Raw genomic sequence first — 113144 nt, 5'->3', positions numbered from 1 at the left:
TAGTAGGCGCCGACGTACTTGCGCAACCGGTAACAGTAGACGTCCATCGCGAGCCGGGCCCGCGGGTCGCCCTCCCCCAGACGACGCTCGAGCGCGCGCATGTCGCTCTCGCCCAGCAGGCCCTTGATGCCGGAGTCGCGGTTGAGCGCGTCGTCGATCTGCTCCAGCGACCAGCCCCACTGCCGGTGCAGGTGCGCGTGAAGCGCGGGGTCCACGTCACCGGACCGGGTCCCCATCACCAGGCCCTCCAACGGCGTGACACCCATCGAGGTGTCGACGGACCGCCCCCCGGCGATCGCGGTCGCCGACGCGCCGTTGCCGAGGTGCAGCACGATCGTGTTGGTCTCCTCCGCCGGCCGGCCGAGGAGACGAGCGGCCTCGCCCGAGACGAACTTGTGGGAGGTGCCGTGGAAGCCGTAGCGGCGGATGCGGTGATCGTCGCGCCACTCCAGGGGCACGGCGTACGTGTAGGCGTGCTCCGGCAGCGTCTGGTGGAAGGCGGTGTCGAACACCGCGACGTGCGGGACGGCGTCGAAGATCCGGCGCGCGACCGAGAGGCCCTCGAGGTTCGCGGGGTTGTGCAGCGGCGCCAGTGGCACCAGGTCGCTGACGGCCGCCAGGACGGCGTCGTCGACGAGCACCGGCTCGGAGAAGCGGGCACCGCCGTGCACGACGCGGTGGCCGACCGCGGCGATCTCCGCGTCGTCTAGTGACGGCCCATGGGCCTCGAAGGCGTCGAGCGCGGCGCGCAGCGCGGCCTCGTGCGACGGCAGCGGCAGCTCCTGCCGGTGCTTGACGCCGTCCGGGCCGGTGTGGGTGAGGATGCCGCTCGCCCCGGACGAGTCGGCGATCCGCTCGGCCAGGCCGATCGCCTGGCTCTCGCCGGTCCCGGCGTCGAGGAGGCTGTACTTCAGAGACGACGATCCCGCGTTGATGACCAGGACGAGCGAGCTCATGCGAGAGTTTCCTTCTGCTGTTGGGCTTGGATGGCCGTGATGGCGACGGTGTTGACGATGTCGCGGACGGTGGCCCCGCGGGACAGGTCGTTGACCGGCTTGCGCAGCCCCTGCAGGACCGGGCCGATGGCCACCGCTCCGGCGGAGCGCTGCACCGCCTTGTAGGTGTTGTTGCCCGTGTTGAGGTCCGGGAAGATGAACACGGTCGCCCGGCCGGCGACCTGCGAGTCGGGCAGCTTGGTGCGCGCGACCGCCGGATCGATCGCGGCGTCGTACTGGATCGGGCCCTCGACCAGCAGGCCAGGAGCCCGGTCGCGCACCAGCGCAGTCGCGGCCGAGACCTTCTCGACGTCGCTGCCGGCCCCCGAGGAGCCGGTCGAGTAGGACAGCATCGCGACCCGGGGTTCGATGCCGAAGGCCGCCGCGGTCGCCGCAGAGGAGATCGCGATGTCAGCCAGCTGCTCCGCCGTCGGGTCGGGGTTGACCGCGCAGTCGCCGTAGACCAGGACCTGGTTCTCCAGGCACATGAAGAACACCGAGGAGACCACCGAGACGCCGGGCACGGTCCGCACCACCTCGAGCGCCGGCCGGATGGTGTGCGCGGTCGTGTGGACGGCCCCGGAGACCATGCCGTCGGCGAGGCCGAGCTCGACCATCAGCGTGCCGAAGTACGACTCGTCGAGGACTCGCGCCAGCGCGTCGGCCCGCTCCAGTCCCTTGTGCTTGCGGCGCTGGTAGTACTCCTCGGCGAACCGGTCGGTCAGGTCGGACGTCCGCGGGTCCAGCACGTTCGCCGCCGAGACGTCGACACCGATGCCGGCGGCCTGGGCGCTGATCCGGATCGGGTCCCCGAGCAGCGTCAGCTCCGCGACGCCGCGTCGCAGCAACAGGTCGGCGGCGCGGAGGATCCGCTCCTCCTCCCCCTCGGGCAGCACGATGTGGCGGGGCCGGCTGGTGGCGTCGTCGAGCAGCTGGTGCTCGAACATCAGCGGCGTCACCGCGGTCGTCGGCGAGACCTCGAGGCGATCGAGCAGCGCGGCACCGTCGACGTGCTGGGCGAACAGCGCCAGCGCCGCGGCGATCTTGCGGGGCGAGGTCGAGGTCAGGCGTCCGCGGACCGAGGTCAGCGCGGCCGAGGTCTCCTGGGTGGCGAGCTCGGTGGTGACGATCGGCAGCGTCGCGCCGATGCCCTCCAGCAGGCGGGTGACCTGCCCGGGCAGGTCCATGCCGCCGTTCAGGACGATCGCGGACACCTGCGGGAAGTTCGCGGACACGTGGGCCATCAGGACACCGAGGACCACCTCCGGGCGGTCACCGGCGGTCACGACCACCGCGCCGTCGAAGAGCCGGTCCAAGACGTTGGGCATCGTCATGCCGGCCACGAGCAGGCCGAGCACCTCGCGGTCCAGCAGCGCCGGCTCCCCGGAGATCAGCGTCCCGTCGCAGGCGGGCATCAGGTCGGCCACCGTCGGCGCGGAGAGCAACGGGTCGTAGGGGATCGCGTACGCCGGCACCGCGTAGGTCTCGAGCACGGACACGACGGCCGCGGGGTCGGAGTGCGTCACCCGGTTGACGACCAGCGCGAACAGCGTGGCGTGGTTGGCCGAGATCGCCTGCGTCGTGATCTCGGCCAGCGTCACCATGTCGGAGGGCGTGCGGTCCTTGCCGTTGAGGACCAGCAGGACCGGGGAGCTGAGGTTGGCGGCGATCCGCGCGTTGTACGAGAGCTCGGTCGGAGTCGCGACGTCGGTGTAGTCCGACCCGATGACCACGACGGCGTCGCACTGCTCGGCCACCCGGTGGTAGCGCTCGACGATGGTGTCCAGGGCGGCGACCGGGTCGGCGTGCACGTCGTCGTACGTCACGCCGGTGCACTCGTCGTAGTCGAGAGTGACGGCCTCGTGCGCGATCAGCAGCTCGAGGACGTAGTCCTTCTCACCGCGGGCGGTCGCCCGGTCGTTGCGGACGATCGGCCGGAACACCCCGACCCGCTCGACCCGGCGCGAGAGCGCGTCGAGCACCCCCAGCGCGACAGCCGACTTGCCGGTGGAACCCTCGACGGACGCGACGTAGACGCTGGTGCACACGGAGACGAGCCTAGGGTGCGACCCGGGTCCGCCAGGGGGGCCGCCCGGACTGGATCCGGGGGCCGAAGGTCCACAATTCAACGACGCCCGGGCGGACCGGGTCAGGTCGTGGCCTGCACGACGTAGAACGCGGCGAGGGCGATCGCCAGCACTCCGAGCAACGACCGCAGGGCGCGCTCCGGGATCCGGGGCTGGACCGACGCCCCGAGCCACCCGCCGGCCAGGCCGCCGAGGCCGGTGGCCACGCCGAGCGTCCAGTCCGGCGAGACCGGTCCGCTGACCGTCAGCGAGAGTGCGGCGTACGTCGCCACCCCGGCCAGCGAGGTGACCCAGGTCGACAGCAGCGCGGCCGGGGCGACGACGGCCACTGCCATCCCGCTGCCGACCAGCACCGGCCCGAGCAACGAGCCGCCCCCGATGCCGTACACGCCGCCGACCGTTCCTGCCGCGAAGGCCAGGGCCCGCACCGTCCCGGGCGCCAACCGCCGACCGAGCGATCCGGGCGCGGGACGGCGCAGCGTGAAGACGCCGACCGGCGCCAGGACGGCGGCCGCGAGCAGCCGGAACACGTCGGGGTCCGCCGCCAGGTGGACGCGGACGACGGCACCGAGCATCACTCCGGGCACCGATCCGGTGACCAGCTGGAGGGCGAGCGCGCGGTCGAGCTGGCCGCGAGTGCGGTAGCGGGCGAGCCCGCCCGGGCCCGAGATCAGGTTGAACATCAGGTTGGTCGGCGTGACCCGAGGGCTCGGCACGTGCAGGACCGAGAGCTGCACCGGCAGCAGGAACACCGCTCCCGACACTCCGACCGGCGTCGTCACCGTCGCGAGCAAGAAGCCCGCCACCAGCCCCAGAAGATCCCGCTGCCAGTCCACCGGAACGCGTTCAGACGCCGGCGCCGACGGCATAGCCGAGCGCCGCGGCACCGAGCCCGGCCACCAGGCTCACCGCGACGTTGAGGGCCGCGTAGAGCCGAGCGCCGTCCTCGAACAGCCGGAACGTCTCGTAGCCGAACGTGCTGTACGTCGTCAGCGCTCCACACAGGCCGGTGCCGAGCGTGAGCATCACCGGGTCAGGGACATCGCGGCCGGTCGCGAGACCGACCAGCACCCCGAGGACGAGGGATCCCACGACGTTGACCAGCATCGTCCCCCAGGGCATCAGCCCGTCGTGGCGCGACTGGACCGCCCGGTCCACCAGGTAACGGCTGGGTGCGCCCACGGCGGCGCCCAGGCACACCCACACGAGTCCGCTCACGCGGGCTCGTCCCGGTAGCGGTGCACGACGACCCGCACCTCGTCGAGCGTGACCAGGCCCTCGCCCACCACCTCGTCGACCTGCGGCAGGAACGCCTCGATGCGCTCCAGGGTGTCGATGAGCACCACCGCGATCGGGAGGTCCTGGGAGAGCGACAGCAGTCGGGTGGTGTGCACGACCGGGCTGGAGGAGCCGAACCCCTCGATCCCGCGGAACACGCTCGCACCGGCCAGCCCCGCGCGGTGGGCGCGGTGCACCAGCTCGGTGTAGAGCGGCCGGTGGTGCCAGGTGTCGGACTCGCCGATGTAGATCGTCATCCGGGTCGCGGTCCCGTCGAGGTCCACGCGGCCGCGCGGCTCCTCCGCAGGTGCCTGGTCGGTGGTCATGGCGCTCACTCCCCTCTGCTCACTCGGTGTCCACGCCTGTTGCGCCGCACCCGGGTCGCGACGACCACGCCGGTGCGCGCCAGGCCGACCCCGGCGATCACCGCGGCCAACGCCGCCAGCAGCGTGCCCGCCCAGTAGCCGAGCGCGACCGCGGGACGGCCGTGGTCGAGCAGGGACACGGTGTCGACGGCGTACGTCGAGAACGTCGTGAACCCGCCGAGCACGCCCACGCCCACGAAGGGCCGCAGCAGCGGGTGCGCGCCGCCCACCTCGACGACGAACACCATCAGCACGCCGATCAGCAGGCAGCCAAGGACGTTGATCCCGAGGGTGGCCCACGGCACCCCGTCGGCCTGCGGGGGCCACGTGCGGCCGACGGCGTAGCGCGTCGAGGCCCCCACCATCCCGCCAAGCGCGATCGTGGGCAGCACGAACCGGTGCCGCGTCCACTCGCGCCGCTGGCCCGGAACACGGAGATCGACGTCCGGGTCGATCTGGGGGATGGTCATGGGCACTCCTACCGTGCGTTCCACGTGTGCAAGGTAGGGACTGTTGGCAGCCGCCCGGCTGCGGTTGTCGGCGAGCCCCACCGCCATCAGCGCCCAGCCTACCGAAGGACGACCCGAAAGATCCGGCAGCGGCTTCGCCGCTCGGGCTCACCTACGGACCGAGCCCGAGGGGAGTCGGTCAGGCGTCGAGGGTCTCGACGTCCACCTCGTAGGCCCCCTGCACGATGAACTCCTTGCGGGGCGCGACGTCGGACCCCATCAACAGCTCGAAGACCTGGGCCGCCTCTTCGGCGTTGTCGATGGTGATCCGGCGCAGCGTGCGGTGCCGGGGGTCCATCGTGGTCTCTGCCAGCTGGTCGGCGTCCATCTCGCCGAGACCCTTGTAGCGCTGCACCGGGTCCTTCCAGCGCACGCCCTTCTTCTTCAGCTCGGCCAGCTTGCGCTGCAGCTCGTCGTCGGAATAGGTGTAGACGTACTTCTCCATCCCCTTCTTGGGGTTGGAGATCTCGACCCGGTGCAGCGGGGGCACCGCGGTGTAGACGCGGCCCTCCTGGATCAGCTCGGGCATGTACTTGTAGAACAGCGTGGCGAGCAGGCAGCGGATGTGGGCGCCGTCGGAGTCGGCGTCGGCCATGAAGATGATCCGGCCGTAGCGGCGGGCGTCGAGCTCGAACGTGCGGCCCGACCCGGCGCCGACGACCTGGATGATCGAGGCACACTCGGCGTTCTTGAGCATGTCGCCGACCGAGGCCTTCTGGACGTTGAGGATCTTGCCGCGGATCGGCAGCAGCGCCTGGAACTCGGAGTTGCGGGCCAGCTTGGCCGTGCCCAGCGCCGAGTCACCCTCGACGATGAACAGCTCGGTGCGGTCGTTGTCGACCGCCCGGCAGTCGGCGAGCTTGGAGGGAAGTGCCGAGGACTCCAGCGCGTTCTTGCGGCGCTGGGTCTCCTTGTGCTGGCGTGCCGCGAGCCTGGTCTTCGCCGCGGCGGCGACCTTCTCCATGACGAGCTTGGCCTGGGCCTTCTCGGCACGCTTGGTCGAGGTGAGGAACTTCTTCAGCTCGGCGGTGACCACGCGGCGTACGACGGTGCGGGCGGCGGGTGTGCCGAGGATCTCCTTGGTCTGCCCCTCGAACTGGGGCTCGGCCAGGCGGGCGGTCACGACCGCTGTCATGCCCTCGAGGACGTCGTCCTTGATGACGTCGTCGTCGTTGACCTTGAGCACCTTGGCGGACTTCATCACGTCGTTGAACGTGCGGGTGAGCGCCTGCTCGAAGCCGCTGACGTGGGTGCCGCCCTTGGGCGTGGCGATCACGTTGACGAAGGAGCGGAGCACGGTGTCGTAACCGGTGCCCCAGCGCAGCGCGACGTCGACGTGCAGCTCGCGCTCGACCTCCTGCGGGGTCATCTGCCCCTGGGCGTCGAGCAGCGGGACCGTCTCGGTGAACGTCTCGGTGCCCTGCAGCCGCAGGATGTCGGTGACCGGCTCGTCGGGCGCGAGGAAGTCCGCGAACTCCGCGATCCCGCCGTCGTGGCGGAACTTCTCCTCCACCGGGTCGGGGCCGCGCAGGTCGCGGATCACCAGCTCGAGGCCGGGGACGATGAACGACGTCTGCCGGGCCCGGCCGATCAGGTCCTCGTAGACGAACTGCGCGTCCTTGGTGAAGATCTGCCGGTCGGGCCAGAACACGATGCGGGTGCCGGACCTGCCCTTGGCCACCCGGCCGCCCTTGCGGGTCAGGCCTGAGCGGGCCTCGAACGCCGCCTCCGGGCCGTCCCCGCTGAAGACGCCGGGGACGCCACGCCGGAACGAGATGCCCTGCTGGGAGGGCGAGCGGTCGACGTCGATGTCCATCCGGGTGGCGAGCGCGTTGACGACCGAGAGGCCGACGCCGTGCAGCCCGCCGGTCGCGACGTACGAGCCACCGCCGAACTTGCCGCCCGCGTGGAGCTTGGTCGCGACCACCTCGACGCCGGGGAGCCCGGTCTTGGGCTCCTTGTCGGTCGGGATGCCGCGGCCGTCGTCGTAGACCTCGGCGGAGCCGTCGGGGTGGAGCGTGACCTCGACGTGGGTCGCGTGGCCGCCGAGGGCCTCGTCGACGCCGTTGTCGATGATCTCCCACAGGCAGTGCATCAGGCCCCGGGTGTCGGTCGACCCGATGTACATCCCGGGACGCTTGCGGACCGCCTCCAGGCCCTCGAGGACGAGGAGGTGCGCGGCGTTGTACGTGTTGTCGATCGTGGGGCTCCTGGTCGTGGCGGCCGGTCGTGGCCGCCGGCAATCCGTGCGGGTCTGGGTCTCGAATCTACCTGCGACACGCCGGAGGTCGGTGAAGGCTCGCCTGCCGGCGGCGCGGCTACCGTGGTCAGCACTTCCCCGAGCACGACCCGCGCAGCAGCACCAGCACCACCAGCACCACCCAGCAGCACCTGGCAGCACCGTGGGGTTCGTCACGATGCGGACACGATCGGCTCTCGGCCGGCTCGTTTCGCAACCTCGGGCCCCGCACCCACGTCAGACTGGTCAGTGACCGTCTCGGTGACCGTCCAGGGTCGTGGTGCTCCGTTCCTCCTCAACCGTTCTCCCCAGATGTCTCCCAAGGCATGGAAATCGGCCGAAGAGGGAATCATCAACATGATTGGATGAAGTGTCGGACACCACGAGGTGCCGGGAATCTTGGAGCCCGTCGCTACGTTGACCCTGACACCGAGGCAGACGAAGAAATGAGGCCGATGTGACCACTGCAGTTGCCCCCAGCACCGCCGCACTCAGCGCGGCGGACCGCTGCGACCGTTGCGGAGCCCAGGCCTACCTCCGCGTAGAGCTCCAGTCGGGTGGTGAGCTGCTCTTCTGCGCCCACCACGCCCGTGAGCACGGAGACAAGCTCAAGGAGATCGCCGCCAACGTCGTCGACGAGACCCACAAGCTCTCCGGCACTCCCGCCGCGGCTCCCGACGGCGAGCGCTGAAGGCTCCCAGACACCACCTACCTCCACCGCGGCCCCGGACACCTGTCCGGGGCCGCGGTGCGTCTGTGACAGGGTTCGGGGCATGAGCCCGACCGAGGTCCTCGTCGCCCTGGCGATCGCCGTCGGCCTGGTCGGCATCCTGGTCCCGGTCCTGCCCGGCACGATCCTGATCGGCGCCGCGATCCTGGTCTGGGCGTGGTCGGTCGGCAGCGCCGGCGCCTGGGTCGTCCTGGCCGTCGCGGTCACGATCCTCGCCGCCGGCACGGTGGTGAAGTACCTCCTGCCCGGCCGCCGCCTCCAGGTGGCCGGGATCCCCGCGTCGACGCAGTGGTTCGGGGCGGCACTGGGCGTGGTCGGCTTCTTCGTCGTACCCGTCGTCGGGCTGTTCCTCGGGTTCGTGCTCGGCGTCTACCTGGCCGAGCTGCGCCGGGTCGGGTCGGCCGAGGCCTGGCCGTCCACGGTGCACTCGCTCAAGGCCGTGGGCCTGAGCATCCTCATCGAGCTGGCCACGGGCCTCGGCGCGACCGCGGCTTGGATCGTCGGCGTGGTGGCCACCTGATGCCGATCGTGCTGTCGCTCCTCGCGGCGGTGGCCTACGGGCTGAGCGACTTCAACGGCGGGATCTTCTCGCGACGCGGCGGCGCATGGGCGGTCTCGCTGACCGGTCAGGCCACCGGCGCCTCGCTCGTGCTGCTGCTCGCGCTGGTCACCGACGGCTCCCCCACCGGCACCGACCTGGCCTGGAGCCTGGTCGCCGGGCTCGGCAACGGCTTCGGTACGGCGTTCCTCTACCGCGGCCTGTCCTCGGGCCGGATGGGCGTGGTCGCCCCGGTCTCCGCCATCGGCTCGGTGCTCGTGCCCGTGGTCGTCGGGGTCACCACCGGCGAGCGGCCCGGTCAGCTGGTGTGGGTGGGCATCTTGCTCGCGCTGCCGGCCATCTGGCTGGTCTCCCGAGAGCCGGCCGAGGCGGTGTCCCCGGGCGGCTCCGGCCTCCTCGACGGCATCCTCGCCGGCCTGGGGTTCGGCACGCTCTTCGCCGCCCTCGCCCAGATCCCCGAGGAGGCCGGGTTCCTGCCGCTGGCACTGAACCAGGTCGTCGCCGGCGTCGCGATCGTCGCGGTGGCCGTCGCGCTGCGCCGCGACTGGGTGCCGCGCAACCGCTACGCGCTCGGCGGGATGCTCAGCGGCAGCCTCGGGGCGCTGGCGACCGGAGCGTTCCTGGTCGCGACCCAGGGTGGCTACCTGACCGTCACCTCGGTGGTGACCTCGCTCTACCCCGCCGTCACCGTGCTGCTGGCCGCGACGGTGCTCCGCGAGCACGTGCACCGCGCCCAGGCCGTCGGCCTGGCGCTGTGCGCCTGTGCGGTCGCGCTGGTCGCCACCGGCTGAGGCGGGTCGCTCAGCCCGCGGTCAGCCAGGAGGTCCAGGAGCCGGGCTCGCCGAGCCAGTCGGTGACCGGGTGCGACCCGTCGTACAGGTCGGTCATCTTCACCGAGATCCGCACTCGACCGGGCTCGCCGAGGCAGGCGCGGTCCGCGTAGAACCGCACCACGTCCTTCGCGAAGCCCAGCCGGAGCTGGTGGTCGCACGTCAGCGGCTCGCCCACCGCCTTGCCGTCGCGGACCTTCATCAGCTGGTAGTCCATGCCGTCGTAGAGCCCGGTCGTGAGCCGGAACTCCGGCCCCGGGCGGCCCGCCCGGGTGTCGATCCGGATCGTCAGGCCCGCGGTCCCGGCGTCCGAGGTGCGGCGCAGGTCCACGACGCCGACACGGACCGACAGCCGGTCGGCGTCATGGTCCACGGCCACGCGGCGCAGGTCGTTGAGCGACGCCCCGCCCATGTCGGCGGGGTCGTCGTACGACGCCTGCTGAGCGGACGCCGGCGCGAGGGCTGCGCCGAGAAGGGTGGCGGCGAGGACCACCGGGGCCAGGATCCGAGAGATGGGTTGCATGTCCCTACGATGCCCGATCACCGGGAAAGGTTGCCGCGCACCGCCACCGGCGGCCCGGACGCGAAACGGGCCGCGCCACGCAGCTGCGCGGCACGGCCCGTCATCAAGCGGGACCTTAGTCCAGGTAGTCGCGCAGCACCTGGGACCGGGACGGGTGACGCAGCTTGGACATCGTCTTGGACTCGATCTGGCGGATCCGCTCGCGGGTCACGCCGTAGACCTTGCCGATCTCGTCGAGGGTCTTGGGCTGGCCGTCGGTGAGGCCGAACCGCATGCTGACCACACCCGCCTCACGCTCGGAGAGCGTGTCGAGGACCGCGTGCAGCTGCTCCTGCAGGAGCGTGAACGACACGGCGTCGGCCGGGACGATCGCCTCGGAGTCCTCGATCAGGTCGCCGAACTCGGAGTCGCCGTCCTCGCCGAGCGGGGTGTGCAGCGAGATCGGCTCGCGGCCGTACTTCTGGACCTCGATGACCTTCTCGGGGGTCATGTCGAGCTCCTTGGCGAGCTCCTCCGGGGTGGGCTCGCGGCCCAGGTCCTGGAGCATCTGGCGCTGCACCCGGGCCAGCTTGTTGATGACCTCGACCATGTGCACCGGGATGCGGATCGTGCGGGCCTGGTCGGCCATCGCGCGGGTGATCGCCTGGCGGATCCACCACGTCGCGTACGTCGAGAACTTGTAGCCCTTGGTGTAGTCGAACTTCTCGACCGCACGGATCAGGCCGAGGTTGCCCTCCTGGATCAGGTCCAGGAACAGCATGCCGCGACCGGTGTAGCGCTTGGCCAGCGAGACGACCAGGCGCAGGTTGGCCTCGAGGAGGTGGTTCTTGGCGCGGCGACCGTCCTCCGCGATCCACTCGAGCTCCTCGGTGATCTTCGGCGAGAGCTTGCCGCCCTTGGCGAGCTTCTCCTCCGAGAACAGGCCGGCCTCGATCCGCTTGGCGAGCTCGACCTCCATCTCGGCGTTGAGCAGCGGGACCTTGCCGATCTGCTTGAGGTAGTCCTTGACCGGGTCGGCGGTCGCGCCCGCGACCATGACCTGCTGCTCGGGCTCGTCGGTGTCGTCGGCGGCGGAGACCACGAACGTCGCGGACTTCTCGTCCTCGACGATCGTCGGGTCGGCGACGACGTCCTTCTCGAACTGCTCGTCGGGCAGGTCGGGCAGGATCTTCTTGCCGTCGGGGCCGATCACGACCGTCGACTGGTCGGACTCGGTCGTCTCGGCGTTGTCGGCGCCGTCGTTGGCGACCCGGCTCGAGGCGGCCTTGCGGCCCGCGGTCTTGGTCGCGGCGGGCGCTGCCTTCTTCGCCGCCGGGGCAGCGGCCTTGGCCGGCGCCGGGGCGGCGGCCTTCTTCGCCGGTGCCGCGGCCTTGGCCGTGGTGGTCTTGCGCGCCGAGGTGGCGGCGACCGCGCGGCTGGTCGCCGGGATCTCCACGGCGATGCCCAGCGAGCTCAGGTGGGCCAGCAGAGCCTTGAGGTGGCGCGGCTCGACCGCCGCGTCCTCACTGGCCCGGCGCACCTCCTCCGGAGTGATGCTGCCGGTCGGCGTACCTCGCTCGATGAGGGTGACGACGGCAGGGTGCGTGAGCACCTCGGCGGGGAGCATCTTGCGCGCGTTCGAGGACACGAACACCTCTCGTCAACGACTGTGAGAACCAGATCGGGGCGCGGCAAGACCCGGTAACGTCAAGAGCCGCGGTCCTCATTCTGCCACGGGCTCCCTGATGCTGGTGCCAGTCCCCCCGTTCTCAGCGGTGTCGAGGGCGCGGCGTGGCGCGCCGGACGCAGTGAGCCCCGCCGACCGGAGGACGACGGGGCTCGGCGTGGCCCGAGAGGGACGGATCCTTTGGGAGGGGAACTCAGTCGACCTACAGGCTCGCCGCTGGTGACGTTAGGTGCAGATCGAGGTGACTCGCGAGTAGCCCCCAGGTGGTCTAGCCAGCCGCCTTCGCGGCCGCCTTCTTCTGCTTCTTGTACTCCCGCACCTTCTGCAACGACTCGGGGTCGACCACGTCGGCCACCGATCGGTAGCCGGGCTCGGCGTAGGCACCGACCGCGGCTTCCCACCCCTCGGGGCGTACGCCGAGCTGCTTGGCCAGCAGCGCGACGAAGATCTGCGCCTTCTGCTTGCCGAATCCCGGCAGCTCCATCACCCGGGCGAGCAGCTCCTTGCCGGTGGCGGCCTCGATCCACAGCCGCGCCGTGTCGCCGTCGTACCGCTCCTCGATCAGCGCCGCGAGCGCCTGCAGCCGCGCCGCCATCGAGCCCGGGAACCGGTGGATCGCCGGCGGCGTGCCGCACAGCGCCGTGAACTCCTCGGGGTCGGCCGCCGCGATCCGCGCGGGCTCGAGGCTGCCGAACCGGTCGAGCACCTTCGCGGGGCCGCGGAACGCGTGCTCCATGGGGTACTGCTGGTCGAGCATCATGCCGGCCAGGAGCGCGAACGGGTGCTGGTCCAGCACGTCGTCGCTGGCCGCCTCACCGGTGATGTGGAGTCCCATGCCCCGGATTATCGCGCAGGCGAGGAGCGGACCGAGGTCAGTCGGCCTTGACGGCGAGGACCGGGCAGTGGGCGTCGAGCAGCACGCGCTGGGCGTTGCTGCCGAGGATCAGCTTGCCGACCGGCGAGCGGCGGCGCAGCCCGATCACGATCAGGTCGGCGTCGTTGGCCTCGGCGATGCTGATCAGGTCCTCGGCCGGCTCGAAGCCGCGGACCAGCTGGCGCACGTCGTAGGGAACACCGGACTCGTCGAGGACCTTGCGCACCGCGTCGAGGTCGCGCTCGGCCTGGGTGGCGGTGTCGGCGTCGAACTCCTGCCCGCCGCGGTGGGAGTTGACGACCACCAGCTTCGCGTCGCGGAGCTTGGCCTCCTCGACCGCCTTGTGCAGCGCGGCGTCTCCCTCGGGCTTGGGCACGTACCCCACGACGACGGTCCCCATCGAATCTCCCTGTCCTGCGGCTCTCGTGGGCCGGATGCCCATCTCTCGCACCGTAACCGATCGGGCCTGGTGCCCGCAGCCTGTGGACGAACGACACGTCGTCCGATGTCCTCAGGGACCCTGAACTGCGAGCCGCGTCGAGACGGCCCGAGGAGGTACGCCGTGGAAGGCATCCGCGAGCCCGTCGACCGGGCGACGGCGCTGGTGCTGCGGCGCGCGGTGCTCGACCACGTCCGGACCGAGCATCGCCGGTGGTTCCCGGCGCTGCTGCACGTCGGGGTGCCCGGCCGTGCCGAGGAGGTCTTCGCCACGCAGCCCGACGACAGGCTCGACCACGCACTGCGGGCGGACGTCGTCGCGGCCCTCCTCCACCGAGCCCGCCGAGGAGGCGGCGTGCCGATGCTGTGGCTGACCCGGGCCGGCCCCTTGGAGCTGCAGGACGTCGACGCCGCCTGGCTGAGCGCGTCGAGGACCGCGACCGCCGAGGCCGGGGTGGGGCTCACCCTCGTCGTGGTCACCCGGCGCGGCTGGCTCGACCCGCGCAGCGAGGTGCGCCAGGAGTGGAAGCGGCTGCGGCAGCGCTGACGCGGCCCGATCCGCGCTCAGACCCAGGTGTGGACGGGCTCGTTGCTGTGCATGCCGCGGGTGTACTCCAGCAGCGTGGCGCGCAGCGCGTCGTAGCGGTCTCCCCCGGCCTGGTGCATCCGCTGCACGAACCACTCCGCGCCGTTGGTGCCGATCAGGCAGCGCTGCTCGATGATGCCGAGCAGCCGGTCGATCTCGGCACCCGAGGCGCCCCAGCTCTCGAGACCCTCCTGGGCCATCGGCAGCAGCCGGCGCAGCACGAGCTCGGTGGCACGCACCTGCCCGACGCCGGGCCAGTACACCTGCGCCTCGATGCCCTGCCGGGCGGCGACGTGGAAGTTCTCCTCGGCGGCGCTGAAGGACATCTGTGACCACAGCGGCCGCTCGCTCTCGGCGAGCGACCGGACCAGGCCGAAGTAGAACGCTGCGTTCGCGATGGTGTCGGCGACCGTCGGGCCCGCGGCCAGCAGTCGGTTCTCCACACGCAGGTGCGGGACGCCGTTGGCGATGTCGTAGACGGGGCGGTTCCAGCGGTAGATCGTGCCGTTGTGCAGCCGCAGCTCCGGCAGCGTGGGCGTCCCGCCGGCCTCGAGGACCGCGAGCGGGTCCTCCTCGTCGGTGATCGGGAGCAGCGCCGGGAAGTAGCGGACGTTCTCCTCGAACAGGTCGAAGACCGTGGTGATCCAGCGCTCGCCGAACCACACGCGCGGGCGCACGCCCTGCGCCTTGAGCTCCTCGCTGCGGGTGTCGGTCGCCTGCTCGAACAGCGGGATCCGGGTCTCGCGCCACAGCTCCTTGCCCAGGAGGTACGGCGAGTTGGCCGCGACGGCCACCTGGATGGCCGCGATCGCCTGCGAGGCGTTCCAGTACGCCGGGAACTGGTCGGGCGAGGTCTGCACGTGGAACTGCGTGCTCGTGCAGGCCGCCTCCGGCACGATCGAGTCGGCGCTGGTGCGCAGCCGCTCCGGTCCGTCGATCGCGATCGCGATGTCCTCGCCCCGGGCGTCGAGGATCTGCTCGCTGAGCAGCTTGTAGCGCGGGTTGGCGCTCAGGCTGGCCAGGCTCATGTGACCCTCGCCGAGCGTCGGGAGGATGCCGATCATCACCATGTGCGCGCCGACCGCGGAGGACTTGGCCTCGGCGTCGTTGAGGCTGCGGCGCAGGTTGTCCTCGAACGTCGTCAGGCCGCCCTCGCGCAGCCGAGCCGGCGGCACGTTGATCTCGATGTTGAACTGGCCGAGCTCGGTCTGGAAGTCCGGGTCGGCGATCGCCTCGAGCGCCTCGGAGTTCTTCAGCGCCGGGTCACCCTCCTCGTCGACCAGATTGAGCTCGACCTCCAGCCCGGTCATCGGGTCGTCGGTGTCGAACCGTGCCTCACGCAGCATCCGCGCGAACACGTCCAGGTTGCGCCTGACCTTCTCGCGGTGCCGCGTGCGGTCGGCCCGGGAGAACTCCTGAGCCTCGACCTCTTCACCCATGTCCCGACCCTAGGGCTTCTCGGAGCGGGTGTCGTCGTGCTGGCGCCAGGACGCCTCCGTGCGGGCGATGAGGTCGTCGACGACCCCGCTCACCTCGCCGGTGCGCTCGTACGCCGCCCGCTGGCGGGTCGCGCCGTTGGCGCTGATCGCGCGCTCCATCGCGGACGTGACCCGCTCGAGGTCCCCCGCCTCGGCGAGCGCGGGCTCGATCCACCCCACCAGGGCCGCCACGACCTCGCCGGCCGGCCGGAGCTCGCGGCGCAATGGATGGACCAACGCATCGGACATGCCGAAGCGCGAGGCCCGCCACTGGGCGGCACGGAGCTCCTCGGCCCTCCAGTCCGGCGCCGGCGTCCCGGCGGCCCAGGCGCCCGCGGCCGTCTCGACGAGCGCCCGGACCAGCACCCCGATCGTCACCGCGTCGGCCGGGTCGGTGCACACGTCGCACACCCGCACCTCGACCGTCGGTTGGGCCTGCGCCAGGCGGGCGTCGAAGTAGAGCATCCCCGTGTCGCGGGCGGCTCCGGTCGCGAGCAGCATCCGGCAGGTCTCCTGATAGCGCTCGAGCGAGCCGAACTGCTCGGTCGGTCCGGCGCTCGGCCACCGGCTCCACACCTGTGCACGCCACGAGGCGTAGCCCGAGTCGCGCCCCTCGGTGTACGGCGAGTTGGCGCTGAGCGCCAGGAGCACGGGCAGCCAGGGGGCGATCCGGTCGATGACGCCCACGCCCTCCTCGACAGAGTCGATGTCGACGTGGACGTGCATGCCGCACGTGCCGCCCGTCCTGGCGATCTCTCCGAACGTGTCGACCATGTCGCGGTAGCGGTCGTTGGGGCTGACCGCGGACCGGTCGCCGCCCAGCGGCACGATGCCGCAGGCGCCGATCGCGAGCCCGGCGGCCCGCGCGGCCTCTCCGGCCGTTCGGCGCGCGGCGACCAGCTGATCAAACGCGTCGGTCGCGGCGAGGACCGGGTCGGTGCGGGTCTCGAGCTGGTGGCGGAACAGCTCCTGGTCGAGCTCGTCGGTCGCGGCGCGCGCACGCCGCCGGCCGGCCCCGCGTTCGCGGAACTCCTTGAGGACGGCCGGCGCGGCCGGGACGACCGCACGGGTCGTGGGGTCGAGGAGGAGGAGCTCCTCCTCGATGCCGAGCTTGCGAACCATGGCGGGCGAGTACCCCCTGCCGCCCACCGGCACGCACCAGGCCGCCACATGCCCGGCCAGCTATTCGGCGGCACGGTCCCAGGCCTCCGGCTCGACGGCGTTCTCCAGGGCCTGAGCCACCAGCCCGGCGAGGCGATAGTCCTCGTCGGCCTCGGCGCACCGGTCGAGAGCGCACCAGGCGAGCGCGCCGTGGCCCGCCTGCCACGCCGCCAGCGCCAGCAACGTGGCCGGGGCGGCCAGCATCGGCACCGGGGTGCGGCGCACCACGTCGGTCCAGAAGTCGACATGCCGCGGCGCGGTCGCGCGGGTCAGCGGCGCCCAGGCGGCGTCGCGCACCGGCACGTCGAGCAGGCCGCGCAGCAGCCGCGCGACCTCGTCGTCGGCCGGGAGCGTGCCGGCGACCACGTGCCGCCTCACCAGGCCGGAGGCCCAGGCCGCCTCCGCGGCGAGCTGCCCGGGCCGTGGCGGGTCGCCGGTGAGACCGGCGAGCGCGGCCACGACCCGCCCGGTGCGCTCGGTGTCGGTAGCGAGGGTCTGGCGCAGATCGTCGCGGGAGCCGAGCAGCACCCGCCCCTGGGCGACGGCGTGCGCCAGGAACGGGTGGGCGGAGACGTCGTAGGGCGTGCCGCCGGCAGGCAGGCCGGACCGCTCCCCGAGCGCGGGGAACCACCGCCGCCCGTCGGCGTGCAGCACGTCCATCACCGGCACGTCGGCGAGCTCGAACCCGCCGTACAGCGCCCAGGCGGCCTCGCGGGCCAGGTGGGCATCGTCGGTGTAGACGATGAGAAGGACCCGGGTGACCCCGTGGGCCAGCGCGGGGGCGAGGAGGGCCTGGACGGCTTCGGAGAGCTCCTCGACGTCGTCGAGGGGGTCAGGCAGGTCGCACCGGGCGTGGAACGCTCGCGCGGCGCCGAACGTGAGCATCACGATCGAGTCGGCCGGCACGAAGCCGAGCACCACGGGAACGAGGGCCAGGGCGTCCTCGGGGGTGCGGACGGTCAGGACAGTGGGGGGTGGGAGCGGTGTCGGAGCGGTCATGGGTCGAACCTCCCCGGGACGTCCGACGATCGCGGGCCGTCCGGACCGGGCCTGTGGAGAGGCCTGCGGACGGGCTCGCGGTGGAGAGAAAGCGGGCTCGTCGGCGCGACGGGGTACCTTGCGCCCGTGCGTGCGCAAGCGTCGGTGCTCCATCTCGACCTGGACGCGTTCTTCGCCGCCGTCGAGCAGCGCGACAAGCCTTCGTTGCGCGGCAAGCCGGTCGTGGTGGGTGGCGTCGGTGGCCGCGGGGTCGTCTCGACCGCGTCGTACGAAGCGCGCCAGTTCGGCGTTCGCTCGGCCATGTCGACCCGCGAAGCGCGGTCGCGCTGCCCGCACGCGGCCTTCCTGAGCGGGCGCTTCCATGCCTACCGGGAGGCCAGCGACCAGGTCATGCGGCTCCTGCGCGCGGTCTCACCGCTCGTGGAACCCCTGTCGCTGGACGAGGCGTTCGTCGACCTCGCCCGCGCCGACCTGCCCGACCTGGAACTCCCGACCGTCACGGCGTTCGCCGAGGACCTGCGGGCCCGGGTGAGCGAGGCCACCCGCGGGCTGACCGCCTCGGTGGGGGTCGGTACGTCGAAGTTCATCGCCAAGGTCGCCAGCGACCTCGACAAGCCCGACGGCCTCGTGGTGGTCGCGCCCGGCACCGAGCAGGACCTGCTGCGCCCGATGAGCGTCAGCGTGATCCCCGGGGTGGGGCCCGCGACCGCCGAGCGGCTGCGACGCGTGGGCGTCCACACGGTGGCGGAGCTGGAGGCCGTCAGCGAGGACGAGCTGGTGCGCCTGCTCGGCAAGGCGAGCGGGCACTGGCTGTTCCACCTCGCGCGCGCCGAGGACGATCGGCCCGTCGTCGCAGAGCGGGAGGCGAAGTCCGTGAGCGTCGAGGGCACCTACGACACCGACCTCACCGACCGCCGGCTGATGGAGGGCCTGCTCACCCGCCAGGCCGGCGAGGTCGCGGGCCGGCTGCGCAAGCACGGCCTGTCCGGACGGACCGTGACGATCAAGGTGCGGCTCCACGACTTCACCACGCTGAGCCGCTCCACGACGCTCACCTCCCCCACCGACGCCGCCGGGACGATCGCGAAGCTGGCCCGGAGCCTGCTCACCGACCTCGACACCTCCGGCGGCGTGCGACTCCTCGGCGTCGGGGTCTCCGGGCTGGCCGACTGGATCCAGGAGGACCTGTTCGGGGAGACGGCCGAGGAGGAGGACATCGAGCTCCCCGAGATCGAGATCCCCCACCACTCCCGCCGCACCTGGGCGCCGGGGATGGACGTCGAGCACGAGGAGATGGGGCGCGGCTGGGTGTGGGGATCGGGACGCGGCGTGGTGACGGTGCGCTTCGAGACCGCCGAGACCCCGGCCGGACCGGTGCGCAGCTATGCCGAGGACGACCCCGCGCTCACCGCGTGGCAGCCGCCGGCCCCCGAGGAAGCGGCGGAGCAGGCGTGAACCGCACCTGCTCCCCCGGGCGCAGCTGGGCACACACCCACAGGTCGTCCGGGTGCACCACCGCGATCACCGGGTAGCCGCCGGTCGGCGGGTGGTCGGCCAGGAACACCACGGGCCGCCCGCTCGGTGGCACCTGCACAGCCCCCAGCACCATCCCCTCGCTGGGCAGCTCGGCGTCGCGCACCCGCGGCGGCGCGGCACCGTCCAGCCGCAGCCCGATCCGGTTGGAGTCCGCCTCCACGACGTACGGCGACCCGCACATCGCCTCGAGCGCGTCGGCACCGAACCAGTCGGCGCGCGGGCCCGGGACGACGTGCAGCGGCCCCACCCGACGGGCCGGCGCGACGTCCAGCGGGCGCGGCCGCCCACGCGACCGGCCGACGGGGAGCGTGGTGCCGGCGGTCACCCTGGGCGGCCCGACCCAGGCGAGGGTGTCGGTCGAGCGCGAGCCGAGCACGGGGTCGACAGCGATGCCGCCGCCGACCGCCAGGTAGGTCCGCACCCCGGTGCGCGGCCGGCCCAGCCGCAGGGTCGCGCCGGCCGGGAGCCACTCGGCGCGGTCGTGGCCGCGCGCCGCGCCGTCGATCGCGACCGGAGCCGGGGCACCCGTCACGGCCACCCAGCAGGCGGTCGCGGCCCGCACCTCCAGGCCGCCGAGCAGCACCTCGAGCACGGCCGCGTCGACGTCGTTGCCGACGAGCCGGTTGGCCAGGCCTGCCGCCGGCATGTCCAGCGCTCCCGCCCGGGGCACCCCCAGGTGCGCCAGGCCGGGCCGGCCCCGGTCCTGCACGAGCGTCAGCGGGCCGGTCGCCAGGACCTCCAGGCTCACGCAGCGTCCCGGAACCGCACCCGGGTGCCGGGCGCGAGCAGGGCCGGGGACGCGGCGGTCGGATCCCACAGCGGTACGTCGGTGCGGCCCACCAGCCGCCACCCACCCGGGGAGGCCGACGGGTAGACGCCGCACCAGGTGCCGGCGAGCGCCACCGATCCCGGAGGCACCCGCGGGCGCGGCGATGCCAGCCGGGGTACGGCGAGCTCGGCGGGCAGCCCGGCCAGGTAGGCGAAGCCGGGGGCGAACCCGCAGAAGGACGCGACGTACTCGATCGAGGTGTGCCGGCGCACGGCGCCCGCCAGGTCCGTGCCCCACGCCTCGGCCACCCCGGCCAGGTCGGGCCCGTCGTAGGTCACCGGCAGCTCCACGAGGTCGCCCTCGCCGGCCGCACCGGTCGGAGACCAGGCCCGCATCAACGCGGCGAGTGCGGCGGGGTCGTCGACCCCGTCGAAGAGCACGGTCTCCGCGGCCGGGACGACCTCCACCGCGGCCACCCCGACCGCGCGGGCCCAGGTCGCCAGCGCGAGCGCGGACGCCGCGTCGCCGACCTCGGCGAGCACGGCGGTGGCGCCGAACGGGCGCAGCTGCACGGGCATGGCCCCAGCATGCCCGGCAGTGCGATGCATGAGATCGCGCACCGCGGGGAAATGAGTGAGGGGCTCCCGGTGGTATGAGCACCAGGAGCCCCTCGGGTCGACCGGAGATGGTGACGCCCGGTCGATCGAACCGGTGCTCCGACCCCGCCGCCCCCGTCACCGGGCCGGCGCCTCGAGTTGCCTCGGGGTGCGGGTCTTCGTCCCTGTCCGATCCCCGGTCCGCCTTGCGGTGGGCCGGTAGGAGAGTTCTACGGGAGGCCCGGCGCGGCCCGCAAGACGTCCCGGAGTTCCCACAGGTCCCTCCACAGGCGACGGCCGGTTCTCCACCACACGCGTGCACACTGCACAGGTCGCGGTCCAGACCTGTGGAGCAACCTGTGCACGACTAGGAGATGAACGACCGCAACTCGAAGCCGGCGTCCTCGAGCGAGCGGCGTACGGCGAGCGCGTGCCCGACCGCGCCCGGGGAGTCACCGTGCAGGCAGACCGAGTCGACGCGGTCGGCCAGCTCCAGGGCCTGGACGACGACCTCCTCGCGGGTCTCGACCAGCGCGCCGGGCTCCGCCCGCGGCAGCAGCCGCCCATCGGCGGTGTAGCCGCGGTCGGGGAACCCCTCGTGGAACACCGCCCGGCCCGCTTCCCCGGCGAGCCGCAGGAGCTCCCCCGGCATCCCGAGCACGGCCAGCGTCCCCGAGCCGTCCAGGACCGCGCGCGCCTGCTCCTCGTCGTCGAGCACGCGGTGGTAGAGCGCGCCGTGCGGCTTGACGTACCGCACCGCCGTACCCTCCGCCGCGGCGATCTCCGAGAGCGTCCCCACCTGGTCGGCGACGTGCTCGCGCAGCACGGCGTAGGGCACCTCGAGCTCGACCCGACCGAAGTTGTCCCGGTCGTCGTAGGAGACCTGTGCGCCGAGCACGACCCCGAGGCGGGCGGCCTCCGCGCACACCGCGCGCATGACGTCGCGACTGCCCGCGTGGTAGCCGCAGGCGACGTTGGCACTCGTCACCACGGCCAGCAGCGCCTCGTCGTCGGTGACGTCCTCGCCGAGGTCGGCGTTGAGGTCGATCCGCGGGCGCGCCATGCCCCGACGCTATCGTCGCGGCCATGCAGTCCTCGCCCGAACCGCTCGTCCCGCCCACCGCCCCACCGGTTGCCCCACCGATCGCCGAGCGACGACCCACCACCGCCGAGCACCACGGGCACACGCGCGTCGACGACTACGAGTGGCTGCGCGACAAGGACTCCGCTGAGGTCGTGTCCTACCTCGAGGCCGAGAACGCCTACACCCGCGAGCGGACCGCTCACCTCGCCGACCTGCGGCAGTCGATCTTCGCGGAGATCAAGGCCCGCACGCTCGAGACCGACCTCTCGGTCCCGACCCGCAACCGCGGGCACTGGTACTACGGCCGCTCCTTCGAGGGCAAGGAGTACGGAGCCACCTGCCGCGTGCCGGTCGCCGGCCCCGACGACTGGACCCCGCCCAAGCCCGCGGAGGCCGCCCGGCCCGACGAGCCGGCCCTCCCCGGCGAGCAGGTGCTGCTCGACCTCGACGCGCTGGCCGAGGGTCACGAGTTCTTCTCCCTCGGCGGGTCCTCGGTCAGCCCCGACGGGACGCTGCTCGCCTACGCGACCGACGTGGTCGGCGACGAGCGCTACACGATCCAGGTCAAGCAGCTCGACACCGGCGACCTGCTGCCCGACGAGATCACCGGCGTCCTGGGCGGCGCCACCTGGGACCGGGCCGGCGAGAACTTCTACTACACGACCGTCGACGACAGCTGGCGCGCCGACAAGATCTGGCGGCACCGGCTCGGCACCACGCAGGCCGAGGACGAGCTGGTCCACGACGAGACCGACGGCCGCTTCTGGGTCGGGGTGGGCCGCACCCGCAGCGACCGCTTCCTGGTGATCGCGTCGGGGTCGAAGTCGACCTCGGAGTACCGCTACCTCGACGCCGACGACCCGGACGCCGGCTGGCGGGTCTTCGCCGAGCGGCGCGAGGGCCTGGAGTACTCCCTCGACCACGCGGTGCTCGCCGGCGAGGACGTCTTCCTGGTCCTGCACAACAACACCGGACCCGACTTCGAGCTCGCCACCGCGCCGGTCGCGCCGACTCCCGCGGAACAGTGGCGGCCGCTGGTCGCGCACGACCCCGCCGTACGCCTCGAGGACGTCGACGCGTTCGCCGGCCACCTCGTCGTGCACCAGCGCAGCGAGGGCCTGACCCAGCTGCGCATCCTCGAGCTCGGTGACGAGGGCGTCACCGACGACTACCTCGTGGAGTTCGACCAGGAGATCTACACCGTCGGGGCGGCCGGCAACCCGGGCTTCGCCCAGCCGGTGCTCCGGCTCGGCTACACCTCGATGGCGGTCCCCTCCTCGGTCTACGACTACGACGTGCGCAGCCGCGAGCTCACGCTGCTGCGCCGCGCCCCCGTGCTCGGCGGCTACGACCCGGCCGACTACGAGGAGCACCGCCTCTGGGCGAGCGCCGAGGACGGCGAGCGGGTGCCGATCTCGATCGTCGCGAAGCGCGGCTCCCGGGACACTCCCCTCGATTCTGGGGCGGGCACCGGCCCCGTGCCGGTGCTGCTCTACGGGTACGGCGCCTACGAGACCTCGATCGATCCCTACTTCTCGATCGCCCGGCTCTCGCTGCTCGACCGGGGCGCCGCGTTCGCGATCGCCCACGTGCGCGGCGGCGGCGAGATGGGCCGGCGGTGGTACGACGAGGGCAAGCTCAGCCAGAAGAAGAACACGTTCTCCGACTTCGTCGCCTGCGCGCGCCACCTGGTCGACACCGGCTGGACCACCCCGGACCGGCTGGTCGCCGAGGGCGGCAGCGCCGGCGGCCTGCTCATCGGCGCGGTCGCCAACCAAGCGCCCGAGCTGTTCGCGGGGTTCGTCGCCGAGGTGCCCTTCGTGGACGCACTGACCTCGATGCTCGACGCCAGCCTGCCGCTGACCGTGCCGGAGTACGACGAGTGGGGCAACCCCGAGGCCGACGCGGAGGTGTACGACTACCTCGCGTCGTACTCGCCGTACGACAACGTGGCCGCGGTCGACTACCCGCCGATCCTCGCGGAGACCTCGCTCAACGACACCCGGGTGCTCTACGTCGAGCCCGCCAAGTGGATCGCACGGCTCCGCGCGACCGCGGTCGGGCGACGAGACTTCCTGCTGCGCACCGAGATGGCGGCCGGCCACGGCGGGGTCTCGGGGCGGTACAAGGCCTGGCACGACCGCGCGTTCGCCCTGGCCTGGATCCTCGATCGGATGGGGCTGGCGGACCTCCCGCTGCAGAGCCAGGCCAGGGTCGCCCCCTGAGAAGTCCCTGAGAGTACCGGCCGGACGCAACTCCGCAGGCCGCTCACACGTCATTCGGATTGAGAAGTTCAACGTTTGACCAGGGAATCCACTGGTCACCGTGGACGTTGTAAGGGACGTGTGGAGGCGCAGTGGCGCCGTTCACGTGAGATTGGAGGGCGACCCATGGCTACACGCACCGCTGTATCCGCCGGCACTCGCGAGATCGAGGGCCGCGACAGCGTCGGCCTGTACCTCGACGAGATCGCCCGCAACCCACTGCTCGACGCCGCGAGCGAGGTGGAGCTCTCCAAGGCGATCGAGGCCGGCCTGATGGCCGAGCACCTGCTCGCCGAGGGCCGGGTGGGCCGCAAGAAGGGCGGCGCCCCGATGTCGGCCTCCGTGGAGGAGCTCGAGTGGCTCGCCGAGGAGGGCCGCAAGGCCGTCGACACGTTCATCACCGCCAACCTGCGCTTGGTCGTCTCGATCGCGCGCAAGTACGGCCGGGCCCAGATGCCGATGCTCGACCTGATCCAGGAGGGCAACACCGGCCTGATCCGGGCGGTCGAGAAGTTCGACTACACCAAGGGCTACAAGTTCTCGACCTACGCCACCTGGTGGGTCCGGCAGGCCATCACCCGCGGCATCGCCCAGCAGGCGCGCGTCGTGCGGCTCCCCGTGCACGTGGTCGAGGAGCTCAACCAGGTCGGCGGCGCCCGCCGTACGCTCGAGCGCCAGCTGGGTCGCGACCCGGAGCCGCGTGAGATCGCCGCGGAGCTCGGCATGGACGTCGACCGGGTCCTCGACCTGATGGCCTGGGGCCGCGAGCACGTGAGCCTCGACTCCCCCGTCGACGAGGACGGCGACACCTCGCTGGGCGACCTGATGGCTCAGGAGACCGCTCCCGGTCCCGACCTGAACTTCATCGACGTCGAGTCCCGCGACCGGCTCAACAGCCTGGTCGGCCAACTCGACGACCGGGCCGCCGACATCATCCGCTCGCGCTACGGCCTGGTCGACGGGCGCCAGCACAAGCTCGCCGACATCGGCGCCAAGCACGGCATCTCCGCCGAGCGGGTCCGCCAGCTCGAGCGCGAGGCCCTCCAGAAGCTCCGCAGGTTGGGCGACCCCGACCTCGCCGCCTGACGACACGTTGACCCGCCCGAAAGTTTCGGGCGGGTCAACGTCGTTGTAGATCTTCGAAGACCTCCGTCACCCGCTGGCGGAGGTCTTCGCGCGTCGCGGTGTTCTCGATGACGTACGTCGCGATCGCCCGCCGCTGCTCGCGCGTGGCCTGGGCGGCGATCCGCGCCTCGGCGTCCTCGCGGGTCATGCCCCGGTCGCGGAGCATCCGCTCGACCTGGGTCTCGTGGGGGGCGTCGACGACGATCACCGCGTCGAAGTCCGCGACCCGACCCGACTCGGCCAGCAGCGGGATGTCGTGGACGACGATCCCGTCCTCCGGGGCGGCCGCCTCGAGCGCGGCGTACCGCTCGAAGACCAGCGGGTGCACGATGCGCTCGAGCAGCTTGCGCTTGGCCTCGTCCTCGAACACGATCCGGCCCACCGCCGCCCGGTCCATCTCGCCGTCCTCGGTGAGGATCTCCGGCCCGAACGCCTCGACGACCTGCTGGAGGCCGGCGGTCCCCTTGGCCACCACCTCCCGCGCCAGCCGGTCGGCGTCGATGACCACCGCACCCAGCTCGGTCAGCATCGCCGACACCGTGCTCTTGCCTGACGCGATGCCGCCGGTGAGTCCCACTCGCATGGGGTCATCCTGCCCGACGTGTCGGCGACTCCGTCCCGACGGGATCCTGGTCGGTGTCGAGTTCGCGGATGGTCGCCGCGGAAGCAACGCCGGATGGGGTGGCGGCTCCGGCGCACGGGGCGGCGGCGTGATGGTGTTCCCGGGCGGGGGTGGTGGCGGGCACCTCGCTGTGGACATCGACTTCTTCATCGCCCCGTTGCCGCCGGCCGGACCTCTCCGGATCGTCTGCGCGTGGCCCAAGCACGACATCACCGACCATGTGACCGAGATGCCCGGGGAGCAGATCGCTGCCGCCGCAGCGCGCGTACACCAACTGTGGCCCCGGCAACCACGCAGCCAGGAGCCCCCGCTGCCCGAGCCGCCGGACGTCGGCCCCGACAGCTGGTTCGCCGGCTGAGCGCTGCTGTACGCGGGGACGCTCAGCCGGTGATCACGACCCGGTCTGCTCTGGTTCGGAGCATGGGCTGTGTCAGGCGACGGACTCGTCGGCCAGGTAGATCTCCATCGGCATCGGTCGTCGGACCACGCGAATCTGGGGCGCGACGCTCGTGTAGACGTGCCCGGTCGGTGTGGTCGTCTCGATCGTGTGGAGATCGGGGTGCCCGTCGGGTCCGGGCCGGGGTCTCGCCCGCCAACCGATGGCCTCCTTGGCGATGTTGCAGGCCTCGCAGTAGCCCTGACCGTTGACGAACGTGGTCGAGCCACCCTCGGCGCGACTCCGGGCGTGGTCGCTATCGGCGATCGGGGCGTCGCACCAGGGGCTCCGGCACCGCCCCTGGTCACGGAGCCCGATCAGGTCGGCCAGGCCGTCGGGGAAGCGCGTGGAGCGGGACTCCGCGGCCACCAGTCGCCCGGTCTCCGGGTGCGTGTAGAGGCGACGCAGAGCGGCCAACCCCTGTTCGTGCGCTTGCCGGATCAGGTGGCGTGCGACCTCGGCTGGGACGGGCCCGTAGCCCGCCACCCAGCCGGGCTCGTCGTCCATGCCGAGCAGCGTGGTGTCGGCCAGCAGGACGTCTGCCCGGACGGGCACCTGGTCGGCGGACGCCTGGCCCGTGACCAGCTCGACGAGCCGGTCGGCCATCAGCTGCCCCTTGCTCCGACCGTCACCGGCTGCGATCTGGGCGAGCGCCCAGGCGTTCAGGGCCGCGTAGGTGGCAACGCCCTGCACGACCGGGAGCAGCGCGCCGAGCCTCATCATCGTGTCGGGTGCCGGCTGAGACGTCACCCGGCGGTCGCCTGCAGCCTGGGCCGAGCGCTTGACGAAGGCCTGCGGGTCGAACCGGTAGGCAAGCTTCTGCACCTCGGCCTCGAGCTGCCGATCGCCGAGCGACTCGAGCCAGGCGGGGTCACCGGCGATCGCCAGGTCGACCCGTCCCCGGTGCTGCGGGGACAGACACTCGGTGTCGCGGGCGATGATCGAAGCCTTGAACTCGGTGATGTGTCCGGCGCGCAGGGCGGAGCGGGTCTCGGGCAGGTCCTGGAGCCGCTTGGCCAGGTGCAGCAGCCGGACGCCGCGGTGATGGGAGACCCGCCGCGCCAACGCGATCTGGGCGGCCACTCCGCGTCCCCGGCGCTCGGCGCGCACCCCGGCGCGGGCTTGCTCGGCCCGCTGCGAGGCATCGAAGGCGACGCTGACCTCCGCCTGAGCACCTTCGAGGACGCACTTGAGCTCCTCGGCCGCACGCAGGAAGTCGATCCGCTCGGCGTCCGTCAGCCCGGCGGCCGACCTGCTCGACACCCGGGCCGCGAACGCGTGGATCTCCGCGGCCGACGGCAGCGCGGCGACAGCTCCGCCGGCGCTCCCCGCCCGACCATGCTGCCCGAGATCTGCCATGTCGACCACGCTAGACGTGGCCACCGACAATGCCCCGCAGCGCGCTGACCTGCGCAGAAGCGTCCGTCTCGACCGGAGCAGATTGCGTGCGACCTGCGGAGGAGCATCCGGATCTGCCGAGATGCAGACGTCAGTTCGGCGATGCGTCGAAACCGGTCATCCGGATGAGCCTGGCCGGTACCCCGGCGACGATGGCGTTGGCAAGCACGTCCTTGGTGACGACTGCGCCCGCTCCCACGATCGCGCCATCACCGATGCTCACGCCGGGAACGACGGTCACGTTGGCTCCGAGCCACACCTTGCGACCGATCACGACCGGCGCAGGAATCATGTCCGCTCGCCTGTCGGGGTCAACACCGTGGTCGAGTGTCGTCAGGGTGCTGCCGTGACCGATGAGCGAGCCGTCCCCGATGGTGATCCCCCCGGTGTCCTGGAAACGACAACCGAGGTTGATGAAGACCCCCTTGCCGAGCGTGAGGTTCTTGCCGAACTCGCTGTAGAAGGGCGGGAAGACGACGACCGACTCGTCCACCGCCTTTCCCGTCAGACGGCCAAGAAGGGTTCGCACCTCATCGGGCGTGCGGTAGCCGGAGTTGATCTCGGCGATGGTCCGCAGCGCGTCCTGGGCAGCCCTGTGCATGAACGCGTGTGCCTCCGAACCACCCTCGATCATCGCGCCGCTGTCCACGTGGTGCAGGAAGTCCTGTAGCTCCATCCATCGGATCCTGCCACGGCAGCACGAGCGCACTGAAGCGTTCGGATCTGCGCGATCCGTGCGCTTCTCCTTGTTATGCCGATGATCGGATGCCGTCAGTGAGTTGGCCTGATACCGACCCGCCACCGCGGAGGCTTGGTGAGAAGCACGTCGGCACATGCACGACCGGATGTGAGCCAGGTGACCTTTTGACTTCAAGTACTTGAAGTTCCTACCGTGGTTGGAGTGAGCACACGGGCCGCACAGCACACGTACACGATCAAGGAAGCAGCCTCCCTGACCGGTCTTCCGGCCAGCACCCTGCGGTACTACGAGTCGATCGGGGTGATCCCGCCCGTGAGCCGGGGCGCCAGCAGCAAGCACCGGGTCTATGACGAGAGCGACCTGGACCAGCTCATGTGGGTCGCTTGCCTGGCGGCTACCGGGATGTCGGTCGGCGACATGAAGAAGTACGTCGCGAACGGGCAGCTGGGTGCGTCGGCGGCACGCGAGCAGATTGAGCTGCTCAGCGGGCAGCAGCGCAGGCTCGCCCTCGAGGCGGAGCACATCGCGCTCCGACAGCGCTACGTGGCGCTGAAGATCGACTACTGGCACGCGACCGACGCTGGCGACGACGCCCGGGCGGAGCTGCTGTCCGGCGAGGCGCGCAAGCTGGCCGACGACCTCAAGCGGGCCGGCAAGCACTGACCGCCGTCGCGTCCACCACTCCGTGGTCGGCGCGGCAGGAGCCCCACGCCGTACTGGCACCTGGGGCGGTCCTCCGGCGCGCGAACAGACCATCACCACGAAGGAAGGCGTCACCATGAAGTTCACCCAGAGCGGCGGGCAGACCGCTCGCGGACCGGCGGACTGGTTCACCGGCACCGTCTACATCGACGGCATCCGCAACCCCGACGAGCAGTCAGCCGTCGGCTGCGCCCACGTCCGCTTCACCCCGGGCGCCCGGACCGCCTGGCACAGCCACCCCAGGGGCCAGACCCTCTACGTCACCGACGGGATCGGCTACGTCGCCCGCCGCGGCGGGGAGATCCAAGTGATCCGCCCCGGTGACGTGGTCTACATCGAGCCGAACGAGGAGCACTGGCACGGCGCCACCCCCGACCGGTTCATGGCACACGTCGCCATCCAGGAAGCCGACGCCGACGGCCAGGTCGTCACCTGGCTCGACCACGTCAGCGACCAGGAGTACGGAACCTGACCGGCTCAGCCCACCCGCCCCCCCACCCGAACGAAGGAACACCTCCCATGCGCGTCAACGCCTACGCCGCCCCCGCGGCCGGCCAACCACTGACCCCGACCACCATCGAACGCCGCGACGTCGGACCCAACGACGTCCTCATCCAGATCCAGTACGCCGGCATCTGCCACTCCGACATCCACACCGTCAACGGAGACTGGGGCCCCCAGCCCTTCCCAGTCGTTCCCGGTCACGAGATCGTCGGCGTCGTCACCGAGGTCGGATCCGCCGTGGTCAGGCACGAGGTCGGCGCTCGCGTCGGCGTGGGCTGCATGGTCAACTCGTGCGGCCAGTGCACCAACTGCAAGAACGGTGACGAGCAGTACTGCCTCAACGGCATGGTCGGCACGTACGCCGTCACTGACCGCGACGGCACCACCACCCAGGGTGGCTACTCCACCCACGTCGTGGTCGACGCCGACTTCGTGCTCTCGGTGCCCGAAGCACTCGACCCCGCCGCCGCGGCACCGCTGCTGTGCGCGGGCATCACGACGTACTCCCCGCTGCGGCGCTGGGGGGCCGGCCCCGGCAAGAAGGTCGCCGTCGTCGGACTCGGCGGCCTTGGACACATGGCCGTCAAGATCGCCTACGCCCTCGGGGCCGAGGTCACCGTGCTGTCCCAGACCCTGAAGAAGCAGCAGGACGGCCTGCGCCTCGGCGCCGATGACTACTACGCCACCAGCGACCCCGACACCTTCAAGCAGCTCGCCGGCCGGTTCGACCTCATCGTCAACACGGTCAGCGCCCACATCGACGTCGACGCCTACCTCGGGCTGCTCGCAGTGGACGGAACCCTGGTCAACGTCGGCGCACCGGCGGAGCCGCTCAGCGTGAACGTGTTCTCGCTCATCAGCTCCCGCCGCTCGTTCGCCGGCTCCATGATCGGCGGGATCGCGCAGACCCAGGAGATGCTCGACTTCTGCGCTGAGCACAACATCGGCTCCGAGGTCGAGGTCATCGCCGCCGACCAGATCAATGAGGCCTACGAACGCGTCCTGGCCTCCGACGTCCGCTACCGGTTCGTCATCGACACCAGCACCCTGGTCTGACATCTGCTTGCCAAGGGCGCCCGTCCGACCGTTCTGGACGGGCGCTCGGCACATTCGTAGCGCACGCCATCAAGCCATCAAGGTGTGCGGGCGGGCGCCTGGTCACCCTCACAAGTGGTCTGCCTGGCGACCCCCCGACGGCGGCACAGGAACATCCGCTCATGCCGCGACCCGAGCGAGCGGACATGCCGATGACAGGGACGCGCACTTCAGGTTTCCGAGACTTCAGTGGGGTCGGCAGGGCCGAGCCGCCGCCATCGAAGGTCACCGTGCTCATACTCCATAGCTGTCGTGAATGAGGTGATCGGGCGCTTGCTCGCTTCACTCTGCTTGAAGCGCAACCCATGGTCATCTCGGAGGTTGACCAGACCCTCGAACTTCTCTCCGGGCATCAGGGATGCCGACTCCCAGATGATGTGATCAGCCACAGACACTCGCGCCTTCGTCGCCGGCTCACGCGAGGCATTCTCAGCAGTCACCCACAACGACTTCATCGTGAACTCGGGATCGACGCCGATGCCGCCTCCCCCGTGTACCTCATAGCGCACGAAACCTGCCTGTCGAGCCCGCTCCCGTGCAGTCCGCTCCTTCTCGTCTGCGGCCCGCTTGGCCTCGGCAGCAGTTTCTCGTTCGCGGTGCCGCGCTTCGGCGGTAAATGACCTGGCGGCGTAGATGACCGCTGCGATCGTCCCGAGGCCTCCAACCCACGTGCCGGCTGCTTCGACGGACCCGGGATCGATTCCAGTGCCGATCAGGTAGCCCCCTGTCGCGCCGACTAGAAGCCCGCAGGCTCCTACAGCAACTCGCGACCAGCCCATAGCGAACCTCATCCGAACAGAGACCGGAACGGCATGATGCCCTGCCTACTCGTCAAGGATGGTGTCACTGAGCAAGGAGTCACGCGACCAGACATGCCGCGAGACGCGCCGGATCGTCGACGCCCGAGCGTCCGCCCCCGCAGGAGGGCCACTACGCTCGTCCGGATCTGCCGCGATGGGTGCCGACGCCGGGCACACACGAACGCCCCTGCGCTCGCTCAACCGCGCACGATCGCCATCGTCTCGCCAGTGGCCGGTCTGTCCGCCGACGCGTCATGACCCGCCAGATCCTCGCCCCCGGGGCCACGGCCTTCGGCACCTCGGCACCTTGGCACTGACGCTGACGGCTTCGTGGTTCCGGCAGATGCGTCTCAGCTGACGGCGACCGCTGCCGGCCGACGCAGACGGTGCACGACCGCACCGAGCACGAGCCCGATGGCGGCGGGGATGAACAGCACCAAGGCGAAGAACACGAAGCCGTCGCTCAGCTCGGTCGAGAGGTCCCGGTCGTCGGTGAGGGCGAGCGCGACCGGGATCCCGACGGCGGTGACCGCGGACGTGAGCACCCAGGTGAGCAACGCCTCGACCAGTCCGCGGCGTACGCCGTCGACCACCGCCCACCCGAGCGCGATCCCCACCAGGATCAGGAACGCCAGCAGCCCGGCACCGAGCGCGTCGGTGCTCTCGCTGCGAGCGATGGCCGCCACGTAGGCGGCGATCACCACGACGATCGCCACGGAGCGGAGCAGGGCAGCGACGAGCACACGGGGAAGCGACATCCGCACAGCCTCCCGGACCGGGGCCGCCGCGTCCGGCGAACGCCTCAGAAGCCACGGGAGACCCTGCCGCCCCCGGAGTGGCTCGAGCCGCCGCGCGCCCTGTGCGGAGCGCGACGAGCCCGACGGCTTACCACCGATGGTAAAGATTCGCCCCGCCGTGCTTCCACACCTCATCCGGGCGACCGGCCGACCGATGGGAACGTCAATCGATCCGCGAACCCTCGAGGTGACCGGCTCGCCTCTCGGGCGACGTACGCACCGCCGACCCAGGAGACCACCATGAGCGGCCCCACCTCCCAGCCCACCACCAGCACCACGAAGTCCGGCCTGGGCTTGCTGCGGTGGTTCGACGACCGCCGGCTCCGCACCAAGGTGCTCGCGGTGTCCCTGATCGGCATCCTGCTCGCCGGCACCATCGGTCAGCTGGCGATCGTACAGATGGGCAAGATCGCCGATGAGGCGGCGGCGATCAAGACCGACGGGCTGGAGCCCGTCGGCTACGTCAACACGGTGCGCCGGGCGTTCCTGCAGACCCGGGTCGACGCGCTGGCGGACGAGCTGCAGACCACCGACGGTCCTGCCCACGACGCCTACCTTGCAGACGTCGAGGCCATGGACAAGGCGCTCGCCAGCTTCGGCGACCACGTCACGCTGAGCAAGGCGGAGCAGAGCGCGTTCGCCGAGTTCCAGACCAACTGGAAGACCTACACGGAGCTCGCCAGCGGCAAGATCCTCGAGCTGGCCCGGGCGCGCGACTGGACGGGGCTGGACGCGCTGCGACAGAAGGAGGTCGCGCCGATCGCGACCGCACTCAACGACACGCTGACCGGGTTCGAGGACGCGATCGCCGCCGAGGCGGCGACCGCGGTCGAGCACGCGCAGACGACCTACACGAGTGCCCGCACGATGGTCTACATCGAGCTGGTGATCGGTCTCCTCCTCACCCTGGTGCTGTCCCTGTTCGTCGCGCGACGGATCACCAGGCCCATCGACCAGACCGCGACCGCGCTGAGGGGGCTTGCCGAGGGCGAGCTGACCCAGCACCTCGACCTGGACTCCAAGGACGAGGTCGGCCAGATGGCGATCGCGCTCAACACCGCCAGCAGCCGGCTCGCAGGGGCGATGTCGGACATCGCCGCGAACGCCGAGACGCTCGCCTCGGCGTCGCAGGAGCTGTCGAGCGTCTCGGGGCAGATGTCGGGATCCGCCCAGGAGTCCGCGGCACAGGCAGGCCTGGTGTCCAGCGCCGCAGACCAGGTCTCGCGCAACGTCCAGACCGTTGCCGCCGGCACCGAGGAGATGTCCGCCTCGATCCGCGAGATCGCCCAGAACGCCACCGGCGCCGCCACGATCGCCACCGACGCGGTGCACGTCGCCGAGTCCGCCAACGCGACCGTCGCCAAGCTGGGTGACTCCTCCTCGGAGGTCGGCAACGTGATCAAGGTGATCAACTCCATCGCCGAGCAGACCAACCTGCTCGCCCTCAACGCCACCATCGAGGCCGCTCGCGCCGGCGAGGCCGGCAAGGGATTCGCGGTGGTCGCCAACGAGGTCAAGGAGCTCGCGCAGGAGACCGCCCGCGCCACCGAGGACATCAGCCACCGCATCGAGACGATCCAGAGCGACACCGGTGCCGCGGTCGCGGCCATCAGCGAGATCTCGGCCATCATCGCCCGGATCAACGACGCCCAGACCACGATCGCCTCCGCGGTCGAGGAGCAGACCGCGACCACCAACGAGATGGCGCGCAACGTCGCGGAGGCTGCCAGCGGCTCCACCGACATCGCCGCGAACGTCACCGGGGTGGCGCAGTCCGCCAACGACACCACGCTCGCCGCCGAGAGCACCAGCCAGGCAGCCGAGGAGCTGGCCCGGATGGCCGCGACGATGCAGCAGCTGGTCGGGCGGTTCCGCTACTAGTGCCGCGTCCCAGAAGTTCTTGGGCGCTTCGCGCCCCCATGGCACGCACCTCGCTGCGTTGCCGACGCTTGCGAGACGAGCGGGTATGGCGGCGCGCCGGCGCCTGGCGATGCACCCACCCTGAGAACGCCAACCGATCAACAACTTCCGAGACGCGGCACTAGCGGCTGGTGCCGGCCGACGGCGCGGTGGTCACGGCCGCGTCGTCGGCACCGGCCGCCGTCGCCCGGCACACCTCGGCCCACGGGGTCGGTTCGAGGCCCAGCTCGCGGGTGATCGCGCTGGAGTCGAGCACGTAGGGCCGCTCGAACTGGTAGACGGTCTCCCGCATCTCCCGCAGCAGCGGCACGAACCTGCCGCCGACGCTCAGCAGCGCCCTCGGCCAGACCCGTACGGTGACCGGCTCTCTGCCGGCCGCCCGGCAGACATCGGCGACAGCCTCGGCCTGGGTCCGAGGGGCGTTGGTCGGCGCGTGCCACACCCGTCCCCACGTCTGCGGAGCCTGTGCGACCGCCGCGAGCGCACGGCCCATGTCGCGCACGTCGGTGAACGAGTGCGGCTGGTCGGCACGGCCGAAGACCCGCACGCTCTTGCCGGACAGGGCACGCGGCGTCACCTGCGGGATGTGCGCGTTGCTGACCGACGGACCGACGTAGTCCGAGCCACGCACCTCCACGGCGTGGATCCGGCCGGCCTCGTGGGCGGCGAGGGCGTCGGCCCACATCCCGGCGCGGATCCGGGCCTTGGTGCCGGTCGCGGCATCGGGCATGGTCTCGACCATCGGAGCGTCCACCGGACCGTAGCCGTACAGGCAGGACGCGGTCACCAGCGTGGCGCCGGTGCGCTCGGCGGCCTCGAGGAACGCGGCCGCGACCGGCGGCCAGTACGTCGGCCACACCGTGTACGACGGAGGGTTGATGCAGTTGTAAAGCGCGACCGCGCCGGTCGCGAGCTCGGTGAGCCGCTCAGTGTCGGCGGCGTCCGCGGCGTCCCGGCGGACGCCCGGGATGGCCGGCCCCTGACCCGAGCGGCTGACGAGCAGGACGTCGTGCCCCTCCGAGGCGAGCTGGACGGCGGTGGCGCGGCCGACCGGGCCGGCACCGACGATCACGTGGAGATCGGACATGGTTCCTCCTGAAGTCTGGGCCGAGAGCACTGCTCTCTGTTCTGGATCAACCGTGACACGAACGGCCATCCAAATCAAGAGCAGTGCTCTCGTTTGTTGTCAACGCTCTCGTCGTGGGGCACGATCACGACATGGCGCCCTCCGCATCCCGCACCGCACGCGACCTGGCCCGGGCCGAGATCACCCAGGCGATCCAGGAGACCGCCCGTCGGCACCTGGCCGAGGTCGGCCCCGCCGCCCTCTCGCTGCGCGCCATCGCGCGCGACGTCGGGATGGTCTCCTCCGCGGTCTACCGGTACTTCCCCAGCCGCGACCACCTGCTCACAGCGCTGATCGTGGAGGCCTACGACGAGATCGGCGCGGCCGTCGAGGCCGCGGACACCGGCGTACGCCGGCGGGGTGACCTGGCCAAGCGCTTCACCGCCGTGTGCCACGCGATCCACGACTGGGCGCGCGCCCACCCGCACGAGTACGCGCTCCTCTACGGCTCTCCGGTGCCGGGCTACGCGGCGCCGGACACGACGATCCCCTCCGCCGCACGGGTCCCGGGGACGCTGATGCGCATCGCCGAGGAGTCCGAGCGCGCCGGCCAGGCGCTGGGTGCGCCTTCGCGCGTGATGAGTGCCAAGGCGCGTCGTGCCCTGGGTGGCATCCGACCCGCCCTCGAGGTGACGATGAGCGACGAACGACTGGTTCGCTGGCTGATGGCCTGGGAGACGGTCTTCGGGCACACTTCCCTGGAGCTCTTCGGGCACATGCACCGCGGGATCCTCGACTACGAGGCCCACTTCACCCAGGTCACCAGCCAGCTGGCGGCCGACCTGGGGCTGTCCGGCTGATCAGCGGGCACCGCTGACTAGTCTGGGCCCGTGGACCACGTCGAGCTGCGGGAGGGATCCCGGGTCGCGCTCCTGGTGCCGGGATCGCTCGACTACCTCGACCTGGTGATGTCGCTGCTGGCCGCCGGGATGTTCCCGATCCCGCTGGACCCCCGGCTGACGGCCTACGAGCGCGAACGGATCCTCGGCGGGCTCGAGCCCCACCTCGTCGTCGAGACCGCGGACCAGGTGACGGCGATGGTCGCCAACACGCCCGACCGGTTCCGCAGGGCACTCCCGCGCGCCCGACCGATGCACGTCACCAGCGGCACGACCGGGACGCCGAAGGGCGTCTACTCCGGACTCCTCTCCGACGAGGACGCCGCGGCGCTGGTCGCCGAGGAGCGCGACCTGTGGGGGTTCACCGACACCGACGTCAACCTCGTGCTCAGCCCGCTGTACCACTCCGCTCCCCTGCGCTTCGCGATGGGCACCGCGCTCGCGGGAGGTCGCGTCGTCGCCCCCGGGGCCTTCGACCCTGCGCTCATCACCGAGGCGATCGGGCGTGAGCGGCCGACCACGATGTTCTGCGTGCCGGCCCACCTGCAGCGGCTCTTCGCCCATTGGGACGCCCTGTCCGCGGCAGGGAGCGAGTGGCCCGACCTGTCCAGCTTCCGGCTGGTCGCGCATGCCGGCGCGCCGTGCCCGCCGGCGCTCAAGCGGCGGTTGATCGAGGCGTTCCCCGACGGCTCGACGTGGGAGTTCTACGGCTCGACCGAGGGCCAGTTCACCGCCTGCCGCAGCGAGGAGTGGCTCGAACGCCCCGGGACCGTGGGCCGGGCGCGGCCGGGCCGCACCCTGTCCACCGACCCCGACGGCACGATCTGGTGCGCGGTGCCGCCGTACGCCCGCTTCGAGTACCTCGGAGACCCCGAGAAGACCTCGGCGGCGTGGCGGGTCCTGCCTGACGGGCAGAGCGCCTTCACCGTCGGTGACCTCGGCCGGCTCGACGAGGACGGCTACCTATACCTCGACGGACGCCGCGAGGACCTGCTGATCACCGGTGGCGTGAACGTCTATCCCCTCGAGGTCGAGAACACCCTGCGCGAGCACCCCGCCGTCGAGGACGTCGCGGTGTACGGCGTCCCCGACGAGCGCTGGGGCCAGCGCGTGTGCGCCGCCGTCGTCGGCGACGTCAGCGCGGCCGAGCTCGACGCGTTCGCGCGCGAGCGGCTGGCCCCGCCCAAGCGCCCCAAGGACTACACCTTCATCACCGAGCTCCCGAGGACACTCACCGGAAAGGTGCTTCGGGAGCAGCTGGCCCGCTAGCCGGCGAACCGGCGCCGGTACTGCTGCGGGCTCAGGCCACGCACCCGGCCGAAGTGGTGGCGCAGGGTGGCGGCGTTGCCGAAGCCGACCTCGTCGGCGATCCAGTCGATCGAGTGGTCGGTGCGCTCGAGCAGCTCCTCGGCGGCCTGGACCCGCTGGCGGGTCACCCACGAGTGCGGGGTGGTGCCGGTCTCGGCCCGGAACCGGCGGGCGAACGTGCGGGGCGACATGTGGCTGCGCCGCGCCAGGGCCTCGACCCCGAGGTCGTCCCCGAGGTTGGCGACGATCCACTCCAGCAGCGGACCGAGGGTCTCGGCGTCGCAGTCGGGCACGGCACGGGCGATGAACTGCGCCTGTCCCCCGTCGCGGTGCGGGGACACGACGATCCGCCGAGCGGTCGTCGCGGCCACCTTGGTGCCGAACTGCTCGCGCACCAGGTGCAGGGAGGCGTCGATGCCGGCCGCGGACCCGGCTCCGGTGAGGACGTTGCCGTCGTGGCAGTAGAGAACGTCGGGCCGGACGTCAGCCTCGGGGTACGTCGCCGCGAGCCGGTCGGTGAAGCGCCAGTGCGTCGTGCACTCCCGGCCGTCGAGCAGGCCCGCCGCACCCAGCTCGAAGACCCCCGAGCAGTGGGCGTAGATGATCGCGCCACGGTCGTACGCCGCTCGCACGGCCTCCAGGACCGCCGGATCGTGCTGGAGGTAGTCGTACTTCGGGCTCAGGCAGACCAGGTCGGCGTCCTCGACGGCCTCCAGGCCTCGCTCGACGACCAGGTCGTAGTCGGAGCGCCCCCGCACGCGCCCCGGCCGCGGTGTGCAGACCCGGAAGTCGAAGACGGGGTTGTCGTCCTCGGGGTGGTAGGGCTCTCCCCACACCTCGACCAGCGAGCCCAGCCCGAACGGCTCGGCCCCGTCCTGCACCACCACGGTCACCTTGTGCACCGGGCCATCCTGACGGATGCGTGGCAGGAAATCAACGAACCATGACTTTCCTGCCAGTGGTGGCAGGATCACGCTGCGAGCATGATTTCTGCCATGACCTCGCTCATCATCCTCATCGCCATGGTCGCCGGCTTCGCCGCCCTGGTGCGCTACGCCCGCCACGACCGGTTCGCCGGTCCGGCCGTCCGGCTCTGCCACCGCGACGGCCTCGCCTGCACCGCCCCCGCCCCGCTGCGCCCCTGAACCCGGAAAGCCCGAAGGCCCGGTCACCTCGCGGTGACCGGGCCTTCGTGCGTTCAGATCGCTACCGGGTGATCAGTTGCCGCCGGTGAGCTTCTCGCGGAGCGCCTGAAGCGCCTCGTCGGAAGCCAGCGAGCCGCCGGTCTCGGCGGTCTCGGTGTCGTCGCCACCGCTGGAGTACGACGTGGCCTCGCCCGCCTCGACCTCGGCCTTGGCGGCCTCGGCCTGCTGCTTGACGTGGGCCTCCCAGCGGGCGTGAGCCTTGGCGTACTGGTCCTCCCAGATCGCGCGCTGCTCGTCGAAGCCCTCGAGCCACTCGCCGGTCTCGGGGTCGAAGCCCTCGGGGTAGACGTAGTTGCCCTGCTCGTCGTAGGTCGCCGCCATGCCGTACAGCGTGGGGTCGAAGTCCTCGACGTCGGAGGCGGTCGCGGTCTCGTTGGCCTGCTTGAGCGACAGCGAGATGCGGCGACGCTCGAGGTCGATGTCGATGATCTTGACCATGACGTCGTCGTTGACCTGGACGACCTGCTCGGGGATCTCGACGTGACGCTCGGCGAGCTCGGAGATGTGCACCAGGCCCTCGATGCCCTCCTCGACGCGGACGAACGCACCGAACGGCACCAGCTTGGTGACCTTGCCGGGCACGATCTGGCCGATCTGGTGGGTCCGGGCGAAGTGCTGCCAGGGGTCCTCCTGCGTCGCCTTGAGCGACAGCGAGACCCGCTCGCGGTCCATGTCGACGTCGAGCACCTCGACGGTGACCTCGTCGCCGACCGCGACGACCTCGGAGGGGTGGTCGATGTGCTTCCAGGACAGCTCGGAGACGTGGACGAGACCGTCGACGCCGCCGAGGTCCACGAACGCACCGAAGTTGACGATCGAGGAGACGACGCCCTTGCGGATCTGGCCCTTCTGGAGCTGGGTCAAGAAGCCGTGGCGAACCTCGGACTGGGTCTGCTCGAGCCAGGCACGGCGCGACAGGACCACGTTGTTGCGGTTCTTGTCGAGCTCGATGATCTTGGCCTCGAGGGTCTGACCGACGTAGGGCTGCAGGTCGCGCACGCGGCGCATCTCGACCAGCGAGGCGGGCAGGAAGCCGCGCAGGCCGATGTCGAGGATGAGTCCACCCTTGACGACCTCGATGACGGTGCCCTCGACGACGCCGTCCTCCTCCTTGACCTGCTCGATCGTGCCCCAGGCGCGCTCGTACTGGGCGCGCTTCTTGGACAGGATCAGGCGGCCTTCCTTGTCCTCCTTCTGGAGAACCAGTGCCTCGACCTTGTCACCCACGGAAACGACCTCGGAGGGGTCGACATCGTGCTTGATCGAGAGCTCGCGAGACGGGATGACGCCTTCGGTCTTGTAACCGATGTCGAGCAGGACCTCGTCCCGGTCGACCTTGACGATGGTGCCATCCACGATGTCACCGTCGTTGAAGTACTTGATGGTCGCGTCGATCGCCGCGAGGAAGTCCTCTTCAGAACCGATGTCGTTGATCGCGACCTGGGGCGCGTCGCCCATCGGATCGAACATGGCGGGAAGAGTCGAGATGGTGCTCGTCATAAGGGAGGTTGTTCCTTGGGTGGATAGGAGTCGTGCGGACACGGCGAAGGTCCTTTTCACCAACCACGGGGTGGAAAGCGAGCGCGTGTCCGCTCCGTCTGGGACGCGGGCAGACCTCCGGCGCACCCTGAAGACTACGCGGCGCGTGTGAACTACGTCCAACCCACGACGACGCGGACTCTCCTCTCGTCCGTGCCCGCGGCTGGCGTGTCGGGGCTCCGCCCCGCCACGCCGGCCGCGGATGCGACCTGGCTGAGTCGTCCGACGGTGTGGTTGCGGTAGGCGCGTGGGCTGCGGTTAGGCTCCGGGACGTGGAGAACCATCCTCCGGTGCGGGTCGAGCGACGTCCCGTGACCGAGGACGAGTCCCGGCGGGCCAACGGCCCCGACTGGGACCGTTACGCCGACGAGTACCAGTCCACCCACGGGGAGTTCCTCGGCGACGTCGGGTTCGTGTGGGGGCCAGAGGGGTTCACCGAGGCCGAGGCCGGGGTGCTCGGCGACGTGGCGGGCCGCGACGTCCTCGAGGTCGGCTCCGGCGCCGGTCAGTGCTCACGCTGGGTGCGCAGCCAGGGTGGCCGTGCCTACGGCCTGGACCTGTCCTTCCGTCAGCTGCAGCACTCCCGGCGGATCGACCAGGACACCGGCATCGCCGTGCCCTCGGTCGTGGGGACCGCCACCGCGCTGCCGTTCGCGGACGGCTCCTTCGACGTGGTGTTCTCCTCGTTCGGGGCGCTCCAGTTCGTCAGCGACATCGCCGACGCGGTCGCGGAGACCGCCCGGGTGCTGCGTCCCGGTGGGCGCTACGCGTTCTCGATCACCCACCCGACCCGGTGGATGTTCCCCGACGACCCGACCGAGGCCGGACTCCTGGCGAGCCAGTCCTACTGGGACCGCACGCCGTACGTCGAGGTCGACGACGCGACCGGACAGGTGTCCTACGTCGAGCACCACCGCACGCTGGGCGACTGGGTCGCGCTGCTGGCCGGCCACGGCTTCGTGATCACCGACCTGCTCGAGCCCGAGTGGCCCGAGCACCACGAGCGCGTGTGGGGCGGCTGGTCGGGGACCCGGGGGCGCTACACCCCCGGGACCGCGATCTTCGGCGCCCGACTGGGCTGAGCTAGCTCGCCGCGCCGGCCATCTCGCGCTTGCGGCCCGCGCCGTCGCCGCCGGAGGCGGAACGACGAGCGGTGAGCAGCAGCGCCAGCCCGGCAAGCACGCAGAGCCCGCCGCCGGCGAACCCGACGATCGGCATCCAGACGGTCATCGTGTCGAGCATCCGCATGTTGGTCCTGGCGTCGTCGGCGAACTGCTTGATCTGGTCGTCGGTGAAGCCGATCTTGAGGTCCAGCACCTGGGTGCCGTCGGTCAGGTAGCGCTGCTGGTCCTGGGTCTGCTGCTGGATCGCACCGGTCTTGGGCTCGACCCAGATCTCGATCTTGTTGTCGTAGGTGCCGTCGATGCCCTTGGCGATCTCGATCGGCGCGTCGGTGATCGTGGCCTCGTAGACGTAGCAGTCGACGCCCGCCAGCGTGTCGGTGCGCTCGAAGACCGCGTTAACCGCGTGACCGGCGGTGCCGTCCCAGAGCGGGTAGGTCTTCTTCTGCGCGTCGAACGGCCACTTGTTCATCAGGCCCTCGTGGGGCGTGGCGTCGGCCGGCAGGTAGTCGGTGTCGTTCACAGCGAGCGCGGTCACCCGGTCGGTGGCGAACACGTCGGTGCTCGCGTCGACCAGCCGCGGGTCGTCGCCGTCAACGCAGTTCGGGGCGTTGTCGATGTCCATCACGACGCAGGTGGTCTGCACCCAGCTGACGACGTCGGCGTCGGAGGCGTCGGAGTCGGTCTTGGTGATGCTCTCGACCTTGACCGGCACGGGCTCCGTCGGGAACTCACTCGTCGCCGGGTCGAGCTTCCTCACGGTGCCGTCCAAGTGCGTGACCTGGTCGACGTTCAGGGGCGTCTTCTCGACCATTCCCGGCGCCCAGACCTGGGCGAGCAGACCGCCCACGAGCAGAAAGGCGCCGACCCCGAGCAGCACGAGCCCGAACCACTTACGCTTCACGTCCCCTCCCAAGGATGTTGCGAACCGGTGCACCGTAGCAGTACTCACGGGTAGAAATGCGGCGTCCGTCACACTCGTCTCCGAAAATTGTCCTGCGCCGTGTGACACACTCCCGGCGTGCTGCGCCGTCCCGACCGCTTCGTCCTCGCGGGCGTGGGGCTCGTGCTGGTGCAGCTGGTGTTCCGGGGCTGGGCGCTGGCGGGGTCGTGGTTCTACTTCGACGACCTGGCGTTCATGTCACGCGCCGCGAACCAGCCGTTCGACGTCGACTACCTGACCGAGTCCTACGGCGGGCACCTGATGCCGGCGGGCTTCGCGCTGGCGCGTCTGCTCAACGACCTGGCGCCGTTCGACTGGCTGCCCTGGGCCGCCTCGCTGCTGCTCCTGCAGGCCCTGGCCGGCTTCGGGATGCTCCGTCTGCTGCTCTCGATGTTCGGCCACCGGTGGCTGGTGATCGCGCTCCTGGCCGGCTACCTCGCCTACGTCTTCACCCTGTCGGCCGGGATCTGGTGGGCCGCCGGCATCAACCAGCTCCCGCTCCTGATCTCGTTCGCGTTCGGCCTGCACGCCTTCGTGACCCACCTGCGGACCCGCCGAGTCCGTTCGCTGGTCGCCGCACTGCTGTGGACCGTCGTCGGGCTCGCGTTCTACGAGAAGACCCTGCTGCTGGTCGGGGTCTACGCGATCATCGCCGTCTGCTGGTTCACCTCCGGGACCACGCCGGAGCGCATCCGCGACCTCTGGGACCACTACCGCGTGGCGGTCGTGTCGTTCACCGTCCTCGGCGGCGCCTACCTCGCCGTGTACGTCGCGTACGGCCTCGACTTCTCCCCCAGCGAGTCCACGGGTCAGTCGTGGGGGCCGCTGGCGTGGAACCTGGTGATGGTCGCCTTCGCGACCGCGGTGGTCGGCGGCCCGATCACCTGGCAGTCGATCAACGTCGGGTCGCTGGCCGACCCCTCGACGATCGTGCAGCTCGGGGCCTGGGTGCTGGTCGGCGGTCTCATCTACTACGCCTACCGCACCCGCACGCACAGCCGCCGGGCCTGGCTCCCGCTGGTGTTCACCATGGCCTCGAACATCGTGCTGCTCGCCTCCGCACGCGCCGCCGTCGTCGGACCCGACATCGCACGCGAGTTCCGCTACCAGACCGAGTCGAGTGCCCTCGTGGTGGTGTCGATCGGCCTCGCCTTCATGCCGCTGCTCGGCGCGCGCGAGGTCAACGGCGAGCGGCCCGACGTGCCACGGCCCTACGAGCGGGGACTCTACGTCGCCGCGGCTGTGCTGGCGGTCGTCGCGCTCGCGGGCTACTCCAGCGTGCGGTACGTCGAGCAGTGGCAGGACGGCAACCCCAGCGAGGCGTACTTCGACCACGTCGAGGCTGCACTCGCGGACGCCTCCGCACCCGTGGCGCTCGTGGACGCGGGGGTCCCTCAGACGCTGCTGTGGTCCTACCGCTTCCCCGAGAACATCTACAGCCACGTGTTCCGGGACCTCGACCATGCCGACGCGGCGACCTATCCCAGCACCACGCTGGACAACCTCTTCCTGTTCGACGACGCGGGCCGGCTCGCCCCGGTCGTGATCCCCCCGGTCCGCTCGATGGTCCCGACCGACGGCTGCGGCTACGCCGTACGCCCCGGACGCACGACCACCGTCCCGCTGAACGGGCCGGTCATCGGCGGCGGGTGGTGGATCCAGATGGGTTACGGCAGCCAGCACCCGGTCACCGTGCAGGTCGAGGCCGGAGACCGCACCTACGAGGTGGACCTGCCCCGCGGCCTGCACAACCTCTACTTCGAGGCGGAGGGCGAGTTCAAGCAGGTGCGGCTGAGCGTCGCCGGCGACGACCAGTCCGGCCAGTCCGGCCAGGACCCCGGGCTGTGCGTCGCCACGCTCGACCTCGGGATCCCCGCACCCGTGAGCAGCACCTCATGACCGACACCCGGCTCCACCTGGCGGCGCTGCGGCGCAGTCGCGTCGCGCAAGTGGCCGTCCTGCTCATCGTCGTCCACCTGGCCCACCGCATCTGGATCACCTCGATCTCGTGGTACGTCGGCGACGACTTCGCGTTCATGTCCCGGATGTGGCACGACGGGCCGACCCTGTCGGCGGCTGCGGACCCGTACGCCGGGCACCTGATGCCGGGGGGCATGTACCTCACCTGGCTGGCCGGCGAGATCCACGCCTACGACTTCACGGTCGCGGGCGCGCTGCTCGTCGTGATGCAGGCCGCCGCCGACGTCGGCATGCTCGTGCTGCTCGTGCGGATGTTCGGCCTGCGCGCGGGCATCCTCCCCCCGCTCGCGCTCTACCTCTTCACGGTGTTCTCCACCCCCATGGCCGTGTGGTGGGCCGCGGGGGTCAACCAGGTGCCCCTGCAGGTCGTGCTGTTCTGGTCACTCGCCGCCCACGTGTCCTACCTGCGCACCCGTGAGCTGCGCCACCTCGCAGTGACGATCGCCTGGCTGGCCGCCGGGCTCGCGTTCTACGAGAAGACCGTGCTGGTCCTCGGGGTCCTCGGCATCGTCTCGCTGTCCTACTTCGCCACCGGCTCGCTGCGTCACCGGCTGGTCACCATGTGGCGCGACCACCGGCCGGCGGTCCTGGTCCTGGTGCTGCTCGGTGCGGGCTACCTCGTGCTGTACGCCGAGGTCGGCCTCAACTTCAGCGCGTCCGGCGCCGGCAACGACCTGCTCGGCGGCGTCGCGACCAACATGGTGTTCCAGGGCTACGCACCGGCGCTGGTCGGCGGTCCCCTGACCTGGAGCCACCAGGGCCCGGGCTCTCTCCCCGACCCCAGCGCCCTGGTGATCGCGGCCAGCGTGCTGGTGATCGTGCTCGTGCTGCGGGCGATCCACCACGCCCGGCTGCGCAGCCTGCGTGCCTGGTGGCTGCCGGCGTTCTTCCTGACCTGCGACATCGCGCTCGTCCTGGCCGGCCGCGCCACGTTCGTGGGCGACGTGATCGCCCTGGAGCTGCGCTACCAGAGCGAGCTCGGCGCGGTCACGGCGATCGCGCTCGCCTGCGCCACGTTGCCGATCCGGGGTGCCGTCGAGACCGTCGAGCCGCGGTCGGCGAGCCGGCTCGTGGACCACCCCGTGCGAGTCGGTGCCGCGGTCGCCGCGGTCAGCGCCCTGGGCCTGGTCTCGTCGACCCAGTACGCGACGTACTGGAGCTCGCACGCGGAGGCCGAGCCGTACTTCGCCCGGCTGCTGGACCCGGTCCGCGACGCCCAGCACCCGCTGCCGCTCATCGACGCCCCGGTCCCGAACTTCGTGATGTGGGGCCTCGGCTACCCCGCGAACCTCCAGAGCCGGCTCCTGGTGCCGTACGCCGACCAGGTCGACTTCCGCACCTCCGCGATCGACTCGCTGATGATCGCGGGCCCGGACGGGACGGTCGGGCCGGTCGCGGTCCCGGCGACCCGGCGCGCCGAGCCCGGCCCCGACGGCGCGTGCGGCTGGGAGATCCACCGGCGGCCCCTCGAGATCCCGCTGGACGGTCCGGTCGCGTTCGGCGGCTGGTGGGTGCGGATCCACTACCTGGCAGCCGAGCAGACCCCGGCCACCGTGACGGCCGGGACCGCGACGTACGACGTGATCCTGCCGTTCGGGGACCATGTCCTCTACGTGGAGGGCGAAGGCGAGTTCGACAGCGTCTCGCTCTCCCGCGCGTCGCGCACCGCGACCCTCTGCACCAACGACATCACCGTCGGCCACCCGGAGCCGCAGGAGACCCCATGAAGACCCCCGATCGCACGTTCCCCACCCTCAACGCGCTGCGCGCGGTGGGTGCGATCCTGGTCGTGCTCACGCACTCGGCGTTCAACACCGGCCGGATCAACGACGGCTGGACCGGCGCCGCGCTGGCGCGCTTCGACTTCGGCGTGACGCTGTTCTTCGTGCTCTCCGGCTTCCTGCTGAGCCGGCCCTGGTTCCTGGCCGCGGCACTCGGCGAGCACCACCCTTCGGCCCGGCACTACCTGTGGAAGCGGGCCCTGCGGATCCTGCCGCTCTACTGGGTCGTGGTCCTCGTCGCGCTCCTGGTCGACCCGGGCAACGACGGCGCCGGCCTCCAGGAGTGGCTCAGCAACCTCACGCTCACCCAGCTCTACTTCCACGGCCTGCTCCCCAGCTCGCTGACCCAGATGTGGAGCCTGTGCACCGAGGTCGCGTTCTACGTCCTGCTCCCCCTGCTGTGCGTGCTGCTCACCGGGCGGCAGCACCGCGGCCTGGACCTGCGGCGGGTGCTGGTCGGAGCCGCGGTGATCTCGGTGCTCGGGGTGGCCTGGCAGGTCCGGGTCGCGCAGATCCCCGGGCACGAGGGCCACTACGGCCAGTGGCTGTTCGGCTACCTGCCGTGGTTCATGGTCGGCATGGCGTTCGCCGCCTGCTCGGCCGCGCTCACCGCCGACCCCGAGAGCACCCGCGCCGGCCAGGCGTTGGACCGCCTCGGCGCCGACCTGACCGGCTGCTGGATCCTGGCGGCCGCGGTGTTCGCGGTGGCCTGCACCCCGTTGGCCGGACCCCGGCTCCTGCTCACCCCGGGTGCCTGGGAGGCCGGCTCCAAGGTCGTGCTCTACACGGTCGCGGGTGCCTTCTTCGTGCTGCCGCTGGTGTTCGGGCCGGAGCGCGACGGCTGGGTGCGCGAGCGGCTCACCGGACCGGTGCCGACCTGGCTCGGCGACATCTCCTACGGCATCTTCGCGATCCACATGTGCGTGCTCAACCTGGTCTTCCGGATGCTCGACCTGGATGTGTTCACCGGCCGGTTCCTCACCGTCGCCGGGCTCACCCTCGTCATCACCACCGGACTGGCGAGCGCGTCCTTCTACCTGTTCGAGCGTCCGCTGCTGCGCGCCAAGAACATCCGCTTCTTCGCGCGCATGGAGCCGGCGGACCGCACGGTCGCCCCGGCCCCCGAGATCGCGCCCTAGGACCTCGTCGATACGGTCCGCACGACCCGGGCGCGGACGACCGGCGACCACGCTCCCGGCACCAGGTCGAACCAGCCCCGCACCCGGAACGCATGCGGGCCCGCCGGGAGGACCGTCGTACGGAAGGTGGGCCGGTCGGTGCTGCCCAGGCTCGTCCAGGCCCCCGCGACCCGGTGCTGGACCTCGAACGACGTCGCCGTCGAGGCCCGCCACGCCAGATGAGCCCGGCCACGGCCGTCGACGGTCGCAGCGAGGTCGTCGACCCGCTCCGGCGCCTGTCCTCCCGCGGTCGCCGCGAACGTCCGAGGCGCGCCCACGTCGTCTCCCCACGACGGGGTGACCGAGACCTCGTAGGTCTGCCCGGCCACCAGACCGGCGAGGCTCACCGACGGCGTGGTGACGACCTGGGAGGCGGTGGTCCCGGCCGCGGGTCCGGCCGCGGCCCAGGTGACGGCGTACGAGGTGGCGCCGCGCACGACGGGCCACAGCAGGTCGAGGCTCCGCTCGCCCGGGACCACCGTCACCGGACGGACCGAGTCGGGCGCTGGGCGCACGGTCACGACGTCGGAGTAGAGGTCCTCGGCGACCGCCGTGCCCTTGGTCGCCTGCACCCGGAACTGCCAGTCGTGGAAGTTCTCGAGCTGGGCGGCGACCCAGGAGCTCTCGGCCAACGCGTACGGCAGCCGCACCCACTCCTCGGCCTCGGTCGCGTCGCGCACCCAGACGTAGACCCCGGTGGCGCCGGGAGGCGCCGTCCACACCAGCCGGGCCTGGCGGTCCCCGGCCAGCACCTGCAGCGCGGGCGCCGTCCTGGGACCGTTGAGGACCACCGGCAGCGGTCGAGGGTACGCCGCGCCGACCCCGAGCACGGCAAGCGCGTCGGCGAACCCCGAGGCGATCTTCACCTCCCCGGTGGCCGAGGGGTGCAGCGTGTCGTAGGTGTCCTCCGCGCGGTCGAAGTCCGCGGGCTGCGCGACTGCGACCCGGGAACCGGCCGTGGCGGTGTCGGCGGCGACGCCGGGGAGAGCGGCGTCGAGCTGGGCCAGGACCGGCTCCCACACCTGCGGGAGGGCGCCGAGCACCACGTCGACGTCCGGGTCCGCCGCCTGGGCCTGCGTCACGAAGGCGCGCAGGTCGGCCGCAGTCTCCTCGACCGTGCGGGCGCCGAACAGCACGTCGTTGGTGCCGAGCATCTCCACGACGACGTCGGGCCGGAACGTCCGCACCAGGTCGCCGATGTCGTAGTCCTGGGCCCACAGCGCCTGACCCCACCGGGCGGCGTGGTCACTGTCGAAGGCGGGGTCGGCGTAGCGGTGGTCGTCCAGGTCCTCCGTCACCGGGTCGTAGACCCCGGAGCTCGGCCCGACGAAGTCGACCTCGGCGCCGACCGCCCGCAGGTGCTCCCAGAGCCGGTAGCGCCAGGTCCAGTCGCCGACCGAGCCCTGGGTGATCGAGTCGCCGACGACCAGGATCCGGGTCGGGTGCGACGCGGCGCCCTCCGACGGGGCCGGCGCACCGAGGAGGCCGCTCACGACCAGCAGTGCCGCGGCGACACCTCGAAGAGCCGTTGGTCGCATGCGAACTCCCCCGCCGAGATGACCGTTCCTCGTGGAAACTACCCCTCGCCGGCGGATCGCGGAGCGGAACGCCGCAGCCGTACGCCGCCGCCCGGCGCCCGGCGCCGGCCGACCTCGCGTGGTCGTGCGGCCAGAGCTGCGACGGTCGCGGCCAGGGCGGCCAGGCTCCACGCCTGGGTCCACTCCACTGCCCAGCTGCGGGCGTTGAGCTCGCTCCAGACCATCGCGAGGGACGCCACCACGAAGGTCAGGCCGGCGATCACCCCCCAGCCCTCGAACCGCGGTCGCAGGACCCGGCCCAGCACGAGTGCGGCTGCGACCGCCCCCACACCCCAGGCGCCGACCAACAGCCCGCCGGCGACCAACGCGACGGCCGCGTCCAGCACGCCGGGCCGCCCGGTCGCCAGGTCGGGCAGCTGGACCCGGGCCGGTCGCCGGCGTACGAGTGGGACGAGGACGACCAGCAGGCAGATCAGGACGCCAGCCGCACCGGCGCCGAGCAGTCCGACGAACTGCCGGTCAGCGGGCAGGCTGAAGCGAACCTCGCCGGCCGCACCCGCGGGCACGAGGAAGCCCTGCTTCCAGCCGCTGACCCGCACCGTCGGCAGCGTCTCGCCGTCGAGGGTCGCCACCCAGGCGTCGTTGTCGTTCTGCTGGAGCGTCAGCAGGCCGTCGGTGCCGCGCTCGGGGAGGTCCGCCGAGGTGGGCTGGCCGCGTCCGTCGACGTGGAGCGTCACCGGCTGCGTGGCCGAGACCGTCACCCCGACATGGCGCAGGCTGACCGTGTCGACCCGGAACAGCGTCGAGGGGCGGGCGATCAGGGTGTGGTCGGTGCCGGGGCCCAACGCACCGGTCGGGAAGCCGCACACGATGAACGGCACGCTCGCGCCGCGAACAAGGCTGCGCACCGACGCGACCACACTGGTCTGACGCACCTGCCCGTCGAGCCCGATGTCGGGACCGCTGCCGCAGGGGAAGACCCGTTGCTCGGTGGAGGCCTTCTCCTCAGCCCCGCCTCCGAAGGAGAGGCTGCTGATGCCGCCCGGTGCCGGCGCGAACTGCTGGCCCACCACCAGGAACGACTGCTCGGTGTCGGCGACCCGGATCTCGAGCGATCGGACCCGCCACGGCGGCAGGGTGCCGGCGCCGGACTCGTCCAGGTGCACCAAGCGCTTGCGGTCGCCGTCGGAGACGAGCAGCGCGGTCGGCCGCGACGCCGCGGCGTCCGGGCCGATCGTCGCCTCGACCGTGGTCAGCTGCCGCGGCTTCGGGAAGCGGATCGTGAGGGTCTCGTCCGGGTCCTGGGTGATCCAGGTCGTCCCCGGGTCGCCGTCGAGCGTCGCCACGGGCCCGGAGGCGAGGTCGGTGGGGCTGGCGGCGTCGGACCGTGCCGTCAGGCCCGAGGCGGAGAGGCCGTCGCCGTGGCCGGTACGCCGCAGCGACACCGTGCCCGAGAGCGTGTAGTCGCCCGGGGTGTCGGTGGCGAACCGCCGCGCGAGGGTGTCGCCGTCCTCACCGGGAGCGGCCAGCACGTCCAGGCACGGGTAGCCGTCGCGCACCACGGCGCAGGCCGCCCGGTCGGGGTCACGAGTCATCGAGACGAGGTCGACCGCGAAGCGCGGGTCGGGGTCCGGCAGGTCCATCACCTGCTGCGCGATCAGGTCCGGGATCTGCACCTCGGCGATCGCGAACGAGCCCGGGAGGCCGAGGTCGCGGCCGGCCGCGGTGATCCGCAGGAGGTCGCCCGCGCCCAGGGTGGTGCGGTAGACCTTCGACTGCCCCGGCTTCGGGGCGTCCACCTCGACGTGCTCCTTGCCGGCCCACAGGTCGAGGCGGTCGACCGGGGCGGAGTCGGCGGCCAGCCGGACGGTGATCTCACCGACCCCGACGAGGCCGCCGAAGTCGGCCTGCCAGAACTCGCCGGTCGGGTCCAGCTGGCGCGCCGAGCGCCAGGCGGTCGCCGGGTCGCCGTCGAGCGCGGCCGACGGGTCCGAGCCGATCCGCAGCGGCGGTCGGGCGTCCGAGAACGCCTCGCTGGAGCTGGCGGTCACCGAGTCGACCTGCCCGGCCCAGTCGGCAGTGGTCTGCCATCGCTGCGGGTCGTCGACGACCCGGTGCTCGTGCTCGGGGCCCGAGAGCCGGTAGCCCTCGTCCGCGGTCATCGTGCTCGACTCGTTCCAGCGCACGGCCGCGAAGTTGGTCTCGCGTCGCCGCATGTCGTCGGTCAGCACCTGGCCGATGGCGCTGTCCGGCGCGTCAGCGGCCAGCACGGGCTGGCCGCCGGTGAGCGCTCCGACGTCGGCGGTCAGCCCGCTGCCGGGGTCGCCGGCCAGCGCCTCGAGTCCCGTGGTCAGGTACGCCGGGTGCGCGCCGGCGACGTCGTACACGTCGACGGAGCCCACCGGGGTCGAGAGGCCGGAGCCCTCGATGACCCGCGCACCGACGCCCGGAGCGCGCGTGACCGGCGGGGCGCCGACCGTGGGACCGAAGGAGCGGTCCAGCTCGATGCCGGGCGAGGCGCGCAGCACGCTCGCGACGTACGCCGGGTCCGGGGCGCCGGTCTCGAACCGGTCCAGGTCGTTGCGCACGACGAGCCGGCCCACGCCGTTCGCCGCGAGGTAGCGGGCGAGCTCGGGCCCCGGGTGGCCGGACTCGACGAACCGGGTGACGGCGTCGAGGAACACCACGTTGCCGGGCTGCGCCAGCGGGATCACGTTGCGCACCGCCCAGGAGCTGTCCGCCAGACCCTGCAGGACGTCGTCGTGGGTGTTGCCCCAGGCGTAGACCCCGAACGCGGACGCCGGGATCTCCAGGGACACGGTGCCGTCGTCGGTGTCCGCCAGGTAGTCGGCGGCCGCGCTCCAGTACGCCGGCACCTCCTCGACCCCGTCGCGCGGCGCGATCCGGTCCTGCGCCCATGGCAGGGTGAGCGAGACCAGCGCCAGGCCGGTCGCGACCCGGAGCAGCACGAGCGCCGGCCGTGCGCCGCGGCCCCGGACCGCCCCGGCGAGGCGCGGCAGCACGTGGGCGACCCCGAGCACGAGCGGCAATCGCAACACCACGTCGAACTTGTGCAGGTTGCGCAGCGGGGCGAGCGACTGGTCGAGCAGGTCGGTGCGGTCCGCGGCCAGGAACCCGGCCATCTCCCCGGAGTAGCCGAAGCCGACCAGCGTGACGCCCACGATCAGACCCAGGGTGAGGAATCGCTGGTGCGGGTTGCTGCGCAGGCAGATCCCCAGCAGGCCGAGGGCCGCGACGGCCGCGGCGTCGAGCACGAGGAACGGTGTGGTCACCAGCTGCTGGCCGGCGGTGTAGTCGATGCCCGCGAAGTAGGCGACCCAGTCCGACTCGCCGACGATCGTGCGGGACAGTCCCGTGGGGATGCTGGTGATCGTGGCGTTCTCGATGTAGTCGAGGAACGGCGGGCTGTAGCGGCCCACCAGCAGGAGCGGACCGGCCCACCACACGGTCGCGAGCCCGGTGAACAGCGTCCACCAGCCGAAGAGCCGCCACTTCCGTGGGCCGCCGGCCCGGGTGAGGATCCAGATCGCGCCGAGCGGCAGCACCGCCGCGACCGCGACCGCGTTGACCCCGCCGCAGCAGGCGACCGCGAGGGCGCTCAGCGCCGCGGCCCGGCGTACCGATCCGCGCTCGCTGCCGGCGATCAGCGGCAGCAGCACCCACGGCGCGAGCGCCATCGGCCAGATCTCGACCGAGGTGCCGCCCAGCAGCGTGGTGATCCGCGGGGTCAGCACGAACGCGAAGCCCGCGACGACCTGCGTCAGCGGCGAGCCGAGGCCGAGGCGCTGGGCCAGCCGGACGACACCGAAGAACGCCGCGCAGAGCAGCAGGCTCCACCAGACGCGCTGCACCACCCAACCGGGCACGTGCGCGAGATCGCCGAGGAGGAAGACAGGCCCCATCGGCCACGCGTAGCCGTAGGCCTGGTTCTGGATCTGGCCGAACGCCGCCGAGGGGTCCCACAGGTGGACGGCGTTGCCGAGGAACTTGGCCGGGTTGGTGACCAGGTCGAACTTCGTGTCGGCGACCATCCGGCCCGCCGACTGGGAGAACGCCATCGCGACCAGGATCGCGGCGTACCCCCACATCCGCAGGCGCGACGTGGCGACCCCCTCCGCGGGGGCGTCTGGGAGGTCACTCACCCTTGCGCACCACGATCACGAGGTTCCAGGTGACGAGCTCGCGCAGCACCGGCACCCGGGTCAGCCAGTAGCTCCAGCGCGGGTTGTAGCGGGGCAGCAGCCCGATGACCGTCCCGCCCCGCTGCCGGCGCGCCCAGCGCACGCCGTCGCGCACGGTGACGCGGAACAGCGACTCGCCGTACCTGTTCTTGGGCTCGTGACCGTGCCGGGCCGCGTAGCGACGCCGGGCGCGCGCGCCGCCGAGGAAGTGCCACGGGGCGGTCTCGTGCCCACCCCACGGGCCGTACCAGACGGTGTAGGAGAGGAACGCGATGCCGCCGGGGCGGGTGACGCGGAGCATCTCGTCGGCCATGGACCAGGGGCGCGACACGTGCTCCAGGACGTTGGAGGAGTAGCAGAGGTCGACCGCACCGTCACGGAACGGCAGGTTCATCCCATCGCCCACGACCGTGCCGCGGGCGATCTCACCGAGTCCCGAGAGCTCGCCGACGTCGGCGTCGAGCGCCCAGTACGTCGCACCAGCGGCCTCGAACGCGTCGCGGAAGTAGCCGGGACCGCCGCCGACGTCGAGCACGGTGCGGCCCGCGAGGTCGAGGTAGCCCGACAGCTGGCCGATCGAGTCGGCGGCCAACGCTGAGTAGAACCGCCGCGGGTCGTCCTGCTCGTGGCGGAAGTCGCCGAGCAACCGGACCGACCGGCGCAGGTCGGGCCGCCAGGGGCCTGCGCTCAGCATGCGCGCACCCTATCCGAGAGGTAACCGGGTAGTAACCTCGCCGCGTGCCCACGCCCGACGCTCCTGAACGCCCTGCTCGTGACGGGGGTGACCTGACCGGTCGGCACGTGCTGTTCCTGAGCTGGCGCGACACCCGCAACCCCGAGGGCGGCGGGGCGGAGCGCTACCTCGAGCAGGTCGCAACGGGGCTGGTCGACCGGGGGTGCCGGGTCACGATCTTCTGTGTCGCGTTCGCCGGTGGCGCGCCCGACGAGACCATCGACGGGGTCCGCTACGTACGCCGCGGCACCAAGCTCAGCGTCTACGCCCTCGGCATGTGGTCGCTGCTGCGCCGCCGGTTCGGCCGGGTCGACGTGGTCGTCGACGTGCAGAACGGGCTGCCGTTCTTCGCCCCACTGGTCACCCGCAAGCCGGTGATCGTGCTGGTCCACCACGTGCACCGCGAGCAGTGGCCGGTGGTCTACCCCGGGCTCACCGGCCGGATCGGCTGGTGGATCGAGCGCCGGGTCGCCCCCAAGCTCTACCGGCACGCGCAGTACGTCACGGTCTCGCGGGCCACGCGCGCCGAGCTGCGCGAGCTCGGGGTCACCGGCCCGCGGGTCGCGGTGGTGCACAACGGCACCACGCCGGTGGTCTCGGTCGACGCGCGCAAGACGCCGCACCCCTCGATCTGCGTGGTGGGGCGACTGGTCCCCCACAAGCAGGTCGAGCACGCGATCGACGCGGTCCGCGCGCTGGTGGTCGAGTTCCCCGACCTGCGGCTGCGCGTCGTCGGCAGCGGCTGGTGGGAGGGCGAGCTCCACGAGTACGCCCGGGACCTCGTCGAGCGCGGCACGGTGGTGTTCGAGGGTCATGTGTCGGAGCTCCGCAAGCAGGAGATCTACGAGGAGTCGTGGGTGATGGCGCTGCCGTCGCTCAAGGAGGGCTGGGGGCTCGTGGTCGGCGAGGCGGCCGCGCACCGCACCCCGACCGTCGCCTACGCGGACGCCGGGGGCACCCAGGAGTCGATCATCGACGGCGTGTCGGGGGTGCTGGTCCACTCACCCGGCGAGCTCACCGCCGCCCTCGGGCGGCTGCTGCGCGACCACGCAGCACGCGCCCGCCTGGCGGAGGGCGCGTGGACGCACAGCTCCGGCTACACCTGGGGTCACTCCCAGGCGGCGTTCGCGCACGTCGTCGCGTCGGCCTTGCGCGGTGAGCTGGTCAGCGAGCAGGACGCGACCGGCGACTGACCGGCTCGTCGATCAGTTCGTCGAGCCGTACTCGATGACCGGGTTGCTGACGTTGGCCGGGGAGTTCTCCGGCGGCGCGGTCTGCGACTTGACGAGCCCGACCACGGTCGCACCGGCGAGCGTGCCTCCGACGACGACGCTCAGGACTGACACCAGAAATGCTTGCACGTGAGTTCCCTTCCTCCCGGCGCAGACCGTATCACCTGGTGAGTGATCCGCGCCGCATTCTCCGTGACGTACGTCGCACCACTTCGACGAGCGCCAGGACCGGGAGCAGCAGGAAGGCGCTCCACGCCAGCCCGAGGGCCGCCTTGGCCGGGTCCGAGGTCGAGCGCACGTCGGTGGGCGTGTCGAGGCGGACCACGTCCAGGCTGGGACCACCGCCCAGCGACGTGCCCGCGATCGCAGGAGCGCCGGCCTCGCCGCCGGGGGCATCGCGCTCGGTCACGACGACCGAGATGCCCAGCCGGGCGAGCGCCTCGGCCCGCGCCTGCGGCGTACCCCGGTCGAGGGCGGCGAGCACCTCCGGCACCCGGGGGTCCTCCCCCGCGATCACCCGGCCGTCGACCACGAGCTGGTCGTTCACGACGTAGTCGGGCTGGAGGTAGCGACCGAGCGGGTCGAGCACCTTGCGGTCGTGGTTCCACGACGGCGCCCGGTAGCTGCTGAACGGCAGCACGAGCAGATCACCGTCGGGCGCGTCGGCCACAGCGACCCGAGCGGTGGCGTAGTCGCCCGGGAAGTCCGCGGGCCGCAGGTCACCGGACAGCCCCCACGCCGCGTCGGGCATGACCGCCAACGGGAGTAGAGCCACGGCTCCCCCGGCCAGGAGCCGCGGCGCTCGACCGGCGCACCACTCGGCACCACTCGCCACGAGGACGGCCGTGAGCGGCGCGCACAGGGCCAGCGAGCGCGTCCCGTCACGCAGCAGCCCGCCGCCGGGGATCACGTCGGCCAGCGTGCCCACGGCCCCGGGAGCCGCCCAGGACAGCACCGCGAGCAGGTAGCCCGCGGCCCACAGCCCGGCCAGGGCGACGGTCGTACGCCGGCCGAGCCGGTGCGCCACCGCCCGGGCACCGGCCACCGCGAGCGCCGCGAAGGCGGCGGTCAGCAGCAGCGGGAGGACGAGCGTGGTCCGTGAGCTCGGCAAGGCCTCGGCGTTCCAGATGCCGCCGAGGGTGAGCGCCGCCAGCGGGGCGGGCAGTGACCCCTCCGCGTGCAGGCCGAACACCGAGCCCGCCGCGCTCGAGGTCGCGGTGTCCAGGTGGAGCAGGCCGGCCACCAGCCACGGGGCGTTCGCGGCGGCGGCCAGCGCGAAGACACGCACGGCGTTGGGCCGAGTGAGGCCGACGGCCAGCAGCGTGGCGGCGGCCATCAGCCCCGCGTTCGCGCTGAGGCTCCCGGCCACCAGCAGGAGCGGCAACCAGGCGCCGATGCGGTGGTCACCTCGCAGCCGCTGGCCCTCGCGGACCAGCCACGGCAGGACCGCCCAGCACACCAGCAGCGGCCAGTGGCCGATGCCGAGCCGCTCGACCACGAACGGGCTCCAGACGTAGACGCTGGTCGCCGCGAGGCGGGCCACCATCGACGGTCCGGCCAGCGAGGCGGCGCCGAGCCCTCCGAGGACCAACGCGCCGAGCAGCACGAGCTTCTGCAGGACCATCCCCGGCACGAGCTCGTCGAGCACCGCGATGACCGCGTCGGACGGCACCGCCCGCGGCAACGCCGTACCGGCGCCGAGGAAGTCCGGACGCAGCGCCAGGTCGGGCACCCAGACCATGTCGTAGGTGAGCACGTAGCCGACCCCCAGCGCGGGCCCGAGCATGAGGAGCGCCAGGGCCACCGCCCAGGCGGCCGGCGCGTGCCTCGCGATCCGGTCCACTAGAGGGGCAGCCGCCGGAAGAGCGCCCGCGGGACGTGGCGCAGCCCGGACATCACGCCGCGCAGGGCGCCGGGCACCCAGATCAGGTCGGCGCCGGACGCCACGCCGTCGGTGATCGCGGCGGCCACGTCCTCGGCGTCGACCGAGAGCGGCGCGGGACTGCGGCCCTCGGTCATCTTCGTGCGCACGAAGCCCGGCCGGACGACCAGCACGCGGGCGCCGGTGCCGCGCAAGGCCTCCCCCAGCCCGAGGTAGAACCCGTCCATGCCGGCCTTGCTCGAGCCGTAGACGAAGTTGGAGCGGCGCACCCGCTCGCCGGCGACCGAGGACAGCGCGACGATCACTCCGTGGCCCTGGCGGCGCAGCACCTCGGCGAGGCAGACGCCGACGCTGACCGGTGCGACGTAGTTGACCGACGCGAGCCGCACGGCCGCGTCGTGGTCCTGCCAGGCCTGCTCCTCGTCGCCGAGCACGCCGAAGGCCACGAGCGCGACGTCGATGTCGCGCTCCTGCGCCGCCTGGGCGATGACCGCGGCGTGGGTGTCGGTGGCCTCGGCCTCGAAGTCCAGTGCGCGTACGTCGGCCCCGAGCCCCGTGAGCTCGGCGACCGCTGCGTCGCGGCGCGGTCCCGGGCGGGCGGCGAGGGTGACGTGGAGCGGGCCCGAGCGCGCCCAGCGCCGGGCGGTCGCGAGCGCGATGTCGCTGGTGCCGCCGAGCAGGAGCACGGACTGGGGCTGGCCGAGTGCGTTGATCATCGTCCTCAGATCTCGAGTCGTCGGGCCAGGTCGGACCGGAACCGGTGGTCCGGGTCGACCCGGTCGCGTACCTCGCGGAACTCCGCGAGGCGGGGGTACATGGCGGGCAGCAGGTCCGAGCGCAGTCGGGCGTCCTTGGCGAGGTAGAGCCGCCCGCCGGCCTCGACCACGGCGCGGTCGAGCTCGTCGAGCAGCGGCGCCAGCCCGGGGTGCGCCGGCACGTCGTACGCGAGCGTCCAGCCGGCCATCGGGAACGACAGCGGCGCGGGGTTGCCCGGTCCGAAGCGCTTCAACACCGCCAGGAAGCAGGGCAGCCGCTCGGCGGCGATCCGTTCCAGGATCCGCACCAGGGCCGGCTCGGCACCGTCGGGGACGACCAGCTGGTACTGCACCAGTCCGCGCGGGCCGTAGACCCGGTTCCAGTGCGCGACGCCGTCCAGCGGGTGGAAGAACGCCGAGAGCGACTGGATCTCGCCGGTCCGATGACGGGGCGCCTTGCGGAACCACGCCTCGTTGAACGCGCGGACCCCCAGCGAGCGCACCAGCCCGACCGGCGGCCGGAGCGATACGCCGAGCCGCGGCTCGCGCGGCACGAGGAGCGGGTCCGTCTTGCCCTCGATCTGGTCGCGGGTGGCGTGCTCGCCGCGCGAGAGGACCGAGCGGCCCATCGAGCGGCCGCGGGCCAGCGTGTCGATCCAGGCGACGGAGTAGGTGTGGTCGCGGTCGGAGCCGGCCATCTCGGCCATGACCGCGTCGAGGTCGGACAGCCGCTGGGTGCTGACCACGGCGTAGCCGGTCTCGACCGGGATCGTCCGGAGCACCGCGGAGGTCACCACGCCGGTGAGCCCCAGCCCACCGACCGTGGCCCAGAACAGGTCGGGCTCGCGGTCCGGGCCGATCGTGCGGACCGAGCCATCGGCGAGCACCAGGTCGAGGGAGGTCACGTGGTCGCCGAAGCTGCCGGTGCGGTGGTGGCTCTTGCCGTGCACGTCGCACGCGATCGCGCCGCCGATGGTGACGTAGCGGGTGCCGGGGGTGACCGGCACGAAGCGGCCCTGAGGCAGCAGCGCGACCATCAGGTCATGGAGGCTGGTCCCGGCGGACACTCGCACGGTCCCGTCCGGCTCGACCCGACCGATGTGCGTCGGCAGCGGAGCGAGCACGGTGCCGCCGGCGTTCTGCGCGGGGTCGCCGTACGACCTGCCGAGGCCGCGTGCGACCAGGCCGCGCGGGCCGGCCGCGCGCACCAGGTCGGGCACCTCGCCGGTCGTGGCCTCCACGAGAAGTCCCACGCTCGGGGCGGTCATGCCCCAGCCGGTCAGCACCCGCTCAGACACCGAGCACCCCGAGGCTGAGCACGACGATCCAGATCACGCCGATGCCCTGCAGCAGGCGGTCGCCCCACACGATGTCCTCGGGCTCGGCCGCCTCGCCCGCGTCGATGTCGACGGCGTAGCGCAGGAGGCCGACCACGAACGGCAGGATCGAGAGCGTGTGCCAGGGCACCCCGGTCTCGGTGGCGTTCTCGAAGGCCCACAGGCAGTACGCCGTGATCGTCACGGCGGCCGCGATGCTCCACACGAACCGCAGGTAGGACGCGGTGTAACGCACCAGGGAGCGGCGCGTCCCGGCCTCGCTGCCGAGCGTGTGCAGCTCGGAGTAGCGCTTGCCCGCCACCATGAACAGCGAACCGAAGCCGGCGACGAGCAGGAACCAGTCGGAGATCGGCAGCGCGGCCGCGAGGCCTCCCGCGACCGCCCGCATCAAGAAGCCGCCCGAGACCAGCGCCAGGTCGATGACCGGCTCGTGCTTGAGCCACAGGGAGTAGCCGAGCATCACCGCGATGTAGCTGACCAGCAGCACCACCAGCTCCCACCGGGTCGCGGCGGTGACGGCCACGCCCACGACGTAAAGCAGGACGGCGATCGCGAGCGCCCGGCCCACGGACAGCTGCCCGGCCGCGATCGGGCGCAGGCTCTTTCGCGGGTGCAACCGGTCGGCCTCGACGTCGGCGCAGTCGTTGACGAGGTACGTCGCCGACGACGCGCAGCAGAACGCCACGAACGCCAGCACGGTCGGACCCAGCACGCCCGGCTCGCCCAGATCACCGGCCGCCAGTGGCGCCGCGAGGACCAGGAGGTTCTTGGTCCACTGCTTCGGTCGCATGGACCGGAGCACGGCGCCGACGAGGGTCACGGCCGCGAGTCTAGGCGTGTCGGAGGCCCTCGGTGGTGGCACTCTGGTGAGACCCGCATACGCTTCCCTCCTGTGGCCCCACCTACCCGTCGCCTGACCGAGCTCCTCGGCGGCGGCGGCGTCATCGCCGTCGCGATGGCGGTGATGAACGTCGCGACGTACGGCTTCACGATGATCGCCGCGCGGATGCTCGGACCGCGCTCGTACGGCGCGCTCGCGAGCCTGATGGCGACGCTGCTCGTGATCACCGTGCTGCAGCTGGGCCTGCAGGCGACCGCCGCCCGGCGGATCGCCGCGGAGCCTGAGCACGTCGCGCAGATCGAGCGGACGATCCTGGGGGTCACCTACCGCGCATCGGTCGCGCTCGGCGTCCTGCTGCTCGTGGTCTCCCCGCTGCTCGACATCGTGCTGCGTCTCGACAGCCTGCTGACCGCGGCGCTGGTCTCGGTCGTGTCGGTGCCGCTCACGATCATGGGCGGACAGGCGGGCATCCTGCAGGGCGAGCGGCGCTGGCACGCGCTCTCGGTGCTCTACATCCTCAGCGGCGTGCCCCGGCTGCTGATCGGTACGGCGTTGATCGCGTGGCAGCCCAGCGAGCTGGCCGCCCTCGTCGGCACCGGGCTGGGTGCCTGTGCACCGGTCTTCGCGGGCTGGTGGCTGCTGCGCCGGCCACGCGACCCCGGCGTCACCAGCGAGGAGCACGGCTTCCGCAAGGTGATCCGCGAGTCGATCCTGAACTCCCAGGTGCTGCTGGCCTTCTTCGCGCTCTCCAACGCCGACATCGTCGTCGCCCGCAACGTGCTCGACAGCCACGACGCGGGCCTCTACGCCGGTGGCCTGATCCTGACCAAGGCGGTGCTGTTCCTGCCGCAGTTCGTGGTGGTGATCGCGTTCCCGTCGATGTCGACGCTGAGCGAGCGCCGGCGTGCGCTCACCGGCAGCCTCGGGCTGGTCGCGGTGCTCGGCGCAGTGGCGACCGCAGGGGCGGCGCTCCTCCCCAAGCTCGCGCTGGTCTTCGTCGGTGGCGACCGTTACGACGAGATCGCCGACCATCTGTGGATCTATGCGATCCTCGGCACGGTCCTCTCGATGCTCCAGCTGCTCGTCTACTCGGTGCTGGCCCGGCAGGGCCAGCGCTCGGTCTACCTGGTGTGGGTGGCGTTCCTCGCCATGATCGGCCTCGGGCTCGCCAGCGACTCACTGCGCGGCCTGCTCTCCGTGGTCATCGTCGTCGACGCCGTGCTGCTCGCCGCGCTGCTCGCGGTCAGCCTGCACGTCACGAAGGCTCCCGCCCAGCCAGAGCCGGCTCCCGCGGCGTAGTCGCGGGTTCCGGCTGCCAGGTCCCCGCGCGACACGCCGGTCGGCGTGCTACCTCCAGCCGAGCGCTGGCGCCAGGTGCGTGACCACGCTCTCGAGCACGTGCGCGTTGTAGTCCACACCGAGCTGGTTGGGGATCGTGAGCAGCAGCGTGTCGGCCGCGGCGATCGCCTCGTCCAGGGCGAGCTCCTCGACCAGGCGGTCCGGCTCACCGGCGTACGTCTTGCCGAACCGGGCGACGCCGCCGTCGATGTAGCCGACCTGGTCCTGGCCGCGGCCTTCCTGGCCGAAGTAGGCGCGGTCGAGGTCGTTGACGATCGGGAAGATGCTGCGGCTGACCGAGACGCGCGGCTCCCGCTCGTGACCTGCGGCCCGCCAGGTGTCGCGGAACCGCTGGATCTGCTCGGCCTGGAGCTGGTGGAACGGCACGCCGGTGTCCTCGGTGAGCAGCGTGGAGCTCATCAGGTTCATGCCCTGCTCGGCCGTCCACTCGGCGGTCGCGCGCGTGCCGGCGCCCCACCAGATGCGGTCCCGCAGGCCCGGTGAGTGCGGCTCCACCCGGAGCAGGCCCGGTGGGTTGGGGAACATCGGTCGCGGGTTGGGCTCGGCGAAGCCCTCGCCGCGCAGCACCTCGAGCAGCACCGCGGTGTGCTCGCGCGCCATCGCCGCGTGGTCGGACCCCTCGGCCGGCTGGTAGCCGAAGTAGCGGTAGCCGTCGACGACCTGCTCCGGTGAGCCGCGGCTGATGCCGAGCTGGAGTCGTCCGCCGGAGATCAGGTCGGCGGCGCCGGCGTCCTCGGCGAAGTACAGCGGGTTCTCGTAGCGCATGTCGATGACGCCGGTGCCGATCTCGATCCGGCTGGTACGCGCCCCGATCGCGGCGAGCAGCGGGAACGGCGAGGCGAGCTGCTGCGCGAAGTGGTGCACGCGGAAGTAGGCACCGTCGACGCCGACCTCCTCCGCGGCCACCGCGAGGTCGATCGACTGCAGCAGCGTGTCGGAGGCGCTCCGCGTCTGTGAGTGCGGCGAGTCCGACCAGTGGCCGAACGACAGGAATCCGATGTTCTTCACGTCCACCTCAACACTGTTGAACGGTCAATCTCTTCCCGAGCAGGCTAGCGTGACCGGATGGCCAGCGAGCTGCTCGAGGTCGACGGCGAGATCTGGGAGGTCAGCGACCACCCGGGCGTGCCGGGCCGCTACCACTACGCCTGGCTCAGCGGACCGAACCGCGGATACGGGTTCACCTCCCAGACGTCGAACAACGCCACCCTCGACACCGGGCACCACCGCGCCGCGATCAGGGACTTCCTGCGGCACGTCGACCCGGAGACCGGCTACCTCGAGTGAGGGCCCCGGCCCGGAACGCTAGTGCGCGGCCTCGTGCCAGCTGCGGCCGAAGCCGACGCTGACGTCGAGAGGCACCGCGAGATCGGCCGCCGCGCCCATCTGCTCGCGGACCAGCGCCTCGAGCGCCTCCCGCTCCCCCGGCGCGACCTCGAACACGAGCTCGTCGTGGACCTGCAGCAGCATCCGCGAGGCGAGACCCGCCACACGGATCGCTCGGTCGACGTTGAGCATCGCGATCTTGATCAGGTCGGCGGCCGAGCCCTGGATCGGGGCGTTGAGGGCCATCCGCTCAGCCATCTCGCGGCGCTGCCGGTTGTCGCTGGTCAGGTCGGGCAGGTAGCGACGCCGGCCCTTGATGGTCTCGGTGAACCCGGTCTTGCGCGCCTCCTCCACGACCCCGCCGAGGTAGTCGCGGATGCCGCCGAAGGTCTGGAAGTACTCGTCCATCAGCCCGCGGGCCTCGGCCGGCTCGATGCCGAGCTGCTGGCTGAGGCCGAACGCCGACAACCCGTAGGCGAGGCCGTAGTTCATGGCCTTGATCTTGGCCCGCATCTCGCTGGTGACGTCGTCGGCCGGCACGTCGAAGACCCGGGCTGCGGTGATCGAGTGGAAGTCGCGACCCGAGCGGAACGCCTCGATGAGCAGCGTGTCCTCGGAGAGGTGGGCCATGATCCGCATCTCGATCTGGCTGTAGTCGGCCGTCATCAGCGACTCGTAGCCCGACCCGACGACGAAGCCCTCACGGATGCGGCGACCCTCCTCGGTGCGGACCGGGATGTTCTGCAGGTTGGGGTCGGTGCTGGAGAGCCGGCCGGTCGCCGCGATCAGCTGGTTGAAGGTGGTGTGGATGCGGCCGTCGCCGGCGACGGTCTTGAGCAGCCCCTCGATGGTCTGGCGCAGCCGCGAGACGTCACGGTGACGCAGCAGGTGGAGCAGGAACGGATGCTCGGTCTTCACGTAGAGCGCCTGCAGGGCGTCGGCGTCGGTGGTGTAGCCGGTCTTGGTGCGCTTGGTCTTGGGCATGTCGAGCTCGTCGAAGAGGACGACCTGGAGCTGCTTGGGCGAGCCGAGGTTGATCTCCTTGCCGATCACCGCGAACGCCTCCTCAGCGGCGCCCCGGACCTCGGTGGCGAAGTGCTCCTCGAGCCCCTCGAGGTGGTCGGTGTCGACCGCGATGCCGGTCTGCTCCATCTTGGCGAGCAGGTCGACCAGCGGCAGCTCGATGTCGTTGAGCAGGCGGGTCCCGCCGCGCTCCTCCAGCTCGTCGTCGAGGGCGGCGGCCAGGTCGAGCACGGCCCGGGCGTGGAGCATCTCCACCTCGCCGGCGTTGCTCCCGTCGAGCCCATCGAGGCTCAGCTGGCCGTCGTCGGCGCCGCCCTGCTTGAGCTCGCGCTTGAGGTAGCGGACGGTGAGGTCGGCGAGGTCGTAGGAGCGCTGGTCGGGACGGGCAAGGTACGCCGAGAGCGCGGTGTCGCGGTCGAGGCCGGTCAGCGGCAGCCCCCAGGCGGCCAGCGCGAGCATCGGCCCCTTCGCGTCGTGGAGCACCTTGGGCCGCTTGGCGTCCGCCAGCCAGGCCGCGAGCGCCTCCTGGTCGGCGGCGTCGAGCTGGTCGGCAGCCACCCAGGCGGCCGTGCCGTCGGCGGTCGCCATCGCGAGCGAGGTGACGTCGCCGGTGCCCGCGCCCCACCGGCCGACGACGTGGAGCCCGACCCGCTCGCCCGAGGTCGTGTGCTGGTCGAGCCAGGCGGGGAGCTCACCGGTGGCGAGCACGCTCATCGCGACGTCGAAGCCGGAGTCGTCGATCTCCTCATCGGAGGTGAGCGTCTCGAAGAGGCGGTCGCGGAGCACCCGGAACTCCAGGCCATCGAAGAGCGTGTGGACCTCGTGGCGGTCCCACGGGCGGATCGCAAGCTCCTCGGGTCGCAGATCGAGGGGCAGGTCGCAGACGAGCCGGTTGAGGTGGCGGTTGCGGATCACGTCGCCGAGATGCTCGCGCAGCGACTCGCCCTTCTTGCCGGGGATCTCATCTGCGTGGGTGATGACGTTGTCGAGCCCGTCGTACTGGTTGATCCACTTCGCGGCGTAGCCCACACCTACCCCGGGCACGCCGGGGAGGTTGTCGGAGGTCTCCCCCACCAGCGCGGCGATCTCGGGGTAGCGCGCAGGCGGCACGCCGTACTTGTCCTGCACCCAGGCGGGCGTCATCCGGGCCAGGTCGGACACGCCGCGCATCGGGTAGAGGACGGTGGACCGGTCGGTGACCAGCTGGATGGAGTCGCGGTCGCCGGTGAGGATCAGCACCTCCATCTCGGGGTCCTCGAGCGCCTGGGTGACCAGCGTGGCGATGATGTCGTCGGCCTCGTAGCCGTCCTTCTTCAGGAAGGGGATGCGCAGCGCGTCGAGCACCTCCTCGATCAGCGGCAGCTGGCTGCTGAACTCGGTCGGCGTCTTGTTGCGTCCCGCCTTGTACTCCGCGTACTCCTCGAGCCGGAACGTCTGGCGGGAGACGTCGAAGGCCACGCCCACGTGGGTCGGCTGCTCGTCGCGCAGCACGTTGATGAGCATCGAGGTGAAGCCGTAGACCGCGTTGGTGTGCTGTCCGGTGGTGGTCGAGAAGTTCTCCACCGGCAGCGCGAAGAACGCGCGGTAGGCGAGCGAGTGACCGTCGAGCAGCAGGAGGCGTGGCACCCTGCGACTCTAGCGGCGCCCGCCGACAGGCAGGATGTGCGCATGAGTGACCAGCCGAAGGCCGACCTGACCATCGACGACTACATCTCCTCGATGCCCCAGGGCATGGGCGGGCTCAACGAGAAGATGGGCATCCAGCTCACCGAGATCTCCGCCGAGCGGGTCGTGGGCACGATGCCGGTCGAGGGCAACACCCAGCCCTACGGCCTCCTCCACGGCGGTGCGTCCGTGGTGCTCGCCGAGACGCTCGGCTCGGTCGGCTCCGCCGTGCACGCCCACCCCGATCGGCTCTCGGTCGGCATCGAGATCAACGCCACCCACCACCGCTCGGCGACCTCCGGCACGGTCACCGGAACCGCCACCGCGATCCACCTGGGCCGGACCATGGCGACCTACGAGGTCGTGATCACCGACGAGCGCGGCAAGCGGGTGTGCACCTCGCGGATCACCTGCGCGCTGATGCCCCGGGAGCGGTACACGTCACCGTAGGGCGCACCTCACCGGGTCTCGACACGCCGGTCGCGGCTTCGTCCCTCAGCCGCGCGGCTGCGGCTCCTGAGGAGCCGAGGGACGAGGCGTCTCGAAGGGCGACCACCATCAGCGGATCCGCTGACGCGTCTCCGCTAGTTCTCGACGCCGGCGCGGGCGCGGCGCATGGACCGGCGCGCGGCGAGGACCTGGGTGAGCTGACGTCCGCCGGAGGACTGGGCGGGGCGTCGCTGGGCGGTGAGCCGGGTGCGCACGGCGTGGGTGGTGGCGACCCGGAGCACGGCGTACGGGCCGAGGGCGATGCGCGCCATGAACCGGTTGGCGTCGCGGGACCCGGCGACCGCCGCGGTGGCCACGTGGCTGATGCCGAGCTCCTCGGCCCAGGTGACGGCGGCGTCCATGAGGGCGCTGCCGACACCGTGGCGCTGGAAGCGGGGCAGCACGTGCGGGGAGAGAGCGCGAACGACCGGCTCGAGGTTGATCGCCGACATCGTCGTCGCCTGCAGGTGGACGGCACCGGCGAACTCGCCGTCGTACTCCCCCACCACGATCCGCTGGTCGGTGCATCCCTCGAGGCCGGCGAGCAGCGCCTCGACGTCGGCGAGCTGGTCCTCGGGGCCGGTGCGGCGCAGCACGTCGCTCCACAGCTCCGCCAGCGCCGGCGCGTCTGCGGGCACGGCTATACGGAGCGACACCAAAGAACGGCTCATCGAATCATGGCCTTCCGGACCTCCGTGCTCGGCCGCGTCTCTCGTCCCCCGAATGCGGCACCAAGGCACGAGACTACGCTCAGCCCCGCTGTCTTGTCAGAGGAGTCCTGTGTTCCCGGGTATCGGCACCATCGTCAACGTCGCCAGCGTCCTGCTCGGCGCCTCCATCGGGGTCCTCCTCGGCAACCGGCTGCCGGTGCGCACCCGCGACCTCGTCACCGACGCCCTCGGCCTGGTGACGCTCCTCATCGCGGGTACGTCGGCGATGGCCGTCCTCGACGACGACCTCGCCGATCGGGTCGGTGACAGCGCTCCCATGCTGATCGTGCTGGGGTCGCTGCTGATCGGCGGGATCGCCGGGTCGCTGCTCCGGGTCGAGCAGCGGGTCGAGTCGCTCGGCGGCTGGCTGCAGACCCGCCTGGCCGGGGGCGGAGGCTCGGTGGAGCGGCACCGGTTCATCGAGGGCTTCGTGGTCTCCTCGCTGGTCTTCTGCACCGGCCCGCTGACGATCCTCGGGTCCCTCAACGACGGGCTCGGGAACGGCGCCGACCAGCTGTTCCTCAAGGCGGCGCTCGACGGCTTCGCCGCGATCGCGTTCGCCGCGTCGTTCGGCTGGGGCGTGGCGGCCAGCGCGGTCACCGTCGTCGCGATCCAGGGCAGCCTCACGCTGCTCGGGCTGGCGCTCGGCGACGTCCTCCCCGACGCCCACCTCGCCGCGATCACCGCCACCGGCGGGCTCCTGCTCGTCGGCGTGGCGCTCCGGCTGCTGCGGATCCGCGAGATCCCCGTCGCCGACCTGCTGCCGGCGCTCCTGGTAGCCCCGTTGCTGGTCCAGGTCGTGGCAGCGCTGCGTTAAGCATTCCGGCCCGAGACCATTCCGTGACCTATCCGGCCGTGCGCACCACTAAGGTGCACCCATGCTGATTCGCCTGACGCCCCGCGCCACGCTCGCCGCCGCCGTTCTGTCCGCCCTCGCGCTCACCGCCTCGGCGTGTGGCTCCGACAGCGGTTCGGACGGGAAGGCCTCCGACAACTCGAGCAGCGGGCCCAGTCTCAACCTCATTTCCGACGGCACCCTGACCGTGTGCTCCGACGTCCCGTACCCGCCGTTCGAGGACTTCGACAAGACCGCCGCGATCGGGTTCAAGGGCTTCGACGTCGACATCGTCAACGCGATCGCCACGCAGCTCGATCTCAAGGTCTCCATCAAGGACTCGGACTTCAACGCGCTCCAGAGCGGCCTCGCCCTGGCGTCCGGCCAGTGCGACCTGGCCGCGAGCGCGATGACGATCACCCCGGAGCGCGAGAAGAAGATCGGCTTCAGCGACGGCTACTACGACTCCGAGCAGTCGCTGCTCGTCCCATCTGACTCGAGCATCGCGTCCATCGACGACCTCGACGGCGTCAAGGTCGGCGTCCAGAAGGGCACCACCGGCGAGGCCTACGCCAACGAGCACGCCACCGGCGCCGACATCGTGGTCTTCCCCAGCGACGGCGAGATGTACGCCGCGATCAAGGCCGGCCAGGTCGAGGCACTCCTCCAGGACCTGCCGGTCAACCTCGACCACCAGAACGACCCCAAGGCCGCCGGTGAGTTCAAGGTCGTCGAGAAGTACGACACCGGCGAGAGCTACGGCTTGGCGATGAAGAAGGACAACACCGGGTTGATCGACGCCGTCGACAAGGCGCTCGCCTCCATGAAGAGCGACGGTAGCTACCAGAAGATCTACGACACCTACTTCGCCACCGAATGAGCCTGAAGCGCGCGACGCGGCGGCGACTGCGGGACAGCACCCTGTACGCCGTCCTGGTTGCCGTCCTCGTCGTCCTGTTCCTGTCGGCTGATCGCGCCGCCATCTCCGCGCAGTTCCTGGACTGGGACACGTGGAAGGCGCTCTGGCCGGACATCGTCCTGGTGGCCGCCAAGAACACCGTGAAGTACACGGTCATCGCGTTCGCGGGCGGCATCGTGCTCGCGCTGGTGCTCGCCCTGATGCGGCTCTCGCCCCTGCGGCTCTACCGCTGGCTGGCCACGGGCTACATCGAGTTCTTTCGAGGCCTGCCCGCACTGGTCGTGATCATCTTCATGGCGCTCGGCGTGCCGCTCGCCTTCGGCTGGACGGCTCCCGGTGGGACCATCGGGGCCGGGCTGATCGCGCTGATCATGGTCTCCGGCGCCTACATGGCCGAGACCCTACGGGCCGGGATCCAGGCGGTGCCCAAGGGCCAGCGGGAGGCGGCCCAGTCGCTCGGCATGAACGGCTTCTGGACCATGCTGACCGTGGTCCTCCCCCAGGCGATCCGGATCGTGATCCCGCCGCTCACCAACGAGTTCATCCTCCTCGTCAAGGACACCTCGCTGCTGACCTTCGTCGGCATGCAGTACGACCAGGTCGAGCTCACGTCGTTCGGCACGAACAGCCTCAGCACCTACGCCAACGCGAGCCCGCTGCTGGCGGTCGCGCTGGTCTACCTGGTGATCTCCATCCCCGCGAGCCAGCTCGTGGCGCACCTCGAGCGCCGACAGCAGAGGAATGCCCGATGAGCACCCCGGCGATCCAGGTCTCCGACCTGCACAAGTCCTTCGGCCAGCACGAGGTGCTCAAGGGCATCGACTTCCACGTCGACCAGAGCCAGGTCGTCTGCGTGATCGGCCCCTCGGGCTCGGGCAAGTCGACGCTGCTGCGCTGCGTGAACCGCCTCGAGGAGCCGACGTCCGGCAAGATTTTCGTCGAGGGCATCGACATCACCGACCCGGAGGTCGACCTCGACGCGGTCCGCTCGCGGATCGGCATGGTGTTCCAGCAGTTCAACCTGTTCCCCCACATGAACGTGCTGAAGAACCTCTGCGTCGCCCAACGCCGGGTCAAGGGCCGCTCGAAGGATGAGGCGGCCGAGATCGCCCGCCGCAACCTGGCCAAGGTCGGGCTCGCCGATCGCGAGAACATGTACCCCGCCCACCTCTCGGGCGGTCAGCAGCAGCGCGTCGCGATCGCCCGGGCACTGTCGATGGACCCCGACATGATGCTGTTCGACGAGCCCACCAGCGCGCTCGACCCCGAGCTCGTCGGCGACGTGCTGGCCGTCATGCGCGACCTCGCGTCCGAGGGCATGACGATGATGGTCGTCACCCACGAGATGGGCTTCGCCCGCGAGGTCGGCGACAACCTGGTGTTCATGGACGACGGCGTCATCCTCGAGGAGGGCGACCCCCGTCAGGTCCTCGCCGACCCGCAGCACGAGCGCACCAAGCTGTTCCTGTCGAAGGTGCTGTGACGCGGACCCACCGCCGCCTCCCGGCCTACCGGGTCTCGACACGCTCCGTCGCGGCTTCGTTCCTCAGTCGCGGTCGCTGCTCGACCACCGACGATCCGGCCCGCTGACGCGGTCCGGATCAGACGTCTCCGCCGAGGTACGCCGCCTTCACCGAGTCGTCGCCCGCGAGCTCGGCGCCGCTGCCCGAGCGCACGATCTCACCGGTCTCGAGCACGTGGGCGGTGTGGGCGCGCTTGAGCGCCTGGGCGGCGTTCTGCTCGACGAGCAGCACCGTGGTGCCCTGCTCGTTGATCTCGGTGATGATGGAGAAGATCTGCGCGATCAGCTTGGGCGCCAGACCCATCGAGGGCTCGTCGAGCAGCACGACCCGCGGGCGGGCCATCAGGGCCCGGCCCATGGCCAGCATCTGCTGCTCGCCACCCGACATGGTGCCGGCCACCTGGTCGATGCGCTCCTCCAGCCGGGGGAACAGCTCCATCACGCGGTCGAAGTCGGTGCCGATGGCGGCCTTGTCGCGGCGCGTGTAGGCACCCATGTCGAGGTTCTCGCGCACGGTCATGCCGGGGAAGATCCCCCGACCCTCCGGAGACTGGCTCAGTCCCATCTTGACCCGCTCGAACGGCGGCAGGTGAGTGATGTCCTTGCCGTCGAAGGTCACCTTGCCGGCGCGGACCTTGCGCAGGCCCGAGAGCGTCTTCATCGTGGTGGTCTTGCCGGCGCCGTTCGCCCCGATCAGGGTGACGACGGTGCCCTCCTCGACCCCGAAGCTGATGTTGCGGATCGCCTCGATGTGCCCGTAGTTGACGCACAGGCCCTCGACCTCAAGAAGCATCTTCTTCATCCACTCCCAGGTAGGCCGCGATCACCGCGGGGTTGTCGCGGATCTCGGCCGGCGTGCCCTCGGCGATCTTGCGACCGAACTCGAGGACGACGATTCGGTCGGTGACCCCCATGACGAGTCGCATGTCGTGCTCGATGAGCAGCACGGTGACGCCCTGGTCGCGGACCTTGCGGATCAGCTCCATGAGGCGCTGCTTCTCAGCGGGGTTGAACCCGGCGGCCGGCTCGTCGAGGCAGAGCAGCTTGGGCCTGGTGGCCATCGCCCGAGCGATCTCGAGTCGGCGCTGGTCGCCGTACGACAGATTCTCGGCAAGCTCGTCGGCGCGCCCGGCGACGCCCACGAAGTCGAGCAGCTCGTAGGCGTGCTCGCGGGCCGCCGATTCGGTGCGGCGGTGCCGCGGGGTGCGGAAGAGCGCGTTGAGCAGGCCGACGTTGCTGTTGGCGTCGGCGCCCACCATCACGTTCTCCAGCGCCGTCATCGCCTTGAACAGCCGGATGTTCTGGAACGTCCGGGCCATCCCCAGCTTGGTGATGGCGTGTCGCTTCATCTTCGCCAACGGCGTGCCGTCGAAGCGGATCTGGCCGCTGGTGGCCTGGTAGACGCCGGTCATGACGTTGAAGCACGTCGTCTTGCCGGCGCCGTTCGGACCGATCAGGCCCAGGATCTCGCCCTCGCGAATGTCGAAGTCGACGTCGTCGAGAGCGGTGACACCACCGAACCGGATCGTCACGTGGTCGACCTCGAGCAGCTTGCGTGCGGTCGAGTCGGGCATGGACTCAGACATTGACTGCCCCCTCTCCCTCGAGCTCGCGTATCTGCTCCTCCGCGCGCATGACCCGTCTGGTCCGGCGCGGCGGCAGCAGGCCCTGCGGACGCCAGATCGCCAGCGCGGTCAGGGCCATGCCGAAGACGAGGATGCGGTAGTCCGCGAACTCGCGGAACCGCTCGGGCAGGTAGTAGACGAGGACGCCACCGACGATCGCGCCCCAGCGGTTGCCGGCGCCGCCGACGATGACCGCGGAGACGAAGAGCATGGAGTACAGCAGCAGGAAGCTGTCCGGACTGACGTAGCCGCCCTGACCGCTGGCGTAGAACGCACCGGACATGCCGCCGATCGCGGCGCCCATCGCGAACGCGAGCAGCTTGTAGCGGAACGTCGGCACGCCCATCAGCTCGGCCGCGTCCTCGTCCTCACGGGTGGCCTCCCAGGCCCGGCCGACGCGGCTCGACTTGATCAGCCGGTCGGCGAACAGAACCACGATCAGCGCGGTCAGCAGCAGCCAGTAGTAGGGCGTCGCGTCGATCGCGCCGAACGACAGGAACGCCGTGGTGTGCTCGTGGTCGACGTGCGGGACCAGGCCGTTCCACTCGAGCCGCGGGATGGAGAACAGGCCGCCCTTGTCGTACGGCGGCTGCGGACCACCACCGATGCTGTTGGGGTGCGCGATGTCCTTGATGCCGGAGGAGGCACCCAGCCACTCGATGTTCTTGACACAGATCCGGATGATCTCACCGAAGCCGAGGGTCACGATCGCGAGGTAGTCGCCGCGCACCCTCAGCGTCGGAGCACCCAGGAGCACACCGGTCAGCATGGTGACGGCGATCGCCACCGGCAGCGCGAAGAAGAACGGCCAGTGCCAGTGGAAGGAGGTGAGCACACCGACGGTGTAGGCGCCGGTCGCGTAGAAGCCGATGTAGCCGAGGTCGAGCAGGCCGGCGTACCCGATGACGATGTTGAGGCCCAGGGCGATCAGCGCGTACGCCGCGCACCCGAACATCACGCCGCCGAAGTCGATCTCCTGGGTGGTGATCACCGGAGGGCGCAACAGGGGCAGCGCGTAGACGAACGCCACCGCGAGCACGAGCACGAGCAGCTTGACCGCCATCGGCAGACGGCCGAAGCGGTCGACCAAGCGGTCCCAGCGCCGACCGAAGCTCGAGAGACCGGCCATCACGCACGCGCCTTTCCGAGGGACTCGCCGAGCAGGCCGGACGGTCGGACCAGGAGGATCAGGACCAGCAGCACGAAGGCGACGACGTCCCTCCACTCCGAGCCGAACACGGCCGACCCCCAGGACTCCATGACACCGAGGACTAGTCCACCGAGCAGGGCGCCGCGGAGATTGCCGATGCCGCCCATGACGGCGGCGGTGAACGCCTTGACGCCGAGGATGAAGCCGGCGTTCTGGCGGGTGGAGCCGATCTTCATCATGTAGAGCGTGGCCGCCGCGCCGGCCATCAAGCCGCCGATGAGGAACGTCAGCTGGACCACGCGCGTGGAATTGACCCCCATCAGGGCGGCCGACTCCGGGTCCTGGGCGACGGCGCGGATGCCGCGGCCGAACTTCGTGCGCCTCACGAACTGGTCGAGGGCGACCATCATCAGCAGGGCGGCCGCGATGATCACGAGGTCGACGTCGGTGACGGAGTAGCCCCCGATCTTGAACAGCTTGTGGGGGTCGATCGTCACCGGGTTGGAGTAGACGTCGCGCGCCTTTCCGGGCGCTACGTAGTCCGACAGCTTGTTGTCGAGGCTCACCCACGACGCGAACCGGTCACGCAGCCCCATGGCCTCGGACAGCGCGAAGGACGCGCCGATGGCCGAGATCAGGGCGATCAGCTTCGGAGCGCCCTTCTTGATCAAGGGCCGATAGGCCACGCGTTCGAGCAGCAGCGCGATGGCCGCGGACACCAGCATCGCCACGACCAGCGCGAGGAGCAGGACGGGCAGGGCCTTGCCGAGGCTCCACGACGCGTCACCGGTCCCGTGCACGAAGATGAACACCCAGGCCACGGCGAAGGTCCCGAACATGAAGACCTCGGAGTGGGCGAAGTTGATGAGCTGCAGCACGCCGTACACCATCGTGTAGCCGAGCGCCACGAGCGCGTAGATCGCTCCGAACACCAAGCCGCCCATGGTGAAGCTGACGAAGCTGTCGAAGCTGCCGAAAAGCGCGCCGAGGTCCAAGGGGTCTCCTCTGTCGGTCTGATCGGCTGCGGCCGGAGGGGATCCCCCCTCCGGCCGCAGCCTATGTCACTGATTCAGATGACAGCGGTTACTCGATCACCTGCGGGTTGTCGACGTCGAGCTTGCCGTCCTTGACCATGTAGGCGTAGATCTTCGACTCGGTGATGTCACCCTTGTCGTCGAACGCGATCGGGCCGCTGACACCGTCCCCGCTGTAGCTGCCGATGAACTTGTTGATGTCCTCGGCCGAGGAGGCACCGTCCTCGAGCGCAGCCAGGAAGATGTTGGCGGCGTCGTAGGACTGGGTGGCGTAGAGACCCGAGGCACCGAAGTCCGCCGGCGGCGGGCCAGCCGGAGCCGACAGGACCGCACCCTCGGCGGCCGCCGCGCCGGCGACCTTCACGAAGCTGGGGTCCTCCGAGCCGTCACCCGACATGAACGTGCCCTTGAAGCCGCCCTGACGCAGCGCCTTGGCGAGCAGGCCCGCCTCGGTGTAGTAGCCGCCGTAGAACACGGCGTCCGCGCCAGCAGCCTGGACCTTGGTGACTGTCGCCGACATGTCGGTCTGACCGGCCGAGATCTGGTCGTCCCCGACCATGGCGTCGCCGAGGGCGGACTTGACCGTGCCAGCCAGGCCCTTGCTGTAGTCCTGACCGTCGTCGACCACGAAGACCTTCTTCGCACCGGCGGTCTCGGTGAGGTACTTCGCGTCGGCGGTGCCCTGCGCGTCGTCGTTGCCGATGACCCGGTGCCAGGTGGTCCAGCCCTGCTGGGTGATGGTCACGTTTGTCGCCGACGGGGAGATCGACGGCAGGCCTGCCTCGAAGAACGTCTTGCCGGTCGCGAGCGACTCACCGGAGAAGCCCGGGCCGATCAGGCCGAAGATCGTGTCGTCGTTGATGATCTGCGTCGCCAGCGCGGGCGCCTTGTCGGGGCTGCCCTGGGAGTCGAACTGCTTGAGATTGACCTGGCAGTCGGCGTGCTTGGCGTTGTACTCCTTCAGCGCGAGCTCGATGCCACCGACCATGTTCTGGCCGAGGGCACCGGCGTCGCCGGTGAGCGCGCCGAGGAAGGCGAGGTTCTTTCCGCAGAGCTCGCTGGATCCCGAGCCGCCGCTGGCGGCGTCGTTCGTCTTGGTGCCGTCACTGTCGCTGCTGCCGCAGGCAGTGAGGACGAGTGCGGTCGCCGCGAGGGTGATGGCTGCGCGGCTGGCGCGGCTGGAGCGAATCATGAAGCCTCCGTTGACTAGCCCCCGCGACCGCATGCGCAGACCCGGGGATCGAATCTCGATGGAGGGAAACTAGCGCCGATCCCGGGACGATCGTGGGCCGACCAGGACTTTGTACCCTGTCGTTGCCAATTCGTGATCTAGCAGAATGGATGGCTTCATCAACTTCGGGGATGCCCGGCGTGTCAGCCGGCGATCCCGGGTCCGTGTGTGATCACACCGTCGGCGACCTGGCGCATCGAGAGCCGCAGGTCCATGGCGGTCTTCTGGATCCAGCGGAAGGCGTCCGGCTCGGAGAGCTGGAGCTGCTGCTGCAGGACGCCCTTGGCGCGGTCGACGGCCTTGCGGGTCTCGAGGCGCTCGGTGAGGTCGGCGACCTCGGACTCGAGCATCGCGAGCTCGGCGAACCGGCTGACCGCCATCTCGATCGCGGGCACCAGGTCGGACTTCGAGAACGGCTTCACGAGGTAGGCCATCGCCCCGGCGTCGCGCGCCCGCTCGACCAGGTCGCGCTGGGAGAACGCCGTGAGGATGACCACGGGCGCGATCCGGGCGCCCGCGATCCGCTCGGCGGCCGCGATCCCGTCGAGGACCGGCATCTTCACGTCGAGGATGACCAGGTCGGGCCGCAGCCCCTCGGCGAGCTCGATGGCCTTCTGCCCGTCACCTGCCTGCCCGACGACGTCGTAGCCCTCCTCGCCGAGCATCTCGGCGAGGTCCATCCGGATGAGGACCTCGTCCTCGGCGATGACGACACGGCGCGGCGCCGGCTGGTCGGTCTGGGTCACAGGGACAGGCTATCGGCCGCCGTCGGAGGGCTCGCGCTAGGGTTTGCGCCGGCGCCCCGGTATCCCAACGGCAGAGGAAGCGGTCTCAAACACCGTCCAGTGTGGGTTCGAATCCCACCCGGGGCACAGATGTCGGTGGTCGGAGCGACCGTGTCGGTATGTACTCGACCGAGACCCGCCGCTCAGCGCTCGAGCTGTTGCGTCACCGCACGCCGTCCGAGGTCAGTCGGATGGTCGGCATCAGCCGGTCGACGCTTCGGACGTGGATGTCGACATCACCCCGCGCCGCGGAATGCCCCCTGCACGACGGAGCCGAGCTCGAGGCTCGGGCGTACACCGCACTCCTGGGCTACTACCTCGGCGACGGATGTCTCTCCCGGCACCGCCGGTACTTCGCCCTCCGAGTCTCGTGCGACGCGACCTATCCCGGCATCGTGGACGACGTGGAGGCCCTCGTTGCGACGGTGCATCCGCGGCGGCCCATCTTCCACGTCCGGGCTCCCGGAGTCGTCATCGTGCAATCGCACTGGAAGCACTGGCCGTGCCTGTTCCCGCAGCATGGTCCGGGGCGCAAGCACGAGCGGCCGATCGTCCTGGAGCCCTGGCAGGTGCAGACCGTCGAGGCGCATCCCGCCGCGTTCCTGCGGGGGCTCTTCCACTCCGACGGCTCAAGAGTCCGCAACTGGGCTACCCGCGAGGTCGCAGGACAGAAGAAGCGGTACGACTACCCGCGATGGCAGTTCACGAATGTCTCGCCCGACATCCGCGAGCTCTGCTGCTGGGCGCTCGACCTGGCGGAGGTCCCCTGGCGGCAGTCGAACGCAAAGACGATCAGCGTGTCGACCCGGGAGGCAGTGGCCCGGCTCGACACGCTGATCGGTCTGAAGAGGTAGCTCTAGCTCCGGCGGTACGCCGGGGCGACACCGCTGATCGCGTCGCCCATCCGGTGCACGCGGATGGAGTTGGTGGAGCCGGGGATGCCCGGAGGGGCACCGGCGATGATCACGACGAGGTCGCCCTCGCGCACCCGGCCGATCTGCAGCAGGTGCTCGTCGACCTGGCGCACCATCTCGTCAGTGTGCTCGACGGGGGTGGTCTTGAAGGTCTCGACGCCCCAGCTCAGCGCGAGCTGCGAGCGCGTGGAGGCGACCGGGGTGAACGCGAGGATCGGCACCGGGCCGCGCAGCCGCGACATCCGGCGCGCGGAGTCACCGCTCTGGGTGAACGCGACGACGTACTTGGCGCCGACCCGCTCGGCGACCTCCTCGGCCGCCTTGGCGATCACGCCTCCGGTGGTGTGCGGGTCCCAGTCGATCGAGGCGAGCGCGGCCCGCGCGGCCAGGTGCACGTCCTGCTGCAGGGCGTGGGCCTCGGTGGCGCTGATGATCCGGGCCATGGTCTCGACCGTGTGGACGGGGTACTCCCCCACGCTGGTCTCACCGGAGAGCATCACGGCGTCGGCACCGTCGAGGACCGCGTTGGCGACGTCGGAGGTCTCGGCGCGTGTAGGCGCAGGGTTGCTGATCATCGACTCGAGCATCTGGGTCGCGACGATGACGGGCTTGGCGTTGAGGCGGGCCTTTTCGACGATGCGCTTCTGCAGGAACGGCACGTCCTCCAGCGGGCACTCCACGCCGAGGTCGCCGCGGGCGACCATGAAGCCGTCGAACGCCGCGATCACCTCGTCGAGGTTCTCGATGGCCTGGGGCTTCTCGATCTTGGCGATGATCGGGAGGTGCACGCCCTCCTCGTCCATGATCTTGCGGACGTCGTCGGCGTCCTTCGCGTCGCGCACGAAGCTGAGCGCGATGAAGTCGACCGTGAGGTGGAGCGCGTAGCGCAGGTCGGCGATGTCCTTCTCCGACAGCGCCGGCACGGACACCGCGACGCCGGGCAGGTTGATGCCCTTGTTGTTGCTGACCTTGCCGCCGACCAAGACCTCGGTGTGGACGTCGGTGTCCTCGACACCGGTCACTCGCAGGCGGACCTTGCCGTCGTCGATCAGGATCGGGTCCCCGACGTTCACGTCGCCGGGCAGGCCCTTGTACGTCGTCCCGCAGATCGTGGCGTCGCCCGCGACGTCGCGGGTGGTGATCGTCCACTCCTGGCCGCGGTGGAGCACCACGGGACCGTCGGGGAACGTCTCGAGCCGGATCTTGGGGCCCTGGAGGTCGGCGAAGATCGCCACCCCGTGGCCGCTCGCGTCCGAGGCCTCACGCACGAGGCGATAAGCCTCCGCGTGGTCCTCGTGCGAGCCGTGGCTCATATTGAGACGGGCCACGTCCATGCCGGCGTACACCAGCTCACGGATCCGTCGAGGGGTGGACACCGCGGGGCCCAGGGTGCAGACGATCTTGGCTCTACGCACGTGCTTCACCTTACCGCGACTTTGATCGTTCAAAGACCAAACTCCCCGGTAACCTGCGCGGCCGGGACCAACTGAGGTCGTTGGTCCCGGCCGCGTGGGCCCTCGGACTCAGCCTTAGACCACGAGGGGGCGCTCGGTCGGCGGGATCGGCGCCGGCAGCGTCGTGGAGCCGGTGAGGTAGGCGTCGACCGCGGCGGCCGCCGCTCGACCCTCGGCGATCGCCCAGACGATCAGGGACTGACCGCGACCGGCGTCGCCGGCTACGAACACGCCATCGACCGAGGACATGTAGGACCCGTTGCGCGCGACGTTGCCGCGCTCGTCGAGGTCCACGGCGAGCTGTTCGACCAGCCCGGCCTTCTCGGGACCGGTGAAGCCCATGGCCAGCAGCACCAGGTCGGCCGGGATCTCCCGGACCGTGCCCTCGACCTCGGCGAACCGGCCGTTCTCGAAGCGGACGTCGACGAGCCGGAGCGCACGCACGTGGCCGTCGTCGTCCCCGAGGAACTCCTGCGTGGAGACGGCGTAGACGCGCTCGCCGCCCTCCTCGTGGGCCGAGGACACCCGGAACACCATCGGGTACGTCGGCCAGGGCTGGCCCGCCGGGCGCGACTCGGGCGGCTCGGGCATGATCTCCAGCTGCGTGATCGACGCCGCACCCTGACGGGTGGAGGTACCGAGGCAGTCGGCGCCGGTGTCGCCACCGCCGATGATCACCACGTGCTTGCCGGTGGCGGTGAGCTGGTCGGGGACCTCCTCGCCGAGCGCGACCCGGTTGGCCTGCGGCAGGAACTCCATCGCCTGGTGGATGCCGTCGAGGCTGCGCCCAGGGACGTCGAGGTCGCGCGCGACGGTCGAGCCGATCGCGAGCACCACCGCGTCGTAGCGCTCCTTGAGCTTCTCGCCCGTGAGCTGTCCCCCGACGTCGACCCCGGCCCGGAAGACCGTGCCCTCGCGGCGCATCTGCTCCAGACGCTTGTCGAGGTGCTTCTTCTCCATCTTGAACTCGGGGATGCCGTAGCGCAGCAGCCCACCGATCTTGTCGGCGCGCTCGTAGACGGCCACGGTGTGGCCGGCCCGAGTCAGCTGCTGGGCGGCGGCCAGGCCCGCGGGCCCGGACCCGACGACCGCGACCGTGCGGCCCGAGAGCCACTCCGGCGGCTGCGGACGGACGAACCCGGAGTCCCACGCCTTGTCGATGATCGAGACCTCGACGTTCTTGATCGTCACCGGGTCCTGGTTGATGCCGAGCACGCACGCGGTCTCGCACGGCGCCGGGCACAACCGCCCGGTGAAGTCCGGGAAGTTGTTGGTCGCGTGCAGACGCTCGATCGCACCCTCCCAGTCGTCACGCCAGACCAGGTCGTTCCACTCCGGGATGATGTTCCCGAGCGGGCACCCCTGGTGGCAGAACGGGATGCCGCAGTCCATGCAGCGCCCGGCCTGCTCGGTGATGATCGGCAGCAGCGCGCGCCCGGCCGAGCCCGGGTAGACCTCGTTCCAGTCCTGGACGCGCTCCTCGACCGGGCGCCGCTCGGCGACCTCCCGGCCGTTCTTCAAGAACCCGCGGGGGTCAGCCATGCTGAGTCACCCCCTCCATTCCTTCGCTGCGCTCATCCATGGAGTGCCTCCATCATCGCGTGGGCGGTCTCGTTCTCGTCCAGACCGTCGGCCTCGGCCTTGGCCTTGGCCTCGAGCGACTTGCGGTAGTCGGTGGGCATGATCTCGGTGAACCTCGTCAGTGAGGTCTCCCAGTCGGCCAGCAGCTCCTCGGCGACCGTGGATCCGGTCTCCTCCAGGTGCGCGCGGACCAGCTGCTCGAGCTCGGTAGCGGCCGAGCCGCTCACCGGGCCGAGCTCGACCAGCTCGGGGTTGACCCGGCCGGGCTTGAGGTCGAGCACCCAGGCCACGCCGCCGGACATGCCCGCCGCGAAGTTGCGCCCGGTCTTGCCCAGCACCGCGACGCGGCCACCGGTCATGTACTCGCAGCCGTGGTCGCCGACACCCTCGGTGACGACCCAGGCACCGGAGTTGCGCACGCAGCAGCGCTCGCCGACACCACCGCGGATGAAGATCTGGCCGGCGGTCGCGCCGTACCCGATCACGTTGCCGGCGATGATCTGCTCGTTGGCGGCGAACGTCGCCGCGCGGTCGGGACGAACGACGATCCGTCCGCCGGACAGGCCCTTGCCGACGTAGTCGTTGGCGTCGCCCTCCAGTCGAAGCGTCATCCCCTTGGGGATGAACGCGCCGAAGGACTGGCCCGCGGAGCCGAGGAACGTCAGGTCGATCGTGCCGTCGGGCAGACCCTCCCCCCGGTAGCGCTTGGTGACCTCGTGACCGAGGATCGTGCCGACGGTCCGGTTGACGTTGCGGATCGCCACCTGGGCGCGCACCGGCTCACCGGACTCGAGCGCCGGCTGGGCCAGCGGCACCAGCTCGGTGAGGTCGAGCGACTTCTCCAGGCCGTGGTCCTGCTGCTTGGTGCAGTGCAGGTCCTGGTCGGGGAACGCCGAGCGGTCGGGCTGGTGCAGGATCGGCGACAGGTCGAGCCCGGAGGCCTTCCAGTGGTCGACCGCCTCGGCGACGTCGAGGGTGCCGACCTGGCCGATGGCCTCGTCGAGGGTGCGGAAGCCGAGCTGGGCGAGCAGCTCGCGGACCTCTTCGGCGATGTACTCGAAGAAGTTCACGATGTACTCGGCCCGGCCGCTGAACCGCTCGCGCAGCACCGGGTTCTGGGTCGCGACGCCCACCGGGCAGGTGTCGAGGTGGCAGACGCGCATCATGATGCAGCCGGAGACCACCAGCGGCGCCGATGCGAACCCGAACTCCTCGGCACCCAGGAGGGCGGCGACCACGACGTCGCGGCCGGTCTTGAGCTGGCCGTCGGTCTGGACGACGATCCGGTCGCGCAGGCCGTTGAGCATCAACGTCTGCTGGGTCTCGGCGAGGCCGAGCTCCCAGGGACCGCCCGCGTGCTTGAGCGAGGTCAACGGGGCCGCTCCCGTGCCGCCGTCGTGGCCGGAGATCAGCACCACGTCGGCGTGCGCCTTGGACACGCCCGCCGCGACCGTGCCGACGCCGACCTCGGAGACCAGCTTCACGTGGATGCGGGCCTGCGGGTTGGCGTTCTTGAGGTCGTGGATCAGCTGTGCCAGGTCCTCGATGGAGTAGATGTCGTGGTGCGGCGGCGGGCTGATCAGCCCCACGCCGGGCGTGGAGTGCCGGGTCTTGGCCACCCACGGGTACACCTTGTTGCCGGGCAGTTGGCCACCCTCGCCGGGCTTGGCACCCTGCGCCATCTTGATCTGGATGTCGTCGGAGTTCGTGAGGTACTCCGCGGTGACACCGAAGCGGCCCGACGCGACCTGCTTGATCGAGCTGCGCCGCTCGGGGTCGTAGAGCCGGTCGGCGTCCTCGCCGCCCTCACCGGTGTTGGACTTGCCGCCCAACCGGTTCATCGCGATCGCGAGGGTCTCGTGCGCCTCGCGCGAGATCGAGCCGTAGGACATCGCACCGGTGGAGAAGCGCTTGACGATCTCGGAGACCGGCTCGACCTCCTCGATCGGCACCGGCTGCCGGCCGGTCGCCGCGGCGTCCTTGAACCGGAACAGGCCACGCAGCGTCATCAGCCGCTGTGACTGCTCGTCGACGCGTGCGGAGTACTGCTTGAACACGTCGTAGCGGCCCGCTCGCGTGGAGTGCTGCAGGCGGAAGACCGTCTCGGGGTCGAACAGGTGCGGCTCGCCCTCGCGGCGCCATTGGTACTCGCCGCCGATCTCGAGCTCACGGTGCGCGGGCGCGATGCCGCCGCGGGGGTACGCCGAGGCGTGGCGCCGCGCGACCTCCTCGGCGATCGTGTCGAGCTCGATGCCGCCGAGCTTGGAGACCGTGCCGGTGAAGTACTTGTCGACGACGGCCTGCGAGAGCCCGACCGCCTCGAAGATCTGGGCCCCGGTGTAGGACGCGACCGTGGAGACGCCCATCTTGGACATCACCTTGAGGACGCCCTTGCCGAGCGCCTTGACCAGGTTGGCGACCGCCTTCTCCGGCTCGGCCTTGACGTAGTAGCCCTCGCGGGCGAGGTCCTCGACGGACTCCATCGCGAGGTAGGGGTTGACCGCGGCCGCGCCGTACCCGACGAGCAGCGCGACGTGGTGGACCTCGCGGACGTCGCCGGCCTCGACCAGCAGCCCGACCTGGGTGCGGGTCTTCTCGCGCACCAGGTGGTGGTGGACCGCGCCGGTCAGGAGCAGCGACGGGATCGGCGCGAGCTCGGCGGTGCAGTGGCGGTCGGACAGCACGATGATGCGGGCGCCGTCGGCGATCGCCGCGGACACCTCCGCGCAGATCTCGTCGATCCGCTGCGCCATCGCGGCGCCGCCGCCCTCGACGGGGTAGAGGCCGCGCGCGACGTGCGTGATGAAGCCGGGCATGTCGCCGTCACGGTTGATGTGGCGGATCTTGGCCAGGTCGTCGTTGGAGATCACCGGGAACGGCAGCTGCACCATCCGGCACGACGCCGGAGCGGGCTCGAGCAGGTTGGACTCCGGGCCGATGGTGCCGGCCAGCGAGGTGACCAGCTCCTCGCGGATGGCGTCCAGCGGCGGGTTGGTGACCTGCGCGAACAGCTGGCTGAAGTAGTCGAACAACAGCCGCGGCTTCTCGCTGAGCGCCGCGATCGGGGTGTCGGTGCCCATCGAGCCGAGCGGCTCGCCTCCGGTGTTGGCCATCGGGGTGAGCAGGATGCGCAGCTCCTCCTCGGTGTAGCCGAACACCTGCTGACGCCGGGTGACCGACGCGTGCGTGTGGACGATGTGCTCGCGCTCGGGGATGTCGTCGAGGTGGATGAGGCCGGCGTGGAGCCACTCGTCGTAGGGGTTCTCGGCGGCGAGCTCGGCCTTGACCTCCTCGTCCTCGATGATCCGGTGCTCGTCGGTGTCGACGAGGAACATCCGGCCGGGCTGGAGCCGACCCTTGCGGATCACCTTGGCGGGGTCGATGTCGAGGACACCGACCTCGGAGGCGAGCACGACGAGACCGTCGTCGGTCACCCAGTAGCGCGAGGGGCGCAGACCGTTGCGGTCGAGGACAGCACCGATCTGGGAGCCGTCGGTGAACACCACGCAGGCAGGTCCGTCCCACGGCTCCATGAGAGCGGAGTGGAACTTGTAGAAGGCGCGGCGCTTCTCGTCCATCTCGGTGTGGTTCTCCCACGCCTCGGGGATCATCATCAGCACCGCGTGGGGCAGCGAGCGCCCGCCCATGTGCAGCAGCTCGAGCACCTCGTCGAAGGACGCGGAGTCCGAGGCGCCGGGCGTGCAGACGGGATAGAGCCGCTCGAGGTCGCCCGGGATCACGTCGGAGGCGAGCAGCGCCTCACGGGCACGCATCCAGTTGCGGTTGCCCATGACGGTGTTGATCTCGCCGTTGTGGGCGATGAACCGGAACGGGTGTGAGAGCGGCCAGCTCGGGAACGTGTTGGTCGAGAACCGCGAGTGCACCACGGCCATGGCCGAGGTCATCCGCTCGTCGCGCAGGTCGGGGTAGACCTCGTCGAGCTGGGCGGGGGTGAGCATCCCCTTGTAGACGAGCGTGCGCGAGGAGAGCGACGGGAAGTAGGCGTCGGTCTCGTGCTCGGCGCGCTTGCGCAGGCAGAACGCCTGGCGCTCGAGCGCCATGCCGGTCACCCGCGTGCCGGCGCCGGCGACGAAGATCTGGGAGAACGACGGCATCACGGCGCGCGCGGTGCTGCCGAGCGACGCGGGGTCGACCGGGACCTCGCGCCACCCGAGGACGCTCAGGCCCTCCTCGGCGGCGATCTCCTCGATCCGCTGGCGGGTCTTGGCGGCCTGCTCGGCCTCACCCGGGAGGAACGCTGTGCCGACGGCGTACGCGTGCTGGGGCGGCAGGTCGAACCCGGCGTCCTTCGCGACCGCGCGCAGGAACCCGTCGGGGACCTGGATCAAGATGCCGGCGCCGTCGCCGGAGTTGACCTCGGCGCCCGCGGCGCCCCGGTGGTCGAGGTTCAGCAGAGCCTGGATGCCCTGCTCGATGATCTGGTGGCTGGCGACGCCGGTCAGGGTGGCCACGAACGCCACGCCACACGCATCGTGCTCGTGGCGGGGGTCGTAGAGCCCTTGGGGCGGCGGGAATGCGTGCGAGTAGGGCACCGGGCATTCTCCCGTCGTCTTCAGCGCCGCGGCCGCCCCACGACATTGTCGGGGCGGTCGCCGGCGGATCAGCAGTGCAGTGGAGGCCGGGAGACCCGGCCAGGTGCAGGGGACGACATTGGCCCTAGCGGAGCTTCAGAGATTACCACCGGGTGACCCCGGCGAGGGCTGCTCGTCCGCGTGGTCCGCGTCGTGGTCCTCCCGGTCGCCGATCCGGCCGTCGGCCCGGTCCTCGACCTGGTGGTCGGCCTGGTGGTCGGCCTGGTCGCCGCCGTACACCTGCTCCTCGCGTCCGGGACGCCGGCGGGCGCTGACCACGAAGCACACGGCCGCGACGACGAACAGCACGATCGAGGTCCACACGTTGAAGCGCAGTCCGCCGACGTCGGAGAGCTCCACGGAGTCGATGCGCAGCATCTCGATCCAGCCACGACCCAGCGTGTAGGTCATCACGTAGAGCGCCAGGACTCGCCCGTGGCCGAGCCGGAAGCGGCGGTCGGCCCAGATCACGAAGGCGAACGCGGCCAGGTTCCACACGAACTCGTAGAGGAACGTCGGGTGGAACGTCGGGTCGGTGAGGTAGCCGAGAGGGCGGTGGTCGACGTCGATCTTCAGTCCCCACGGCAGGCTGGTGGGCTTGCCGAACAGCTCTTGGTTGAACCAGTTGCCCCACCGTCCGATCGCCTGGGCGACCAGGACCCCGGGTGCCAGCGCGTCGAGCACCGGCAGCATCCGGATGCCCTTGCTGCGCGCACCCAGGTAGACCCCGAGCGCACCCGCCGCGACCGCGCCCCACACCCCGAGGCCGCCACGCCACACGTAGAGCGCGTCGATCGCGTGCTTGCCGGCACCGAAGTACAGGTCGTGGTCGGTCGCGACGTGGTAGAGCCGGCCGCCGACCAAGCCGAACGGCACCGCCCACAGGGCGAGGTCCTGGACCTCGCCCGGCCGGCCGCCGCGGGCCACCCAGCGCCGCTCGCCGATCCAGATCGCGGCGATGATCCCGAGGATGATCGAGAGCGCGTAGCCACGGATCGGGAGCGGGCCCAGGTGCCAGACACCCGAGGACGGACTCGGGATCGACAGGACGGTCAGCTGGGTCGTGAGGTTCGACGTGAGCAGGGTCACCGGTCCGCCTCCTGGGCGAGCAGCGTGTGGAGATCGGCGGCCAGGTCGGCAGACGAGGTGTCCTGGGTCCAGAGCAGCGGCGAGGTGTCGTCGGCGGTGATCGCGCTGATCTGGGTGGAGTGGCTGTTGAGGTCACGACCGCCGCTGGGCAGCCGCGCACCGTCGGCGACGTACACCGCCAGCGGCTTGCCGACCGCGGCGATCGTGTCGAGGTCGCCGGTGAGCCCGATGAAGGAGGGATCGAAGCGGTCGAGGTAGTCCCGCAGGTGCTGCTCGGTGTCGACCTTGGGGTCGGTGGTCACGAACACGACGTCCACGGACTTGCGGTCGGCGTCGTCGAGCCGGGTCAGGGCGGAGGCGATGTTGGCCATCACGACCTGACAGATGTCGGGACAGCTGCTGTAGCCGAAGAACACCAGCGTCACCGGCTTGTCGGTGTCCTTCGTCAAGGAGAACGGTTGCCCGTCGGTGTCGGTCAGGGGCGTGGCCGGGACCGTGTAGGCATCGTGGGTCAGCGCGGCCCGGTAGCCGCCGTCGCCCGCCTCCGAGCTGCCGCCGCAGGCGCCGAGCAGCACCGCGAGACAGAGCCCGAGCAGGGACGCGCCGAGTCGGCTCAGCGGGGTCCTACGCACGCCGGACCCCACCTGCCAGGTCCTCGGTCAGCGCGGTGAGCGCCCGCAGGCCCGCGGCCCGGTCGTCGGGGTGGTCGAGCAAGGTGCGGACGAACGCGGAGCCGACGATCACGCCGTCGGCACCGATCCCGTCCTTGGCGGCCAACTCGGCCGCCTGGTCGCCGTTGCTGACCCCGAGACCGACGGCGACGGGCAGATCGGTGGTGAGCCGGGTGCGGGCCACGAGCGGGCCGGCCAGGTCGCTGGTGGTGGTGCGGGCGCCGGTCACGCCCATCACCGCGGTCGCGTAGACGAAGCCCCGGCACGCCGCCGTCGTCATCGCGATCCGCTCGTCGGTCGAGGACGGGGCGACCAGGAAGACCTTGTCGAGGTCGTGCGCGTCGGCCGCGGCGACCCAGTCCGGTCCACTGTCGGGCGTGAGGTCGGGGGTGATCAGCCCCGCTCCCCCGGCGTTCGCGAGGTCGGTGGCGAACCGGGCGACGCCGTACCGCACGATGGGGTTCCAGTAGGTCATCACGACCGCGGGGGTGCCGGTGGCGGCGACGGCCTCGACGGTGCGCAGCACGTCGCTGGTGCGGACGCCACGCTCGAGCGCCTGCTGGGCGGCGGCCTGGATCGTGGGCCCGTCCATCACGGGGTCGCTGTAGGGCAGGCCGATCTCGATGACGTCGCAGCCGGCGTCGACCATCGCGAGCAGCGCCTCGATGCCGCCGTCGACGTCGGGGAAGCCGGCGGGCAGGTAGCCGACCAGCGCCGCCCGGCCCTCGGCCCGGGCCGTCTCGAACGCGGTGCGTGTGCTCATCCCACGGGCTCCTCGGTGACGTCATCGGGGTCGGCCAACCCGAAGTACTCGATCGCGGTGCCCATGTCCTTGTCGCCGCGGCCGCTGAGGTTGATCAGCACCAACGCGTCGGGGCCCTTCTCGGCGGCGAGCCGCTCGGCGACCCGGAGCGCTCCGGCGACGGCGTGCGCGGACTCGACGGCCGGGATGATGCCCTCGGTGCGGCTGAGCAGCGCGAGCGCCTCCATCGCCTCGTCATCGGTCACCGGCAGGTAGGTCGCGCGGCCGGTGGCGGCCAGGTACGCGTGCTGCGGGCCGACGCCCGGGTAGTCGAGGCCCGCCGAGATCGAGTGGGACTCCATGGTCTGCCCGTCCTCGTCCTGCAGGACGTAGGTGCGCGCACCGTGGAGGACACCGCTCTCCCCGGCGTGGATGGTCGCCGCGTGGCGACCGGTCTCGAAGCCCTCGCCGCCGGCCTCGAACCCGTAGATCGCGACCTCGGGGTCGTCGAGGAACGCGGTGAAGAGCCCGATGGCGTTGGAGCCACCGCCCACGCACGCCGCGATGGCGTCCGGGAGCCGTCCGTAGCGCTCCAGGCACTGGGCGCGGGACTCGTCACCGATGCCGCGGGTGAAGTCGCGCACCATGCTGGGGAACGGGTGCGGGCCCGCCGCGGTGCCGAAGAGGTACGCCGTGTGGTCGACGCTCGCGACCCAGTCGCGCAGCGCCTCGTTGATCGCGTCCTTGAGCGTCGCGCTGCCGGAGTCGACCGGGACCACCTTCGCGCCCAGGAGCTTCATCCGCGCCACGTTGAGCGCCTGCCGCCGGGTGTCGACCGAGCCCATGTAGACCGTGCAGTCGAGGCCGAAGTAGGCCGCGGCGGTGGCGCTGGCCACGCCGTGCTGACCGGCCCCGGTCTCCGCGATCACCCGCGTCTTGCCCATCCGGCGGGTGAGCAGCGCCTGGCCCAGCACGTTGCGGATCTTGTGCGCACCGGTGTGGTTGAGGTCCTCGCGCTTGAGCAGGACCCGCGCGCCGACCTTGGCGCTGAGCCGCTCGGCGAAGTACAGCGGGCTCGGCAGCCCGGCGTACTCGCGCAGGATCGCGTCGAACTCCGCAACGAACTCCGAGTCGGCCATGGCCTCCTGCCACGCCGCGGTCAGCTCGTCGAGCGCGGCGATCAGCGCCTCGGGCATGAACCGGCCACCGAAGCCCTCCTCCGGACCGCCGAACCACCCGAGGGCGTCCGCGTCGTACGTCGTCGTCCTCTCGGGGCGGGTCGTCATCGCGTGACTCCTGTCATCCGTCGTACGGCGGCCTCGGGGTCGCCGTCCTTCACGAGCGCCTCACCGACCAGCACGGCCCGGGCGCCCTCGCGCACGAACCGGGCCACGTCGTCGGGGCCGAAGATGCCCGACTCGGCGACCAAGACCCGGTCGTCCGGGACGAGCGGGGCGAGCCGACCGAACGTGTCGTCGTGGATCGCGAGGGTCTTGAGGTTGCGAGCGTTGACACCGACCAGCTCGGCGCCGAGCTCGACGGCCCGCTCGGTCTCCGCCTCGTCGTGGACCTCGACGAGCACGGTCAGTCCGAGCTCGCGGGCCTCGTCGTGGAGGCGGCGCAGCTCGTCGTCCGGCAGCGCGGCGACGATCAGCAGCACCAGGTCGGCGCCCGCGGCGCGGGCCTCGACGACCTGGTAGGTGGTGACCACGAAGTCCTTGCGCAGGATCGGGGTGCCGACCGCGGCTCGCACCGCGCGGAGGTCCTCGATGCTGCCCCCGAAGCGGCGCTGCTCGGTGAGCACGCTGATCGCGGCGGCGCCGCCGGCCGCGTAGCGGCGAGCCAGCTCGGCGGGGTCGGGGATCGCGGCGAGGTCGCCCTTGCTGGGGCTGCGGCGCTTGACCTCGGCGATCACGCTCGAGCCGCTCGCCCGGAAGTGCGGCATCGGGTCGCGCGGCGGGTCGACGTCCGCGAGCGCGGCCCGCAGGTCGGCCAGGCTGGTCGCGGCCTCGCGCTCGGCGAGGTCTACCCGCACCCCGGCCACGATGTCGTCGAGCACGGACATGCGGGCACTCCAAGTCAGCGGGCCAGGTCGGCGAGGCGTGATCGGGCAGGAGCCTTGCGGCACCCGAAGTCTGTCACGCCGCCGGTCGTCGACCGACCTCGCCTCGGAGCGCGGACGGCGCTGCGCTGCGCACCCGGGCCGGGCACCGGTAGGGTCCGCACCAAGCGGCCGGCAGACGGACGGCCACAACGAAGGGTTTCGAGCACGTGAGCTACTCAGAGCCACCCCCGCCCCCGCAGTACGGCGCTCCGGTGCCGCCGCAGGGCGGTGTGCCGGCCAAGACGTCGGGCAAGGCGATCACCTCGCTGGTCACCGGCATCATCGCCCTGCCCAGCATCTGCTGCTGGCCGCTGGGCATCATCCTCGGCGTACTCGGCATCGCGTTCGGGGTGCTCGGCCGCAAGGAGATCGCGGCCTCCAACGGCCAGGTGAAGGGCGCGGGCATGGCCCTCGCCGGCCTCATCTGCGGCGCGGTCGCCCTGGTGATCATCGCCGTCGTGCTCATCTTGTGGGCGAGCGGTGCGATCGACACCAGCTATGAGTTCAACACGTCGAACTGATCCGACCTCGTCGAGGAGGGCCGTCCCCGCCGGGGGGCGGCCCTCCTCTGCGTTCAGGGGCGCCGCGTCGGGGGCGGACCGTCAGGGGCACCGCGTCAGGGAGCGAGCCAGGACCCGAACGGGAGGTTGCGCACGACGGCGAACGCGAGCGCGACCACGCACAGCGTGATCGTGCCCGCCGTGACCAGCCGGGGGTCGGGCTCGCGCTCGCGCCCGACCCAGCGGTCGACCACCCACCGGCCCAGCAGGAAGACGATGCCGGGCAGCAGCACGATGAAGAGCAGGTTGCTGGACGCGGCCGCGCCGATGTCGCCGTTCGTGAGGTCGTTGACAGCCCGCAGGCCCCCGCACGCGGGGCACCACACACCCATGGCGGCGCTCAGGCAGTAGCCCCACGACCCGCTCTGGTGGGGGTCACGCAGGTGCAGCGCCAGCGTGGCCGCGCCGAGGGCGCCGATCGTCAGCGCGGGTGCCGCCATCCGGTCCCACCGGCTCGCCGCCGTCACCGCCTCGGCGGTGGGGGTGGGCGCGGTGGTGGTCACGGCCGGAGCCGCCTCAGTGCCCGGACTCGTGGAAGCCGAGCTTGGCCATCACGCCGAAGATGACCAGCGAGGCCACGCCGAGCCCGACGCCCACCCAGAACACCGGGTAGCTGACCGGGTCGAGGAGCAGGCCCACGGCACCGACGACGAAGCCCAGCATCGCGACCGCGACGCCGGTCCAGGCTGCGGGGGTGTTGCCGTGGCTGTCAGACATGCGGGGCTCCTCGTGCGGGGGGTCCTGGCGGGCCGGTGGTGGCCCGAGTGGTGACTCGAGCGCTCAGTCTATTCAGGCTCGGCGGCCGTGGGGTCGCGACCCTCGTCGATCGCCTTCCAGAGATCCAGGCTGGTCTGCTCCTCCGGCGGCACGACCGGGCCGTCCGCAGGGGACGGAGCCGACCCGGGAGCGTCGTACCGGCTGCCCATCTGGGGCCAGCCCGGCATCCAGGCCACCGCGGCCACCGCCGCCGCGACCGACAGCACGGCGGCGGTCGCCGCCACCCAGAACCACACGGTGTGGGAGACGGTGGCGTCGGTGACCCCGACCTGAGCGAGCTCGTCGCGGAGCTGGTCGGGCACCTGCTGGTAGCCCGCCACCGCTGCCGCCACCGCACCGAGCGCGGCCAGGGCCCCGAGCGCGGCCACCGCCCGGCGCACCCGGCCGCGGGTGACCAGGACGACGCCCCAGCAGGCCAGGACCACCAGTCCGAGGGCCGTGACCAGCGGCAGGTGCGAGTCGTAGGTGATGAGCGCGCGTGCCGCGCCCTGGTCACCGTCGGCGGACGCGGCGGCGCGGTCACCGGCGATCGCGGTGACGCCGGCCGTCGCCAGGCCCGCGAGCACCACGGGCCCGAACGTACGCCGGGGCTCAGGCACGTGCGTCGACACTCGGCAGGAGGTCGGCGTCGAAGCACGTGCGGTCGCCGGTGTGGCAGGCTGCGCCGACCTGGTCGACCTTGACCAGCAGCGTGTCGCCGTCGCAGTCCAGGCGGACCTCGCGGACCCACTGCACGTGGCCGGACGTCTCGCCCTTGAGCCAGTACTCCTGGCGCGACCGGCTCCAGTAGGTGACCCGGCCCGTCGTGAGCGTGCGCGCCAGCGCCTCGTCGTCCATCCACCCGAGCATCAGCACCTCACCGGTGTCGTGCTGCTGGACGACCGCCGGGACCAGCCCGTCGGCGGTGCGCTTGAGCCGGTCGGCGAGGTCGGTCGGGAGAGGGGTCACTGCGCCATTCTCCCTCACTCGATCTCGAGACGGGTCGCGCGGCCGCGGCTCGGCACGGTCAGCGGCTCGGACCCTGTTGAGCGGTCCAGCTCGCGTGCAGCCCGGCGTAGACGGATCCCTCCTGAGCCGCCAGCTCCGTGTGCGGCCCGCGCTGGACGATCCGGCCCCGGTCGACGACGACCACCTCGTCCGCGCTCTCGGCCGTGGAGAGCCGGTGCGCGATCGTGACGGAGGTGCGGCCCGTCATCAGGCGTTCGAGAGCACGCCCGATGCGCATCTCGAGTGCCGGGTCGACCGCGCTCGTGGCCTCGTCGAGCACCAGGAGGTCGGGGTCGGCGAGCTGGGCACGCAGGAGCGCGACGAGCTGCCGCTCCCCCGCCGACAGCGACTCACCGCGCTGGCCGACCCGGGTGGCGAGGCCGTGCGGGAGGCCGGCGACCCAGTCGCCCAGGCCGAGCTCGGCGGCGCTCGCGAGGATCTCCTCCTCGCTGGCCTCCAGGCGCCCGTAGCGCACGTTGGCGGCGATCGTGTCGTCGAACAGGAAGCCCTCCTGGGGCACCAGCACGACGCTGCGCCGCATCGAGGCCTGGGCGATCTCACGCACGTCGATGCCGTCGAGCAGCACGGCACCCTGCGAGGGGTCCATCAGCCGGGTCAGCAGCTTGGCGATCGTCGACTTGCCCGAGCCGGTCTCGCCGACGACCGCGACACGGGTGCCGGCGGTGATCGCGAGGTCGATGTCGCGCAGCACCGGCGGGCCGCCCGGGTAGGCGAAGGTGACGTCGTCGAGGTGGACGTCGATCGGCCCGCGCGGCAGCGTGCGGCCGTCCGCGCCCGGGTCGACCAGGTCGGCCGGGGTGTCGAGGATGCCGATCACGCGGCGCCACCCGGCGATGGCGTTCTGGGCGTCGGTCAGGATCTGGGTGCCCATCTGGACCGGTCCGACGAAGAGCGTGACCAGGAAGGCGAAGGCGAGCACACGCCCGGCGGTGATGTCGCCCGCGAAGCCCAGCCAGATGCCGACGATCAGCACGCCGGCGTTCGCCAGGCCCGCGGACACCCCGCCGAGGGAGAACGAGAACGCCGTGAAGCCCTGGGCGCGGGTGCTCGCGGCCTGGTACTCGCTCACCGCGGCGTCGATGCGCCCCTGGGTGCGAGCCTCGACGGCGTACGCACGGACCACCGCGGCGCCGACGACCGGCTCAGAGATCGCCGACAGCATCACGCCGACCTGCCGGCGGACCGTGCCGTAGGCGTCGGAGAGCTTGCGCTGGAAGTAGCGCAGCGACAAGAACAGCGGGGCGAAGCACAGCCACACCACCAACGCGAGCTGCCAGCTGTAGAACACCATCACCACGGTGGCGACGAGCACCTGTCCGACGCTGACCACGAACAGCAGGCCGCCGAAGACCAGGAACTGGCTGACCTGGTCGACGTCGCTGGTCACCCGCGAGACCAGCGCGCCGCGGCGTTCGGTGTTCTGGGTCAGCAACGGCAGGTCGTGGACGTGGCGGAACGCCTTGATGCGCAGCGTGGCGAGCCCGCGCTCGGAGGCCGTGAACAGCCGCGCGGTCATGGCGTACGACGCCCAGCTGGTCAGCGCGATCGCCAGCGCGGCACCGATGCCGGTGATCACCGTGAAGGACACGTCCGGGCCACCGGGCCCGTTGAGGCCCCGGTCGAGCGTCTGCTGCACCGCGATCGGGACGACGACCTGGCCGAGCGAGGCGATGATCGCCAGCACCAGGGTCCAGCCGATGCCCTCCTTGAGCTCCGGTGAGAAGTGCACACCCCGGCGCAGCGTCGCGATCGCACCGATCTCCTCACCGGAGTCGAGCACGGTGCTCATGTGGTCTCCTCCACCAGGTCGGCGGCGTCCGCGGTGCCATCAATCCCCGGGTGCTGCTCGTAGGCGTTGACGAGGTGGGCGTAGGAGGGGCTGCGGGCCAGGAGCTCGGCGTGGGTGCCGCGGTCGGCCACCCGGCCGTCCTCGAGGTGCACGACCTCGTCGGCCAGGCCGATCGTCGCCTTGCGGTAGGCGACCACGACCAGGGTGCTGCCGCCGCCACCGGCGCGCAGCGCCTCGAGGATCCGCGCCTCGACCTCGGGGTCGACCGCGGAGGTCGCGTCGTCGAGGATCAGCAACCGGGGGCGGCGCACCAGGGCCCGGGCCAGCGAGATCCGCTGGCGTTGGCCGCCGGACAGCGAGGTCCCACGCTCGCCCAGCCGGGCGTCGAGACCGTCGGGCAGCGCCGCCACGAACCCGTCGGCCTGCGCGGCACGCAGCGCCGCCCAGACCTCCTCGTCGGACACGTCGGCGCCGAGGGTGACGTTGCCGCGCACGGTGTCGTCGAACAGGAACGCCGTCTGGGGCACGAGCGCGAGGGTGCGGGCCAGCTCGCCCCGGGCGAGCTCGCGCAGGTCGGTCCCGTCGATCAGGATGCGCCCGGCGTCGGGGTCGACCAGGCGGGACATCAGCGTGGTGAGCGTGCTCTTGCCCGACGCGGTGGCGCCGACGATCGCGATCGTGCGGCCCGGGTCGGCGCTGAACGTCACGCCGTCGAGGAGCGGCTGGTCGGGCTCGTAGCGGTAGGCGAGGCGGTCGACCTCGAGCCGGGCGCCGCCCTCACCGGTCGCGACCGGCCGGTCGCCGTACGGCATCTCGCCGGTCGCGCGCAGCACGCTGCGCACCCGCTGGTAGCCGACCACGCTGCGCGGGAACTCCCCCAGGAGCCAGCCGATCGAGCGGATCGGGAACGAGACGATCGTGAGCAGATAGGCGACCGTGACCACGTCGCCGGCGTCCGTCGAGCCGTTGAGCACCCGCTGCACACCGACCGCGAGGACGACCAGCACGCCGACGTTGGGCAGCGCAGCCAGCGTGGGGTCGAACGCCGCGCGGATGCGGCCGGCACGGATGTTGACCTCGCGCAGCTGGTCGGCCTTGGCGGCGAACCGGGCCGTCTCCTCCGGCTCCCGGCCCAGCGTCTTGACCACCATGGCGCCGTCGAACGACTCGTGGGCGACCTCGCTCAGCTCGGCGCGCAGCTGTTGGGCGCGGGTCATCAAGGGCGACGCGAGCCGTTGGTAGGCGAGGTTGGCGGCGATCACGGCCGGGAACACCAACAGGCCGACGAGCGCCATCACCAGATCGGCGGCGAACATCTGCACGACCGCGATCACCATCATGGCGACGGTGCCGACGGCCATCGGAAGCGGTGCGATCGGCCCCCACGCGGCCTCGACGTCGGAGTTGGCGTTGGACAGCAGCTGGCCGGTCGGGTGGCGCTGGTGCCACTCCATGGGGAGCGCGAGGTACTGGCGGGTCACGGCGCGCCGGGTGTGGGCCTGCATGCGGTACTGCATGACACCCGCCCCGAGCCGGCGCGCGACGATGCCCACGGCACGCAGGATCGCGACGCCGAGGAACAGCGCGAGCACCGCGAGCAGCATGTCGGTGCCGATCTCGCCGTTGTCGAACGCCGGCAGCACGACGTGGTCGGTCGACCAGCCGAGCACCCACGCGTCCGCGACCGTCAGCGCACCGAACAGCACACTGCCGATCGTCGAGACCGTGAAGATCCACGGCTCGCGCCGGATCGCGACGGCGAGTACGGCGAAGCCCTCGCGGGTGGTGCCCCGTCGGCTCCCCTGCTTGTCCGCCACCTGCGTCCCCGGTCCGTCTCTCTCGATGTCGCCTCGCGGGCAACCCGCGGCCCGGACAGGGTATTCCCCGGCTCCGACATGGAGCCCGACATAGTCTCCTGACATGAGCACGCCCCTCGCCCGCCGGGAGCGGACCGACCTGTGTGACCTCGCCCTGACCCTCGGGCCGGACGCGCCGACCCTGTGCGAGGGCTGGGACGCCCGCGACCTGGTCACGCACCTGCTGGTCCGCGAGCGCCGACCCGTCTCGTCGCTCGGCAACGTGGTGCCCCCGCTCGCGGGGTTGACCGAGCGAGCGATGGCGCGCGGGCGCGACCGCTCCTTCGGCGAAGCGGTCGAGAGTCTGCGCCGGCCGTCACCGCCGTTGCGCCTCGTGCCGGTGCTCGACCAGCTGATGAACACCGTCGAGCTGGTCGTCCATCACGAGGACCTGCGCCGCGCGCAGCCCGAGTGGGAGCCGCGCTCGCTGCCCTCGACCGACCTGGACGCGCTGTGGTCCCAGCTGAGCAAGGGCGCCGTGATGTTCGGTCGCAAGCTCCCCGAGCCGACCGTGCTCCGTCGCGCCGACACCGGGGCGACCGCACCGGCGCGCAAGGGGCCCGACCCGGTCACGATCACCGGCCCGGTGGTCGAGCTGTTGCTGTTCCTGTTCGGCCGCGACCAGACCCGCGGGCTCGAGTTCGACGGGCCGCCGGTCGCGGTCGAGCGGGTGCGCGCCGCCGATCTCGGCGTGTGACCGCCCGCCGGGCACCCGGCAACGGCCTGGAGTCGACCGACCTCCACCCCGTCCCGGAGGATGGGGTCCGATGAGCTCCCGACGTACGCGCTCCGACCACCCGGCGCACGACCACCACGACGACCACCACCACGACGACCACCACGGCGAGCACTCCCATGGCCTGGTCGACCCCTCGATCGTGCGGTCCAGGGCGGGGGTCAAGGCGGTCAGTCTGAGCCTCGCGGTCCTGCTCGCTGCCGCGCTGGTGCAGCTTGCGGTCTTCCTGCTCAGCGGCAGCGTGGCGCTGCTGACCGACGTCATCCACAACGGCGGGGACGCCTTGACCGCGATCCCGCTCGGCATCGCCTTCGTGCTGCGCAGCCGCCGGGGCGAGCGGTGGGCGGGCTACCTCGTCGTCGCGGTCATCCTCGCCAGCGCCCTGCTCGCGCTGGTCCAGGTGATCGAGCGGTTCCTGCACCCGCAGACTCCCACCCACCTGTGGGCGCTGCTGGTCGCCGGCATCGTCGGCGTCGTCGGCAACGAGATCGCCGCGGTGATCCGCTGGCGCGCCGGGCGTCGCCTCGACTCCCCCGCCCTGGTCGCCGACGGCAACCACGCTCGCTCCGACGGCTACGTCAGCGCCGGCATCATCGTCTCGACCGGGTTCGTCGCCGTGGGTCTGCCCATCGCGGACCCGATCATCGGCCTGTTGATCACCGGTCTGATCCTGCACACCACGTGGGAGTCGTGGGAGACCATCCGGCGTGGTTGAGGCGGAGGTCGCGGACGAGGCCTAGGCTGACGGGACATTCCATCGTTCTCAGGGGGTCGGATGTTGATCTGGATCGTGGTTGCCGTGGTGGTTGTCGGCTTGACCGGGTGGGCCTTCTGGCCCCGTCGCCGCGGCATCGCCGACGGCGAGGTCCGCCGCGCCAAGCGGCTGACCCAGGGGAAGGTCGGGAACTACGACAACCCCAGCGGACCGAACTTCGGCGGTCCCTTCTGACCCGACCCACTCGTGAGCGAGGTCCGCTCACGATGCGTCAGCAGCGAGGGCGTGCGCGATCTGCACCTGTCGGAGCAGGAATGCGCCGTCGTCGCGCTTCTTGCGGCGCAGCCAGGTGGTGACCTCGGTGTTGCACTTGCTGGCGTTGCACGACGCACAGGCCGGCACGACGTTCACGAGCGTGTAGCGACCGCCGCGCGAGATCGGCAGCATGCAGTCCTTCTGCAAGGCGGCGGCCTCGTTGCCGCAGTAGGCGCAGCCACCCCACGCCTCCATGAGCGCGAACCACTGGGCGTCGGTCAGGTCGTGCTCGACGAGCGACATCCGGCGCTTGCGGCGACGAGCGTACGTCGCGGCGCGGGTGCGGGAGGCCACCCTCGGAGCCTAGTGCCACGCCGGCCGAGCTCCGGGAACCCGTCAGCAACCCGCGGCGGGGTGTCGCGGCAGGCGGTGCCGGCTCACGGTCTGCCGCCCCGGGTCGAGTGGGAAGCCCCGCTGCCAGTCCGAGACCAGACTCAGCTGGTCCATCTCCCGCTGCCCCTCCCCGACGAGGGAGAGCCGCAGCGTCATCGGCAGCCCGGAGTAGGACGCCGGGTCCGAGACCGAGCCGATCGGCTTCCCGTCGAGGAACCAGGTGAGGTGGCTCTTGGACACCTCGACGGCGACCGCATAGGCGGAGTGCAGCGGCGTGTCCGAGGCCGTCGCCGCTCCGGACCAGCGGTACGCCGGGGACCGGGCGCCGAAGAACACCCGGCGCGAGAACGCCGCGATGCGCGCGATCTCGATGTTGTGCTTCCCGCAGTCGTAGTCAGCAGGGTCCTCGGGCACCAGCTCGGCCAGCACCTGGTAGTCGCGCCCGCCGCTCTCGTAGGCCCCGCGGATCCGCATCCGGGCCTCCCAGCGGCCCTGCCGCGCAGCGTTGCCGCGCAGGGTGGCGCGGGTGGTTCCGAAGTCCCCGGTGCCGGCTCCGTAGTACCGCTTGCTGTCGAGCGCCAGCTGGCCGTTCTGCTTGCTGACCCGGCCGCCGCCGTCGGCGTAGTCGACCCACTGCCCCCGCGACCGCGTCCCTCGATCGGGGCGGTCGGTCAGCGACTCGCCCTTCTCCCAGTCGAAGTCCCAGGACAGCGGATACCAGCCGTACGTCCCGCCGGCCGTGGGCGTCGGACCACCCTCGAGGCCGGCGACCCCGAGCGGCGGCAGCGACACCGCGGCCAGCGCCTCGTCGAGCTGTGCCTCGCGCTCGGCCCAGGCCTGCGTGCCGACGTACGCGTAGAGCGGGAACGACGCAGTCCAGCCGATCTGGTTGCCGTCCCGGCGGTAGTCCTCCTCCCGGACCCGGAACACCGCGACCCCGGCGGGCTCGGCGAGCCCGGCGAACCGGCCGAGGCCGTCGGAGTCGACGGTCGTCGTGGCGATGCTGCGCCAGGTGTCGCCGTCGACGCGCCGCTGCAGCGTCAACGACCTGCCCGAGAAGACCGGCAGGCCCTGCGAGGCCGGGCTGCGGAAGACGTTGTCGGGCGTCGTGTCGACCGTGATGCCGAACGGGCGGTTCGCGGACACCAGCGCCGGCTCGCTCGTGTTGTTCTCCGCCTGGCCGGTGACGCGCAGGGTCAGCTCCTGGGTCTTGGCGAAGAACACCCGGGACGCCGAGACGTGCTCGCCAGCCTTGACGCGGTAGCGGATGTCGAACATCCCGGGCGCCGGGTAGGCGAACGCGAAGCTGCCGTCGACGCGGGTCGAGGCACGGAACCCGTCCACGGTCGTCCACCGGTCTCCCGGGCGGCCCATGTTGAACTGCAGGACGAGCGGGCGCACCCCCGCGGCTCCGACGTTCCCGGTCCAGGTCAGCCGCTGGCCCGCGACGTACGTCGAGGGCGACACCGACAGCTCCGGGGCGGCCGCGCGGGACGGTGGTGCCGGTGGGAGCGCGACCAGGGCCAGCGTCGCGAGGACCATGGTCGCGAGGACCAGCAGGACACGGGGGCAGCTCCGAGAGACGGCCGACATGTCTGGACCATCGGCGCCGGGTGCCGGCTCATGAGGCGATCCGCACCGACCGGGGATCCACCGCGCGTCGGTGTGCACCCGAGCCGCGTCCAGGGCCACGATGGCAGGCATGGACGAGCCCACCTTCCGCACGATCTTCGAGCCGTTCCGCATCCACTCCGTGGAGCCGCTGCGGATGAGCACCCGAGCCGAGCGCCGCGGCTACCTGCAGGAGGCGGCGTACAACCTGTTCCAGGTGCGCGCCGAGCACGTGCTCGTCGACCTGCTCACCGACTCGGGCACGGGCGCGATGAGCCGCGACCAGTGGGCCGCGATCCAGCACGGCGACGAGTCGTACGCCGGCTCCCCGTCGTACTACCTGTTCGCGGACGCGGTGCGTGAGCTGTTCCCGTTCGAGCACGTCATCCCCGTCCACCAGGGCCGGGCCGCGGAGAAGATCCTGTTCTCGGTCATCGGTGGGCCCGGCAAGGTGGTCCCCAACAACACCCACTTCGACACGACGCGCGCGAACGTCGAGGCCACCGGGGCGCTGGCCGTCGACATCCCCGTCCCCGAGGGTCGCGACCTGTCCTCGCAGCACCCGTTCAAGGGCAACATGGACCTCGAGGCCCTGGAGACGCTGCTGGCTGCGCGTGCGGACGACGTACCGTGCGTCTTCGTCACGATCACGAACAACAGCGGCGGCGGCCAGCCCGTGTCGCTGGCCAACCTGCGCGGCGTCCGCGAGATCTGTGATCGCTACGGCAAGCCGCTGTTCCTCGACGCCTGCCGGTTCGCCGAGAACGCCTGGTTCATCCGTGAGCGCGAGGAGGGCCAGGGCGAGCGGGAGGTCGCCGACATCGTCCGCGACCTCGCGGCGCTCGCCGACGGGATGACGATGAGCGCGAAGAAGGACCCGATGGGCAACATCGGCGGGTGGCTCGCGATGAACGACGACGACCTCGCCGCGTCCTGCCGCAACACGCTGATCCTCACCGAGGGCTTCCCGACGTACGGCGGGCTCGCCGGACGCGACCTGGAGGCGCTCGCCCAGGGGCTCAAGGAGGTGGTGCAGCACGACTACCTGCGCTACCGGATCCAGTCGACCGCCTATCTCGGTGAGGCGTTGCAGGAGCGCGGCATCCCGGTGCTCAGCCCGTTCGGCGGGCACGCCGTCTACATCGACGCCCGCGCGCTCGCCTCCCACCTGGACCCGCTGGAGTACCCGGGCCAGTCGGTCGCGGTCGCGCTGTACGAGACCGGCGGCATCCGCTCGTGCGAGATCGGCACCGTGATGTTCGGCCGGCAGCCGGACGGCACCGAGGCTCCGGCGGCCATGGACCTGGTGCGCCTGGCGATCCCGCGACGCACCTACACCCAGAGCCACATCGACTACGTGATCGAGGTCTGCGAGGAGGTGTCCACCCACGCGGCTTCGCTCCCGGGCTACCGGATCGTCGAGGAGCCGAAGAGCCTGCGGCACTTCACCTCGTCGTTCGCGCCGCTCTGAGCCGAGGCCTCCGTCAGGCCGTGTAGGCCCAGCTCGCGTCGAGGAAGACGTGGGCCTTGTCGGTGTTGGTCTTGACGACCACGTCGAACCCGGACTTCGACCAGACGTCGTCAGAGAACGCCACCACACCTGAGACCAGGGCGAAGGCACTCGAGCTCCTGGCGTAGATGCACACCTTGCCGGCAGGGGCAGTGGGCGCCGCGAAGGTGCCGGTGCACGTCGCATCGTCATCGTTCGTGCCGATGGACACATCGTCGGGGGCGAAGTTGACGGTCTCGTCCGACAACGGCGTCCGGGCCTTGCCCGGGAGGTCCACGTGGACGACCTCGTCGATGTCCTGCGTGTTGGTCGTGGTGTCGTAGGCGAGCACGCCGGTGACCGTCCTCCCCACCGGGATCGTGCCGGACGCACCGGGCAGCTGGCCCGCGGCGAAGTCGGCCGACCGCAGGGAGCCGTCCCTGATGTCCCTGGTGGTCACCGAGCCGTCCTTGATGTCCTTCCCGGTGATCTTCCTGGCCGCCTGCGCGACCACGGGGTTGGTCAGTGCGAGCACGGTGAGCACCGCGATGACGACAGCGGCGGTGAGCTTGAGGCGCATGGCATTCTCCCGGACGAACGGTGGGCGGTGACCCCACTATCCAGCACCCGCACCCCCTGTGCGAGGCACATCCGTGATGCATCAGCTTCGCGGCTGATCACATCGTCGTTCGAGCCCGTCTTCTGAGCAATGGCACGACGAGGCGCCAGCCGAGCATCGTCACGGTGAGGAACACCGCCGCGACGACCAGGAAGCCCGGAGCGAGACCACGCCCCGAGATGCCGCGCAGGACCATGCCGGCCGCGTAGGTCACCACGAGCACGATGCCGCCCTCGGGCCACACCCGCTGGGCCGGACGGCTCCGCGACGCCAGCCAGAGGTGCGCGAGTACGGCGGCGAGCGCGAACGGCCACACGATCACGAGCACCACCCAGTCGGACTCCCCCGCCTCGTGCGAGCTCTTGCCGCCGATCGCGAGGGCGAGCACGCACACCAGGTCGGCCACGAGCGGGCCGATCCATTGCCGGGGCGCGCGCGGTTGCGTCGTACTCACCCGTCCAGGGTCGCAGGTGCTCGAGGTCAGGCGCGCGCCAGGACCGTCTCCACGACAGGTCGGACGCGCTCGACGTGCGTGACGAGACTGCCCATGAGCCGCCCGCGCCGGGCGAAGATCCCGGTCGGGCCTAGCCGGTAGAGCAAGGCGCGGACCAGCAGCTGGTCCCAGTCCGGACCGGTCGCCCAGGCGTCGAGAACCGTCATCGGTGCCCGGCGGAACGTCACCGCGTCCGCCGCGGCGATCGCGTTGGCCGTCGCCGCGGGCCGGAAGTATGGCGGCCAGTCGATGACCGCCGGCGGCCTGCCGTCCGCCACCAGGACGTTCGGCAGGATGTCGCCGTGGATCGCCTGGTCGGGGCTCGTGACGGGCGCCAGAGCGGCGCGCAGGCTCGCGATCACCTCGAGTGTCTCGGCGTCGCCCTCGGGCACGGCACCCTCCCAGGCGAGTCGGTCGCCGTACGCCCAGGGGTCGTCGCGCGCGTCCATGAAGCCGGGCCGAGGCAGTTCGCCGAGGCCGGCATGGAACGCATCGCTCGCCTCCTTGACCCGGGTCAGCTCGTGGTCGACGTCCGCGTCGCGGCCCGGCACGAAGACGTGGGCTCCCCAACCGTCGACCGACCAGCCGCCGGCGGCCCCGCGAGTCGGTGCGACCGGCTCGGGCACGCGTACGTCGTCGCTGCTCCACGCGGCGTACACCTCGCACACCCAGGTGTGCTCCGGCACGCAGCCGACCGGCTTGAGGACCAGGCGTCCGTCGGTCCACGCGTGGCCGGCCCCACCGGGCAGCCGGCGCAGCTCGCTTCGTGTAGTCCGAAGGCGCGGACCGCCTCGGGGGTGGGGCCTCGCTCTCGCCACGCCCAACCGGCGGCGTCGAGCACGACGACGCGCGCGCGATCCGGTGTGCACCGGCCGGGTGCGCCGTCAGCGGTCATGAGCGCGACGGTACCGGCGTGCTCGACGACACCGAGCCCGCTCGGGGCCTCCACAACCGGCGGCACCCGTGTCACCATGCACCCATGGCGTTGATCTCGGTGCGCAACCGCTGGCTGTACTCCGTGGGGCCGTTCGTGCTCTCCGCGATCGTCTTCGCAGCCGTCCTCGTGTGGCTCGGCGACAGTCGTGGCCACGCTGTCGCTTACAGCGTCGTGTTCACCGCGACCCTTGCCACGTTGCAGTGGCTGCACCTCCACCGCCGCGACGCCCGGCGGCGCCGCCGGCAGCAGGCGATCGGCGCCTAGCGCCCACGCCACGGCGAGGGCCGTGGCGTCTCACCTGGGCCGCGACCCGCGACGCTGAGGCCAGCGGCGAGCCGCGAGCTAGAGGCCGCTCCAGATGTGGAAGTCGGCACGATGTCCCTCGGGTCCGGAGTCCGTAGCCGTCAGGCCGCCGAGGGCACCCACGACGACGGCGAGGATCACCAGCGTCGCGAGATCGGGACCCGCTCGATCCGGCTCTGCCCGATAACGGGCGAAGCAGTCGCTCTGGAGGTAGGAGAGGAACGCACCGAACGCCACGGCGCCGGTGAGGGACTCCGCGAGGACCGCGAGGGAGGGCCCCGTCACGAGCGCGACGAGGCCGAACAGTGCGATCAGCGCGAGGACCAGCCCGGCGACCCAGGTCCGGACCATCCGCGCGCGAAGTACCCCGTAGGACACCCAGCCCACCACCAGTGCGCTGAGCGGTATCGAGACGAACGCCGACTCCGCGTTGGCGGTGCCGCGGTCAGCCAACGTCACCAGCTGGCCGGCCAGGCTGGCCCAGCCGAGCAACCACGCCGACCTCGGGACCGCCTGCTCCGCCGTCATCGGACCGGGTAGCCCGCCCCCGCGAGCGACTGCTTGACGTCGGCGATCCGCAGCGTGCCGAAGTGGAAGACGGTGGCGGCGAGCACCGCGTCGGCGCCCGCCTCGACGGCGGGCGGGAAGTGCTCGACCGCGCCCGCACCACCGGAGGCGATGACGGGCACGCTCACCTCACGGCGTACGGCGCGGATCAGCTCGAGGTCGAAGCCGTCCTGGGTGCCGTCGGCGTCCATCGCGTTGAGCAGGATCTCCCCCGCGCCCAGCTCGGCCGCGCGGACGGCCCACTCGATCGCGTCGAGCCCGGCGGACTTGCGGCCGCCGTGGGTGGTGACCTCGAACCCCGACGGCGTGCCGGCAGCCCGGCGCGCATCGACGGAGAGCACCAGCACCTGGTTGCCGAACCGGTCCGCGATCTCGGCGACCAGCTCGGGGCGGTTGATCGCCGCGGTGTTGACCGCGACCTTGTCGGCCCCAGCACGCAGCAGGCGGTCGACGTCGGCCACCGACGACACTCCCCCACCCACGGTCAGCGGGATGAACACCTCCTCGGCGGTGCGCGAGACGATCTCCATCGTGGTCGCGCGTCCCTCGTGAGAGGCGGAGATGTCGAGGAACGTCAGCTCGTCGGCGCCCTCGGCGTCATAGGTGCGCGCCAGCTCGACCGGGTCGCCCGCGTCGCGGAGCTCCTTGAAGTTGATGCCCTTGACCACCCGGCCGGCGTCGACGTCCAGGCACGGGATGACCCGCACCGCCAGCGTCATCGCGATCCCCGAGTGAGCTCGAGCGCGTCCTCCAACGTGAACCGGCCCTCGTAGAGCGCGGTGCCGGCGATCGCGCCCTCGACGCCGACCGGCACCAGCTCCATCAGCGCGCGGATGTCGTCGAGCGTGGTCACGCCCCCGGACGCCACCACCGGCGCGGACGTCGCGGCGCACACGTCGCGGAGCAGCTGCAGGTTGGGGCCCTGGAGCATCCCGTCCTTGTTGACGTCGGTGACCACGTAGCGTGCGCAGCCCTCGGCGTCGAGGCGCGCGAGCGTCTCGTAGAGGTCGCCGCCCTCCTGGGTCCAGCCGCGCGCGGCCAGGGTGCGACCGCGTACGTCGAGGCCGATGGCGATGCGATCGCCGTGCTCGGCGATCACCCGGCCGCACCACTCCGGCTGCTCGAGGGCAGCGGTGCCGATGTTGACCCGACGGCAGCCGGTGGCGAGCGCGGCCGCGAGGGACTCGTCGTCGCGGATCCCGCCGCTCATCTCGACCTGGATGTCGAGCGCGCCGACGATCTCGGCCTGCAGCTCACGGTTGGTGCCGCGGCCGAACGCCGCGTCCAGGTCCACGAGGTGGAGCCACTCCGCGCCGGCGTCCTGCCAGCGCATCGCGGCGGCCACCGGGTCGCCGTACACCCGCTCGGAGCCGGCCACGCCCTGGGCGAGCTGGACGGCCCGGCCCTCGGTGATGTCGACGGCGGGAAGCAGCTCGAGATAGTCAGACATGGTGTCCTTCACGTTCGGCGGAACAGCATCGTGTGGAAGACGGGGGCGGCCAGCAGGCTGACCACCAGTGCGGCGAGCCGGATGTCCCACTCGCCGAAGAAGATCCAGGCCAGCACGTTGAACGCGAGCAGGCCGGCGAACAGCGCGCCGTTCTGGCGCCGCCTGCGTTGGGCCAGCAAGCCGGTCGGCCGCTTGGGCGGCTTCGGGAGCCGCGAGGTCACCGCCCGCACCCGTGCGTCGCGGCGCTCCCTGCGCTCGGCATCCGCCGCCCGGGCCGCCGCGAGCACGGCGGCCTCCCGCTCGCGCTCCGCGCGCCGCTGGGCCCGCTCCTTGCTCATCGGCGGCTCACCGCAGCGACTCCACCCAGTTGCGCAGCAGGGCGGCTCCGGCGTCGCCGGACTTCTCCGGGTGGAACTGCGTGGCGCTCAACGGCCCGTTCTCGACCGCTGCGACGAACCGGTCGCCCCCGTGCTCTGCCGGACCGGTCTGGGCCCAGGTGACCAGCGGCGGCTTCGTACGGCCGTGCGTCTCCAGCGTCCAGTCGCGCACGCCGTAGGAGTGCACGAAGTAGAAGCGCTCCCGCTCGATGCCGCGGAACAGCGTGCTGTCCGCTGGGGCTTCGACGGTGTTCCAGCCCATGTGGGGTACGACGGGCGCCTGGAGCCGCTCGACGACACCCGGCCACTCGTTGCAGCCCTCGGTCTCGACGCCGTGCTCGACGCCGTGCTCGAACAGGATCTGCATGCCCACGCAGATGCCGAGCACCGGCCGGCCACCGGCCAGGCGACGGCCGATCACCTCGTGCCCCCGGACCGCGCGGAGCCCGGCCATGCAGGCGGCGAACGCACCCACCCCGGGGACGACCAGGCCGTCGGCGTCCTGGGCCAGCGCCCGGTCGGACGTCAGCGTGACCTCGGCGCCGGCGCGCTCGACCGCACGCACCGCGGAGCGGAGGTTCCCCGAGCCGTAGTCGAGGACGACGACGTTGGGTTTGCTCACAGAGCACCCTTGGTGCTGGGGATCCCCGTCTCGCGCGGGTCGAGGGCGACGGCGTCACGGAAGGCGCGGGCGAACGCCTTGAACTGCGTCTCCACGATGTGGTGCGGCTCGCGGCCGGCCAGCACCCGCACGTGCAGCGCGAAGTGGCCGTGGAACGCGATCGACTCGAAGACGTGCTGGGTCAGCGACCCGAGGTACGACGGCGTCGTGCCGCCCAGTTGGACGTACTGCTGCCCCTCGGGCTCGCCGGTGTGCACGCAGTAGGGCCGGCCCGACACGTCGACGACCGCCTGCACCAGCGCCTCGTCGAGCGGCACGGTGGCGTCGCCGAACCGGCGGATCCCGACCTTGTCGCCGAGCGCCTGGCGCAGCGCCTGGCCGAGAGCGATCGCGGTGTCCTCCACCGTGTGGTGGGCGTCGATGTGGGTGTCGCCCTCGGTCTGGACGGTGAGGTCGACCAGCGCGTGCCGGGCGAACGCGGTCAGCATGTGGTCGTAGAACCCCACGCCCGTCGAGATGTCGTGGCGTCCCGAGCCGTCGAGGTCGACCTCGACGAGCACCTTCGACTCGCTGGTCTGGCGCTCGATGCGTGCGGTGCGGCTCATGATTCCTCTTCCATGACGTGGGTCAGTGCCTGGCGGAACGCGTCCATCTCCTCAGCGGTGCCGATCGACACCCGGAGCCAGCCGTCGGGGCCGACCTCACGGATCAGCACCCCCCGGTCCAGCAACTGCTGCCAGACAGCATGGCGGTCCGCGAAGGTCCCGAACAACACGAAGTTGGCGTCGCTGTCGGCCACCGTCAGCCCTTGTGAACGCAGCCAGGCGACGCACGCGTCGCGCTCGGCGCGCAGCTGGTCGACCTTCCCGAGCAGCTCCGGGGCGTGCCGCAGCGCCGCCTGGGCGGTCGCCTGGGTCACCGCCGAGAGGTGGTAGGGCAGCCGCACCACCCGGATCGCGTCGAGGATCGCGGGGTCGGCGGCCAGGTAGCCCAGCCGCAGGCCGGCCGCGGCGAACGCCTTGCTCATCGTGCGGGTCACGACCAGGTTGCGGTGCTCGGGCAGCAGCTCGAGGGCGCTCGGGACGCCGGCTCGGCGGAACTCGCCGTACGCCTCGTCGACGACCAGCAGCCCGTGGTCCCCCACCGCCTCGCTGAGGGCGCCGACCGCGTCCGGTGGGAGCGCCGTGCCGGTCGGGTTGTTGGGGCTGGGCAGCAGCACGACGCTCGGCCGCTCCGCGCGCACCAGCGCCGCCGCCGCGTCGAGGTCGAGGGAGAAGTCCTCGGCCCGGCTGCCCTGCACCCACCGGGTCGAGGTGTCGCGGGCGTACTCCGGATACATGGAGTACGTCGGGGCGAAGCTCAGCGCGCTGCGACCCGGCCCTCCGAATGCCTGCAGCAGCTGGAGCATCACCTCGTTGGACCCGTTGGCCGCCCACACCTGCTCGGGCGCGATGCCGTGCGCGGTGTCCCGGGACAGGTACGCCGCGAGCGCGGTGCGCAGCTCGACGTGCTCGCGGTCGGGGTAGCGGTTCAGCCCGAGCGCGGCGGCGCGCACGGCTGCGGCGATGTCGTCCGCGCACGCCTCGGACGGGCCGTAGGGGTTCTCGTTGGTGTTGAGCTGGACGGGCACGTCGAGCTGCGGGGCGCCATACGGCTCCAGACCACGCAGCTCCTCCCGCAGAGGAGGCCAGGTCATCGCTTGAACCGCACCGACACCGCGGCGCCGTGACCCGGCAGGTCCTCGGCCTCGGCGAGGGTCACCACGTGCCGGGCGACCTCCTCGAGCGCCTCGCGGGTGTAGTCGACGACGTGCACGGACTTCGTGAACGCGCGCACCGAGAGACCCGAGGAGTGGCAGGCGCAGCCGGCGGTCGGCAGCACGTGGTTGGACCCGGCGCAGTAGTCACCGAGGCTCACCGGAGCGTGCGGGCCGACGAAGATCGCGCCGGCGTTGCGCACGCGCGCGGCGTACGCCGAGGCGTCGGCGGTGTGGATCTCGAGGTGCTCGGCGGCGTAGGCGTTCACGACGTCGAGGCCCTGCTCGAGGTCATCGACGAGCACGACACCGGACTGCTGGCCCGCGAGACTGGTGCGGATGCGCTCGACGTGCTTGGTGGCGGGGACCTGCTGGTCGAGCTCGACGTCGACCGCGTCGGCGAGGCGCTCCGACGGGGTCACCAGGACCGCCGCGGCGAGCGGGTCGTGCTCGGCCTGGCTGATCAGGTCGGCGGCGACGTACGCCGGGTCCGCGGTGTCGTCGGCCAGGATCGCGATCTCGGTCGGTCCGGCCTCGGAGTCGATGCCGACCAGGCCCTTGAGCAGCCGCTTCGCGGTCACCGTGTAGATGTTGCCCGGCCCGGTCACCAGGTCGACCTTGGCGCAGGGGCCGGTGCCGTAGGCGAACATCGCGATCGCCTGGGCGCCTCCGACGGCGTAGACCTCCTCCACACCGAGCAGTGCACAGGCCGCGAGGATCGTGGGGTGGACCGCGCCACCGAACTCCCGCTGCGGCGGGCTCGCCAGCGCGATCGACTCCACGCCGGCGGTCTGGGCGGGCACGACGTTCATCAGCACGCTGGAGACCAGCGGGGCCAGGCCGCCGGGGACGTAGAGACCGACCCGCCCGACCGGCACCTTGCGGTGGGTGACCCGGGCGCCCGGGCCGAGGTCGGTCACCGCGTCGTGCTCGAGCTCGGCGGCGCAGGTGGCCCGCAGGCGCGAGATCGACTCCTCGAGCGCGGCGCGAATGTCGGGGTCGAGCTGCTCCAGGGCGGCGCCGAGCGCCTCGGGGGTGACCCGGATGTCGTCGACCCGCACCCCGTCGAACTTCTCCGACAGCTCGCGGATCGCGTCGAGCCCGCGGGCCCGCACGTCCTCACAGATCGCATGCACCGCCGGCACCGCGGCCTCGACGTCGAAGTCGGCGCGGGGAACCGCTGCGCGGTAGTCAGCACCCTGCTGGGCGCCGCGCAGGTCGATGCGTCGGATCATGGGGCCGATTCTACGGGCGGTCGCCTGTCGCGCCGGACCGGCGACGGTGGCTGGACTACGTTGGCCCCGTGCCCGAGCCGCTGCCGATGTTCCCGCTGAACGCGGTGCTGTTCCCGGGTGTGAGCGTGCCCCTGACGGTGTTCGAGGACAGGTACCGGGCCCTGGTGCACCACCTGCTGCGGATCGAGGACCCCGCGCAGCGGGTGTTCGGGTCGGTGGGCATCCGGGAGGGCTACGAGGTCGGCGACCATGGCGCGCAGTCGCTGTACCGGGTGGGGTGCCGGGTGCAGCTCACCGAGGTCGAGGCGCACCCCGACGGCACCTTCGACGTGGTCGCCGTCGGCCAGGAGCGGATCCGGCTCGACCGGCTCGACACCTCGGGGCAGTTCCCCATCGGACACGTCACCGAGCTGCCCGATCGGGAGACGCCGGTCCCCGAGGTGGTCCTCGACCAGGCCCGGGTCGCGTTCACGGCCTACCGCGCGGCGCTCTCCGACATCCGGGGCGACCCCTACTCCGGCACGCTCCCCCGCGACCCGACGTACCTCTCCTGGACGCTGTCGGCGCTCGCGCCGCTGCCGATGCCCGAGCGGCAGGCGCTGCTCGAGGCCGACGACGCCGAGGTACGGCTGATCCTGATCACCGACCTGCTCCGCACCGAGCTGCGGGCGATGAACGTGATCCCCTCGCTCCCCGCCACCGAGGTGGCCCGCACGAGATGGTCTCCGAACTGAGACCGAGCAGCGGCCACGCGAGGAACGAGCGTGGGCGCGTGGCGAGGGAAGATTGAGCAAGCGACGCGACTGAGGAACGAAGTCGCACGAGCGCGTCGAAATTGACGGAGCAGCGGCCACGCGAGGAACGAGCGTGGGCGCGTGGCGAGGGAAGATTGAGCAAGCGACGCGACTGAGGAACGAAGTCGCACGAGCGCGTCGAAATCCGGTGAGCCGGGAGACGGCCTCCACCCGACCGAGGAGCATCGTGGCCAAGAAGAAGTCCTCCCCCGGCGGGACCCCCGCCACGGTCGCCCTGACGAAGGCCGGCATCGCGTTCACCCTGCACGAGTACACCCACGACCCGCGGGCGGCGTCGTACGGCCTCGAGGCCGCGGCGGCGCTGGGCCTCGATCCGGCGTGCGTGTTCAAGACGCTGATGGCGAACGCCGACCCTTCGACAGGCTCAGGACGACGCGGCGCGCTGGTCGTCGGCATCGTCCCGGTCTCCCAGCAGCTCGACCTCAAGGCCCTGGCCCGGGCCCTCGGCGCGTCCAAGGCGGCGATGGCCGAGGTGGCCGCCGCCGAGCGGGCGACCGGCTATGTCGCCGGTGGCATCTCGCCGATCGGCCAGAAGCGCGCTCACCCTACGGTCCTGGACGAGAGCGCGATGGCGTACGACGTCGTCTACGTCTCGGGGGGCCGCCGCGGCCTCGACCTCGGTCTCGCGCCCGCCGACCTGGTGCGGGCGACGGGCGCGATCCTGGGACCGATCGCGCGCTAGTTGGTTGTCACCCTGAGCACGAGGTGGCTGGCGCCGTCCTGCTGCCAGGCGCTCATCCCCAGGCCCTGGAGCGGCTCGAGGTTGTCGGCGACCTGCTGGTCCTCCTGGGCGAGGCCGGCCAGCCAGTCTCCGGCGTCGAAGTTCACGAACAGCACGGCCGCGGCGTCGTCGGCCCCGCGGACGACGTTCTCGAACACCTCGGACTTGCCGAGGCCGCCGTTCTCGAGCAGCCGCTTGCGGTAGTCGGCGTCGGGGCCGATCGCGATCATGTCGCCGTCGCTGTCGCTGCCGAGCGCGGCGTCGGCGCCACCCATCTGGGGGCGGAGCTTGTCGAGCACGGACTCGATCGCGTCGGGGTCGCCCTGGACCTTCAGCCCGACGGGCACTCCGGTGCCGTCCGCGGAGTTCACGAACTTCTCGACGTCGAAGTCGCTGCCCACCGCCAGCGCGGCCGAGTCGCCCGCCAACGTCTCGACGTCGTCGGGAAGGTCGAGACCGGTCTGCGCGGACATCTCGTCGAGGAGCTCCTGGCTGCTCGTCCCGCCGAGCTGGGCCGCGGCCTGGTCGGCCATGTCGCCGAACCAGCCGTCGGCGAACCCGATCCCGATCGCCGCGGCCGTGTCGCTCGGCAGCGTGGCCAGTACGTCGCTGCCGCGGTCGGCTCCCTCGAGCGCGTCCTGGGACTTGCCGGGGTCGGCCGCGACCTCGAGCTCCAGCGACCCGCTGTCGAACCGCAGCGTCGCCGCCAGCCCCTTGAAGTCCTCCAGCGCGGACGTCACCTCGTCGGAGGTCGTCGCGTAACCCACGCAGGGAGCCGCGCACGAGGCGCCGACGGCGCCACCGGTGGAGTACGCCGCGGGCAGGCCGGCGAACGGATCCATGAACCCGCCGAGGTTGTCGGCGAGCACCTTGCCGGCCTCGGGGGCGAGGTAGACGCTCGCGATACCGGCGTCACCCGCGGCGTCGGTCCACTTCTGGTAGTCGTGGTCGTCCGACAGCGAGGAGTCAGCGGCCTCGTCGGCGACCTTGTCGACGATCTCCTGGGTCTCCCCGACCAGTGCCCAGCCGTCGTGGATCGCCCACGCGCCATCCTCGGTGCCACCACCGTCCGTTCCGGCGCTGCACTCCTTGACCTTCTGCAGACCGGCGTCGGCCAAGTCGCCGTCGGTCACCTGGAGCACGAACACCGGGGACGGGGTGTCTCCCCCGGTGTCGACGGCCGCGACCGCCATCCGGTCGCCGAGCCAGGGCTCGATGTCGTCGACGTAGTCGATGTTCTCGCAGGCGCCGGTGCCCTGGATCTCCTCGAACACCCGCTGCCGGATGTCGTCGTCGGTCTCGAGCCCGATCTTGTCCTTGAACGCCGGGAACTTGCGCAGCGTGCGGAGCGCCTCGATCTTCTGTCCCCCGCTGGGGTCCAGGTCGATGCTTGCGTAGCCGATCGTCGAGGCGGGCAGGGCCTCGGCGGGCTGCGGACCGGTCGAGAAGAACGACCACGCCGCCCAGGCACCCGCCCCGGCGACCGCGAGCACGGCGACGACGCCACCGGCGATCCAGCCGGCGCGCCGGCCACCACGTCCAGGCGGGCCGGCCGATCCGGGCGGGGCCGGCGGCGGGAGCGGTCGGCCGCTACCGCTCTCGAGGTACTCCGGGCTGCTGGTCACAAGACACCCCCACGTGTCGACTGCGGGCCGGTCGGCCGCTCGGCGGGAGCCTACCCGGCGCGATGGGGGTGGCGGTCGTGCTCGTCGTGCGGGTGGCGACGCGCGGTCGAGAGGCCGAAGAACACCAGGGTGAGTGCCACCAACGCGCCCGCCGGCATCGAGATCCAGGGCGTCCGGCGAGACACCTCGAGTCGGCCGGGCAGGTGGGTGCCGTCCTTGGCCGTCGACGCCAGGTGCACCGGGTCGGCGGGCCCGAGCGCCGCTCCGACGTGGACCATCAGCCAGGTGCCGATGACCGTGCCGACGATCACGGCGAGCAGCGTGAGCAGCGGGACCCGGTCGAGGAACAGTGCCACGACGCCGCCGGCGACCAGGCCGGTCACCGTGGCGACGACCACGAACCAGCCGGTGCCCGAGAACTGGTCGCGCAGCCCGGCCTCGTTCTCGGCGACCCAGCGGTGGTCGACCACGACGCCGACCGGAGCGGTCCACAGCCACTCCCACACGACGCCCGCCAGCGCCCCCGCGGCCGCCAGGACGAGCACGCCCACGGCGAGCTGGACCAGGCCGGACCGGAGGGACGCGCGCCGCGACGCGAGGTGCTCGGGGCTGCTCACCCCGTCAGACACCCGGGCCCCAACAGGTGCTTGAGATCGGCGAACAGTGCCGGGCTCGGGGTGACCCGGAGCCGGTCGTCGAGTCGCATGACCAAGGTCTCCTCACGGGTCAAGAGTCGCAGGCGCACCTCGGTCATGCCCGGGTGGGTGCCGAGCACGTCCTTGAGCTGCTCGACGACCGGTGGTGTGCACCGGGTCGACGGCAGGCTGATCACCACGGGTCCCGACGGCCCGTCGGAGAGGTCGGGGACGGTGACCTCCTGGCCGTGGATCTCGGGCTGGTCCTTCTGCCGCGACAGCCGTCCCTTGACCGTGATGATCGCGTCCTCGATCAGGTGCGGGCCGGCGAGCTGGTAGGCGCTCGGGAACAGCAGCACGTCGATCGCGCCGTCGAGGTCCTCGACGGTGATCATCGCCCACGCGTCGCCCCGCTTGGTGATCTTGCGCTGCACGCCGGTGACCAGGCCGCTGATCGTGACCGGAGCCCCGTCGGGACGGTCCTCGTCGAGCATCAGCTGCCCGATGGTGCAGTCGCTGCTGTTGGCGAGCACGTGCTCGAGGCCCAGCAACGGGTGGTCGGAGACGTAGAGACCGAGCATCTCCCGCTCGCGGGAGAGCAGGGTGGTCTTGTCCCACTCGTCGATGTCGGGCAGCGCGATGCTGACGTCGAAGACGACGTCGTCGCCACCCGACCCGCCGAAGAGGGAGTCCTGCCCCTCGTCCACCTTCTTCAGCCCGATGTAGCGGTCGACGGCCTCTTCGTGCTTGAGGTGCAGCGCCCGCCTCTTGTGCTTCATGTCGTCGAACGCGCCGGCGAGGATCAGCGACTCGAAGACCCGCTTGTTGCAGACGTGCGCCGGCACCTTGGACAAGAAGTCGTTGAAGTCCTCGTAGCGGCCCTTCGCGGCCCGGGCCGCGACGATGCCGTCGACCACGTTGGCCCCGACGTTGCGGACCGCGGTGAGGCCGAAGCGGATGTCGTTGCCGACCGGGGTGAAGTTGTGGGAGGACTCGTTGACGTCCGGCGGCAGCACCTGGATCTTCATCCGGCGACACTCGTTGAGGTAGATCGCCATCTTGTCCTTGTCGTCGCGTGCGGACGTCAGGAGCGCAGCCATGTACTCGGTCGGGTAGTTGGCCTTGAGGTAAGCGGTCCAGTAGGTGATGACGCCGTAGGCGGCGGAGTGGGACTTGTTGAACGCGTAGTCGGAGAACGGCAGCAGGATCGCCCAGAGCGTGTCGATCGCGGCCTGGGGGAACCCGCGCTCGAGCATGCCGGCCTGGAAGCCGGCGTACTGCTTGTCGAGCTCCTCCTTCTTCTTCTTGCCCATCGCGCGGCGCAGGTTGTCGGCGGCGCCGAGGGTGAAGCCCGCCAGGACCTGGGCGATCGCCATCACCTGCTCCTGGTAGACGATCAGGCCGTAGGTCTCTCCCAGGACCGGCTCGAGCGCCTCTGCCAGGGCCGGGTGGATCGGCTCGATGGGCTCGCGGCCGTTCTTGCGGCGGGCGTACTTGTTGTGGGAGTCAGCACCCATCGGACCGGGGCGGTAGAGCGCGCTGACCGCGGTGATGTCGGCGAACTTGTCGGGCTGCAGCGAGCGCAGCAGGGCCCGCATGCCGCCGCCATCGAGCTGGAAGATGCCGAGCGTGTCACCGCGGCCCATCAGCTCGTAGGTCGCCCGGTTGTCGAAGGGCAGCTCCTCGAGCACGACCCGTTCGCCACGGTTGGCCTCGATGTTGGCCACCGCGTCGTCGAGGATGTGGAGGTTGCTCAGGCCCAGGAAGTCCATCTT

The 113144-nt window shown here is 71.4% G+C and carries 109 protein-coding genes and 1 tRNA gene (2 of these 110 only partly in view); 37 read left to right on the top strand and 73 right to left on the bottom strand.

Going from position 1 to position 113144, the window contains the following annotated elements; translation table 11 throughout:
* The 7 genes from AC3ANS_RS08895 to AC3ANS_RS08865 all read right to left on the bottom strand — a co-directional run.
* Positions 1–956, bottom strand: partial view of an acetate/propionate family kinase gene (locus AC3ANS_RS08895; protein ID WP_488295799.1) — the 5' portion only. It extends 253 nt beyond the left edge of the window; 956 of the gene's 1209 nt are visible here — the first part of the coding sequence; the start codon lies at positions 954–956; its stop codon lies off the left edge, out of view.
* Entirely contained in the window at positions 953–3043 is a 2091-nt protein-coding gene (gene pta / locus AC3ANS_RS08890) for a phosphate acetyltransferase (RefSeq protein ID WP_488295798.1), read from the bottom strand. The genes AC3ANS_RS08895 and pta overlap by 4 nt, the downstream gene beginning before the upstream one ends.
* Before the next feature lie 101 nt (positions 3044–3144).
* Positions 3145–3918: a sulfite exporter TauE/SafE family protein gene (locus AC3ANS_RS08885; protein WP_488295797.1), complete on the bottom strand. Its 774-nt coding sequence runs from the start codon at positions 3916–3918 to the stop codon at positions 3145–3147.
* A 10-nt stretch (positions 3919–3928) separates the two neighbouring features.
* Complete coding sequence (gene crcB, locus AC3ANS_RS08880) at positions 3929–4300, bottom strand: fluoride efflux transporter CrcB (protein WP_488295796.1); 372 nt, start codon at positions 4298–4300, stop codon at positions 3929–3931.
* A complete protein-coding gene (locus AC3ANS_RS08875; protein WP_488296460.1) occupies positions 4297–4686 on the bottom strand; it encodes a DUF190 domain-containing protein in 390 nt (129 codons plus the stop codon). The genes crcB (AC3ANS_RS08880) and AC3ANS_RS08875 overlap by 4 nt, the downstream gene beginning before the upstream one ends.
* 5 nt (positions 4687–4691) lie before the next feature.
* The gene (gene crcB / locus AC3ANS_RS08870) at positions 4692–5195 is read right to left on the bottom strand and encodes a fluoride efflux transporter CrcB (protein ID WP_488295795.1); all 504 of its coding nucleotides are present in this window, start codon (positions 5193–5195) and stop codon (positions 4692–4694) included.
* Between the two features lie 178 nt (positions 5196–5373).
* Positions 5374–7362, bottom strand: a complete 1989-nt coding sequence (locus AC3ANS_RS08865; RefSeq protein ID WP_488295794.1) for a DNA gyrase/topoisomerase IV subunit B — start codon at positions 7360–7362, stop codon at positions 5374–5376.
* Between the two features lie 568 nt (positions 7363–7930).
* Here AC3ANS_RS08865 and AC3ANS_RS08860 point away from each other — a divergent pair.
* From AC3ANS_RS08860 to AC3ANS_RS08850, 3 genes are all read left to right on the top strand, one after another.
* The gene (locus tag AC3ANS_RS08860) at positions 7931–8164 is read left to right on the top strand and encodes a DUF7455 domain-containing protein (protein WP_488295793.1); all 234 of its coding nucleotides are present in this window, start codon (positions 7931–7933) and stop codon (positions 8162–8164) included.
* Between the two features lie 82 nt (positions 8165–8246).
* Positions 8247–8723 (top strand): DUF456 domain-containing protein, encoded by a 477-nt coding sequence (locus tag AC3ANS_RS08855; protein ID WP_488295792.1) that lies wholly within the window; start codon positions 8247–8249, stop codon positions 8721–8723.
* Positions 8723–9553: an EamA family transporter gene (locus tag AC3ANS_RS08850; protein WP_488295791.1), complete on the top strand. Its 831-nt coding sequence runs from the start codon at positions 8723–8725 to the stop codon at positions 9551–9553. Before AC3ANS_RS08855 ends, AC3ANS_RS08850 begins: the two co-directional genes overlap by 1 nt.
* Positions 9554–9563: 10 nt before the next feature.
* On the opposite strand, the gene AC3ANS_RS08845 is transcribed toward AC3ANS_RS08850, so the two are convergent.
* From AC3ANS_RS08845 to AC3ANS_RS08830, 4 genes are all read right to left on the bottom strand, one after another.
* Complete coding sequence (locus tag AC3ANS_RS08845; RefSeq protein ID WP_488295790.1) at positions 9564–10115, bottom strand: hypothetical protein; 552 nt, start codon at positions 10113–10115, stop codon at positions 9564–9566.
* 115 nt (positions 10116–10230) lie between these two features.
* On the bottom strand, positions 10231–11742 hold the full coding sequence (locus AC3ANS_RS08840; protein WP_488295789.1) for an RNA polymerase sigma factor: 1512 nt from the start codon (positions 11740–11742) through the stop codon (positions 10231–10233).
* A gap of 307 nt (positions 11743–12049) precedes the next feature.
* Entirely contained in the window at positions 12050–12616 is a 567-nt protein-coding gene (locus AC3ANS_RS08835; RefSeq protein WP_488295788.1) for an HhH-GPD-type base excision DNA repair protein, read from the bottom strand.
* 37 nt (positions 12617–12653) lie between these two features.
* Positions 12654–13055 carry a universal stress protein gene (locus AC3ANS_RS08830; protein WP_488295787.1) on the bottom strand — a complete coding sequence of 134 codons (402 nt, stop codon included), beginning with the start codon at positions 13053–13055 and terminating at the stop codon, positions 12654–12656.
* 162 nt (positions 13056–13217) lie between these two features.
* Here AC3ANS_RS08830 and AC3ANS_RS08825 point away from each other — a divergent pair, with 162 nt between their 5' ends.
* On the top strand, positions 13218–13640 hold the full coding sequence (locus AC3ANS_RS08825; protein WP_488295786.1) for a hypothetical protein: 423 nt from the start codon (positions 13218–13220) through the stop codon (positions 13638–13640).
* Positions 13641–13657: 17 nt separating this feature from the next.
* Here AC3ANS_RS08825 and AC3ANS_RS08820 read toward each other — a convergent pair whose 3' ends face one another.
* The 3 genes from AC3ANS_RS08820 to AC3ANS_RS08810 are packed head-to-tail and all read right to left on the bottom strand — an operon-like array spanning position 13658 to position 17317.
* Positions 13658–15118, bottom strand: coding sequence for a glutamate-cysteine ligase family protein (locus tag AC3ANS_RS08820; protein ID WP_488295785.1), 1461 nt, complete (start codon positions 15116–15118; stop codon positions 13658–13660).
* Between the two features lie 9 nt (positions 15119–15127).
* A complete protein-coding gene (locus tag AC3ANS_RS08815; RefSeq protein ID WP_488295784.1) occupies positions 15128–16279 on the bottom strand; it encodes a carboxylate-amine ligase in 1152 nt (383 codons plus the stop codon).
* A 60-nt stretch (positions 16280–16339) separates the two neighbouring features.
* Positions 16340–17317, bottom strand: a complete 978-nt coding sequence (locus tag AC3ANS_RS08810; protein WP_488295783.1) for a DUF4192 domain-containing protein — start codon at positions 17315–17317, stop codon at positions 16340–16342.
* Positions 17318–17443: 126 nt separating this feature from the next.
* Here AC3ANS_RS08810 and AC3ANS_RS08805 point away from each other — a divergent pair, with 126 nt between their 5' ends.
* Entirely contained in the window at positions 17444–18772 is a 1329-nt protein-coding gene (locus AC3ANS_RS08805) for a DNA polymerase IV (protein WP_488295782.1), read from the top strand.
* Here AC3ANS_RS08805 and AC3ANS_RS08800 read toward each other — a convergent pair.
* From AC3ANS_RS08800 to AC3ANS_RS08790, 3 genes are all read right to left on the bottom strand, one after another.
* Positions 18723–19601, bottom strand: coding sequence for a 5-oxoprolinase subunit C family protein (locus AC3ANS_RS08800; protein WP_488295781.1), 879 nt, complete (start codon positions 19599–19601; stop codon positions 18723–18725). The genes AC3ANS_RS08805 and AC3ANS_RS08800 overlap by 50 nt on opposite strands.
* The gene (locus tag AC3ANS_RS08795; RefSeq protein WP_488295780.1) at positions 19598–20200 is read right to left on the bottom strand and encodes a 5-oxoprolinase subunit B family protein; all 603 of its coding nucleotides are present in this window, start codon (positions 20198–20200) and stop codon (positions 19598–19600) included. Before AC3ANS_RS08795 ends, AC3ANS_RS08800 begins: the two co-directional genes overlap by 4 nt.
* Before the next feature lie 385 nt (positions 20201–20585).
* The gene (locus tag AC3ANS_RS08790) at positions 20586–21281 is read right to left on the bottom strand and encodes a LamB/YcsF family protein (protein ID WP_488295779.1); all 696 of its coding nucleotides are present in this window, start codon (positions 21279–21281) and stop codon (positions 20586–20588) included.
* A gap of 23 nt (positions 21282–21304) precedes the next feature.
* On the opposite strand from AC3ANS_RS08790, the gene AC3ANS_RS08785 reads away from it, so the two are divergent.
* Both AC3ANS_RS08785 and AC3ANS_RS08780 read left to right on the top strand, forming a co-directional pair.
* Positions 21305–23527 carry a S9 family peptidase gene (locus tag AC3ANS_RS08785; RefSeq protein ID WP_488295778.1) on the top strand — a complete coding sequence of 741 codons (2223 nt, stop codon included), beginning with the start codon at positions 21305–21307 and terminating at the stop codon, positions 23525–23527.
* 165 nt (positions 23528–23692) lie between these two features.
* On the top strand, positions 23693–24652 hold the full coding sequence (locus tag AC3ANS_RS08780) for a sigma-70 family RNA polymerase sigma factor (RefSeq protein WP_488295777.1): 960 nt from the start codon (positions 23693–23695) through the stop codon (positions 24650–24652).
* A 34-nt stretch (positions 24653–24686) separates the two neighbouring features.
* On the opposite strand, the gene coaE is transcribed toward AC3ANS_RS08780, so the two are convergent.
* On the bottom strand, positions 24687–25274 hold the full coding sequence (coaE, locus tag AC3ANS_RS08775) for a dephospho-CoA kinase (protein WP_488295776.1): 588 nt from the start codon (positions 25272–25274) through the stop codon (positions 24687–24689).
* Between the two features lie 169 nt (positions 25275–25443).
* Between coaE and AC3ANS_RS08770 the strand changes: the two genes are divergently transcribed.
* Positions 25444–25671: a hypothetical protein gene (locus AC3ANS_RS08770; RefSeq protein ID WP_488295775.1), complete on the top strand. Its 228-nt coding sequence runs from the start codon at positions 25444–25446 to the stop codon at positions 25669–25671.
* 72 nt (positions 25672–25743) lie between these two features.
* Here the strand turns inward: AC3ANS_RS08770 and AC3ANS_RS08765 are convergent, their stop codons facing one another.
* Positions 25744–27108: an HNH endonuclease gene (locus AC3ANS_RS08765; RefSeq protein WP_488295774.1), complete on the bottom strand. Its 1365-nt coding sequence runs from the start codon at positions 27106–27108 to the stop codon at positions 25744–25746.
* Positions 27109–27238: 130 nt separating this feature from the next.
* Positions 27239–27823: a DapH/DapD/GlmU-related protein gene (locus AC3ANS_RS08760; protein ID WP_488295773.1), complete on the bottom strand. Its 585-nt coding sequence runs from the start codon at positions 27821–27823 to the stop codon at positions 27239–27241.
* A 225-nt stretch (positions 27824–28048) separates the two neighbouring features.
* On the opposite strand from AC3ANS_RS08760, the gene AC3ANS_RS08755 reads away from it, so the two are divergent.
* The 3 genes from AC3ANS_RS08755 to AC3ANS_RS08745 all read left to right on the top strand — a co-directional run bounded on the left by AC3ANS_RS08755 (position 28049) and on the right by AC3ANS_RS08745 (position 30109).
* Positions 28049–28510 (top strand): MerR family transcriptional regulator, encoded by a 462-nt coding sequence (locus AC3ANS_RS08755; protein WP_488295772.1) that lies wholly within the window; start codon positions 28049–28051, stop codon positions 28508–28510.
* Between the two features lie 115 nt (positions 28511–28625).
* Complete coding sequence (locus AC3ANS_RS08750; RefSeq protein ID WP_488295771.1) at positions 28626–29021, top strand: (R)-mandelonitrile lyase; 396 nt, start codon at positions 28626–28628, stop codon at positions 29019–29021.
* Between the two features lie 47 nt (positions 29022–29068).
* Entirely contained in the window at positions 29069–30109 is a 1041-nt protein-coding gene (locus tag AC3ANS_RS08745; RefSeq protein ID WP_488295770.1) for an NAD(P)-dependent alcohol dehydrogenase, read from the top strand.
* A 209-nt stretch (positions 30110–30318) separates the two neighbouring features.
* Here AC3ANS_RS08745 and AC3ANS_RS08740 read toward each other — a convergent pair whose 3' ends face one another.
* Together AC3ANS_RS08740 and AC3ANS_RS08735 are read right to left on the bottom strand one after the other, a co-directional pair.
* Positions 30319–30939, bottom strand: a complete 621-nt coding sequence (locus AC3ANS_RS08740; RefSeq protein ID WP_488295769.1) for a hypothetical protein — start codon at positions 30937–30939, stop codon at positions 30319–30321.
* A 359-nt stretch (positions 30940–31298) separates the two neighbouring features.
* On the bottom strand, positions 31299–31706 hold the full coding sequence (locus tag AC3ANS_RS08735; protein WP_488295768.1) for a hypothetical protein: 408 nt from the start codon (positions 31704–31706) through the stop codon (positions 31299–31301).
* Positions 31707–31985: 279 nt separating this feature from the next.
* On the opposite strand from AC3ANS_RS08735, the gene AC3ANS_RS08730 reads away from it, so the two are divergent.
* On the top strand, positions 31986–33626 hold the full coding sequence (locus AC3ANS_RS08730) for a methyl-accepting chemotaxis protein (RefSeq protein WP_488295767.1): 1641 nt from the start codon (positions 31986–31988) through the stop codon (positions 33624–33626).
* Positions 33627–33786: 160 nt separating this feature from the next.
* On the opposite strand, the gene AC3ANS_RS08725 is transcribed toward AC3ANS_RS08730, so the two are convergent.
* Positions 33787–34752 carry an NAD-dependent epimerase/dehydratase family protein gene (locus AC3ANS_RS08725; protein WP_488295766.1) on the bottom strand — a complete coding sequence of 322 codons (966 nt, stop codon included), beginning with the start codon at positions 34750–34752 and terminating at the stop codon, positions 33787–33789.
* A gap of 131 nt (positions 34753–34883) precedes the next feature.
* Here AC3ANS_RS08725 and AC3ANS_RS08720 point away from each other — a divergent pair, with 131 nt between their 5' ends.
* Both AC3ANS_RS08720 and AC3ANS_RS08715 read left to right on the top strand, forming a co-directional pair.
* A complete protein-coding gene (locus AC3ANS_RS08720) occupies positions 34884–35591 on the top strand; it encodes a TetR/AcrR family transcriptional regulator (protein ID WP_488295765.1) in 708 nt (235 codons plus the stop codon).
* A gap of 30 nt (positions 35592–35621) precedes the next feature.
* Entirely contained in the window at positions 35622–36899 is a 1278-nt protein-coding gene (locus AC3ANS_RS08715; RefSeq protein ID WP_488295764.1) for a class I adenylate-forming enzyme family protein, read from the top strand.
* On the opposite strand, the gene AC3ANS_RS08710 is transcribed toward AC3ANS_RS08715, so the two are convergent.
* On the bottom strand, positions 36896–37840 hold the full coding sequence (locus AC3ANS_RS08710; protein WP_488295763.1) for a GlxA family transcriptional regulator: 945 nt from the start codon (positions 37838–37840) through the stop codon (positions 36896–36898). The two genes, AC3ANS_RS08715 and AC3ANS_RS08710, sit on opposite strands and share 4 nt — an antisense overlap.
* Before the next feature lie 93 nt (positions 37841–37933).
* Between AC3ANS_RS08710 and AC3ANS_RS08705 the strand changes: the two genes are divergently transcribed.
* A complete protein-coding gene (locus AC3ANS_RS08705; protein ID WP_488295762.1) occupies positions 37934–38083 on the top strand; it encodes a hypothetical protein in 150 nt (49 codons plus the stop codon).
* A 72-nt stretch (positions 38084–38155) separates the two neighbouring features.
* Here the strand turns inward: AC3ANS_RS08705 and rpsA are convergent, their stop codons facing one another.
* Positions 38156–39613 (bottom strand): 30S ribosomal protein S1, encoded by a 1458-nt coding sequence (rpsA, locus tag AC3ANS_RS08700; protein ID WP_488295761.1) that lies wholly within the window; start codon positions 39611–39613, stop codon positions 38156–38158.
* A 341-nt stretch (positions 39614–39954) separates the two neighbouring features.
* Here rpsA and AC3ANS_RS08695 point away from each other — a divergent pair, with 341 nt between their 5' ends.
* Positions 39955–40764: a class I SAM-dependent methyltransferase gene (locus AC3ANS_RS08695; RefSeq protein ID WP_488295760.1), complete on the top strand. Its 810-nt coding sequence runs from the start codon at positions 39955–39957 to the stop codon at positions 40762–40764.
* A 1-nt stretch (position 40765) separates the two neighbouring features.
* On the opposite strand, the gene pgfA is transcribed toward AC3ANS_RS08695, so the two are convergent.
* On the bottom strand, positions 40766–41707 hold the full coding sequence (pgfA, locus tag AC3ANS_RS08690; RefSeq protein ID WP_488295759.1) for a cell envelope lipid trafficking protein PgfA: 942 nt from the start codon (positions 41705–41707) through the stop codon (positions 40766–40768).
* 117 nt (positions 41708–41824) lie between these two features.
* Between pgfA and AC3ANS_RS08685 the strand changes: the two genes are divergently transcribed.
* From AC3ANS_RS08685 to AC3ANS_RS08675, 3 genes are read left to right on the top strand one after another with little or no spacing between them, the layout of a single operon-like run.
* The gene (locus AC3ANS_RS08685) at positions 41825–43645 is read left to right on the top strand and encodes a hypothetical protein (protein ID WP_488295758.1); all 1821 of its coding nucleotides are present in this window, start codon (positions 41825–41827) and stop codon (positions 43643–43645) included.
* Entirely contained in the window at positions 43642–45453 is a 1812-nt protein-coding gene (locus tag AC3ANS_RS08680) for a hypothetical protein (RefSeq protein WP_488295757.1), read from the top strand. The genes AC3ANS_RS08685 and AC3ANS_RS08680 overlap by 4 nt, the downstream gene beginning before the upstream one ends.
* Entirely contained in the window at positions 45450–46646 is a 1197-nt protein-coding gene (locus tag AC3ANS_RS08675) for an acyltransferase family protein (protein ID WP_488295756.1), read from the top strand. The genes AC3ANS_RS08680 and AC3ANS_RS08675 overlap by 4 nt, the downstream gene beginning before the upstream one ends.
* Here AC3ANS_RS08675 and AC3ANS_RS08670 read toward each other — a convergent pair.
* The 3 genes from AC3ANS_RS08670 to AC3ANS_RS08660 form a co-directional block, all read right to left on the bottom strand.
* Positions 46643–48178 carry a GDSL-type esterase/lipase family protein gene (locus AC3ANS_RS08670; protein WP_488295755.1) on the bottom strand — a complete coding sequence of 512 codons (1536 nt, stop codon included), beginning with the start codon at positions 48176–48178 and terminating at the stop codon, positions 46643–46645. The genes AC3ANS_RS08675 and AC3ANS_RS08670 overlap by 4 nt on opposite strands.
* Positions 48179–48261: 83 nt before the next feature.
* On the bottom strand, positions 48262–52386 hold the full coding sequence (locus AC3ANS_RS08665) for an alpha-(1->3)-arabinofuranosyltransferase domain-containing protein (protein ID WP_488295754.1): 4125 nt from the start codon (positions 52384–52386) through the stop codon (positions 48262–48264).
* Positions 52379–53119, bottom strand: a complete 741-nt coding sequence (locus tag AC3ANS_RS08660) for a class I SAM-dependent methyltransferase (protein ID WP_488295753.1) — start codon at positions 53117–53119, stop codon at positions 52379–52381. Before AC3ANS_RS08660 ends, AC3ANS_RS08665 begins: the two co-directional genes overlap by 8 nt.
* A gap of 44 nt (positions 53120–53163) precedes the next feature.
* Here AC3ANS_RS08660 and AC3ANS_RS08655 point away from each other — a divergent pair, with 44 nt between their 5' ends.
* On the top strand, positions 53164–54351 hold the full coding sequence (locus AC3ANS_RS08655; RefSeq protein WP_488295752.1) for a glycosyltransferase family 4 protein: 1188 nt from the start codon (positions 53164–53166) through the stop codon (positions 54349–54351).
* A 12-nt stretch (positions 54352–54363) separates the two neighbouring features.
* On the opposite strand, the gene AC3ANS_RS08650 is transcribed toward AC3ANS_RS08655, so the two are convergent.
* Genes AC3ANS_RS08650 through AC3ANS_RS08630 form a run of 5 tightly spaced genes read right to left on the bottom strand, consistent with a single transcriptional unit; the run spans position 54364 to position 59184 of the window.
* Complete coding sequence (locus tag AC3ANS_RS08650) at positions 54364–54504, bottom strand: DUF2613 family protein (RefSeq protein ID WP_488295751.1); 141 nt, start codon at positions 54502–54504, stop codon at positions 54364–54366.
* Positions 54505–54550: 46 nt separating this feature from the next.
* Entirely contained in the window at positions 54551–56233 is a 1683-nt protein-coding gene (locus AC3ANS_RS08645) for an MmpA family trehalose lipid delivery protein (protein ID WP_488295750.1), read from the bottom strand.
* A complete protein-coding gene (gene dprE2, locus AC3ANS_RS08640) occupies positions 56233–56988 on the bottom strand; it encodes a decaprenylphospho-beta-D-erythro-pentofuranosid-2-ulose 2-reductase (protein ID WP_488295749.1) in 756 nt (251 codons plus the stop codon). The genes AC3ANS_RS08645 and dprE2 overlap by 1 nt, the downstream gene beginning before the upstream one ends.
* 5 nt (positions 56989–56993) lie before the next feature.
* Positions 56994–58325, bottom strand: coding sequence for a decaprenylphosphoryl-beta-D-ribose oxidase (dprE1, locus tag AC3ANS_RS08635; RefSeq protein ID WP_488295748.1), 1332 nt, complete (start codon positions 58323–58325; stop codon positions 56994–56996).
* A complete protein-coding gene (locus tag AC3ANS_RS08630; RefSeq protein WP_488295747.1) occupies positions 58318–59184 on the bottom strand; it encodes a decaprenyl-phosphate phosphoribosyltransferase in 867 nt (288 codons plus the stop codon). The genes dprE1 and AC3ANS_RS08630 overlap by 8 nt, the downstream gene beginning before the upstream one ends.
* 72 nt (positions 59185–59256) lie before the next feature.
* On the opposite strand from AC3ANS_RS08630, the gene AC3ANS_RS08625 reads away from it, so the two are divergent.
* Positions 59257–60504, top strand: a complete 1248-nt coding sequence (locus tag AC3ANS_RS08625; RefSeq protein WP_488295746.1) for a lipopolysaccharide biosynthesis protein — start codon at positions 59257–59259, stop codon at positions 60502–60504.
* A 48-nt stretch (positions 60505–60552) separates the two neighbouring features.
* On the opposite strand, the gene AC3ANS_RS08620 is transcribed toward AC3ANS_RS08625, so the two are convergent.
* On the bottom strand, positions 60553–61572 hold the full coding sequence (locus AC3ANS_RS08620; RefSeq protein ID WP_488295745.1) for an LLM class flavin-dependent oxidoreductase: 1020 nt from the start codon (positions 61570–61572) through the stop codon (positions 60553–60555).
* 57 nt (positions 61573–61629) lie between these two features.
* Here AC3ANS_RS08620 and AC3ANS_RS08615 point away from each other — a divergent pair, with 57 nt between their 5' ends.
* A complete protein-coding gene (locus tag AC3ANS_RS08615) occupies positions 61630–61851 on the top strand; it encodes a hypothetical protein (RefSeq protein ID WP_488295744.1) in 222 nt (73 codons plus the stop codon).
* 18 nt (positions 61852–61869) lie between these two features.
* Here AC3ANS_RS08615 and polA read toward each other — a convergent pair whose 3' ends face one another.
* Entirely contained in the window at positions 61870–64539 is a 2670-nt protein-coding gene (polA, locus tag AC3ANS_RS08610) for a DNA polymerase I (protein WP_488295743.1), read from the bottom strand.
* A gap of 42 nt (positions 64540–64581) precedes the next feature.
* Between polA and AC3ANS_RS08605 the strand changes: the two genes are divergently transcribed.
* A complete protein-coding gene (locus AC3ANS_RS08605) occupies positions 64582–65028 on the top strand; it encodes a PaaI family thioesterase (protein WP_488295742.1) in 447 nt (148 codons plus the stop codon).
* A gap of 134 nt (positions 65029–65162) precedes the next feature.
* Here the strand turns inward: AC3ANS_RS08605 and AC3ANS_RS08600 are convergent, their stop codons facing one another.
* Entirely contained in the window at positions 65163–65705 is a 543-nt protein-coding gene (locus AC3ANS_RS08600) for a GNAT family N-acetyltransferase (RefSeq protein ID WP_488295741.1), read from the bottom strand.
* Positions 65706–65847: 142 nt separating this feature from the next.
* On the opposite strand from AC3ANS_RS08600, the gene AC3ANS_RS08595 reads away from it, so the two are divergent.
* From AC3ANS_RS08595 to AC3ANS_RS08580, 4 genes are all read left to right on the top strand, one after another.
* Entirely contained in the window at positions 65848–66594 is a 747-nt protein-coding gene (locus AC3ANS_RS08595; RefSeq protein ID WP_488295740.1) for a DUF554 domain-containing protein, read from the top strand.
* Positions 66595–66655: 61 nt separating this feature from the next.
* Positions 66656–67492, top strand: a complete 837-nt coding sequence (locus tag AC3ANS_RS08590; RefSeq protein ID WP_488295739.1) for an ABC transporter substrate-binding protein — start codon at positions 66656–66658, stop codon at positions 67490–67492.
* Positions 67489–68283 (top strand): amino acid ABC transporter permease, encoded by a 795-nt coding sequence (locus AC3ANS_RS08585; protein WP_488295738.1) that lies wholly within the window; start codon positions 67489–67491, stop codon positions 68281–68283. The genes AC3ANS_RS08590 and AC3ANS_RS08585 overlap by 4 nt, the downstream gene beginning before the upstream one ends.
* Positions 68280–69014 carry an amino acid ABC transporter ATP-binding protein gene (locus AC3ANS_RS08580; protein WP_488295737.1) on the top strand — a complete coding sequence of 245 codons (735 nt, stop codon included), beginning with the start codon at positions 68280–68282 and terminating at the stop codon, positions 69012–69014. Before AC3ANS_RS08585 ends, AC3ANS_RS08580 begins: the two co-directional genes overlap by 4 nt.
* A gap of 118 nt (positions 69015–69132) precedes the next feature.
* On the opposite strand, the gene AC3ANS_RS08575 is transcribed toward AC3ANS_RS08580, so the two are convergent.
* The 6 genes from AC3ANS_RS08575 to AC3ANS_RS08550 all read right to left on the bottom strand — a co-directional run bounded on the left by AC3ANS_RS08575 (position 69133) and on the right by AC3ANS_RS08550 (position 74839).
* The gene (locus AC3ANS_RS08575; protein WP_488295736.1) at positions 69133–69855 is read right to left on the bottom strand and encodes an ABC transporter ATP-binding protein; all 723 of its coding nucleotides are present in this window, start codon (positions 69853–69855) and stop codon (positions 69133–69135) included.
* Positions 69836–70639 (bottom strand): ABC transporter ATP-binding protein, encoded by an 804-nt coding sequence (locus AC3ANS_RS08570; protein ID WP_488295735.1) that lies wholly within the window; start codon positions 70637–70639, stop codon positions 69836–69838. Before AC3ANS_RS08570 ends, AC3ANS_RS08575 begins: the two co-directional genes overlap by 20 nt.
* Positions 70632–71807, bottom strand: coding sequence for a branched-chain amino acid ABC transporter permease (locus tag AC3ANS_RS08565; RefSeq protein WP_488295734.1), 1176 nt, complete (start codon positions 71805–71807; stop codon positions 70632–70634). The genes AC3ANS_RS08570 and AC3ANS_RS08565 overlap by 8 nt, the downstream gene beginning before the upstream one ends.
* A complete protein-coding gene (locus tag AC3ANS_RS08560) occupies positions 71807–72823 on the bottom strand; it encodes a branched-chain amino acid ABC transporter permease (protein WP_488295733.1) in 1017 nt (338 codons plus the stop codon). Before AC3ANS_RS08560 ends, AC3ANS_RS08565 begins: the two co-directional genes overlap by 1 nt.
* Positions 72824–72911: 88 nt before the next feature.
* Entirely contained in the window at positions 72912–74054 is a 1143-nt protein-coding gene (locus AC3ANS_RS08555; protein WP_488295732.1) for a branched-chain amino acid ABC transporter substrate-binding protein, read from the bottom strand.
* A 182-nt stretch (positions 74055–74236) separates the two neighbouring features.
* Entirely contained in the window at positions 74237–74839 is a 603-nt protein-coding gene (locus tag AC3ANS_RS08550; protein ID WP_488295731.1) for an ANTAR domain-containing response regulator, read from the bottom strand.
* Positions 74840–74892: 53 nt separating this feature from the next.
* Here AC3ANS_RS08550 and AC3ANS_RS08545 point away from each other — a divergent pair.
* Together AC3ANS_RS08545 and AC3ANS_RS08540 are read left to right on the top strand one after the other, a co-directional pair.
* A tRNA-Leu gene (locus AC3ANS_RS08545) sits at positions 74893–74965 on the top strand.
* A 32-nt stretch (positions 74966–74997) separates the two neighbouring features.
* Positions 74998–75732 (top strand): hypothetical protein, encoded by a 735-nt coding sequence (locus AC3ANS_RS08540; RefSeq protein ID WP_488295730.1) that lies wholly within the window; start codon positions 74998–75000, stop codon positions 75730–75732.
* 2 nt (positions 75733–75734) lie between these two features.
* On the opposite strand, the gene pyk is transcribed toward AC3ANS_RS08540, so the two are convergent.
* From pyk to trpC, 8 genes are all read right to left on the bottom strand, one after another.
* On the bottom strand, positions 75735–77207 hold the full coding sequence (gene pyk, locus AC3ANS_RS08535; protein ID WP_488295729.1) for a pyruvate kinase: 1473 nt from the start codon (positions 77205–77207) through the stop codon (positions 75735–75737).
* Between the two features lie 114 nt (positions 77208–77321).
* Entirely contained in the window at positions 77322–78788 is a 1467-nt protein-coding gene (locus tag AC3ANS_RS08530) for a glutamate synthase subunit beta (protein ID WP_488295728.1), read from the bottom strand.
* A gap of 32 nt (positions 78789–78820) precedes the next feature.
* The gene (gene gltB / locus AC3ANS_RS08525) at positions 78821–83380 is read right to left on the bottom strand and encodes a glutamate synthase large subunit (protein ID WP_488295727.1); all 4560 of its coding nucleotides are present in this window, start codon (positions 83378–83380) and stop codon (positions 78821–78823) included.
* A 135-nt stretch (positions 83381–83515) separates the two neighbouring features.
* Positions 83516–84508: a prolipoprotein diacylglyceryl transferase gene (gene lgt / locus AC3ANS_RS08520; RefSeq protein WP_488295726.1), complete on the bottom strand. Its 993-nt coding sequence runs from the start codon at positions 84506–84508 to the stop codon at positions 83516–83518.
* Complete coding sequence (locus AC3ANS_RS08515) at positions 84505–85140, bottom strand: SCO family protein (protein ID WP_488295725.1); 636 nt, start codon at positions 85138–85140, stop codon at positions 84505–84507. The genes lgt and AC3ANS_RS08515 overlap by 4 nt, the downstream gene beginning before the upstream one ends.
* On the bottom strand, positions 85133–85942 hold the full coding sequence (gene trpA / locus AC3ANS_RS08510) for a tryptophan synthase subunit alpha (RefSeq protein ID WP_488295724.1): 810 nt from the start codon (positions 85940–85942) through the stop codon (positions 85133–85135). Before trpA ends, AC3ANS_RS08515 begins: the two co-directional genes overlap by 8 nt.
* Positions 85939–87207: a tryptophan synthase subunit beta gene (gene trpB, locus AC3ANS_RS08505; RefSeq protein ID WP_488295723.1), complete on the bottom strand. Its 1269-nt coding sequence runs from the start codon at positions 87205–87207 to the stop codon at positions 85939–85941. Before trpB ends, trpA begins: the two co-directional genes overlap by 4 nt.
* On the bottom strand, positions 87204–87986 hold the full coding sequence (trpC, locus tag AC3ANS_RS08500; protein ID WP_488295722.1) for an indole-3-glycerol phosphate synthase TrpC: 783 nt from the start codon (positions 87984–87986) through the stop codon (positions 87204–87206). Before trpC ends, trpB begins: the two co-directional genes overlap by 4 nt.
* A gap of 206 nt (positions 87987–88192) precedes the next feature.
* On the opposite strand from trpC, the gene AC3ANS_RS08495 reads away from it, so the two are divergent.
* On the top strand, positions 88193–88546 hold the full coding sequence (locus AC3ANS_RS08495) for a DUF4190 domain-containing protein (RefSeq protein WP_488295721.1): 354 nt from the start codon (positions 88193–88195) through the stop codon (positions 88544–88546).
* A 95-nt stretch (positions 88547–88641) separates the two neighbouring features.
* On the opposite strand, the gene AC3ANS_RS08490 is transcribed toward AC3ANS_RS08495, so the two are convergent.
* From AC3ANS_RS08490 to AC3ANS_RS08465, 6 genes are all read right to left on the bottom strand, one after another.
* Positions 88642–89088 (bottom strand): DUF2752 domain-containing protein, encoded by a 447-nt coding sequence (locus AC3ANS_RS08490; RefSeq protein WP_488295720.1) that lies wholly within the window; start codon positions 89086–89088, stop codon positions 88642–88644.
* 13 nt (positions 89089–89101) lie between these two features.
* Positions 89102–89302, bottom strand: coding sequence for an HGxxPAAW family protein (locus AC3ANS_RS08485; protein WP_488295719.1), 201 nt, complete (start codon positions 89300–89302; stop codon positions 89102–89104).
* 68 nt (positions 89303–89370) lie between these two features.
* Positions 89371–89961 carry a Trp biosynthesis-associated membrane protein gene (locus tag AC3ANS_RS08480; RefSeq protein WP_488295718.1) on the bottom strand — a complete coding sequence of 197 codons (591 nt, stop codon included), beginning with the start codon at positions 89959–89961 and terminating at the stop codon, positions 89371–89373.
* The gene (gene hisI, locus AC3ANS_RS08475) at positions 89954–90310 is read right to left on the bottom strand and encodes a phosphoribosyl-AMP cyclohydrolase (RefSeq protein ID WP_488295717.1); all 357 of its coding nucleotides are present in this window, start codon (positions 90308–90310) and stop codon (positions 89954–89956) included. The genes AC3ANS_RS08480 and hisI overlap by 8 nt, the downstream gene beginning before the upstream one ends.
* A gap of 58 nt (positions 90311–90368) precedes the next feature.
* Complete coding sequence (locus AC3ANS_RS08470; RefSeq protein WP_488295716.1) at positions 90369–92159, bottom strand: ABC transporter ATP-binding protein; 1791 nt, start codon at positions 92157–92159, stop codon at positions 90369–90371.
* Positions 92156–93976, bottom strand: a complete 1821-nt coding sequence (locus AC3ANS_RS08465) for an ABC transporter ATP-binding protein (protein ID WP_488295715.1) — start codon at positions 93974–93976, stop codon at positions 92156–92158. Before AC3ANS_RS08465 ends, AC3ANS_RS08470 begins: the two co-directional genes overlap by 4 nt.
* Before the next feature lie 103 nt (positions 93977–94079).
* On the opposite strand from AC3ANS_RS08465, the gene AC3ANS_RS08460 reads away from it, so the two are divergent.
* From AC3ANS_RS08460 to AC3ANS_RS08450, 3 genes are all read left to right on the top strand, one after another.
* Positions 94080–94712 carry a TIGR03085 family metal-binding protein gene (locus AC3ANS_RS08460; RefSeq protein ID WP_488295714.1) on the top strand — a complete coding sequence of 211 codons (633 nt, stop codon included), beginning with the start codon at positions 94080–94082 and terminating at the stop codon, positions 94710–94712.
* 70 nt (positions 94713–94782) lie between these two features.
* Entirely contained in the window at positions 94783–95466 is a 684-nt protein-coding gene (locus AC3ANS_RS08455) for a cation diffusion facilitator family transporter (RefSeq protein WP_488295713.1), read from the top strand.
* 60 nt (positions 95467–95526) lie between these two features.
* Positions 95527–95700 (top strand): hypothetical protein, encoded by a 174-nt coding sequence (locus tag AC3ANS_RS08450; protein WP_488295712.1) that lies wholly within the window; start codon positions 95527–95529, stop codon positions 95698–95700.
* Between the two features lie 27 nt (positions 95701–95727).
* Here the strand turns inward: AC3ANS_RS08450 and AC3ANS_RS08445 are convergent, their stop codons facing one another.
* On the bottom strand, positions 95728–96024 hold the full coding sequence (locus tag AC3ANS_RS08445; protein ID WP_488296459.1) for an HNH endonuclease: 297 nt from the start codon (positions 96022–96024) through the stop codon (positions 95728–95730).
* 93 nt (positions 96025–96117) lie between these two features.
* Positions 96118–97707 carry a hypothetical protein gene (locus tag AC3ANS_RS08440; protein WP_488295711.1) on the bottom strand — a complete coding sequence of 530 codons (1590 nt, stop codon included), beginning with the start codon at positions 97705–97707 and terminating at the stop codon, positions 96118–96120.
* A gap of 109 nt (positions 97708–97816) precedes the next feature.
* Between AC3ANS_RS08440 and AC3ANS_RS08435 the strand changes: the two genes are divergently transcribed.
* The gene (locus AC3ANS_RS08435) at positions 97817–99196 is read left to right on the top strand and encodes a tryptophanase (RefSeq protein WP_488295710.1); all 1380 of its coding nucleotides are present in this window, start codon (positions 97817–97819) and stop codon (positions 99194–99196) included.
* A 13-nt stretch (positions 99197–99209) separates the two neighbouring features.
* On the opposite strand, the gene AC3ANS_RS08430 is transcribed toward AC3ANS_RS08435, so the two are convergent.
* The 3 genes from AC3ANS_RS08430 to AC3ANS_RS08420 all read right to left on the bottom strand — a co-directional run bounded on the left by AC3ANS_RS08430 (position 99210) and on the right by AC3ANS_RS08420 (position 101012).
* Entirely contained in the window at positions 99210–99794 is a 585-nt protein-coding gene (locus AC3ANS_RS08430; protein WP_488295709.1) for a hypothetical protein, read from the bottom strand.
* Between the two features lie 97 nt (positions 99795–99891).
* Positions 99892–100287 carry a DUF3054 domain-containing protein gene (locus AC3ANS_RS08425; protein WP_488295708.1) on the bottom strand — a complete coding sequence of 132 codons (396 nt, stop codon included), beginning with the start codon at positions 100285–100287 and terminating at the stop codon, positions 99892–99894.
* A gap of 26 nt (positions 100288–100313) precedes the next feature.
* A complete protein-coding gene (locus tag AC3ANS_RS08420; RefSeq protein ID WP_488295707.1) occupies positions 100314–101012 on the bottom strand; it encodes a hypothetical protein in 699 nt (232 codons plus the stop codon).
* A 293-nt stretch (positions 101013–101305) separates the two neighbouring features.
* Here AC3ANS_RS08420 and AC3ANS_RS08415 point away from each other — a divergent pair, with 293 nt between their 5' ends.
* Positions 101306–101527 (top strand): hypothetical protein, encoded by a 222-nt coding sequence (locus AC3ANS_RS08415; RefSeq protein ID WP_488295706.1) that lies wholly within the window; start codon positions 101306–101308, stop codon positions 101525–101527.
* A gap of 78 nt (positions 101528–101605) precedes the next feature.
* Here AC3ANS_RS08415 and AC3ANS_RS08410 read toward each other — a convergent pair whose 3' ends face one another.
* Genes AC3ANS_RS08410 through hisD form a run of 8 tightly spaced genes read right to left on the bottom strand, consistent with a single transcriptional unit; the run spans position 101606 to position 107573 of the window.
* Entirely contained in the window at positions 101606–102094 is a 489-nt protein-coding gene (locus tag AC3ANS_RS08410; protein ID WP_488295705.1) for a hypothetical protein, read from the bottom strand.
* Positions 102091–102852: an imidazole glycerol phosphate synthase subunit HisF gene (gene hisF / locus AC3ANS_RS08405; RefSeq protein ID WP_488295704.1), complete on the bottom strand. Its 762-nt coding sequence runs from the start codon at positions 102850–102852 to the stop codon at positions 102091–102093. Before hisF ends, AC3ANS_RS08410 begins: the two co-directional genes overlap by 4 nt.
* Positions 102849–103583 (bottom strand): bifunctional 1-(5-phosphoribosyl)-5-((5-phosphoribosylamino)methylideneamino)imidazole-4-carboxamide isomerase/phosphoribosylanthranilate isomerase PriA, encoded by a 735-nt coding sequence (priA, locus tag AC3ANS_RS08400; RefSeq protein WP_488295703.1) that lies wholly within the window; start codon positions 103581–103583, stop codon positions 102849–102851. The genes hisF and priA overlap by 4 nt, the downstream gene beginning before the upstream one ends.
* 8 nt (positions 103584–103591) lie before the next feature.
* Positions 103592–103921 carry a hypothetical protein gene (locus AC3ANS_RS08395; RefSeq protein ID WP_488295702.1) on the bottom strand — a complete coding sequence of 110 codons (330 nt, stop codon included), beginning with the start codon at positions 103919–103921 and terminating at the stop codon, positions 103592–103594.
* Between the two features lie 7 nt (positions 103922–103928).
* Positions 103929–104582 carry an imidazole glycerol phosphate synthase subunit HisH gene (gene hisH, locus AC3ANS_RS08390; RefSeq protein WP_488295701.1) on the bottom strand — a complete coding sequence of 218 codons (654 nt, stop codon included), beginning with the start codon at positions 104580–104582 and terminating at the stop codon, positions 103929–103931.
* Positions 104579–105187, bottom strand: a complete 609-nt coding sequence (hisB, locus tag AC3ANS_RS08385) for an imidazoleglycerol-phosphate dehydratase HisB (protein WP_488295700.1) — start codon at positions 105185–105187, stop codon at positions 104579–104581. Before hisB ends, hisH begins: the two co-directional genes overlap by 4 nt.
* Complete coding sequence (locus AC3ANS_RS08380) at positions 105184–106278, bottom strand: histidinol-phosphate transaminase (RefSeq protein WP_488295699.1); 1095 nt, start codon at positions 106276–106278, stop codon at positions 105184–105186. Before AC3ANS_RS08380 ends, hisB begins: the two co-directional genes overlap by 4 nt.
* Positions 106275–107573, bottom strand: a complete 1299-nt coding sequence (gene hisD / locus AC3ANS_RS08375; RefSeq protein WP_488295698.1) for a histidinol dehydrogenase — start codon at positions 107571–107573, stop codon at positions 106275–106277. The genes AC3ANS_RS08380 and hisD overlap by 4 nt, the downstream gene beginning before the upstream one ends.
* Before the next feature lie 68 nt (positions 107574–107641).
* Here hisD and AC3ANS_RS08370 point away from each other — a divergent pair, with 68 nt between their 5' ends.
* Positions 107642–108307 carry an LON peptidase substrate-binding domain-containing protein gene (locus tag AC3ANS_RS08370; protein WP_488295697.1) on the top strand — a complete coding sequence of 222 codons (666 nt, stop codon included), beginning with the start codon at positions 107642–107644 and terminating at the stop codon, positions 108305–108307.
* 247 nt (positions 108308–108554) lie between these two features.
* Positions 108555–109070, top strand: coding sequence for a Cys-tRNA(Pro) deacylase (gene ybaK, locus AC3ANS_RS08365; RefSeq protein ID WP_488295696.1), 516 nt, complete (start codon positions 108555–108557; stop codon positions 109068–109070).
* On the opposite strand, the gene AC3ANS_RS08360 is transcribed toward ybaK, so the two are convergent.
* The 3 genes in view from AC3ANS_RS08360 to dnaE are tightly spaced (at most 50 nt apart) and all read right to left on the bottom strand, a layout consistent with a single transcriptional unit that may run on beyond the window.
* Positions 109067–110734: a DUF3352 domain-containing protein gene (locus tag AC3ANS_RS08360; protein ID WP_488295695.1), complete on the bottom strand. Its 1668-nt coding sequence runs from the start codon at positions 110732–110734 to the stop codon at positions 109067–109069. The two genes, ybaK and AC3ANS_RS08360, sit on opposite strands and share 4 nt — an antisense overlap.
* Before the next feature lie 50 nt (positions 110735–110784).
* The gene (locus AC3ANS_RS08355) at positions 110785–111351 is read right to left on the bottom strand and encodes a hypothetical protein (protein ID WP_488295694.1); all 567 of its coding nucleotides are present in this window, start codon (positions 111349–111351) and stop codon (positions 110785–110787) included.
* Positions 111348–113144 carry the 3' portion of a DNA polymerase III subunit alpha gene (dnaE, locus tag AC3ANS_RS08350; RefSeq protein ID WP_488295693.1) on the bottom strand. It continues 1755 nt past the right edge of the window, so 1797 of the gene's 3552 nt are visible here — the last part of the coding sequence; its start codon lies beyond the right edge, outside the window; the stop codon is at positions 111348–111350. Before dnaE ends, AC3ANS_RS08355 begins: the two co-directional genes overlap by 4 nt.

The sequence above is a fragment of the Nocardia sp. 149-1B genome (genome assembly GCF_057747975.1).
This window is presented reverse-complemented; position numbering and strand designations above follow the sequence as displayed.

Coding starts and splice junctions, on each gene's coding strand:
- AC3ANS_RS08450 (WP_488295712.1), top strand. CDS start 95,527: ATGTTGATCTGGATCGTGGTTGCCGTGGTGGTTGTCGGCTTGACCGGG.
- AC3ANS_RS08790 (WP_488295779.1), bottom strand. CDS start 21,281: ATGGCGCGCCCGCGGATCGACCTCAACGCCGACCTCGGCGAGGACGTC.
- AC3ANS_RS08470 (WP_488295716.1), bottom strand. CDS start 92,159: ATGAGCACCGTGCTCGACTCCGGTGAGGAGATCGGTGCGATCGCGACG.
- AC3ANS_RS08845 (WP_488295790.1), bottom strand. CDS start 10,115: ATGCAACCCATCTCTCGGATCCTGGCCCCGGTGGTCCTCGCCGCCACC.
- priA (WP_488295703.1), bottom strand. CDS start 103,583: ATGTCTGACTATCTCGAGCTGCTTCCCGCCGTCGACATCACCGAGGGC.
- AC3ANS_RS08380 (WP_488295699.1), bottom strand. CDS start 106,278: ATGACCTGGCCTCCTCTGCGGGAGGAGCTGCGTGGTCTGGAGCCGTAT.
- AC3ANS_RS08780 (WP_488295777.1), top strand. CDS start 23,693: ATGGCTACACGCACCGCTGTATCCGCCGGCACTCGCGAGATCGAGGGC.
- AC3ANS_RS08720 (WP_488295765.1), top strand. CDS start 34,884: ATGGCGCCCTCCGCATCCCGCACCGCACGCGACCTGGCCCGGGCCGAG.
- AC3ANS_RS08430 (WP_488295709.1), bottom strand. CDS start 99,794: ATGCGCCTCAAGCTCACCGCCGCTGTCGTCATCGCGGTGCTCACCGTG.
- AC3ANS_RS08815 (WP_488295784.1), bottom strand. CDS start 16,279: ATGGTTCGCAAGCTCGGCATCGAGGAGGAGCTCCTCCTCCTCGACCCC.
- AC3ANS_RS08855 (WP_488295792.1), top strand. CDS start 8,247: ATGAGCCCGACCGAGGTCCTCGTCGCCCTGGCGATCGCCGTCGGCCTG.
- AC3ANS_RS08570 (WP_488295735.1), bottom strand. CDS start 70,639: ATGTCTGAGTCCATGCCCGACTCGACCGCACGCAAGCTGCTCGAGGTC.
- AC3ANS_RS08585 (WP_488295738.1), top strand. CDS start 67,489: ATGAGCCTGAAGCGCGCGACGCGGCGGCGACTGCGGGACAGCACCCTG.
- coaE (WP_488295776.1), bottom strand. CDS start 25,274: ATGCGAGTGGGACTCACCGGCGGCATCGCGTCAGGCAAGAGCACGGTG.
- crcB (WP_488295795.1), bottom strand. CDS start 5,195: ATGACCATCCCCCAGATCGACCCGGACGTCGATCTCCGTGTTCCGGGC.
- trpC (WP_488295722.1), bottom strand. CDS start 87,986: ATGTCCGTGCTCGACGACATCGTGGCCGGGGTGCGGGTAGACCTCGCC.
- AC3ANS_RS08580 (WP_488295737.1), top strand. CDS start 68,280: ATGAGCACCCCGGCGATCCAGGTCTCCGACCTGCACAAGTCCTTCGGC.
- AC3ANS_RS08725 (WP_488295766.1), bottom strand. CDS start 34,752: ATGTCCGATCTCCACGTGATCGTCGGTGCCGGCCCGGTCGGCCGCGCC.
- AC3ANS_RS08615 (WP_488295744.1), top strand. CDS start 61,630: ATGGCCAGCGAGCTGCTCGAGGTCGACGGCGAGATCTGGGAGGTCAGC.
- AC3ANS_RS08395 (WP_488295702.1), bottom strand. CDS start 103,921: ATGAGCAAGGAGCGGGCCCAGCGGCGCGCGGAGCGCGAGCGGGAGGCC.
- AC3ANS_RS08575 (WP_488295736.1), bottom strand. CDS start 69,855: ATGAAGAAGATGCTTCTTGAGGTCGAGGGCCTGTGCGTCAACTACGGG.
- AC3ANS_RS08765 (WP_488295774.1), bottom strand. CDS start 27,108: ATGGCAGATCTCGGGCAGCATGGTCGGGCGGGGAGCGCCGGCGGAGCT.
- AC3ANS_RS08565 (WP_488295734.1), bottom strand. CDS start 71,807: ATGGCCGGTCTCTCGAGCTTCGGTCGGCGCTGGGACCGCTTGGTCGAC.
- AC3ANS_RS08735 (WP_488295768.1), bottom strand. CDS start 31,706: ATGTCGCTTCCCCGTGTGCTCGTCGCTGCCCTGCTCCGCTCCGTGGCG.
- AC3ANS_RS08675 (WP_488295756.1), top strand. CDS start 45,450: ATGAAGACCCCCGATCGCACGTTCCCCACCCTCAACGCGCTGCGCGCG.
- hisF (WP_488295704.1), bottom strand. CDS start 102,852: ATGACGCTGGCGGTGCGGGTCATCCCGTGCCTGGACGTCGACGCCGGC.
- AC3ANS_RS08745 (WP_488295770.1), top strand. CDS start 29,069: ATGCGCGTCAACGCCTACGCCGCCCCCGCGGCCGGCCAACCACTGACC.
- AC3ANS_RS08460 (WP_488295714.1), top strand. CDS start 94,080: ATGAGCACGCCCCTCGCCCGCCGGGAGCGGACCGACCTGTGTGACCTC.
- AC3ANS_RS08445 (WP_488296459.1), bottom strand. CDS start 96,024: ATGTCGCTCGTCGAGCACGACCTGACCGACGCCCAGTGGTTCGCGCTC.
- AC3ANS_RS08820 (WP_488295785.1), bottom strand. CDS start 15,118: ATGGGTGAAGAGGTCGAGGCTCAGGAGTTCTCCCGGGCCGACCGCACG.
- AC3ANS_RS08850 (WP_488295791.1), top strand. CDS start 8,723: ATGCCGATCGTGCTGTCGCTCCTCGCGGCGGTGGCCTACGGGCTGAGC.
- AC3ANS_RS08415 (WP_488295706.1), top strand. CDS start 101,306: ATGGCGTTGATCTCGGTGCGCAACCGCTGGCTGTACTCCGTGGGGCCG.
- dprE2 (WP_488295749.1), bottom strand. CDS start 56,988: ATGATCAACGCACTCGGCCAGCCCCAGTCCGTGCTCCTGCTCGGCGGC.
- AC3ANS_RS08410 (WP_488295705.1), bottom strand. CDS start 102,094: ATGACGGCGGAGCAGGCGGTCCCGAGGTCGGCGTGGTTGCTCGGCTGG.
- AC3ANS_RS08555 (WP_488295732.1), bottom strand. CDS start 74,054: ATGATTCGCTCCAGCCGCGCCAGCCGCGCAGCCATCACCCTCGCGGCG.
- AC3ANS_RS08485 (WP_488295719.1), bottom strand. CDS start 89,302: ATGTCTGACAGCCACGGCAACACCCCCGCAGCCTGGACCGGCGTCGCG.
- AC3ANS_RS08440 (WP_488295711.1), bottom strand. CDS start 97,707: ATGTCGGCCGTCTCTCGGAGCTGCCCCCGTGTCCTGCTGGTCCTCGCG.
- AC3ANS_RS08605 (WP_488295742.1), top strand. CDS start 64,582: ATGAGTGACCAGCCGAAGGCCGACCTGACCATCGACGACTACATCTCC.
- AC3ANS_RS08455 (WP_488295713.1), top strand. CDS start 94,783: ATGAGCTCCCGACGTACGCGCTCCGACCACCCGGCGCACGACCACCAC.
- AC3ANS_RS08435 (WP_488295710.1), top strand. CDS start 97,817: ATGGACGAGCCCACCTTCCGCACGATCTTCGAGCCGTTCCGCATCCAC.
- AC3ANS_RS08795 (WP_488295780.1), bottom strand. CDS start 20,200: ATGCCCGTGCAGCTGCGCCCGTTCGGCGCCACCGCCGTGCTCGCCGAG.
- hisD (WP_488295698.1), bottom strand. CDS start 107,573: ATGATCCGACGCATCGACCTGCGCGGCGCCCAGCAGGGTGCTGACTAC.
- hisB (WP_488295700.1), bottom strand. CDS start 105,187: ATGAGCCGCACCGCACGCATCGAGCGCCAGACCAGCGAGTCGAAGGTG.
- AC3ANS_RS08660 (WP_488295753.1), bottom strand. CDS start 53,119: ATGCTGAGCGCAGGCCCCTGGCGGCCCGACCTGCGCCGGTCGGTCCGG.
- AC3ANS_RS08730 (WP_488295767.1), top strand. CDS start 31,986: ATGAGCGGCCCCACCTCCCAGCCCACCACCAGCACCACGAAGTCCGGC.
- AC3ANS_RS08830 (WP_488295787.1), bottom strand. CDS start 13,055: ATGGGGACCGTCGTCGTGGGGTACGTGCCCAAGCCCGAGGGAGACGCC.
- AC3ANS_RS08810 (WP_488295783.1), bottom strand. CDS start 17,317: ATGACCGCTCCGACACCGCTCCCACCCCCCACTGTCCTGACCGTCCGC.
- AC3ANS_RS08785 (WP_488295778.1), top strand. CDS start 21,305: ATGCAGTCCTCGCCCGAACCGCTCGTCCCGCCCACCGCCCCACCGGTT.
- AC3ANS_RS08760 (WP_488295773.1), bottom strand. CDS start 27,823: ATGGAGCTACAGGACTTCCTGCACCACGTGGACAGCGGCGCGATGATC.
- AC3ANS_RS08740 (WP_488295769.1), bottom strand. CDS start 30,939: ATGAGGTTCGCTATGGGCTGGTCGCGAGTTGCTGTAGGAGCCTGCGGG.
- AC3ANS_RS08705 (WP_488295762.1), top strand. CDS start 37,934: ATGACCTCGCTCATCATCCTCATCGCCATGGTCGCCGGCTTCGCCGCC.
- AC3ANS_RS08530 (WP_488295728.1), bottom strand. CDS start 78,788: ATGGCTGACCCCCGCGGGTTCTTGAAGAACGGCCGGGAGGTCGCCGAG.
- AC3ANS_RS08540 (WP_488295730.1), top strand. CDS start 74,998: ATGTACTCGACCGAGACCCGCCGCTCAGCGCTCGAGCTGTTGCGTCAC.
- AC3ANS_RS08875 (WP_488296460.1), bottom strand. CDS start 4,686: ATGACCACCGACCAGGCACCTGCGGAGGAGCCGCGCGGCCGCGTGGAC.
- trpA (WP_488295724.1), bottom strand. CDS start 85,942: ATGAGCACACGCACCGCGTTCGAGACGGCCCGGGCCGAGGGCCGGGCG.
- AC3ANS_RS08835 (WP_488295788.1), bottom strand. CDS start 12,616: ATGGGACTCCACATCACCGGTGAGGCGGCCAGCGACGACGTGCTGGAC.
- rpsA (WP_488295761.1), bottom strand. CDS start 39,613: ATGTTCGATCCGATGGGCGACGCGCCCCAGGTCGCGATCAACGACATC.
- trpB (WP_488295723.1), bottom strand. CDS start 87,207: ATGACGACCCGCCCCGAGAGGACGACGACGTACGACGCGGACGCCCTC.
- AC3ANS_RS08750 (WP_488295771.1), top strand. CDS start 28,626: ATGAAGTTCACCCAGAGCGGCGGGCAGACCGCTCGCGGACCGGCGGAC.
- AC3ANS_RS08865 (WP_488295794.1), bottom strand. CDS start 7,362: ATGTACATCGGGTCGACCGACACCCGGGGCCTGATGCACTGCCTGTGG.
- AC3ANS_RS08590 (WP_488295739.1), top strand. CDS start 66,656: ATGCTGATTCGCCTGACGCCCCGCGCCACGCTCGCCGCCGCCGTTCTG.
- AC3ANS_RS08680 (WP_488295757.1), top strand. CDS start 43,642: ATGACCGACACCCGGCTCCACCTGGCGGCGCTGCGGCGCAGTCGCGTC.